The sequence below is a fragment of the Mycobacterium sp. DL99 genome, assembly GCF_004762045.1.
In the GTDB taxonomy this organism is placed as follows: Bacteria; Actinomycetota; Actinomycetes; order Mycobacteriales; family Mycobacteriaceae; genus Mycobacterium.
The window spans coordinates 2024783-2136330 of sequence record NZ_SJOM01000007.1 but is presented as its reverse complement, the minus strand read 5'-3'; the positions used below and the strand labels follow the sequence as shown (position 1 = coordinate 2136330).

At 66.0% G+C, this 111548-nt stretch carries 107 protein-coding genes, 1 tRNA gene, 1 other RNA gene and 1 pseudogene; 60 read left to right on the top strand and 50 right to left on the bottom strand.

Translation table 11 applies throughout. The annotated features are described in order from the left end of the window. Together EYZ64_RS10730 and EYZ64_RS10725 are read right to left on the bottom strand one after the other, a co-directional pair. The coding region (locus EYZ64_RS10730) for an AMP-binding protein (protein WP_286174749.1) at positions 1-2209 on the bottom strand (2209 nt) is incomplete at its 3' end. Between the two features lie 676 nt (positions 2210-2885). Continuing rightward, the gene (locus EYZ64_RS10725) at positions 2886-4136 is read right to left on the bottom strand and encodes a cytochrome P450 (RefSeq protein ID WP_135453422.1); all 1251 of its coding nucleotides are present in this window, start codon (positions 4134-4136) and stop codon (positions 2886-2888) included. A 188-nt stretch (positions 4137-4324) separates the two neighbouring features. Here EYZ64_RS10725 and EYZ64_RS10720 point away from each other — a divergent pair, with 188 nt between their 5' ends. Continuing rightward, a complete protein-coding gene (locus EYZ64_RS10720) occupies positions 4325-5188 on the top strand; it encodes a hypothetical protein (protein WP_135453421.1) in 864 nt (287 codons plus the stop codon). Between the two features lie 95 nt (positions 5189-5283). Here EYZ64_RS10720 and EYZ64_RS10715 read toward each other — a convergent pair. The 3 genes from EYZ64_RS10715 to pgm all read right to left on the bottom strand — a co-directional run bounded on the left by EYZ64_RS10715 (position 5284) and on the right by pgm (position 8299). Beyond that, positions 5284-5356, bottom strand: a tRNA-Ala gene (locus EYZ64_RS10715). 55 nt (positions 5357-5411) lie between these two features. After that, a complete protein-coding gene (locus EYZ64_RS10710; RefSeq protein WP_135453420.1) occupies positions 5412-6668 on the bottom strand; it encodes an MFS transporter in 1257 nt (418 codons plus the stop codon). After that, the gene (gene pgm / locus EYZ64_RS10705; protein ID WP_135453419.1) at positions 6665-8299 is read right to left on the bottom strand and encodes a phosphoglucomutase (alpha-D-glucose-1,6-bisphosphate-dependent); all 1635 of its coding nucleotides are present in this window, start codon (positions 8297-8299) and stop codon (positions 6665-6667) included. The genes EYZ64_RS10710 and pgm overlap by 4 nt, the downstream gene beginning before the upstream one ends. Positions 8300-8370: 71 nt before the next feature. On the opposite strand from pgm, the gene crcB (EYZ64_RS10700) reads away from it, so the two are divergent. Genes crcB (EYZ64_RS10700) through mbtN form a run of 6 tightly spaced genes read left to right on the top strand, consistent with a single transcriptional unit; the run spans position 8371 to position 13262 of the window. Beyond that, positions 8371-8766: a fluoride efflux transporter CrcB gene (gene crcB, locus EYZ64_RS10700; RefSeq protein ID WP_135453418.1), complete on the top strand. Its 396-nt coding sequence runs from the start codon at positions 8371-8373 to the stop codon at positions 8764-8766. Continuing rightward, positions 8763-9128 (top strand): fluoride efflux transporter CrcB, encoded by a 366-nt coding sequence (crcB, locus tag EYZ64_RS10695; RefSeq protein ID WP_135453417.1) that lies wholly within the window; start codon positions 8763-8765, stop codon positions 9126-9128. Before crcB (EYZ64_RS10700) ends, crcB (EYZ64_RS10695) begins: the two co-directional genes overlap by 4 nt. Continuing rightward, positions 9125-10195: a DUF190 domain-containing protein gene (locus EYZ64_RS10690; protein WP_135453416.1), complete on the top strand. Its 1071-nt coding sequence runs from the start codon at positions 9125-9127 to the stop codon at positions 10193-10195. Before crcB (EYZ64_RS10695) ends, EYZ64_RS10690 begins: the two co-directional genes overlap by 4 nt. Before the next feature lie 60 nt (positions 10196-10255). Continuing rightward, complete coding sequence (gene mbtL, locus EYZ64_RS10685) at positions 10256-10525, top strand: mycobactin biosynthesis acyl carrier protein MbtL (protein WP_135453415.1); 270 nt, start codon at positions 10256-10258, stop codon at positions 10523-10525. Positions 10526-10530: 5 nt separating this feature from the next. Continuing rightward, on the top strand, positions 10531-12096 hold the full coding sequence (gene mbtM, locus EYZ64_RS10680) for a long-chain-fatty acid--ACP ligase MbtM (RefSeq protein WP_286175273.1): 1566 nt from the start codon (positions 10531-10533) through the stop codon (positions 12094-12096). Beyond that, positions 12093-13262 (top strand): mycobactin biosynthesis acyl-ACP dehydrogenase MbtN, encoded by a 1170-nt coding sequence (gene mbtN / locus EYZ64_RS10675; protein WP_135453413.1) that lies wholly within the window; start codon positions 12093-12095, stop codon positions 13260-13262. Before mbtM ends, mbtN begins: the two co-directional genes overlap by 4 nt. Positions 13263-13275: 13 nt before the next feature. Here mbtN and EYZ64_RS10670 read toward each other — a convergent pair whose 3' ends face one another. After that, entirely contained in the window at positions 13276-13926 is a 651-nt protein-coding gene (locus EYZ64_RS10670) for a GNAT family N-acetyltransferase (protein ID WP_135453412.1), read from the bottom strand. Between the two features lie 60 nt (positions 13927-13986). Next, entirely contained in the window at positions 13987-14346 is a 360-nt protein-coding gene (locus tag EYZ64_RS10665; RefSeq protein ID WP_135453411.1) for a DUF488 domain-containing protein, read from the bottom strand. A gap of 20 nt (positions 14347-14366) precedes the next feature. On the opposite strand from EYZ64_RS10665, the gene EYZ64_RS10660 reads away from it, so the two are divergent. Beyond that, positions 14367-14576: a hypothetical protein gene (locus EYZ64_RS10660; RefSeq protein ID WP_135453410.1), complete on the top strand. Its 210-nt coding sequence runs from the start codon at positions 14367-14369 to the stop codon at positions 14574-14576. Here the strand turns inward: EYZ64_RS10660 and EYZ64_RS10655 are convergent, their stop codons facing one another. From EYZ64_RS10655 to EYZ64_RS10640, 4 genes are all read right to left on the bottom strand, one after another. Beyond that, positions 14577-17210 (bottom strand): helix-turn-helix transcriptional regulator, encoded by a 2634-nt coding sequence (locus tag EYZ64_RS10655; RefSeq protein WP_135453409.1) that lies wholly within the window; start codon positions 17208-17210, stop codon positions 14577-14579. Positions 17211-17350: 140 nt separating this feature from the next. Further along, complete coding sequence (gene nagA, locus EYZ64_RS10650; RefSeq protein ID WP_135453408.1) at positions 17351-18496, bottom strand: N-acetylglucosamine-6-phosphate deacetylase; 1146 nt, start codon at positions 18494-18496, stop codon at positions 17351-17353. Beyond that, positions 18497-19282 carry a glucosamine-6-phosphate deaminase gene (gene nagB, locus EYZ64_RS10645; RefSeq protein ID WP_135453407.1) on the bottom strand — a complete coding sequence of 262 codons (786 nt, stop codon included), beginning with the start codon at positions 19280-19282 and terminating at the stop codon, positions 18497-18499. Further along, the gene (locus EYZ64_RS10640) at positions 19283-19753 is read right to left on the bottom strand and encodes a PTS sugar transporter subunit IIA (RefSeq protein ID WP_135453406.1); all 471 of its coding nucleotides are present in this window, start codon (positions 19751-19753) and stop codon (positions 19283-19285) included. Positions 19754-19897: 144 nt separating this feature from the next. On the opposite strand from EYZ64_RS10640, the gene EYZ64_RS10635 reads away from it, so the two are divergent. Next, positions 19898-21469, top strand: coding sequence for a PTS transporter subunit EIIC (locus tag EYZ64_RS10635; protein ID WP_135453405.1), 1572 nt, complete (start codon positions 19898-19900; stop codon positions 21467-21469). Between the two features lie 2 nt (positions 21470-21471). Here EYZ64_RS10635 and EYZ64_RS10630 read toward each other — a convergent pair whose 3' ends face one another. The 5 genes from EYZ64_RS10630 to EYZ64_RS10610 form a co-directional block, all read right to left on the bottom strand. Further along, a complete protein-coding gene (locus tag EYZ64_RS10630; protein WP_286174746.1) occupies positions 21472-22095 on the bottom strand; it encodes a hypothetical protein in 624 nt (207 codons plus the stop codon). A gap of 72 nt (positions 22096-22167) precedes the next feature. Next, positions 22168-22725 (bottom strand): chorismate mutase, encoded by a 558-nt coding sequence (locus EYZ64_RS10625; RefSeq protein ID WP_135453404.1) that lies wholly within the window; start codon positions 22723-22725, stop codon positions 22168-22170. Further along, a complete protein-coding gene (locus tag EYZ64_RS10620; protein ID WP_135453403.1) occupies positions 22725-23756 on the bottom strand; it encodes an LmeA family phospholipid-binding protein in 1032 nt (343 codons plus the stop codon). Before EYZ64_RS10620 ends, EYZ64_RS10625 begins: the two co-directional genes overlap by 1 nt. 62 nt (positions 23757-23818) lie before the next feature. Next, positions 23819-24985 (bottom strand): DUF7802 domain-containing protein, encoded by a 1167-nt coding sequence (locus tag EYZ64_RS10615; RefSeq protein ID WP_135453402.1) that lies wholly within the window; start codon positions 24983-24985, stop codon positions 23819-23821. After that, entirely contained in the window at positions 24978-25928 is a 951-nt protein-coding gene (locus EYZ64_RS10610) for a metal-dependent hydrolase (RefSeq protein ID WP_135453401.1), read from the bottom strand. The genes EYZ64_RS10615 and EYZ64_RS10610 overlap by 8 nt, the downstream gene beginning before the upstream one ends. A 165-nt stretch (positions 25929-26093) precedes the next feature. Between EYZ64_RS10610 and EYZ64_RS10605 the strand changes: the two genes are divergently transcribed. Next, entirely contained in the window at positions 26094-26711 is a 618-nt protein-coding gene (locus EYZ64_RS10605; RefSeq protein WP_135453400.1) for a TetR/AcrR family transcriptional regulator, read from the top strand. Here the strand turns inward: EYZ64_RS10605 and EYZ64_RS10600 are convergent. Beyond that, on the bottom strand, positions 26656-27666 hold the full coding sequence (locus EYZ64_RS10600) for an alpha/beta fold hydrolase (protein ID WP_135453399.1): 1011 nt from the start codon (positions 27664-27666) through the stop codon (positions 26656-26658). The two genes, EYZ64_RS10605 and EYZ64_RS10600, sit on opposite strands and share 56 nt — an antisense overlap. Before the next feature lie 3 nt (positions 27667-27669). After that, positions 27670-29430, bottom strand: coding sequence for an N-acyl-D-amino-acid deacylase family protein (locus EYZ64_RS10595; RefSeq protein WP_135453398.1), 1761 nt, complete (start codon positions 29428-29430; stop codon positions 27670-27672). A 100-nt stretch (positions 29431-29530) separates the two neighbouring features. Here EYZ64_RS10595 and EYZ64_RS10590 point away from each other — a divergent pair, with 100 nt between their 5' ends. Both EYZ64_RS10590 and EYZ64_RS10585 read left to right on the top strand, forming a co-directional pair. Continuing rightward, positions 29531-30868, top strand: coding sequence for an aromatic ring-hydroxylating oxygenase subunit alpha (locus tag EYZ64_RS10590; protein ID WP_135453397.1), 1338 nt, complete (start codon positions 29531-29533; stop codon positions 30866-30868). After that, positions 30865-31518: a TetR/AcrR family transcriptional regulator gene (locus tag EYZ64_RS10585; RefSeq protein ID WP_135453396.1), complete on the top strand. Its 654-nt coding sequence runs from the start codon at positions 30865-30867 to the stop codon at positions 31516-31518. The genes EYZ64_RS10590 and EYZ64_RS10585 overlap by 4 nt, the downstream gene beginning before the upstream one ends. Here the strand turns inward: EYZ64_RS10585 and EYZ64_RS10580 are convergent. The 4 genes from EYZ64_RS10580 to EYZ64_RS10565 all read right to left on the bottom strand — a co-directional run bounded on the left by EYZ64_RS10580 (position 31490) and on the right by EYZ64_RS10565 (position 37675). Further along, positions 31490-32899, bottom strand: coding sequence for a glycoside hydrolase family 183 protein (locus EYZ64_RS10580; RefSeq protein ID WP_135453395.1), 1410 nt, complete (start codon positions 32897-32899; stop codon positions 31490-31492). The two genes, EYZ64_RS10585 and EYZ64_RS10580, sit on opposite strands and share 29 nt — an antisense overlap. A 552-nt stretch (positions 32900-33451) precedes the next feature. Next, positions 33452-33724 (bottom strand): hypothetical protein, encoded by a 273-nt coding sequence (locus EYZ64_RS10575; RefSeq protein WP_135453394.1) that lies wholly within the window; start codon positions 33722-33724, stop codon positions 33452-33454. A 114-nt stretch (positions 33725-33838) separates the two neighbouring features. Next, positions 33839-36709 (bottom strand): MMPL/RND family transporter, encoded by a 2871-nt coding sequence (locus EYZ64_RS10570; RefSeq protein ID WP_135453393.1) that lies wholly within the window; start codon positions 36707-36709, stop codon positions 33839-33841. 195 nt (positions 36710-36904) lie between these two features. Further along, the gene (locus tag EYZ64_RS10565; RefSeq protein WP_502702950.1) at positions 36905-37675 is read right to left on the bottom strand and encodes a YwaF family protein; all 771 of its coding nucleotides are present in this window, start codon (positions 37673-37675) and stop codon (positions 36905-36907) included. 97 nt (positions 37676-37772) lie between these two features. Between EYZ64_RS10565 and EYZ64_RS10560 the strand changes: the two genes are divergently transcribed. Then, the gene (locus tag EYZ64_RS10560) at positions 37773-39008 is read left to right on the top strand and encodes a sensor histidine kinase (RefSeq protein ID WP_135453392.1); all 1236 of its coding nucleotides are present in this window, start codon (positions 37773-37775) and stop codon (positions 39006-39008) included. 10 nt (positions 39009-39018) lie between these two features. Here the strand turns inward: EYZ64_RS10560 and EYZ64_RS10555 are convergent, their stop codons facing one another. Then, entirely contained in the window at positions 39019-39969 is a 951-nt protein-coding gene (locus EYZ64_RS10555) for a cutinase family protein (protein ID WP_135453391.1), read from the bottom strand. A 216-nt stretch (positions 39970-40185) separates the two neighbouring features. Between EYZ64_RS10555 and EYZ64_RS10550 the strand changes: the two genes are divergently transcribed. Further along, entirely contained in the window at positions 40186-40533 is a 348-nt protein-coding gene (locus EYZ64_RS10550) for a hypothetical protein (protein ID WP_135453390.1), read from the top strand. A gap of 275 nt (positions 40534-40808) precedes the next feature. Further along, a complete protein-coding gene (locus tag EYZ64_RS10545) occupies positions 40809-41705 on the top strand; it encodes a hypothetical protein (RefSeq protein ID WP_135453389.1) in 897 nt (298 codons plus the stop codon). On the opposite strand, the gene EYZ64_RS10540 is transcribed toward EYZ64_RS10545, so the two are convergent. From EYZ64_RS10540 to EYZ64_RS10530, 3 genes are all read right to left on the bottom strand, one after another. After that, positions 41695-41940: a hypothetical protein gene (locus EYZ64_RS10540; protein WP_135453388.1), complete on the bottom strand. Its 246-nt coding sequence runs from the start codon at positions 41938-41940 to the stop codon at positions 41695-41697. The genes EYZ64_RS10545 and EYZ64_RS10540 overlap by 11 nt on opposite strands. A gap of 828 nt (positions 41941-42768) precedes the next feature. Beyond that, positions 42769-43077, bottom strand: coding sequence for a recombinase family protein (locus tag EYZ64_RS10535; protein ID WP_135453387.1), 309 nt, complete (start codon positions 43075-43077; stop codon positions 42769-42771). Positions 43078-43470: 393 nt separating this feature from the next. Beyond that, the gene (locus tag EYZ64_RS10530; RefSeq protein WP_135453386.1) at positions 43471-44040 is read right to left on the bottom strand and encodes a hypothetical protein; all 570 of its coding nucleotides are present in this window, start codon (positions 44038-44040) and stop codon (positions 43471-43473) included. 143 nt (positions 44041-44183) lie between these two features. Here EYZ64_RS10530 and EYZ64_RS10525 point away from each other — a divergent pair, with 143 nt between their 5' ends. Both EYZ64_RS10525 and EYZ64_RS32380 read left to right on the top strand, forming a co-directional pair. Further along, positions 44184-45074, top strand: coding sequence for a hypothetical protein (locus EYZ64_RS10525; RefSeq protein WP_135453385.1), 891 nt, complete (start codon positions 44184-44186; stop codon positions 45072-45074). Between the two features lie 89 nt (positions 45075-45163). Further along, entirely contained in the window at positions 45164-46030 is an 867-nt protein-coding gene (locus EYZ64_RS32380; protein WP_286174741.1) for a tyrosine-type recombinase/integrase, read from the top strand. 148 nt (positions 46031-46178) lie between these two features. On the opposite strand, the gene ssrA is transcribed toward EYZ64_RS32380, so the two are convergent. Both ssrA and ilvD read right to left on the bottom strand, forming a co-directional pair. Continuing rightward, positions 46179-46547: a transfer-messenger RNA gene (ssrA, locus tag EYZ64_RS10515) on the bottom strand. A gap of 68 nt (positions 46548-46615) precedes the next feature. Continuing rightward, positions 46616-48493, bottom strand: a complete 1878-nt coding sequence (gene ilvD, locus EYZ64_RS10510; RefSeq protein ID WP_135453384.1) for a dihydroxy-acid dehydratase — start codon at positions 48491-48493, stop codon at positions 46616-46618. Positions 48494-48569: 76 nt separating this feature from the next. Between ilvD and EYZ64_RS10505 the strand changes: the two genes are divergently transcribed. Continuing rightward, positions 48570-49391, top strand: coding sequence for a helix-turn-helix transcriptional regulator (locus EYZ64_RS10505; protein ID WP_135453383.1), 822 nt, complete (start codon positions 48570-48572; stop codon positions 49389-49391). Between the two features lie 52 nt (positions 49392-49443). Here EYZ64_RS10505 and smpB read toward each other — a convergent pair whose 3' ends face one another. From smpB to prfB, 6 genes are read right to left on the bottom strand one after another with little or no spacing between them, the layout of a single operon-like run. Next, positions 49444-49935: an SsrA-binding protein SmpB gene (gene smpB, locus EYZ64_RS10500; RefSeq protein ID WP_036439802.1), complete on the bottom strand. Its 492-nt coding sequence runs from the start codon at positions 49933-49935 to the stop codon at positions 49444-49446. A gap of 10 nt (positions 49936-49945) precedes the next feature. After that, positions 49946-50842, bottom strand: coding sequence for a permease-like cell division protein FtsX (gene ftsX, locus EYZ64_RS10495; protein ID WP_135453382.1), 897 nt, complete (start codon positions 50840-50842; stop codon positions 49946-49948). Then, positions 50843-51532: a cell division ATP-binding protein FtsE gene (gene ftsE, locus EYZ64_RS10490; RefSeq protein ID WP_044517000.1), complete on the bottom strand. Its 690-nt coding sequence runs from the start codon at positions 51530-51532 to the stop codon at positions 50843-50845. It abuts the gene before it with no gap. A 45-nt stretch (positions 51533-51577) separates the two neighbouring features. Next, complete coding sequence (locus tag EYZ64_RS10485) at positions 51578-52105, bottom strand: Rv3103c family proline-rich protein (protein ID WP_135453381.1); 528 nt, start codon at positions 52103-52105, stop codon at positions 51578-51580. Further along, on the bottom strand, positions 52102-53082 hold the full coding sequence (locus EYZ64_RS10480) for a mechanosensitive ion channel family protein (protein WP_135453380.1): 981 nt from the start codon (positions 53080-53082) through the stop codon (positions 52102-52104). The genes EYZ64_RS10485 and EYZ64_RS10480 overlap by 4 nt, the downstream gene beginning before the upstream one ends. Beyond that, a complete protein-coding gene (gene prfB / locus EYZ64_RS10475; protein WP_135453379.1) occupies positions 53069-54178 on the bottom strand; it encodes a peptide chain release factor 2 in 1110 nt (369 codons plus the stop codon). Before prfB ends, EYZ64_RS10480 begins: the two co-directional genes overlap by 14 nt. A 150-nt stretch (positions 54179-54328) precedes the next feature. Between prfB and EYZ64_RS10470 the strand changes: the two genes are divergently transcribed. Continuing rightward, the gene (locus EYZ64_RS10470) at positions 54329-55699 is read left to right on the top strand and encodes an FAD-dependent oxidoreductase (RefSeq protein ID WP_135453378.1); all 1371 of its coding nucleotides are present in this window, start codon (positions 54329-54331) and stop codon (positions 55697-55699) included. Here EYZ64_RS10470 and EYZ64_RS10465 read toward each other — a convergent pair whose 3' ends face one another. After that, positions 55700-56050: a hypothetical protein gene (locus tag EYZ64_RS10465; RefSeq protein WP_286174740.1), complete on the bottom strand. Its 351-nt coding sequence runs from the start codon at positions 56048-56050 to the stop codon at positions 55700-55702. Between the two features lie 15 nt (positions 56051-56065). Here EYZ64_RS10465 and hisN point away from each other — a divergent pair, with 15 nt between their 5' ends. The 4 genes and pseudogenes from hisN (at position 56066) to EYZ64_RS10445 (ending at position 60070) form a co-directional block, all read left to right on the top strand. After that, complete coding sequence (hisN, locus tag EYZ64_RS10460; RefSeq protein ID WP_135453377.1) at positions 56066-56848, top strand: histidinol-phosphatase; 783 nt, start codon at positions 56066-56068, stop codon at positions 56846-56848. 91 nt (positions 56849-56939) lie between these two features. Further along, a pseudogene (locus tag EYZ64_RS10455) lies at positions 56940-57319 on the top strand (winged helix-turn-helix transcriptional regulator). Between the two features lie 95 nt (positions 57320-57414). Then, on the top strand, positions 57415-58812 hold the full coding sequence (locus EYZ64_RS10450; protein ID WP_135453376.1) for an acyl-CoA dehydrogenase family protein: 1398 nt from the start codon (positions 57415-57417) through the stop codon (positions 58810-58812). Positions 58813-58849: 37 nt separating this feature from the next. Continuing rightward, positions 58850-60070, top strand: a complete 1221-nt coding sequence (locus EYZ64_RS10445; protein ID WP_135453375.1) for an acyl-CoA dehydrogenase family protein — start codon at positions 58850-58852, stop codon at positions 60068-60070. 269 nt (positions 60071-60339) lie between these two features. Here the strand turns inward: EYZ64_RS10445 and EYZ64_RS10440 are convergent, their stop codons facing one another. Beyond that, on the bottom strand, positions 60340-61317 hold the full coding sequence (locus EYZ64_RS10440) for an esterase family protein (protein ID WP_135453374.1): 978 nt from the start codon (positions 61315-61317) through the stop codon (positions 60340-60342). A 462-nt stretch (positions 61318-61779) separates the two neighbouring features. On the opposite strand from EYZ64_RS10440, the gene EYZ64_RS10435 reads away from it, so the two are divergent. Then, positions 61780-62946 carry an acyl-CoA dehydrogenase family protein gene (locus tag EYZ64_RS10435; RefSeq protein ID WP_135453373.1) on the top strand — a complete coding sequence of 389 codons (1167 nt, stop codon included), beginning with the start codon at positions 61780-61782 and terminating at the stop codon, positions 62944-62946. A 16-nt stretch (positions 62947-62962) separates the two neighbouring features. Here EYZ64_RS10435 and EYZ64_RS10430 read toward each other — a convergent pair whose 3' ends face one another. Then, complete coding sequence (locus EYZ64_RS10430; RefSeq protein WP_135453372.1) at positions 62963-63520, bottom strand: type 1 glutamine amidotransferase domain-containing protein; 558 nt, start codon at positions 63518-63520, stop codon at positions 62963-62965. Positions 63521-63696: 176 nt separating this feature from the next. Between EYZ64_RS10430 and EYZ64_RS10425 the strand changes: the two genes are divergently transcribed. From EYZ64_RS10425 to EYZ64_RS10390, 8 genes are read left to right on the top strand one after another with little or no spacing between them, the layout of a single operon-like run. Then, the gene (locus tag EYZ64_RS10425) at positions 63697-64800 is read left to right on the top strand and encodes a homogentisate 1,2-dioxygenase (RefSeq protein WP_135453371.1); all 1104 of its coding nucleotides are present in this window, start codon (positions 63697-63699) and stop codon (positions 64798-64800) included. Positions 64801-64802: 2 nt separating this feature from the next. Beyond that, positions 64803-66035 carry an alpha/beta hydrolase family protein gene (locus EYZ64_RS10420; protein ID WP_135453370.1) on the top strand — a complete coding sequence of 411 codons (1233 nt, stop codon included), beginning with the start codon at positions 64803-64805 and terminating at the stop codon, positions 66033-66035. Continuing rightward, the gene (locus EYZ64_RS10415) at positions 66032-67234 is read left to right on the top strand and encodes a CaiB/BaiF CoA transferase family protein (protein WP_135453369.1); all 1203 of its coding nucleotides are present in this window, start codon (positions 66032-66034) and stop codon (positions 67232-67234) included. Before EYZ64_RS10420 ends, EYZ64_RS10415 begins: the two co-directional genes overlap by 4 nt. Before the next feature lies 1 nt (position 67235). Further along, on the top strand, positions 67236-68138 hold the full coding sequence (locus EYZ64_RS10410; protein ID WP_135453368.1) for a hydroxymethylglutaryl-CoA lyase: 903 nt from the start codon (positions 67236-67238) through the stop codon (positions 68136-68138). Between the two features lie 7 nt (positions 68139-68145). Beyond that, complete coding sequence (locus EYZ64_RS10405; protein WP_135453367.1) at positions 68146-68757, top strand: TetR/AcrR family transcriptional regulator; 612 nt, start codon at positions 68146-68148, stop codon at positions 68755-68757. Between the two features lie 33 nt (positions 68758-68790). Beyond that, entirely contained in the window at positions 68791-70035 is a 1245-nt protein-coding gene (locus EYZ64_RS10400; protein WP_135453366.1) for an acyl-CoA dehydrogenase family protein, read from the top strand. Further along, a complete protein-coding gene (locus EYZ64_RS10395) occupies positions 70032-71012 on the top strand; it encodes a phosphotransferase family protein (protein WP_135453365.1) in 981 nt (326 codons plus the stop codon). The genes EYZ64_RS10400 and EYZ64_RS10395 overlap by 4 nt, the downstream gene beginning before the upstream one ends. After that, positions 71009-71365: a DUF6285 domain-containing protein gene (locus EYZ64_RS10390; protein ID WP_135453364.1), complete on the top strand. Its 357-nt coding sequence runs from the start codon at positions 71009-71011 to the stop codon at positions 71363-71365. The genes EYZ64_RS10395 and EYZ64_RS10390 overlap by 4 nt, the downstream gene beginning before the upstream one ends. A gap of 5 nt (positions 71366-71370) precedes the next feature. Here EYZ64_RS10390 and EYZ64_RS10385 read toward each other — a convergent pair whose 3' ends face one another. Then, positions 71371-72006, bottom strand: a complete 636-nt coding sequence (locus EYZ64_RS10385) for a class I SAM-dependent methyltransferase (RefSeq protein WP_135453363.1) — start codon at positions 72004-72006, stop codon at positions 71371-71373. Positions 72007-72064: 58 nt separating this feature from the next. Here EYZ64_RS10385 and EYZ64_RS10380 point away from each other — a divergent pair, with 58 nt between their 5' ends. The 18 genes from EYZ64_RS10380 to EYZ64_RS10295 all read left to right on the top strand — a co-directional run bounded on the left by EYZ64_RS10380 (position 72065) and on the right by EYZ64_RS10295 (position 89545). Then, a complete protein-coding gene (locus EYZ64_RS10380; RefSeq protein ID WP_135453362.1) occupies positions 72065-72454 on the top strand; it encodes a nuclear transport factor 2 family protein in 390 nt (129 codons plus the stop codon). Positions 72455-72493: 39 nt separating this feature from the next. Next, on the top strand, positions 72494-73009 hold the full coding sequence (locus tag EYZ64_RS10375; protein ID WP_135453361.1) for a YceI family protein: 516 nt from the start codon (positions 72494-72496) through the stop codon (positions 73007-73009). Between the two features lie 64 nt (positions 73010-73073). Beyond that, positions 73074-73472 carry an Rv3143 family two-component system response regulator gene (locus tag EYZ64_RS10370; RefSeq protein ID WP_135453360.1) on the top strand — a complete coding sequence of 133 codons (399 nt, stop codon included), beginning with the start codon at positions 73074-73076 and terminating at the stop codon, positions 73470-73472. A 173-nt stretch (positions 73473-73645) separates the two neighbouring features. Further along, entirely contained in the window at positions 73646-74014 is a 369-nt protein-coding gene (locus EYZ64_RS10365; RefSeq protein WP_055112226.1) for an NADH-quinone oxidoreductase subunit A, read from the top strand. Beyond that, entirely contained in the window at positions 74005-74559 is a 555-nt protein-coding gene (locus EYZ64_RS10360) for a NuoB/complex I 20 kDa subunit family protein (RefSeq protein ID WP_029106617.1), read from the top strand. The genes EYZ64_RS10365 and EYZ64_RS10360 overlap by 10 nt, the downstream gene beginning before the upstream one ends. Then, a complete protein-coding gene (locus tag EYZ64_RS10355; RefSeq protein ID WP_135453359.1) occupies positions 74556-75251 on the top strand; it encodes an NADH-quinone oxidoreductase subunit C in 696 nt (231 codons plus the stop codon). The genes EYZ64_RS10360 and EYZ64_RS10355 overlap by 4 nt, the downstream gene beginning before the upstream one ends. Further along, entirely contained in the window at positions 75251-76555 is a 1305-nt protein-coding gene (nuoD, locus tag EYZ64_RS10350) for an NADH dehydrogenase (quinone) subunit D (RefSeq protein ID WP_135453358.1), read from the top strand. Before EYZ64_RS10355 ends, nuoD begins: the two co-directional genes overlap by 1 nt. Before the next feature lie 61 nt (positions 76556-76616). Beyond that, complete coding sequence (gene nuoE, locus EYZ64_RS10345; protein ID WP_135453357.1) at positions 76617-77345, top strand: NADH-quinone oxidoreductase subunit NuoE; 729 nt, start codon at positions 76617-76619, stop codon at positions 77343-77345. Beyond that, entirely contained in the window at positions 77342-78658 is a 1317-nt protein-coding gene (gene nuoF / locus EYZ64_RS10340) for an NADH-quinone oxidoreductase subunit NuoF (RefSeq protein WP_135453356.1), read from the top strand. Before nuoE ends, nuoF begins: the two co-directional genes overlap by 4 nt. Positions 78659-78705: 47 nt before the next feature. After that, positions 78706-81093 carry an NADH-quinone oxidoreductase subunit G gene (locus EYZ64_RS10335; protein ID WP_135453355.1) on the top strand — a complete coding sequence of 796 codons (2388 nt, stop codon included), beginning with the start codon at positions 78706-78708 and terminating at the stop codon, positions 81091-81093. After that, complete coding sequence (gene nuoH / locus EYZ64_RS10330; RefSeq protein ID WP_135453354.1) at positions 81090-82313, top strand: NADH-quinone oxidoreductase subunit NuoH; 1224 nt, start codon at positions 81090-81092, stop codon at positions 82311-82313. Before EYZ64_RS10335 ends, nuoH begins: the two co-directional genes overlap by 4 nt. Next, positions 82306-82830, top strand: coding sequence for an NADH-quinone oxidoreductase subunit NuoI (nuoI, locus tag EYZ64_RS10325; protein ID WP_135453353.1), 525 nt, complete (start codon positions 82306-82308; stop codon positions 82828-82830). Before nuoH ends, nuoI begins: the two co-directional genes overlap by 8 nt. 32 nt (positions 82831-82862) lie before the next feature. Continuing rightward, positions 82863-83615, top strand: coding sequence for an NADH-quinone oxidoreductase subunit J (locus EYZ64_RS10320; RefSeq protein ID WP_135459930.1), 753 nt, complete (start codon positions 82863-82865; stop codon positions 83613-83615). Between the two features lie 4 nt (positions 83616-83619). Further along, positions 83620-83919, top strand: a complete 300-nt coding sequence (gene nuoK / locus EYZ64_RS10315; RefSeq protein ID WP_044516943.1) for an NADH-quinone oxidoreductase subunit NuoK — start codon at positions 83620-83622, stop codon at positions 83917-83919. Positions 83920-83926: 7 nt separating this feature from the next. Next, positions 83927-85807, top strand: coding sequence for an NADH-quinone oxidoreductase subunit L (gene nuoL, locus EYZ64_RS10310; protein WP_135453352.1), 1881 nt, complete (start codon positions 83927-83929; stop codon positions 85805-85807). Beyond that, entirely contained in the window at positions 85801-87432 is a 1632-nt protein-coding gene (locus EYZ64_RS10305; RefSeq protein ID WP_135453351.1) for an NADH-quinone oxidoreductase subunit M, read from the top strand. The genes nuoL and EYZ64_RS10305 overlap by 7 nt, the downstream gene beginning before the upstream one ends. 2 nt (positions 87433-87434) lie before the next feature. Then, positions 87435-89000 (top strand): NADH-quinone oxidoreductase subunit NuoN, encoded by a 1566-nt coding sequence (gene nuoN, locus EYZ64_RS10300; protein ID WP_135453350.1) that lies wholly within the window; start codon positions 87435-87437, stop codon positions 88998-89000. 158 nt (positions 89001-89158) lie between these two features. Then, complete coding sequence (locus tag EYZ64_RS10295) at positions 89159-89545, top strand: hypothetical protein (RefSeq protein ID WP_135453349.1); 387 nt, start codon at positions 89159-89161, stop codon at positions 89543-89545. Position 89546: 1 nt separating this feature from the next. On the opposite strand, the gene EYZ64_RS10290 is transcribed toward EYZ64_RS10295, so the two are convergent. After that, complete coding sequence (locus tag EYZ64_RS10290) at positions 89547-91379, bottom strand: phospholipase D-like domain-containing protein (protein ID WP_135453348.1); 1833 nt, start codon at positions 91377-91379, stop codon at positions 89547-89549. A gap of 199 nt (positions 91380-91578) precedes the next feature. On the opposite strand from EYZ64_RS10290, the gene EYZ64_RS10285 reads away from it, so the two are divergent. Next, complete coding sequence (locus EYZ64_RS10285; protein ID WP_135453347.1) at positions 91579-92346, top strand: enoyl-CoA hydratase; 768 nt, start codon at positions 91579-91581, stop codon at positions 92344-92346. Here EYZ64_RS10285 and EYZ64_RS10280 read toward each other — a convergent pair. The 4 genes from EYZ64_RS10280 to EYZ64_RS10265 all read right to left on the bottom strand — a co-directional run bounded on the left by EYZ64_RS10280 (position 92343) and on the right by EYZ64_RS10265 (position 95192). Further along, complete coding sequence (locus tag EYZ64_RS10280) at positions 92343-93389, bottom strand: zinc-dependent alcohol dehydrogenase family protein (protein WP_135453346.1); 1047 nt, start codon at positions 93387-93389, stop codon at positions 92343-92345. The genes EYZ64_RS10285 and EYZ64_RS10280 overlap by 4 nt on opposite strands. 31 nt (positions 93390-93420) lie before the next feature. Then, a complete protein-coding gene (locus EYZ64_RS10275; RefSeq protein WP_135453345.1) occupies positions 93421-94095 on the bottom strand; it encodes a PIG-L deacetylase family protein in 675 nt (224 codons plus the stop codon). A gap of 2 nt (positions 94096-94097) precedes the next feature. Continuing rightward, the gene (locus EYZ64_RS10270) at positions 94098-94496 is read right to left on the bottom strand and encodes an SgcJ/EcaC family oxidoreductase (RefSeq protein WP_135453344.1); all 399 of its coding nucleotides are present in this window, start codon (positions 94494-94496) and stop codon (positions 94098-94100) included. 87 nt (positions 94497-94583) lie between these two features. Next, positions 94584-95192 carry a TetR/AcrR family transcriptional regulator gene (locus EYZ64_RS10265; RefSeq protein ID WP_135453343.1) on the bottom strand — a complete coding sequence of 203 codons (609 nt, stop codon included), beginning with the start codon at positions 95190-95192 and terminating at the stop codon, positions 94584-94586. 45 nt (positions 95193-95237) lie between these two features. Here EYZ64_RS10265 and EYZ64_RS10260 point away from each other — a divergent pair, with 45 nt between their 5' ends. Both EYZ64_RS10260 and EYZ64_RS10255 read left to right on the top strand, forming a co-directional pair. Next, the gene (locus EYZ64_RS10260; RefSeq protein WP_135453342.1) at positions 95238-96383 is read left to right on the top strand and encodes a phosphotransferase family protein; all 1146 of its coding nucleotides are present in this window, start codon (positions 95238-95240) and stop codon (positions 96381-96383) included. Continuing rightward, positions 96384-97499 (top strand): Rv3169 family protein, encoded by a 1116-nt coding sequence (locus EYZ64_RS10255; protein WP_135453341.1) that lies wholly within the window; start codon positions 96384-96386, stop codon positions 97497-97499. Between the two features lie 80 nt (positions 97500-97579). On the opposite strand, the gene EYZ64_RS10250 is transcribed toward EYZ64_RS10255, so the two are convergent. Then, positions 97580-97978, bottom strand: a complete 399-nt coding sequence (locus EYZ64_RS10250; RefSeq protein WP_135453340.1) for a DUF4345 domain-containing protein — start codon at positions 97976-97978, stop codon at positions 97580-97582. On the opposite strand from EYZ64_RS10250, the gene EYZ64_RS10245 reads away from it, so the two are divergent. Continuing rightward, a complete protein-coding gene (locus tag EYZ64_RS10245) occupies positions 97977-98732 on the top strand; it encodes a helix-turn-helix domain-containing protein (protein ID WP_135453339.1) in 756 nt (251 codons plus the stop codon). The two genes, EYZ64_RS10250 and EYZ64_RS10245, sit on opposite strands and share 2 nt — an antisense overlap. Positions 98733-98748: 16 nt before the next feature. Here the strand turns inward: EYZ64_RS10245 and EYZ64_RS10240 are convergent, their stop codons facing one another. After that, positions 98749-100242: a flavin-containing monooxygenase gene (locus tag EYZ64_RS10240; protein ID WP_135453338.1), complete on the bottom strand. Its 1494-nt coding sequence runs from the start codon at positions 100240-100242 to the stop codon at positions 98749-98751. A gap of 44 nt (positions 100243-100286) precedes the next feature. Then, positions 100287-101258, bottom strand: a complete 972-nt coding sequence (locus EYZ64_RS10235) for a TIGR03617 family F420-dependent LLM class oxidoreductase (protein ID WP_167858094.1) — start codon at positions 101256-101258, stop codon at positions 100287-100289. A 27-nt stretch (positions 101259-101285) separates the two neighbouring features. On the opposite strand from EYZ64_RS10235, the gene EYZ64_RS10230 reads away from it, so the two are divergent. Then, positions 101286-102638, top strand: a complete 1353-nt coding sequence (locus EYZ64_RS10230) for a flavin monoamine oxidase family protein (RefSeq protein ID WP_135453336.1) — start codon at positions 101286-101288, stop codon at positions 102636-102638. Here the strand turns inward: EYZ64_RS10230 and EYZ64_RS10225 are convergent. Further along, on the bottom strand, positions 102628-103554 hold the full coding sequence (locus EYZ64_RS10225; protein ID WP_135453335.1) for an alpha/beta fold hydrolase: 927 nt from the start codon (positions 103552-103554) through the stop codon (positions 102628-102630). The genes EYZ64_RS10230 and EYZ64_RS10225 overlap by 11 nt on opposite strands. A gap of 43 nt (positions 103555-103597) precedes the next feature. Beyond that, positions 103598-104695, bottom strand: coding sequence for an NAD(P)-dependent alcohol dehydrogenase (locus tag EYZ64_RS10220; protein WP_135453334.1), 1098 nt, complete (start codon positions 104693-104695; stop codon positions 103598-103600). A 69-nt stretch (positions 104696-104764) separates the two neighbouring features. Here EYZ64_RS10220 and EYZ64_RS10215 point away from each other — a divergent pair, with 69 nt between their 5' ends. Further along, a complete protein-coding gene (locus EYZ64_RS10215; protein ID WP_135453333.1) occupies positions 104765-105742 on the top strand; it encodes an NADPH:quinone oxidoreductase family protein in 978 nt (325 codons plus the stop codon). Positions 105743-105748: 6 nt separating this feature from the next. Here the strand turns inward: EYZ64_RS10215 and EYZ64_RS10210 are convergent, their stop codons facing one another. Beyond that, positions 105749-106336, bottom strand: a complete 588-nt coding sequence (locus tag EYZ64_RS10210; protein ID WP_135453332.1) for a TetR/AcrR family transcriptional regulator — start codon at positions 106334-106336, stop codon at positions 105749-105751. Positions 106337-106413: 77 nt separating this feature from the next. Here EYZ64_RS10210 and EYZ64_RS10205 point away from each other — a divergent pair, with 77 nt between their 5' ends. From EYZ64_RS10205 to EYZ64_RS10195, 3 genes are read left to right on the top strand one after another with little or no spacing between them, the layout of a single operon-like run. Continuing rightward, positions 106414-107166, top strand: coding sequence for an SDR family oxidoreductase (locus EYZ64_RS10205; RefSeq protein WP_135453331.1), 753 nt, complete (start codon positions 106414-106416; stop codon positions 107164-107166). Then, positions 107166-108353 carry a Cmx/CmrA family chloramphenicol efflux MFS transporter gene (locus tag EYZ64_RS10200; RefSeq protein ID WP_135453330.1) on the top strand — a complete coding sequence of 396 codons (1188 nt, stop codon included), beginning with the start codon at positions 107166-107168 and terminating at the stop codon, positions 108351-108353. Before EYZ64_RS10205 ends, EYZ64_RS10200 begins: the two co-directional genes overlap by 1 nt. A 40-nt stretch (positions 108354-108393) precedes the next feature. After that, on the top strand, positions 108394-108816 hold the full coding sequence (locus EYZ64_RS10195) for a nitroreductase family deazaflavin-dependent oxidoreductase (RefSeq protein WP_135453329.1): 423 nt from the start codon (positions 108394-108396) through the stop codon (positions 108814-108816). Positions 108817-108819: 3 nt separating this feature from the next. Here the strand turns inward: EYZ64_RS10195 and EYZ64_RS10190 are convergent, their stop codons facing one another. Beyond that, entirely contained in the window at positions 108820-110886 is a 2067-nt protein-coding gene (locus tag EYZ64_RS10190) for an acyltransferase family protein (protein WP_135453328.1), read from the bottom strand. A 209-nt stretch (positions 110887-111095) separates the two neighbouring features. Here EYZ64_RS10190 and EYZ64_RS10185 point away from each other — a divergent pair. Then, a partial coding sequence (locus tag EYZ64_RS10185) for an acyl-CoA dehydrogenase family protein (RefSeq protein WP_210115494.1) occupies positions 111096-111548 on the top strand: 453 nt, incomplete at its 3' end.

Below are 111548 nucleotides of genomic sequence, written 5' to 3'. Positions count from 1 at the left end.
GCCCCGGAGCCCACCGATCCACCACCTCAGCCGGACACGCCTCACCAGCCACCACCAACGCCACCGACCCCAACCCCACCGGCGAAAGCGCCACCACCGCAGACGGAGTCTGAGTCAAAACACTGACCCCCTCCGCAACCACCACCTCAGCGAAATCCTCCGGGCAACTCACCACCGACTCGGGCACCACCACCAGCCGCCCGCCGCGCAACAACGCACCGAAGATCTCCCACACCGAAACATCGAAGGCATACGAATGGCACTGGCTCCACACTCCCGCCGTCGGCAGCCCCACATCCAGCGACACCAACAACTGGGTCACATTGCGGTGGGTGATCGCCACCCCCTTCGCAACACCGGTAGTCCCCGAGGTGTAAATCAGATACGCCACATCGTCAGGAGCCGGCGCCGGCATCGCCGCACACGAAAAGGTCTGAATGCGTGGATCATCCACATCGATGACCACCACATCAAACCCATCCAACCGCGAACGCAAACCCGTGGCAGTCACCACAGCCAACGGCGCAGCATCACCGAGCATGAACCCAATCCGCTCCCGCGGATGCCCCGGATCAATCGGCAAATACGCCGCTCCCGTCTTGAGCACCGCCAGAATCGCCACGACCGCCTCAACCGACCGCGACAACAACACCCCCACACACCGACCGCAGCCCACACCATGAGAAGCCAACAAGTGCGCCAACCGATTAGCGGCCTCATCCACCTCTCGGTACGTCAAGCCACGGCCCTCAAAACTCACCGCCACCGCCTCCGGTGAGCGACCCACCTGTGCGGCGAACAATTCCGGAACCGACACCGGCACCGGCACAAGCCCCGACCTACTCAACACCCCCCCATGACCCCACCCATCCAACCGAGCACGCTCATCGGCACCAAGCAGATTCACCGACGACAACAACCGAGTCGGATCAGCAGTCAAACCCACCAACACCCGCTCCAACCGCTGCACCAAATCGCGGGCACCACAATCCGAAAGCCATTGCCCAGCACCCGCGGACCCACTCGTCGTCTCGCTCGGCTGCGCGCCGAGAAACAGCCGATCATCGTCAATAAAGAAGTCCAGTCCGAACTGATCGACGAGGTTGGTATGGGTCAGGGTCCCCGTCGCCGTCGCGCCGGCAATATTCGCCAGGTGCGTGGTCGGAATGAAATTGAGAATTACGCGATTTGGCGCCTGCGCGGAGCCGCGGAGATGTGCCTTGTTCTCGATGGCACGCACCGGGAACCGCTGATGCTGCAGTGCTTCCCGCAGTCGCGCATCGACGTGTTCACAAAAGCTGGAAACCTCAGACCCCGGCGAAGCTCTCAACGCCAGTGGGACGAACCCGGTAACCATTCCGGGCACGGTCTGCGCCTCCGGACGCACACGCCTACTTACCGGAAATTCGAACACCACATCTGAACTCTCGACGTCGCACCCAAGCACCAGCAGCGCGCACGCCGCGGTTAGCACCGATGAGCGCCGCACCCCCAACGCCTCAGAGAACTCCTGGATCCCGGCGACGACGACAGGGTCCAATTCAACGGGTACAGACGACTCATACGGATCACGCTCGCCCGCGGCCGCGGCCGCGGGCGCGGGCGCCAACCGATACCGTGTTTCGTTTTCCTGCGGCAGGTTCTCGGTCCAGTAGGCCTGATCATCGAGATAGTCGGCGGACGCTTCGTATTCCGACTCCCAAGCAATCAGATCTCCCAGCGACCCGAAATAAGCCGGGGGAATCGATGCGCCCGAAGCTACCGCACTGTAGACATCGCCGATCCGATGACAAACAAGAGCAAGGCCAATTCCGTCTGCCACTATGTGATGGCAGCACACGAAAAAATAGAATTCATTTACCCGCGTCTGCAACAACGCAAATTTGAACAACGGGCCAGTAAGCGGCATCACCGTGCGCTGAATCGAGGATGCCAGCCGATGGGCTTCCCGGACGGGATCCTGCGCGCCTCTGAGGTCATGGCAGGCAAGCTCAACATCCGGGCAATCGACCGTCTTCTGGAAAACCTGGCCATCCACCTGGAAAAAGACGGCTCTAAGTGGTTCGGCCTCGCGCACCACCTGACGGACCGCCCACTCAAGCGAACCGGGGTCGACAATGCCCTCGAGTCGCACGAGATAGCCCAGCTGCCACCTCGCAGCGAGACGATCCGTTTCCTGGGCAAGCCATATGTCCAGCTGTCCCCGCATCAGCGGAAACACACCCTCAGTTAGCCGCGTTTCCATCGAGTTGTCCCATCAAGCCGACGCCTGACCCCTGTCGGTTGGTCCGCTTCCCCGTGTACGGCCAAGTCGAAAGAGCTGCCTTCGTTGTCGTCAAAAAGGTTGACGCTCATGTGTTCTCCAACCCCCGCGTCGCCGTGACCAGGGCCAAGCCCCACTGGAGGACAGCCGGGTCGGCGGGGTTTTCGGCGTGATTCAGACGGCCATACTTCGGTGCGCCACGCGGGTTGCCGGGAGGTCGCGACCAGCATGGCTCGCCACCTCTCGTCATCGGTTCGCCCGAGTCCGTGCGAGCCGCTGGGCGTCCTCGGTGACGCACCAACAGATCGGGCAGGCGGCACGGGTGGTCCGATTCGACGATGAGTCCATTGATCAGCCGGGGCTGCCAGCGCACTAGCGATGTTCGTCGTAAGCGTCCTCCTAACAGATGTTACGAAGACCCCCGAACCTAAGTTCAAATTCCCGGGCGGGCGTTGGACCAAACATCCGGCGAGACGATGTCCCGCCCTCGGATACCCGCCCAGAGGTGGAAGCGCAGCCCGGATTTGCTTGCTAGTTCACAGATCCCAGCCGTTCCGCCAGCCGTTCGGTTAGGTGACCGTTGTCTATCGAACGCGATCGTCGGTGTTCACCATGGAAATGTTCAGTGAACTGGAGTGAACTCGAGGTGCAATTCCTTGAGGCGCCTGAACAGAACGGTGCGGTCCCATTTGAATCGACGCGCGCCTGCAGGACCGTGCTCGGCCTCTGAAAGCCGAATGTCGGCCATCCGGTCAAGGATACGTTCCAAGCTCACCCGCACTTCGGCGCGTGCAATCGGAGCCCCCGGACAAGTGTGAATACCACGACCGAACGCGATGTGGTGCAATACGTTTGGACGGTCGAGGCGGAACTCTCCGGGCTCGTCGAACCGTCGCGGATCGCGGTTCGCCGCACCGTTCATCACCAGCAAACTGGTACCGGCCGGCACATCGACGTCGCCGATCTTGGTACTGCGCCGCGCCATGCGGAAGTTCGATTTGATCGGGCTTTCGAAGCGCAGCATCTCCTCGATAAAGCCGGGGATCTTTGACGTGTCCTCGCGCAGCTGCTGTTGCAAGTCCGGTCGCTCCGCCAGCATCAGCATCGCGAGACTCAGCAGGTCGATCGTCGTGCCGTGGCCGGCGGCGAACATGAACGTGGCGACACGGGCGACGTCGATGGCCTCGGGTGTCGTGCCGTCTGGAAACTTTGCCAGCGCAAGCTCAGTGAGGACGTCGTCGCGCGGCTCGCGCCGACGTTCCTCGATGTAGTCGACGAACCACTCCTCTTTCACACCAACGAAACCGCTGCGTTCGCCTTCGAGCCTGCTGGCTATCGCCGCGCGGCGGAATCGCTCACGGTCGGCCTGGGGCACGTCAAGCAGGTCGGTAATCGCGTCGAGGGTGAACGGAAAGTTGTAGTCGACGACGATCTCGCACTTGCCATCCGCAACAAAATGGTCGAGTTGCTCATCGGCAAGACGCCACAAGAATTCCTCGTTGTTCTTGAGTTGCCTCGGCGTAAACAGCCGGTTCAACAGCGAGCGGTGTGCGGTGTGTCGCGGAGGATCGAACGTAATGAAGTAGTCGCCGAATGTAACCCTGTCGCGGTACCGCTCGATCAGATCCGAGACGTCATCGCTGTCGGCTGCGATCGGAATCCCCGACCATGGTCCGCTGACGATATTGCATACCGAGAAGATCTCCTCCGTGTCGCGCTGCACGGCGATGGCCTCGTCGTACCCCGACACCATCACTACGCCGTGCGCCGGCTCGCGCCGTAAAGGGCAACGGCGGAGGGCGTCGTAATAGTCGTAGGGGTTATCGACTAGCGACTTGTCGGTAAAGAAGTCGAGGTCCTCGGGTCCGCTCATTTCGCCTCCCTTGGGGCTACACAAATGCTAGGCGCTCAGCAGAGGTACGGAAAACAGCCGACATAGGGGTGGCGCAGGGCGTGCGGCGACGGTCGCGGGTCGAAGCCGCCCGCAAGGTCTTGTCCGACTTGGTGCGGCTCCTGCGGGAACGCCGCCTGCGCCACTGTTCCGAGGCAGAATTTCTCCTGATGAAGAGCGCCGCCGACCGCGCCGCCGACCAGGTGGCAACCGTCCGCGACGACCCGGCCGGACGGGTCGCCCTGATGGCCGCGCTCTACGAGGGCTCTCCGAACCGACGGGGCGACCATCTGCCTTACCGCCGCGCGGCCTTGGCGTTCATGGACTGGCAGTTCCGCCGCGGGCTGCTCAATCCCGCCCGGCCGGCCGGCGAGATTCCACCAGGAAGCCCGTGGTGGCGCGCGGTCAACGAGCGACTACTTCACGACACCGCTGAATCCAGGGCGGTTCTGGAGGGGTACAAGAACGAGGCATCCTCACCCAGCGCACGGCTGTGCATCGAATTCGCCCGGTGCCCAACGGTTCACAATTGGTACCGCGCCCACAACGCCGCCGTGGTCGCGGCCTATCTCGACCATGAACAGCTGGCGGCGAAGGAGAACCCGATCGAGCGGTTCTTCATCAACCTGGTGCTGGTGCGGGTGCTGTTCGCTCACGCACTCGTCGCAGCGCCCCGTCTCGCGCTCGGCTGGTGCGCCCCGCTGGCCCCCTTGCTCGGCGACCCGCGCCTCGGCATGACCGGCATCTTCCTGTCCCTCTCGCGAGTTCTGCCCGACACGTACCCGCTACAGGGGAACCTCTCGGACTACGTGGACGCTGAACACAGCTTCGGCCACGTCCTCGACGTCGGGCTGATCCGCCCACGCATCGACGCACTGTTCACGTGGTCAGCCGACGAGCTCGGCGAGTCACGCGTTCCGGGCCTACTCGTCGACGGCATACCCGCCTATTCAGGGATCGACAACGCTGCCGTCTGGAACCTCTCACCCGCTGTCCCCGCACGCCTCATCAAACGGCTTATCCCCGTTCCGTGAACGCACAGTTCGCTGTGAATATTCACTGAAAAACAGAACCCGGCAGCAAACCAAAAAACCCGCCCTGACCGAAGTCAGAGCGGGTTTTTCAAACGTGGAGCTAAGGGGATTCGAACCCCTGACCCCCACACTGCCAGTGTGGTGCGCTACCAACTGCGCCATAGCCCCGTTTGTCGTGCCCCACGAAGTTACACCACCGCTACCCCAGGTTCAAAATCGCTGGTCAGGGGACCTCGCCACCGGCCTCTGGGCCCAGCGCGCGGGCCGGAGTGTGCTCGGCAGATGGCCGTCCGCGGGTCTCCGGAGCGAAGACCCAGCCCACCGCGGCCACCAGCAGGATCACCCCACTGATCACGAAGGCCCACGAGAACGACAGGTACTGCGCGATCAGCCCGACCAGCAGCGACCCGCCGACCGATCCGACGTCGGCCATCATCTGGAACGTCGCCACCGCGGTGCCGCCACGGGCTTTGTTGCCGATGATGTCGGCCACCGCAGCCTGCTGCGGTGCGGTGAAGATGCCGGTCGAGAAGCCCGCGATGTAGGCACTCACCAGGAACAGCGTCAGCCCGTCGGTGAACCCGACCATCACGGTCGAGATCCCGGCCGCGGTGAGCCCGACGATCAGCAGATGGCGTCGCCCCACCCGGTCGGACAGATACCCGCTGGGGATCACCGCGGACACGTTGCCGACGGCGAAAGTGGCCAGCGCCAGCCCCGCCATCCCGGGACTGCGATGCAACACGTCGACGATGAACAACGGCACCAAGGCAATTCGGAGCCCGAAGGCCGACCACCCGGTGGCGAAGTTCGACAACAACGCCGCCCGGTAGGCGCGGTTGCGCAGCGCCGTGCGGACGGTCACCTTGGCACCCTCATCCGGCGCGGGCGCGGCCAACGACGAGTGCCGCAGGCTGATGAACACCACCGCGGCCGCCACCAACAGGGCGGCGCCGTATATGACGAACGGAGCGCTGAGGCCCAGGCCCGCGGTCATGCTCCCCAGCACCGGCCCGCCGACCGAGCCGACCAGGAACGCCGAGGAGAACATGCCGGCCACGCGGCCGCGGGCGTCCTCGGGGCTGATCCGGATCATCAGCCCCAGCGCCGACACGAAGAACATCGTCGAGCCGATCCCGCCCAGCGACCGGAACAGCAGCAGCTGCCAATACGTCTGCGCGAACGCACAGGCACCGGTGGTGACGGCGACGATCAGCAGTCCCCACACGTAGATCCGACGCTCGCCCAGCCGCTGGATCAGCACACCGGTGGCCGGCGCGAAACACAGCCTCATCAGTGCGAACGCGGTGATGACGAACGTCGCGGCGCTGATGCTGACCCCGAAGTGGCGGGCGTAGGCCGGCAGCACCGGCGCCACCACGCCGTAGCCGAGCGCGATGACGGCGTTGGCGACGATCAGGACCCAGACTTCACCAGGCAGCTTCGCCTTGGTCTGACAGTCATCCTCCGTAAGGCTCACCCAATGACTGTATTAACCACGTCCTTGGCGGCCTCCTGCACCTCCGCAAGATGGTCGGGGCCGAGGAAGGACTCGGCGTAGATCTTGTAGACATCCTCGGTGCCCGACGGTCGGGCCGCGAACCAGGCGTTCTCCGTCGTGACCTTCAGCCCGCCCAGCGGCGCGCCGTTGCCCGGCGCGGAGGTCAGCTTCGCGGTGATGGGTTCACCGGCCAGCTCGGTGGCGCTGACCTGCTCGGGCGACAGTTTCGCCAGCCGCGCCTTCTGCTCGCGGTCGGCCGGCGCGTCGATGCGCGCATACGTGGGCGACCCGTAGCGTTCGGCCAGTTCGGCATACCGCTGCGACGGCGTCGACCCGGTGATCGCCAGGATCTCCGAGGCCAGCAGCGCCAGGATGATGCCGTCCTTGTCGGTGGTCCACGTCGACCCGTCCATTCGCAGGAACGACGCCCCGGCACTCTCCTCGCCGCCGAAACCGATGCCGCCGCCGATCAGCCCGTCCACGAACCACTTGAACCCGACCGGCACCTCGACCAGCTTGCGATCCAGCCCGGCCACCACCCGGTCGATGATCGAACTGCTCACCGCGGTCTTGCCCACCGCGGTGGCCGCCGGCCAGTTCGGCCGGTGGGTGTAGAGGTAGTCGATCGCCACGGCGAGGTAGTGGTTGGGATTCATCAGTCCGCCGTCCGGGGTGACGATGCCGTGCCGATCGGAGTCGGCGTCGTTGCCGGTGGCGATCTGATAGGAATCCCGGTTGGCGATGAGCCCAGCCATGGCATTCGGTGAGCTGCAGTCCATCCGGATCTTGCCGTCGGTGTCCAGGGTCATGAACCGCCACGTCGCATCCACCAGCGGGTTCACCACGGTCAGGTCCAGGTCGTACCGCTCGGCGATCGCGCCCCAGTAGTCCACGCTGGCCCCGCCGAGCGGGTCGGCACCGATGCGGATGCCCGCGGCGCGGATCGCGTGCAGATCCACCACATTGGCCAGGTCCGCGACATAGTCGTCCAGGTAGTCGTGGCGCTGGGCCATCTGCAACGCCCGCGACAGCGGCATGCGTTTGACCGATTTGAAGCCCTCACGCAGGATCTCGTTGGCGCGCTTGGCAATCCACCCGGTGGCATCGGTATCGGCGGGACCGCCGTTGGGTGGGTTGTACTTGAAGCCGCCGTCGCGCGGTGGGTTGTGCGACGGGGTGACGACGATGCCGTCGGCCAGGTCGGCGTCACGGCCGCGGTTGAACGTCAGGATGGCGTGGCTGACCGCGGGGGTCGGGGTATAGCGATCGGCCGAATCGATCATCGCCACAACATCGTTGGCGGCCAGCACCTCGAGTGCCGAGGCCCAGGCCGGTTCCGACAGGGCGTGGGTGTCGCGGCCGAGGAACAACGGGCCCGTGGTGCCCTGTGCAGCCCGGTACTCGACGATGGCCTGGGTGGTGGCCAGGATGTGGCCTTCGTTGAACGCCGTATCCAGACTGGAGCCGCGGTGCCCGGAGGTACCGAACACCACCTGCTGCGCAATGTCATCGGGGTCGGGCCGCCTGGTGTAGTAGGCGGTCGCCACCGCGGCGATGTCGATCAGATCCTCGGGTTGAGCCGGTTGCCCGGCACGGGGATTGGCAGCCATGGTTCCCGATTCTGCTCCCGAACGGATGTCGGTGCCCGCCAGTCGCGCAGTTGCCGCCATACTTTTACTTCATGTTTGGCCATGACCCCCGAGAATTGGCCGCGGTCTTCGTCGGCGGCGCCCTGGGCACGCTGGCGCGCGCCGTCCTGGCGGTGCTCGCGGCACCTCAACCCGGCCATTGGCCGTGGCCGACGTTCATCGTGAACATCATCGGCGCGTTCATGCTGGGGTACTTCACCACGCGACTGCTGGAGCGGCTGCCGGTGTCGAGTTACCGACGGCCACTGCTGGGTACCGGGGTGTGCGGCGGGCTGACCACGTTCTCCACGATGCAGGTCGAGACGATCACGATGCTCGAGCACGGAAACTGGGCGTTGGCCGCGGGCTACACCGCCGCCAGCATCGCCGCCGGTCTACTCGCGGTGGTCCTCGCGACCGCTCTGGTGCGCCGGGCCGCGGTGCGATGACCGCCGCCGTCTGGGCCGGGGTGATGCTGCTCGGCGGCGTCGGGGCGGTCTGCCGGTTCCTGCTCGACCGTGCGGTGTCCGCACGCCACACCCGGGGGTTCCCGTTCGGCACCCTGGCGGTGAACCTGAGCGGCGCCTTCCTGCTCGGCTTCCTCGGCGGCCTGGCCCTGGACCGGCACGCCGCGCTGCTGGCCGGCACCGCATTCGTCGGCTCCTATACGACGTTCTCCACCTGGATGCTGGAAACCCAGCGCCTGGGCGAGGAGCGCCGGATCTGGCCCGCGGTCGGCAACATCGTCGTCAGCGTGGTACTCGGCCTGGCCGCGGCGTGGCTCGGCATGTCACTGGGGAGCCGGCTGTGACCACCACCGACTACCTCAAGCTGACCGCGTACTTCGCCGAGCGGCTGCGCCACGAGCACCGCTTCGTCGCCGATGCGCTCCTGGACCTGTACGGAGCCAGCGACATCGCGATCAGCGTGATGCTGCGCGGGATCTCCAGCTTCGGTCCACACCACCACCTGCGCACCGACGAGACACTGAGTGCCTCAGAGGATCCCCCGATCGCGATCGCCGCTGTCGATGCGGCCGACAAGATCTCCGCGCTGGCCGAGCAGACGGTGGAGCTGCTTCCCCGTGGCCTGATCACCCTGGAGCGGGCCCAGCTGGTCCGCCGCCAGTCGCCGGCCCCAACGGTTACCGACGTCTGCAAGCTGACGGTGTACGTCGGCCGTCATCACCGGGTCGCCGGTATTCCGGCCTACCGCGCGGTGTGCGATCTGTTGCACCGGCGCGGCTTCGCCGCGACCACGGTGTTTCTCGGGGTGGACGGGACCGCCCACGGCCAGCGTCGACGCGCCGCGTTCTTCAGCCGCAATGCCGAGGTGCCGCTCATGATCATCGGGCTGGGAACCGGGGCGCAGGTGAATGCGGTGCTGGGCGAACTCACCGAGCTGCTGGAGAACCCGCTGCTCACCGTCGAACGGGCGCAACTGTGCAAGCAGGGCGGGCAGCTGCTGACCCGGCCGGCCGCGCTGCCCGGCGCCGACGCTCAGGGCCGTCCGCTGTGGCAGAAGCTGATGGTCCACACCGCCGAAACCGCACAACATGACGGGGTGCCGATCCACCGGGCCATCGTCCGCAGGCTGCTGGAGTCCAATGTGGCCGGCGGCGCGACGGTGCTGCGTGGGGTCTGGGGTTACAGCGACGACGGTAAACCCCGCGGGGACAAGCTTTTCCAGTTGGGACGGCACGTCCCGGTGACGACCATCGTGGTGGACACCCCCGACCGGATCGCCGCATCGTTCGAGATCGTCGACGAAATCACCCGCGAGCACGGCGTGGTCAGCGCCGAGATGGTGCCCTCGGCAACGGTTGTCGATGCCGGACACCGGCACGGCGGGACCGATCTGGCGCGCTTCAGTTACTGACCTCACAGGCGACCTGGTAAGGCTAGCCTATCTTTCCTCCGGCGTGTACCGTGCCACCCCATGCAGTCGACAACATCCGAAGCGGTCAGCGCCGCTCTCACCGAGATCCTTCGTGACGACATGAATGTCGATGTCCGCCGGGTGACCAGGGAATCCCGACTCATCGACGACGTCGGCCTGGACTCGGTGGCGTTCGCCGTCGGCATGGTGGCGATCGAGGACAAGCTCGGGGTCGCCCTGTCCGAAGAAGACCTGCTCAGCTGCGACACCGTCGGCGATCTCGAGGCGGCCATCCTGGCGAAAGCGCCTGCCGCGCAGAGCAGCCAGTGAGCGTGCTGGCCACGGCGCTCGCCGCGTCGCTGACCACCACCGACGCCGACCTCGTGGTCTACGACCACGAGACACGCACCTGGGCCCGCCATCCATGGGGCCAGGTGTACACGCGCGCCGAGAACGTCGCCGAACAGATCGGCCAGGACGGTTCGACCGCAGTCGGCGTGGTCGGTGAGCCCACCGTGGAGGGCATCGCAACGGTCCTCGGCGCTCTGCTGGCCGGCGCGGCACTGTCCGTACTGCCCGGCCCGATCCGGGGCGCGGACGCGAATACCTGGGCGCAGTCCACGGTGAACCGGCTCTCCGACATCGGCGCGGGCACGGTGTTCAGCCACGGCGCCCACCTGGAGCTGCTGCGGACGGCCGAGACCTCGCTGAGGATCCACGACGACGGCGTCGTCGCCCACGCTCAACGCTCCACCACGCTGGCGCCGGGAACCGGCCCGGTCGCGGTCCTGCAGGGCACCGCCGGCTCCACCGGCACCCCTCGCACCGCCCAGCTGACGCCATCAGCGGTGCTGGCCAACCTGCGTGGGCTCAGCGATCGGATCAGCTTGTCGCACAGCGACATCGGATGCTCGTGGCTGCCGCTGTACCACGACATGGGACTGACCTTCCTGCTGGCCGGAGCGGTCAACGGCATCGAGGTGTGGCAGGCCCCGACAATGGCCTTCGCAGCCTCACCGTTCAGCTGGGTGCGGTGGCTCACCGAGAGCCGCGCCACCCTGACCGCCGCGCCGAACATGGCCTACGGCCTGATCGGCAAGTACTCCAGACGCCTGACCGATCTGGACCTGTCGGCCCTGCGGTTCGCGCTCAACGGCGGCGAGCCGGTGGATTGCGAGGCGACGCGCCGGTTCGGCACCGAACTGTCCCGCTTCGGCTTCAACCCCGGAGCCCTCTCACCGTCCTATGGGATGGCCGAATCATCCTGCGCGGTCACGGTTCCCGTGCCGGGGCACGGTGTGGTCCTCGACGAGATCACCGTCGCGACGGACGCCGGGTCCAATCGGCAGCAGCTCGCCGTGCTCGGTGACGCCATCGGCGGGATGGAAGTGCGCCTGCGGCCCGGCGAGGACAACGCAGGCATCGTCGACCGCGAGGTGGGCGAGATCGAGATCCGCGGCACCTCGATGATGTCGGGCTACCTCGGTCAGCCACCGCTGAAGCCTGACGACTGGTTCGCCACCGGCGACCTCGGCTACTTCGTCGACGGCGGACTGGTGGTCTGCGGGCGCACCAAGGAACTGATCACGGTGGCCGGGCGCAACATCTTCCCCACCGAGATCGAGCGAGTTGCCGCTCAGGTCAAGGGCGTTCGGGAAGGCGCCGTCGTGGCCGTGGGTGCCGGCGAGAAGTCGGTCCGCTCCGGCCTGGTGATCGCGGCCGAGTTCCGTGGACCCGACGAGGCCGGGGCCCGCAGCCAGGTCATCCAACAGGTGGCATCCGAGTGCGGCATCGTGCCCGCCGACGTGGTGTTCCTGACGCCGGGGTCGCTCCCCCGCACCTCCTCGGGCAAGCTGCGCCGCCTGGAGGTCAAACGACAATTGGAGACAGCGAAGTCATGACCGCGCTCACGCCAACGCCGGCCACCACCACGGTCGAGGAGTACCGAGACCTGCTGGATCGGGTTTTCGACGATCAGGTCAAGGCCTGGACCGCCGAAGCCGAAGAGACCGAGAGCTTTCCGCGCCGGCTCATCGAACACCTCGGCCGCAACGGGGTGTTCAGCGAGAAGTGGGGTGACGGTCAACAACCCGACGTGGCCAAGCTGATCGAACTGGCCTCCGCACTGGGCCGGACCGGTTCCTCTGGCATCGGTGTGGGTGTCAGCCTGCATGATTCGGCCATCGCCCTGCTACGCCGCTTCGGCAAATCCGACCACCTGCGCACCATCTGCGAACAGGCCGTCCACGGCGAAGCCGTGCTGTGCATCGCGGCCTCCGAGGAATCCGGGGGTTCGGACCTGCAGATCGTGGAGACCGAAGTCCGCACGGCCCGAGACGGATTCGAGATCAAGGGCATCAAGAAGTTCGTGTCCCTGTCGACGATCGCCGACCACATCATGGTGGTGGCCCGAAACGTCGACCACGATCCGACCAGCAGACACGGCAACGTCGTCGTCATCGCGGTGCCCACGTCGGCGGTCGAGATCCAGCCGCCCTATCGCAAGGTTGGCAACGGACCGCTGGCCACTGCTGCGGTGCACATCGACACGTGGGTGCCCGCCGATCATCTGGTGGCCAGGGCCGGCACCGGGCTGGCGGCGATCTCCTGGGGGTTGGCCCACGAACGCATGTCGATCGCCGGACAGGTCGCCGCAGGTTCACAACGGATCCTCGGAATCACGTTGGCACGCATGATGAAACGCCGGCAGTTCGGCCACACCCTCTATGAGCACCAGGCGCTGCGGATGCGGATCGCCGATCTGCAGGCTCGCGTCGACCTGCTGCGTTACGCCCTGGCCGGGGCAGCCGCGCAGGGCAAGCTCGATCTCCGAGCCGCCGCCGCCTTCAAGGTGACCGCCGCACGGCTGGGCGAGGAGGTCGCGTCGGAGTGCATGCACATCTTCGGCGGCTCAGGCTATCTCGTCGACGAGACGCCGCTGGGCAAGTGGTGGCGCGACATGAAGCTGGCCCGTGTCGGTGGTGGCACCGATGAGGTGCTGTGGGAGCTGGTGGCCGCGGCCATGAAGCCCGATTACGACGGCTACGCCGAATTCGCCGGCGCCTGAACCGGTTCTCCAGTTACCCGGCGTCGCCGAGGGCGTCGTCGGGTGTGCGCGGCAGCGCATAGAGGGCCATCCGCCGGTTGGACATCTGGTGCTCGCCCAGGAATTCACACCCCGCCCATTCGCACACCCGCCGGGCGCCGGTGTTGCGATGATCCGGATCGAACATGACCCGCCGGCAGTTCGGTTCGAGTTCGAACACGTTGGCCACGATGCGCGGCAACAGGATCGGGCCGATGCCGCGGTTGACGAATCTCAGATCGGCGATCGCGGCATGCATGCCGATGTCGTACGGATCGGCGGCGTAGCGGGGCGCGATGGAATCCTTGGCCGCCCGGTACAACTCGATGTACCCGACGGGCTTCCCGCGGAAGCTCGCGATGAAAGGCCGTGAGTATTCACCGTCGAGCTGAGCCTGCAGGTACCGGCGCCAGCGGTCCGGCGCCCAGTCGTACTCCCAGGCTTCCACCAGGTGCGGGCGGTTCATCCACTCCGACACCAGCTCGGCGTCGGCACCGGCGTCGGCCGGACGGATGTCGTACGGCTCAGCCAGGACCGGGGTGCGAGGGGCCTCGACGGCGCGCACCTCGGCGGTGATGTCGGTCAGCTCGCGCTTCAGTACGGGGGCCCCCGGCACGTCGGTCACGTCGGTATCGATATCGCTCATTTGAGCGCCGAGCCTACCGCAGCGAATGAGGGTAGGTTTACCTTCCTCCGGGCTCGAAGCTCAGGTCAGCAGCTTGGCCAGCACGGTCAGGTGGCTGAGGTCGAGTTCACGGGTGGCGGTCACCAAGGTGACCGGGCCGTCGCTGACCAACGCCCGCAACTCATCGAGAGCCGCGGCCTCCTCGCCGGACTGCAACTCCTGGGTGTAGCGCGCGACGAACTCGTCATACCGCTCCGGCTTATGGTCGTACCAGTGACGCAACTCCGTGGACGGGGCAACCGAGCGCAGCCAACGCCCTACCCGCGGATCGGCCTTCTTCAAGCCCCGGGGCCACAATCGGTCGACCAGGACCCGCTGCCCCTCATCAGGTTCCGGTTCGGTGTACACACGGGCCACCCGCACCCGGTTTTTTGGGGCCATGACATGCCATCGTAGGAGGCATGGGCCCGGACCGGTTGGCCGATCTACAGCGCTGGGAGGATTCCGGCGCACACTGGCACGTCCTCACCCGCACCGCCGACAGCCTCACGATCGCGTTACTGCGATGCGACGGCGGTGAGGAAGTGGACCGGTTCACCTCCACAGATCCGCGTCTCCTCGAATTCGTGGGTGCCCGGAGTTCCAGTGAGGACCCCGAACACCCCACCTGATCAACTGGCCGGGCCGAAGCGCGCCAGCCGGGCCAGGTGGTCGCGGTCCTCCACGCCGAGCTTGGCGAACATGCGGTACAGATGTCCGTCGACGGTGCGCACCGACACGCACAACTTGCCGGCGATCTGGCGGTTGCTCATCCCGATACCGACGAGAGTGGCGATCTCCCACTCACGCTCGGTGAGCGGCAGCGGGTCTCCGGCGCAGCACAGGGCCGGCGTCATCGCACCACTCTGGCCCGACAGCCACAATGCCCTGGCAGCCGATTCCAATTCACCGCCACGGCAGCCGGCCCCGGCATACTCCCTGGCCGCGTGGGCGGCCGCATCGGCGGCCAGCCCCAACGCACCGATCGCCTCGAACCGGTCCGTGGCCGCGACGAGTTGATCAGGATCATGGCGGGCGAGGCCGCGGCTGTGTGCGGCGATGGCCTCGGCCAGCCGGCCACCATGGCGGCGCGCCAGTTGCTGGATCCTGCGGTCACCCGCGGTCTGCCCGAATCGCAACGCCGTGTGCAGGGCCGTGAGCTCGACCGTGTTCATTCCGCCCGCTTTGGCGCACTGCGCCGCCCGGGCAGCGTGGTCCACGGCCGATCCCGTGTCACCGTTCGCTGCCGCCGTCCAGGCTCTGGCCAACTCCAGCTCGGGCCGGAACACCTCAAGCGGCCCGACCGCGGCAGACTCGGCCTGTAGCAACGCGGCGCCCGCGGCGGAGCCGTTACCGCGCATCCCCTCGGCTTGGGCCAGCCACGCGGCGACCACCATCAACCACCCCGGCGGGAGTACCTGCGGGGTGGTCCACACCGCGGCCTGCAGTGCTTCACCCGCCGAAGGCAGACAGCCGCGGGCCAACGCCACCCGCCCATTCAGCGCGGTGACGATGGCCTCGGCCTGCGGAGAACCGGCCGCCAACACCGCGTAGCGGTCACAGACCCGCTGCGCCCGTGCCAGATCCCCTTCGGCCGCGGCCGCCGCGACCTGTGCAAAGGCCAGCCAGTAACGCTGCGGCCCCGACTCGCAATCCTCGGCGGCCAATTCACCCGCCTGCGCCACCATGGCGACCTCACCCGGGCGACCAGACAAGGCCAGCGCACTCGAGGTGGCCAGTGCCGCCCATACGTCGGCCGTCGACCTGTTGGCCATCGACCACGCCTCAGCGCCGAGTGTTTCGATGCCCAGCGTGATCGCACCGGCAAGCTCACCGGCGAAGAACGCGAAAACCGCCTCCATCGCCACGACCAGGCTCAACGTCTGCGGGCAGTGCACCTGCCGCCGAATCATGGCGAGTGCGGAACGCGCGGCGTCAGGTCGGGCACACCCGAAGAACAGGTTGGATGCCCGCAGGCAGCCCCAACGCGCCAGCATCGGTTCGTCGTCGGCCGGTGGCACCGACCGGGCCAGTAACTCCTCGGCCTGCTCGCCGCGGCCCTGCCAGCTCATCGCGTCGGCCAGGACGATCGCCGCGGGCACCCCGGCGCCGTGATCCAGTGCGTATCGCGCCAGTTCTTCTCCCAGCGCCAGATTGGACATCGTGACCGCACTGGCCGCGGCGTCGGCGATGGCGCCCGGATCGGCCGGACCATTGCCTCCCGCCATGAATCGTGCCAGCTGTATGCGTCCCCGGACGTCAGGGAGCCGGCCGTTGTTCGGCGATTCCAGGTGCGCGCCCAGCAGGGCCGCCAACTGCGTATTGATCTGCCGGGAACGGGTTTTCGGGCACCGGCTGCGGGCCACCTCACCGATGATGGGGTGGCCGGGCTGCACGAGGGTGCAGGCCGCGTCGTTGAGCACCTGGATCGCTCCCCTGCGCTCGAGCCTGGCGATCGCGTCGAGGTCGCAGGCTCCCACCAACACGTCCCAGTCGAGCACCTCGGCGGTGGAGACCACCTCCATCACGTCGCGTTCGTCCGGTGTGAGGGTGTCGAACCGCGAATTGATCAGTGCGTGCAGATCGGCACTCGCCCGCAGCTGCCCGCGCAACCGCCAGCGTCCCTGCTCGCAGACGAACACCGCGTCGCCCAGGGCCGCGTTGAGCGAACCCCGGAGGTAGAGCGGACTTCCCGAGGAGAACCGGTGCAGTTCTCCGACCGCACGCTCGTCGACTTCGCCGCCCAACACCGCGGCAGCCAACTCAGCGGTCTGCTCCCGGGTGAAGGGTTCGAGGTCCAACCGCAGCAACAGCTGTTCTTTCCACAAGGCGGTCACCGCATCGGACGGAGCCGCGCCGTTCCCGATGGTGACGATCAGCCTCGGCGCGCCGTGCACGGCCAGTTGCTGGACCAACAGCGCCGACAACGGGTCGAGGTGCTGAGCGTCATCGACCACGATGACGAGGTCGGGATCGGTGGCCAACATCTCATGTGCCACGGCGAGCATCACCGTCGGGTCACGCGCGTCGGTCAGGGTGAGCGCGTGGCGAAATGCCCCGAGCGGCACCGCCTGCCCGGTCTCGGTGCCCAGCACATACCGGACGGCGCAACCGTCTGTCTCAAGGCCCTCAGCCAGTACGCGGGCCAGCGCCGACTTTCCCACTCCGGCCTTACCTGCCAAGACCACCCCGCGGGCGCCGCCCCGCAACGCCTGCGCGGCGTCGCGCAGTTCGGAATCCCGTGCGACAAACGGCCAGTCCGGCAAAAAACGACCCCCAGATGCTCTGCGGCGTTACCCGGGTGACGGTACGCCGGTGCAAGAATTCGTAACGGCTAATCACCGCCGCAGCAACGCGAATCCTTGCCTCAGAAAACACTTCTCGGGCCCACATGCCCATTGGGCGACTACCCCGCCGGTTCCAGCTCCCACACGCCTCGGCGCATCACCGCGGCGACGGTCAGATCAGCATCCAGTGCCACGAGATCGGCTGCGGCCCCGGGGATCAGGCCGCCACCGGGAAGGCCCAGCGCCCGCGCCGGGTTGATCGACGCCTGGCGAACACCGAGCAGCAGAGCCTCGTCACTCGTCAACCCGCAATGGGCCACGGCGAATCGAACCACCCGGTCCATGGTCGCCGTGCTCCCGGCGATGGTGTCGGTGCCGCCGACGAACGCGACCCCGTCCATCACGTCGACCCGCACCGGCCCCAGGTGATAACGCCCGTCGGACATGCCGGTGGCCGCCATCGCGTCGGTGATCAGCGAAACGCGATCCGGACCGACCGAACGCGTGACGTGCCGGTAGATGGCCGGATCGATGTGGACCCCGTCGGTGATGAGTTCGACGGTGACGGCGGGGTCTTCGAGCAGGGCGATCACCGGGCCCGGTTCGCGCCGGTCGATCGGACGCATGGCGTTGAACAGATGCGTGCCCACCGTGGCACCGGCCGCGATCGCTGCGCGGGTCTGCTCGTAGGTCGCCTCGGTATGACCCACGGCCACCACCACACCGGCGCCGACGAACTGCCGGATCGCCTCAAGCGCACCGCTACGTTCGGGCGCGATCGTCACCATCCGGATCGTCCCCGCGGCGGCGCTGAGCACCCGGTCGATCTCCGCCGGATCCGGGTCGCGCATGAGCGCGGGTTGATGGGCCCCGCACCGCACGGTCGACAGCCACGGACCTTCGAGGTGGATTCCGTCGATCCGCCCGGCCCGAACGTCCTCGGCCCGCGCACCGACCTGTTGCAGCAGATCGTCCGGGCTCGCGGTGACCAGGGAGGCGATCATGGTGGTGGTGCCGTGCCGCCGGTGCAGCGCCACAGCGGCCGACGTGTCGGCCTCCGATGGGACCGAGAAACTGCCGCCGCCACCACCGTGCGTATGGGTGTCGACGAAACCCGGCACGACGGTCACCGGGCCGAGATCACGATCGGCGGGCCGGGGTGGCGCACCCGCACCCACCGCCGTCACCCGGTCACCGGACACGTCAATCCATCCCGGCCGCAACAGATCTGCGCCCGTGATCAGCGTGCCGGCGGTCAGCAACATTCAAGTGCCCTGCCAATCCGGTTTCGAGCGGTAGGTCTCACGGTAGTAGCCGATCAGCTGAAGCCGCTGTGCCGCAGCGTCATCGAGCAGCACCGTGACATGCGGGTGATGCTGCAGGATGGTCGCCGGCCACATGGCACTCACGGCACCCTCGACCAGATGGTGCACCGCTTCGGCCTTACTACGGCCGAGCCCCACCAGGATCACGTGCCGGGCCGCCATGATGGTGGCCAGACCCTGGGTCAGGCAGTGCGTCGGCACCGCGTCCAGATCGCCTCCGAAGAACCTGGCGTTGTCGAGGCGGGTCTGCTGCGTCAGCGTCTTGATCCGGGTGCGCGACGCCAGCGAGGACCCGGGCTCGTTGAAGCCGATGTGTCCATCGGTGCCGATGCCGAGGATCTGTAGGTCGACCCCACCCGCGCCGCGGATGGCGTCCTCGTATGCCGCGCATGCCGCCGGAATGTCGCTCGCCAGGCCGTCGGGGCCCAGCACCGCACCCGGGGCGAAGTCGACGCGCGAGACGAACACGGTGTCGATCACGTTGCGGTAGCGCTCAAGATGGTCGGCGGGCAGGCCGACGTACTCGTCGAGGGTGAACCCGCGGGCCTGCCGGAACGAGATCTGCCCCGCGGTACACCGCGCGATGAGCTCGTCGTAGATCGCCAGCGGTGACGAGCCGGTGGCAAGGCCCAGAACCGCGTCCGGTTTGCGGTCCAACAGCGCGCCGACCGCATCCGCGGCCACGCCGCCGATCTTCGCGGCATCGGCGAGGATGATGACTTCCATCTACTTGTTCGCCGTGAAAAGGTCCGCACCCGAGTCGATGTCGGCTCCGGCGGCCACCGGCCCGGCCACGGTCACATTGCCGGGCTCACGCTCGTCCATGACCACAACGGGGACAATCGGATTCAGGCCTTTGGCCTCGACGGCCGGCACGTCGTAGGTGATCACCACCTGGCCGGCGGTGACCTCATCCCCCTGACTCACGTGTGCTGTGAAGCCTTCGCCGTTCAGCGCGACGGTGTCCAACCCGAGGTGGACCAGGACGCCGACATTGTCGGCGGTCATGATCACGTAGGCGTGCGGCATCAGCTTCAACAACTTGCCGCTGACCGGGGCAACCGCGTCGATCACGCCCCGTGGGGGGTCCACGGCGGCGCCGTACCCCACCATGCCCGCCGAGAACACCGGGTCCGGAACATCCTGGAGTGCCACTGCGCGCCCGGCGACCGGGGCGAGTACTCGCGTGCTGCTCACTGTGCGGCTCCTTTGTGGCGGGGGGCTCGTGCCCCAACAATACGAGCGTGACCGAAAGACGGCCGCGAGTTTACGGGTTCTCGTCTAAGCTTCCGCACAGCTTCGCGGCGGGTCGCGCCGGGTGGCCAGGAGGGCGAGAAGGCGATGAGCGGTACGACGAAATCTGAAGGTGCACAGGAGAAATCCGGTCTGCACATACCCGCTTTCGCGCAGCTGCAACGACTCGGCAAGAGCCTCATGTTGCCGATCGCCGTGTTGCCCGCCGCGGGCATCCTGCTGCGGCTGGGCCAACCCGACCTGCTGGGCCGGATCGACTCCCCCGTCATCGGCCCGTTCTTCAAGGCGATGAGCGCCGCCGGCGATGCCCTGTTCACCAATCTGCCCCTGCTCTTCGCGGTCGGTGTCGCGATCGGCTTCGCCCGCAAGGCCGACGGCTCGACGGCGCTGGCCGCGGTGGTCGGTTATCTGGTGATGGCCGCGGTGTTCAAGACCATGTCCCCCATCGTGCTGGCCGGCGAAGTGGACAAGGCCGGCGATCAGGCCCAGATCAACTACAGCGTGTTCGCCGGAATCGTGGTGGGTCTGGTGACGGCATGGCTGTTCGACCGCTACCACACCATCCAATTACCGTCCTATCTCGGCTTTTTCGGCGGGCGACGTTTCGTCCCGATCGTGGTGTCCCTGGCAAGTCTTTTCATCGCCTTCCTGATGAGCTACTTCTATCCGATCTTCGACGCGGGACTGACCGGGCTCGGCCGGTTCATCGGCGGCAGCGGCGCGCTGGGGGCATTCGTCTACGGATTCGCCAACCGCATGCTGATTCCCCTGGGCCTGCACCACATCCCGAACTCTTACGTGTGGTTCATCTACGGCGACTATCAGAACGCGGACGGCACGGTGGTCACCGGTGAGCTCACCCGGTTCGCGGCGGGCGACCCGACCGCGGGCATCCTCACCTCGGGGTTCTACCCGGTGCTGATGTTCGGTCTACCCGCCGCGGCGCTGGCGATGATCCTCGCCGCGAACAAGAAGCAACGCAAGGTTGCGGTCGGCATCCTCTCGGCGGCCGCCCTCACCGCGTTCCTGACCGGCGTGACCGAACCGCTCGAGTTCGCGTTCATGTTCGTGGCGTTCCCGCTCTACGTCATCCATGCGGTCCTGACCGGGCTGTCCCTGGCGATCGCCTATCTGCTCGACATCCACCTGGGCTTCTCGTTCTCGGCCGGACTCCTCGATCTGCTGCTCTACGGCGGTGCGCCCGCGGCGAAGAACATCTGGCTGCTGGTCGTGATGGGAGCGGTGTTCTCGGTCGTCTACTTCGTGATGTTCTACATCGCGATCAAGAGGTGGAACATGCTCACACCCGGCCGCGAACCAGAGACGGAGTTCGAGGCCGAGGAACAGGCCAACCTCGGCGAGGGTGCCGACTCCGCCACCACCGTGCCGACCGGCGGCACCGGCACGCTCACCGCACCTGCGCGAGCAGACACTCAGGCCGAACAGATCATCGCCGCGTTCGGCGGCCGGGAGAACCTCGTCAATGTCGACGCCTGCATCACCCGGCTCCGCATGGAAGTGGCCGACAAGACCAAGGTCGACCAAGACCGGCTGAAGGCCCTCGGCGCGGCAGGCGTCATCGAGGTCGGTAACAGCGTTCAAGCGGTGTTCGGCACAGGTTCCGAGGCGCTGAAGAACGCGATCGTCGACAGCTTGTAGCCCTACGCACCCGCCTCCTTCGGCGAATCCGTGCCGGGCTCCCCCTCGGCGCGTGTCTCGGGCTGACGGGTCTGACGGGTCGCGGGTTCAACTCCGACCAATCGCTCGAAGAGCGCGCGATAGTGGACGATCGCCTCGCGTTGCGCCTCGGTTCCGATGTCGCCCTGCTCTTGCGCCAGGTGAAGGATGTGCGCCGCCCGATAGTGCTCGACCACTTCAGGGTGATCCACGGACACATCTGCGGCACGCTGCTCGAAATCGTCTATCGGATAACCGCGTTCGCGCATCACCTCGGTCACCAGGCGATCGGCGTCACCGACCGATCTCGACGGATTGTCGACGAACCCGGTCTGCGTCACGCCCCACGCCTCGACGTATCGCGCCCGGGACTCCGGCGTCAGCTCTTTGACGTCCAACTTGTCGTGCTTGCGTTCGCGCGCTCGCAGTTCCCGCTCGCCGGCACGCTGACCACCGGCTGTTTCGACGGCGTGCTCATACTCCGGCCCGAACTGATCCTTGAGCCGTTCGCTCCGCTTCTGACGCATCATCGATGCGGCAACGACCACCGCGAGCAGCACGATCACCACGGCGACCACAGCGATGACGATCCAACTCCATGTAGGCATTTCCAGACCTCCTGCGGCAAGGAGTACCCGCGCACCGTCGACAGAAACGTCAATTCCCGATTGGGTCCGACGTCAGCGGCAATAGGACCTGGTGGCGTAGTCCAGCGCCCGCCGATACAGCGGATCCAGATCTCGGGCCGCGGCCACGCCATCGACGGCGCTCGCCAGGTCGCCCGGGCATGACGGTGAGTGCAGGGTCGGCCACTGGTCGGCGATCTCGTTCACCATCGTGTGGTTGAGCGCATCGATGGCGGTTCTCGACGCCGCGAGATCGGGCGCGCTTGTGGGAGCGGTTCCCGGATCCAGCTTCCATTGCGCGAACAGACCGTCCTCCACTGCGACGGTCGCGTCGATCTGATCCCGGAACACCTGGCCCACGTAGGCCGGGTCGATGTGCCGACTGCCGGCCTCGGCCGTGGTGGCATCGATGACCTGCTGTTCACGGCGCGGGTCTTCGATCGGTCCGCCGGTGCGAAACTTGTTGGCGGCCACAGGGTCTGCGGTCTGAAGGCGCTGCGCTGCGGCGTCCACCAACGGCAGCAGCGGGCTCGCGTCCTGCGCGCGGGCGAGTGGAGCGCCGCACAGCGCCGCGAGCGTCAGTACGCCGACCGTCGCGAATCGGGCGAGCATCAGAGCTTGGAGAAGCAGGCGTCGTTGGATTCGTCGTTGGGAATGGACGCATTCTGGCTGGAGAACTTGCCCACCACGCCGGAGTCGGTCACCGAGACGCTGTCCGCATGAATCCCGAGCGGGTAGGCCTCGTTCAGCTTCGTCATGAGGCTGTCGAGCGCCGTCTGCACGGTGTCTTTCTCGAAGGGCCCGCTGACGTCGGTGATCTGCAGATCGAGGTTTCCGTTGTTCACCACCGGTTTTGCAGTCACCTTGGTGTCCCCTACCGCCTCCATGGTGATGGTGCCCGCGGACGGATCGGTGCTGACATCGGTGACCAGGGAGCCGACGCCGGGCAGGTTCTCGGCCACCGTGTTCTTGATCCCGGCAGTCGTCCAGGTCAGTGTCGCGCTCAACGATCCGATGGTGCCCTTGGAATCCTCGGTGCCCTGTAAGCGGATGTCGGACAATGCCACGTCCGCCGTCATGCCCTTGGCGGCCTGCACCTGCTTGCCGCCGGTTTCCACCGAGATGTTGGTGTAGTGGCCGGTGATGTGCTGCCACAGGAAAGGCGGCTTGACCCCGAACGAGACCGAGGCACTGTCCTCAACGACACATTCGGCGACGGCGACGAGAACCGAGCCGGCCTTGTGCCGGGCGTACAGTTCGGCGCCCGTCAGTCCGATCATCGCAAGTGCGACGACCATAACGGCGGCCAGGATGATCGCCTGCGGGCTGCGCCACCGTGACGACGGTTTCGCCGGCTCAGGCGGCGGCCGATTGGGCTCGACCGGGGGCAGCGGCGGCGGAGGTGGTCCCCCGGGCCGGGGCGCGACCGGCGGACGGTTCTGCACGATTTTCTCGGTCGCGGGCTCTGGGGGTCTGAATTTCTCGGTCGCGGCCTCCGGCGGCTGACTGCGGGCCCGGATCTGTTCGGTCGGAGCCTCCGACCGCCCGGGACGGGGCAGCCGCCGGGTGGCCGGATCGGGCGGCGGCACAGGGCCGCGTCGTTGCCAGCCGGGTTCACCGGGGCGTTGCGGCGGTGTCGGCACCTCCGCAATTCTGCCCCATCACCCACGCGGTCAGCCGTGTGGCGCGCCTGTGGGTTCGCTCCTCATTCCCGCTCACCCGCCAGTTCCTGCGCCACCGCATCGGGCAGTTGTTGCAGGCCAGCGGGATTAACGGTGGCCCCTGCAGCGATCGACAATCCAGCGATGAGCACACAGATCACGGTGTAGGCAAGGCTGCCGATGGGGTCGCCGTCGGCGGTGACACCGTCGACCGCGCCGAAGTACGCCGGCAGAGCAGTCAGCCACAGCACCGTCATGACCGCCAGATATACCGCGGCGTAGCGCAGGATGAGCGGGTTCGAATAACGCACTGTTGCCGGGTCGCGGTCCCGGCGCAGGCTCGACCACTGATTGAACAGCACCGGAATCGCCACCACGGTGAGCACGACGAGTTCGGCGGCGTAGACCACCCCGCCGACCGTGGTGCTGCCCGAGATCGACGCGGCGAGCGTGGCGGGCAGAGGCAGCACCGCGGTTCCGATCGACGCCAGGACGCCGACCACGATGGTGCGGCCCACGATCTGCAGGCCGGTGAACGTCTTGCCGTCCTGGACGTGGCGGCCGACGAACAGCTGCACGCAGAAGGCCAACGACATCGGCCACAATGCCGCGAACACGACCACGCTGGGCAGCGGCACCGAGGCGAAGAACGGCTGGTTCATCGGATGGTCCAGCGCCCACTCCCACCACCGCAGCTGCGGACCGATGTGGTCGAAGATCTCGTAGAACGCGTGGTGGACGAACCCGACGCAGATCGCGCCGACCAGCACACCGCGCCGGCGGAAGATCCCGAGAATCCGGACGATCTCGTATGCCACCGTGGCCATCATCGGGTAGATCGCCACGATGTACAGCGGCAGCCGGCCCCACAGGAAGTCGACGGTGAACACGTTGTGCGCGAACATCGTGTCGACGTGGTCGGCGATCCCGAACGCGCCGGGGAAATACAGTGGCGGTTCGATGATCAGCAGATAGGCGATGGCACCGAACCACAGCACCAGGTTGGTCGGATCGTTGTGACGGCGCAGTCGCACGATGGCGTACACCAGGGCCAGCACCGCGCCGACGATCACGGTGATCTCCAGCACCGGCAGCGTCCAGTTCTCCAGCCCGAACGGGTTGCGGAACTCGACCAGACCCCCGGCCGTGTCACACGAAAAGCCCATTCGCTCAGCCAAACCCGAGAAAGTCGGGGTGCACAGATCAGACATCGGCGGTATCCACCTTCTGGCTCGGGGTCTGGTCGGCGGTGTACCACAGCGTGACGTCGTAGCCGTCCTGATAACGCTGGAACCACTCGTCAGCCAAGACCGGCAGCTTCTCGTGGGCCGGGTTGTGGCCCGGAACCTGGCTGCGGACCACCCCTACCAGGGCAGTCAGCATCTCGCGCACCGGCAGGTGGGCGAACGCGTTGTCGAATGGACCGTCGTAGGGCGCCTTGGTGAACGGAAGTTTTTGCAGGATGGCCTTTTTCCGTGCCTGCATGCCGAACATCGACACCGCGTCGATCTGGCGTTCTTCCAGGGGGACGTGCTTGTTGAAGCCCTCACAGGCGATCTTGAGCACGGCCCACACGTGCTTGAAGATCGACGGGGCAACCCGCATGCGGTACCACGGGTCGTCCACCACCGCGTCGTAGATGATCAACGCCGAGCTGCGGTGCTCGACCTCTTCGACGAAGTGCCACAGGAACAGTGACGCCACCCGGTCATCCCCCGGAGCGAACAGCGTGTCGTCATGATCGAGCATCAACTTGAAGACCGGCGTGAACGTCGCCTCCAGATCGGCGGTGTATGCCAACCGGTACTTCAGCGGCGTCTCGGCGGCGAGGTCGTCGAACGCCTTGATCACCTCGTCGAGGGTCTCCTTCAGGGCCGGGTACGTCTTGATCAGTCCCTTGGCGTGCTGACGGTGGGCCATCGAGTGCTGGCCCTCCTGCCGCACGAAGGCCTGTGCCTCCTCGGCCACCGCCGGATCGGTGATGAACGGCATGGCCTCGGTAATCATGTGGCCGATCATCTTCTCGAACGCGATGGCCAGGAACGACACCGCGTTGGCCATCGACGAGAACGCCGGGTTCGTCTCGTTCCACAGGAACGGGACGCGGTGGTCCGCGAACGCGAACCTCATCTTCCGCACGATCAGATCCGTCATCGGTGCCACCTCGCCTTGTCTTGGACTCTCGAACCGCGGCTGCCTGCTGATCGAGACCAATCATACAAACAACGCCAGGTTTGTATGATTACTACACGCGGATGCGGCCCGTCAACGATGGGTGGCGATATCCTGCAGGGGTGTTGCCTGCGAGGAATCCAGACTGTGGCGCGTAGGCGTGGGTGGGACGGGCAACCGCCCGGCAGCGACGAAGAGGCCTCGGAACGGATCGTGGCCGCCGCGGTGCGGTTGATCGCCGAGACCGGCACCAGCATCAGCATCGCCGATGTCGCGGCATCGCTCGGCGTCATCCGCCAGACCGTGTACCGCTACTTCCCCACGGCAGAGGCCCTGATGCACGCGGCGGCCATCGCCACGGTCGACGGATTTCTCGACCGGCTCGCCGAGAGCGTGCGCGGCATCACCGATCCCGCCGAGGCGATGACCGAAGGCGTCATGTTCACCTTGGCGGAGGTCACCCGGATACCGCACCTGCGCATCATGCTGTCGGGGCCCCAGGCCGCAGCCAGTTCGGTCAATGTCGCATCCGACGAAGGCCAGGCGTTCGGTATGCGGATGATCACGCGCTTCGACGTCGACTGGGAGAAATACGGGTACGACGAATCATCGCTGCGCGACCTGGTCGAATTCACCCTGCGCACGATGCTGTCGTTCTTCGTCGCACCGAACGACCCCGCCCGCAGCCCCGAGGAGCTGCGGCGCTTCGTCAGACGCTGGCTGGGCGGGTCGATTCTGGCGCAGCCTGCCGATGGTTCGCGATGACGTCGCCGAACACCGCCGGGATCAACCGGTTGAAGATGTCGGCGCGCTCCCATTGCAGGAAGTGACCGGCACCCGGAACCACCAACGGCCCAATGCGATTGAGAAACGCGCGCTCGGTGCAGGGAACGAAGTCCTCGCCGACCACATGATCGTCGGGACCGTAGAGCACCAACGTGGGCACCTCGACCGCATCCATCAACGGGATCTCGGACATGGCGCGGCCGTAGGCGAGTTGGTAGGACGCCCAGCCGGCCCGTAGCCGTGCCTCGTGGGCGAACGGCTCGGTCATGAAATCCACGTCGGACTGGGTGAACGCGTACGCCGAGCCCCACAACCGATTGGTGTACATCGCCGCCACCCACTGCCTGCGGGCTTCGGGCGTCGTCAGCATCGCAGCGAGCTCGTCGGGGAAAGCACCCTGCATCCACCGGTAGTCGCCGGTCGGGTCGGCCGCGCCGCCGACCGATGCCGGATGCTGGGTGCCGATTCCCGAGTAGTCGACGGCCATGGGCGGCACAGTGTTGAAAACACAGAAACCCGTGACGAATCCGGGAAATCGGTGAATCAGGTCGGTGCCCACGACAGCCCCGACATCACTCGCGGCGATCAGGCAGGAGTCGTGCCCCAGCTCGTCATGCACCAACGCATACAGATCGCGGGAGTACGTGACGATGTCGTGCTGGTCGTCGGGCGGGATCGCGCTGTCCCCCACGCCGCGCAGGTCCGGGACGATGACCTCGAAGCCGGCCGCAGCCAGGGCCGCGATGTTGCGCCACCAGATCCGCTTGGTCTCGGGATACCCGTGCACCAGCAGCAGGGGCACACCGCCGATACCCTCGCGGACGAATGCCAGCGAAACCCCTTCGGCGACAACGGCAGTATGGATGGCGAACGCGTCAGCGGCCGGTGCCGGAGGCTGCGCCGGCCGCTGACGCGGGTCGTAGCGGAAAGACACCTATCAGCGGGTCCCGCGCACCAGACGCCCCGGGCGGGCACCTGTATCGACACCGTGACGGCGGGTCACCGCGCCGCTCACGATTGTCGCGTCGTAACCACTTGCGCCCTGTACCAACCGTTTTCCGCCGGCGGGCAGGTCATACGCCATCCTCGGCGCATGCAAGGTCAGCGCGTCCAGGTCGATGACGTTGATGTCGGCCTTCTTGCCCACGCCGATCACGCCGCGGTCCGACATGCCGTAGAGCTGCGCGGTGTCGTGCGACTGCTTACGGATCACGTACTCCAGTGGCAACTTCTCGCCGCGATGACGGTCGCGGGCCCAGTGCGTCAGCAGGAACGTCGGGTACGAGGCATCGCAGATCATGCTGCAGTGCGCGCCGCCGTCGGACAGGCCCAGCACACCCGCAGGATGGGTGAGCATCTCGCGGATCGCATCGTGGTTACCGTCGGAATAGTTGAACATCGGGTACATCAGCATGGCGCCGGCGTCGGCCTCGAGCATCAGGTCGTACATCGCCGTCAGCGGGTCGACGCCGCGCTGTTTGGCGATGGCCGCGACGGTATGCTCGTCGGTCGGTTCGTAGTCCGGCGGTTCCCCGATGTGGTACAGCCGATTTGCCACATTCTGCGCCAGCATGAACATGCCGTCGAACAGCTTGTTCGGGTCGATCGGCAGGTCTTCCTCAGCCAGGATCGCGGCGCGCACCTTCGGGTCCGCGAGCCGCTCCGCGAGCTCCTCGCGGGTGCATTCGGCCTGCAGGCGCCGGTAGGTCGGGCGATGGGTGAAGGCGTGGTGGCCGGGGAAGCCCAGCAGCATGCCGAACGGTCGCGCCGCCACCTGCGGGAACAACCGGCTGCCGGCCTGGTGCGCCGCCGCCGACAGGTCGAGCTGGTCGCGCCACAGGTTGGGGTCGGCGTCGACCTGGATCAGGGCGAAGCTGAGCGCGCAGTCGATCTCTTCACCGAGACGGCGCATCCATTCGAGTTCCTTCTTGGGTGCGACGATGTCTTCACCGGCAGCCCCCTGCGGAGCCAGCTCGAACACCGCCGCGCCACCGGCCGCCGTGGCCCGGCCCAGGGCGAACAACTCGTCCTCGGCGGCGAAGGTGCCGGGCACCGGCTCGCCGTCCATCGCGGTGTGCGCGATGGTACGCGACGATGAAAAACCAAGTGCCCCAGCTTCGATGGCCTCCTGCACCAGCTTCGCCATGGCCTTGATGTCATCGGGGTTCGCCGGCTCGTTGCGGGCGCCGCGCTCGCCCATCGCGTAGGCCCGGATCGCACCGTGGGCGATCTGGGTGCCCATGTCGACGGCCAGTTCGCGCTGTCCGATCACGTCCAGGTATTCGCCGAAGGTTTCCCAGCCCCAGGTGATGCCCTCGGTCAGGGCCGTACCCGGGATGTCCTCGACGCCCTCCATCAGGGAGATCAGCCACTCCTCCTGGCCGGGACGCACCGGCGCGAAGCCGACGCCGCAGTTGCCCGCCACCACGGTGGTGACGCCGTGATTGCTGGACGGCTCGAGCACGGCGTCCCAGGAGACCTGCCCGTCGTAGTGGGTGTGAATGTCGACGAATCCGGGGGCGACGATCTTGCCTGTGGCGTCGATGGTTTCGGCTGCGTCGCCGCCCAGAGCCGGGTCGCCGGCGCCGCGCCGATGCACCTCGACGATCTTGCCGTCCTTGATCGCGACATCGGCGGTGAACCGGTCCGCACCGGTCCCGTCGACGACAGTGCCGCCGGTAATTTTGAGATCGAACACGTTTCTGCTCCCTTGAGGCGTTCAGGCCGCTACGGTGGCAATGTAACACCGTTACATTGCCACCGTCCCGAGTTTGTCCTTCTCAATGGGAGGCACCTCCATGACCCTGAGTTCCACGCACACCGACGACCCGAGACGCGTGGACGCGATCGGCGACCCGCCGGCACGTCCCACGCTGGTGCCGGCCGATCGCTACATCTCACCGGCGTTCGCTCAACTCGAAGTGGAACGCATGTGGCCGCGGGTGTGGCAGCAGGCATGCACGGTCGACCATGTCGCCGAACCCGGCGACTACTTCGAATACCGTTGCGGCCCCTACTCGGTTCTCATCATCCGGGGAGATGACGGCGAGTTGCGCGCCTTCCAGAATGCCTGTCGTCACCGCGGCAACGCCCTGTGCACCGGTGCCGGTTCCTCGCTGCGGGAATTGAAATGCGGCTATCACGGCTGGACCTGGGATCTGGCCGGCGCGCTGAAACGGATCCCGAACCGCAAAGGGTTCGGGACGGTGCACATGTCCGAGTTCCCACTGGCTCCGGTGCAGGTGGACACCTGGGAACGACTGGTCTTCGTCAACCTCGACCCCGACGCGATGTCCCTCGCCGACTATCTGGAGGCGGTCCCCGGCGATATCGCCTGGTGCGGCCTCGGCGACTTCCGTTGCTACGCAACGATGACCATCGACGTCGATGCCAACTGGAAGACCATCGCCGACGGTTACAGCGAGACTTATCACGTCCAGACCCTGCATCCCGAACTGCACCGGTGCATGGACGATGTGTACGCACCGCAGAAGATCTGGGGTCACACCGGTAAATCCGAATCCCTCTACGGAGTTCCGAGCCCGCGACTCGCGGGATCGCTGAGCGACGAGGAGGTGTGGGACGCCTACGTGTACACCCAGGGAGCCCTGATGGGTCTCGCCGAAGGTACGCCGTTCCCCCGTGACCGGCAGGCCCCTGGCCAGACGGTGGCCGACGTGATCGCCACGCAGATCAAGGAATTCGCGGCCGGACGCGGTGTCGACATCGGCTGGGCCAGCACCGACCAGGTGATGTGCCTGCACCAGTACAACGTCTTCCCCAACCTGACCCTGCTGGCCAGCGCCGACCATCTCACGGTGATGACGTCGTTGCCCGGACCTGACCCCGACCGGGGGCAGCTCGTGATGACGCTGATGGCCCGCATGCCGGCGCAGGCACCCCGGGTCCGGCCGACGGACGTCCGCATGGGCGCCGACGAAGCTCACCCCGGCGTGGTGATGAGCCAGGACATCGCCGTACTGACCGGCCTCCAGCGCGGTCTGCACCAACCGGGGTTCACCCATCTGGTGCTGTCGGCGGAGGAGCGGAGAATCATCAACATGCACCGCAATCTCGAGCGCTACCTGGACCTGCCCGAGCCCGAACGCATCTCCGAGGCGGAAGCCGGCCGATGAGCCCGAAGGCAAAGCCGATCGACGCCGAGGTCATCCTCGACGCGGCCGCAAGTCTCATCGAATCCGATGGGGTGGAGGCGTTCTCGATGCGCGGGCTCGCCGAGCGGATCGGCGTCGCCGTGACCTCGATCTACTGGCATGTCGGGGGCCGTGACGCGCTCTTCGACAGCCTGGTCGACCGCCTGGTCGCTGAGATGGCCGGACTGCCCATGGAGGGCGAGGATCCGGTGAATCGGATCGCCGCGCTTGCCCGCAACCAGCGCAGCCTGCTGATCCGCCGCCAGCATCTGCTGGCGATCGCCCACGAGCGAGACCGGACACCGACGTTGTTCCTGCCGGTCCAGCAGAAACTCGCCGCCGAGCTGGCCGAGGCCGGCGTCACCGGAACCCACGCCGCACTGGTATTACGGGCCGTGCAGGTGCACGTGACCGCCTCTGCGGTGATGCTGTTCTCGGCGGTGCGGGGCCCTGCACACGAGGAGGAGGACCCGTCCCTCTGGACCGCCGACTGGCCCGATCAGGCGCTCGTCGCGGCCCTGCAGTCCCCCACCGACTACGACGCGGTGTTCGAATACGGCCTCGACGCGATGTTGGCTCCGCTGGGGCACATCAATGGTCGGGTCACGGCAGCACGGTCTTCATCAGCATGACGTTGTAGGCCGACCACAACGACAGGTTGTAATACAGTTCCTTGCCCGTCGACCACGGATGCAGGTACGGCGCGTAGATACCGCCCGGGATCTGTGATGAGGGCGCGATCAACTGCTCAGGTCCCCACGGCCCCTGCGGGGCCGGCGCGGTACGCATCACCACATCGTTCATCCCGTTGCCGTACATGACGAGGTACTGCTTGAGATACGTGTTGTACTGCGCGGACATCTCGCTCACCGGACCCGGGATCACCGGTGTTGCCGCCGCCGGATTGCCCGGCACCCAGGCATTGTTGTCGGCGTTGAAGTACTCGTACTTCGTGAGGTCCGGGATGAAGGCCGGCGACACCCGCGCGATATAGGCCGAACCGCCGCGCCCGTTCGGCGTGCCGAACGTGTAGATGTAGGGATCACCAGGGCCAGGCTTGAGGAACGCGCCCATCTGGAAGTTCTCGTTACCTCCGCCGGGCGGACGGATGGTCCCCGGGTAGACACCCCAGTTCTCACCGTTGTCCGGCGACATCGCGATCGCCGAGAAGTTGGTCGACCACGCTCCCGGGCTGTCCCAGTTCCGGATCGACATGAAGTTCAGATACTGGTTGCGCCCGACGGCAATCCCCGCTGTCGGGATGATCCCGGTCTCCTCCGGCGCCCGGCCGATGCTGTTGATGATCTGCTTGGAGATGCCCTGCCGCCACACCGGCGAACCCGAGTATTTGTTGGCGACCACCCCGTCGGGCACAGCGACGGTCTGAGCCAGCGAACCGTCCTGGCTGCGGAACAGCGCGTTGTAGCGCCACTGCTTGCCGGGAATGCCGCAGTATCCGTTGGTATCGCCGAAGGCCATCAGTACCTGGCGGTTCACCGGATCGCCGTTGTCCCACATGATTCCGAGGTCGGTACCCGTGATGGCGAAGCGCTTGATCGTCTGGTTGGGGCTGTCGGGACCCGTCACCCACCCGACGATCGACGTTCCGGGAGGCGCGCCCGGCGCCGGTTGTGCTGCGGGAGCCGGGGCAGGCTGGGCCGCCGCCGGGACCGGAGCCGGCTGAGCCGCATTCGGAACAGGCTGGGCACCGCCGGGATTGGGTGCCGGGACGACCGCCGCCTTCTGCCTGACCTGCCCGGTGTTCGGCATCAGCGCCTTGAGGAGGGCCAACGGCAACTGCCCGAGCTTGGGCAACGGAGCCCGATCGTTGGCCCCGGCCGGCATGTGCCCGATCGGACGGTTGAGCGGGGCGAGCCTGGAGGGCTTGGGGATCTGGAAGGCCTGGTTCGGGAGGGGTTGCGCGGCCGCAGCAGCGCCTTCACAGGGTTCAGCCGATGCCGAGGGCGCTACGCCGACGGCGACGACGAGTCCGATTGCGGCCGCCGCTGCCATCGTCGAAGCACCTCGAGGACGTCGCGACATGTCACACCTTCCCAATGCAGGGACGTCGACATGACGTCACAGTTGGCTGATGTGACGTTAGTGATCAATGTTGCCGATGTGACCGGTGATGCACTGATAGGTACCGTCCCGTGACCGTGTCGCAACAGACCCGGCGTGTCGCCTTGCCACGCGTCGCCACGGTGACCCGGCATGGCCGGCTGCATTCGACTCGTCGTGATTCTCGCCGCCTCGTCGCGCCGATCCGCCGTGAAAGCCGTTGGCACCTGCGTGGTTCACACGGAACTCTCAGCTGTTCATCGCCGTTCGCCACGCCTGGCCTTGCGATCGTGGCTACGGTGGGCATTGGTGGATCTATCGAAACGAGCGAGAGGGATCACCATGGCTGGAACATTCGATCCGAAAAAGGGCGGCAAATTCGAGCCGACGACCAAGGCCAAGCCGCCGCCACCCCCGCGGCCTGGGGGCAACAAGAAGTAACTAAGCGAAACTGCCCATGTGCGAGAGTTTTCGGCTCGCACATGGGCAGTTTCGTTTTGCGGATCAGCTACAGACCTGCACCAGCCGGAACGGCCCCGTGGCGCATACGGACGGCGGGCCATAACCGCCGTAACCCCAACCGGCTCCGTACGCGGGAGGCGGCGGAGGCGGGCCCCACGGGCCGGGGCCGTAACCCCACCCCGGGTGCTCAGCCCAGCCGACTCCCGATCCGGCCACCGGTGCGGGGGCAGCATTGGCGACACCTGAGCCGATACCGAGGACAGCCAGGCCCAGCGCGCCGGCCGCTGCGGCGCTGATGGCGATGGACTTCAACATCTTCCAAACCCCTCTGACTTGCGGAACCCAGACTGTGGATCGCCCCGTCGGTCCAGAGTCAGCGGAAGCGGTCGTTTCCGACTTCCATCAATTACGTTAGGCCCGCTTATTAAGTCAGGGCTGTGCAGACGCTTTGTATGTGTTGTCGTGCCGCAACTCAGCCAGGCGCCGCTTGGACGCCGCCGACTGAATGACCTGCGGCCACCAGAACCACCGGCCCAGCATCGCAGCGATCGCCGGGGTCATGAACGACCGCACGATGAGGGTGTCGAACAGCAGGCCGAGTGCGATGGTGGTGCCGACCTGTGCCATGACCTTGAGATCGCTGAATGCGAACGACGCCATGGTGAAGGCGAATACGAGACCCGCGGAGGTCACCACCGAACCGGTTCCCGCCATCGCCCGGATGATGCCGGTCTTCAGGCCACCGGGGAGTTCCTCCTTGAACCGCGACACCAGCAGCAGGTTGTAGTCGGAACCGACCGCCAGCAACAGGATGACCGACATCGCCAGCACCATCCAGTGCAGTTCCAGCCCGAGCAGGTGCTGCCAGACCAGCACGGACAATCCGAATGAAGCGCCGAGGGACAGCAGCACCGTACCGACGATCACCGCCGCCGCGACCACACTGCGCGTGATGAGCAGCATGATGATGAAAATCAGTGATACCGCGGCGATTCCGGCGATCAGCAGGTCATAGAACGATCCGTCCTTCATGTCCTTGTAGGTGGCCGCGGTGCCGGCCAGGTAGATCTTGGAACCTTCCAGCGGCGTGCCCTTGAGCGCTTCCTTGGCCGCCAGCTTGATCGGGTCCACATGGCTGACGCCCTCCGGCGTCGCAGGATCACCCTCGTGACTGATGATGAACCGCACCGACTTTCCGTCGGGCGAGATGAAGTTCTTCATGCCACGCTTGAAGTCCTTGTTGTCGAAGGCTTCCGGCGGAAGATAGAACGTGTCGTCATTGCGGGCCTCGTCGAAGGCCTTGCCCATCGCGGTCGAGTTCTCCTGCAGGGCGGCCATCTGATCCTGTTGGCCGGCCTGCGTCGACCGCTGTGTCAGCATCATCGTCTTCATGGACTTCATGGTCTCGATCTGCGGGGGCATCAATGCGACCAACTGCGGCATCAACGTGTCCAGCCGCTCCATGTCGGGCAGCAGTTTCTGAATGTCATCGGTCATGGTGTCGACGCCGTCAAGGGTGTCGAACATCGACCGGATCGACCAGCACAGCGGGATGTTGGAGCAGTGCGGCTCCCAGTAGAGGTAGTTGCGCAGGGGACGCAACCAATCGTCGAAATCCGCGATGTTGTCCCGCAATTCGGCGACATCGATGGTCATCGTCTTCATCTTCGTCACCATCGAGTGCGTGGTGTCGGCCATCTGCTGGGTCAGGCGCGACATCTCCTCCATCGTGTCGATGGTCTTCTGCATCTCATCGGCCTGAACCAGCATGTCGTCCATGCGGTCCTGCTGGTACTTCCGGTTCATCGTGTTGGTCGTGCCCTGCCGGCTGAGCAGGAACGGGATGCTCGTGTGCTCGATCGGGCGGCCGTTGGGCCGGGTGATCGCCTGCACCCGGGAGACGCCGGGCACCCGGACGATGCCCTTGGCGATCTTGTCGATGACCAGGAAGTCTGCGGGGTTTCGCAAATCGTGGTCGGTCTCGATCATCAGCAGTTCGGGGTTCATCCGGGCAGCGCTGAAATGCCTTTCGGCGGCGGCGTATCCGACATTGGCCGGCAGATCGGAGGGCAGGTATTTGCGGGCGTCGTAATTGGTCTTGTAGCCCGGCAGCGTGAGCAGACCGATGAGTGCCAGGCCCAGCGTCGCGGCCAGGATCGGGCCGGGCCACCGCACCACGGCGACGCCGACGCGACGCCAGCCCCGCGACCGGATGCTGCGCTTGGGCTCGAATCGCCCGAACCGGCTGCCGATCACAATGATCGCCGGGCCCATCGTCAGTGCGGCGACCACTGCGACGAACGTGCCGACCGCACACGGAACACCCATGGTCTGGAAGTACGGCAGGCGGGTGAAACTCAGACACAACATGGCGCCGGCAATGGTCATGCCGGACCCCAGGACGACGTGAGAGGTACCGCGGAACATCGTGTAGTACGCGGTTTCCCGGTCCTCACCGGCACCGCGCGCCTCTTGGTAGCGGCCGATGGCGAAGATCGCATAGTCGGTTCCCGCCGCGATCACCATCAGAGTCAGGAGGTTCACCGCGAAGGTCGACAGCCCGATCACCCCGGTGTGGGCCAGGAACGCCACGATGCCGCGGGCAGCGCCGAGTTCCATGAACACCATCAGCAGAACCAGGATCATGGTGGCGACAGACCTGAAGACGAGCACAAGCATCACGGCGATCACCACGAGCGTGATGGTGGTGACCTTGGCGATGCTCTTGTCACCGGCATGGTGCTGGTCGTTGATCAGCGGCGCGCCGCCGGTCACGTACACCTTGATGCCCGGCGGAGGCGACGACTGGTTGACGATCTCGCGCACCGCGGCCACCGACTCGTTGGCCAGCGTCTCGCCCTGGTTGCCGCGTAGATAGACCTGGACATAGGCCGACTTGCCGTCGTTGCTCTGCGCACCCGACGCCGTCAGGGGGTCGCCCCAGAAATCTGCCACATGCTGCACACGGGCGGTGTCGGCCTCGAGCTGGTCGACGACGCCGTCGTAGTAACGGTGGGCGTCGTCGCCCAGGGGCTGCTCACCCTCGAGCACCACCATGGCGTTGCTGTCGGAATCGAACTCCTGGAAGTCGCTGCCGATCTTTCGCATGGCGATCATCGCCGGCGCGTCTTTGGCGCTGAGCCCGACGGTGTTCTCCTCGCCGACCTTCTCAAGCGGTGGGATGAGAGTGTTCGTCAGGATGGTCAGCGCGACCCAGCCGAGCACGATGGGCACCGCCAGCACGCGGATGACCCGGGCGATGCCCGAACCGTTCTGCGCGCCGTTGCTGTGGCTGCTCATCGCGTGTGCTCCCGGGTGCGAAATCCCGCGCGTGTACGTGATGCTCTGGTCTGCACAACCCGCCCCTTCGATCAGGCCACTGTCGCCCGGGTGGGACAGGTCGCAAGCGATACACATTCGCAAACGCGCGTAATATACCTAGCCCGTCAAAGTGTTGGTGTCAATAATTACTTTGCGCGTCAACTGACAGCAATTTCACAGCTGGGGCGCGGCCGTCGTCGCGCGTTGCCGCGCCCGCTCCCACGGCCAGGTCATCAGCGCCCACACGACGAGGACTATCGCGACCTCGGCCAGTAGATACACCGGCCACGGGCCCAATACGTCCAGCAGCGACGCGGTGGGAGGCTTCCGGTTGAGATAGCCGTAGTTGGCTCCCGTGACCGCGTTGAACACGAGAGTGAATGCCGCCCACGCCAAGGTCGCGATGACCGCGAATCGGTAGTCCCGCCAGCGCGGACGCGTCCCTCTCCCCCACGTGAGATAGATGGCTGCCAACACGACGAGCACGTGAAGCGTGAAGAACGTGACGAAGAGGTGGTGGGGAAAGTCGGGGGCGCCCTCCTTCGGCGTACCGATATCCGGGGTGATCAACGCCTGCGAGCTCAGGACGAGGCCCCAGTAATAGGTGAGGACGAAGGCCCAATGCCGTTGCGACCACAAGGCATACGCCGCCGCGAGTTCCGCGAGGTCACACAACTGCAGCGGCATCGAGGTGTCGACGGTGGGCTCGACCAGCTTGTAGGCCAGCGCCACGACGAATGCGGCGATGAGAAGGACCGCCAGGAGGCGGCTCAGAATGCGAGCCCGCGATTCGGTCTGCCGACGGCCGATCGCCACCAGAAGCACGGCGCCCGTTGCGAACACCGCCAGCACGACCCAGTGCGACGGGCCGTACGCCGAAAACTCGCGCTGTGCAGACAACACTTCGATCAACTCCCCCGTTTCGTCGCAGGGACCGTTATCCATGATCGCAGGCGAGGTGGGAAAGTTCATTAACCCGCCTCAGGACACGATCGAATCGCCCTATACTCCTGCCGAACCCTGCGGTTGGCGGGAGTAGAGAATGGTCAGGCGCGCGGCGGCAACGACTTTGTGGCAGTACTCCCAGGGCGCAGCTTTTCGCGGGCTGCTGCTGCAATTCGCTCTGCGGGTTCTTTTGGTGGCGTTCATCTTCTTCGCGTTGTTCCTGCAACCGCCCGAAACCTACCGCTGGCCCTACGGACTGCTCTGGATCGGCTACATAGCAACGATCGCCTGTTGGAGTTTCTGGGCGATGCGGCCGTCCAATCATGCCGGGATCGAGGCCCGACGTTCGGTTGCGCTGCTCATGTTGTGCGCGGATGTCGCTGTGGTGTCGGCACTTTCGGTGGAATCAGGCCTCAGCTCGCCGAGTACCTGGACCTCCGATGTGCTCCACTACGGACTGTTTCTGATCCCCCTGATCGCGGCGGCTCAGCTTGATCCCTTCGTGAGTGCGGTGATCGCCGTGCCCACGGTCGCCGCATACGTCGTCGTGCTCTGGGTAAACCAGGCCGCCAACGGAAACGAACCATGGGGTTCGATCCTCACGACAACAGGAGTGTTGTTCGGGTTGGCCGCGGGGTCGGTCGCGCTGTCGTGGATCCAGCAATCGAAAGAGCGAACGATCGCCCGGTTGGCCCAAGAACGTAGCCAACTGCTCGAAGAGATCGTCACCCTCGAAAAGCGCGAAAGACAAACCCTGTCCGAAAGACTGCACGATGGAGCGCTGCAATACGTCCTGGCATCACGCCGGGAGATGGAAGAGGTGCGAGAGGGATCCGCGGAATCGATGGACCGCGTTGATCTGGCGCTCGGCGAGTGCTCCCGGCTGCTTCGCGACGTGGTCCGTGAACTGCACCCCGAGGTACTGGCACGAGCCGGGCTCAGGGCCGCGATCACCTCACTGGCCGACGGCATCGCGGCGCGCACCAACCTTGCCGTCCATATGGACTTCGAGGGCTGGCCCGATGATTTGCGAACCGACGCTGATCACCTGCTCTACAGTGCCGCGCGCGAGTTTTCGACGAATGCGATCAAGCATGCCAAGGCCGACAACCTGTGGTTCACCCTGCAGTGGTCCGCCGGGCGAGCCACCTTGTCCGTCGCCGACGACGGCGTCGGCATTCAATCGGAGCGCCTCGCGCTGAGCGTCGAAACCGGTCACATCGGCTTTGCGTCGATTCGCGCCAAGGTGTTGGCCCTCGGCGGCGTACTGGACGTTCACGACACCCGCGGCACCGAGATCGCGATCTCCCTACCGTCGCAGACTGCGAGCTGAAACAGCCCGCTCAGACCCAACCGATTCCGGTGGACGGGGAGGCGGGCGCTGGTGTCGACGGACCAGACCCCGGCGGTTGCAGGCCGCCGTACCCTGGCGTCTCCGGGCTGTACCCCGGTTGCGGGCCGTGCACGGAGGTATTGGGGTCATATCCCGGCGCCGACCCGTAGCCCGGGTACTGGTTGGAGCCCGGCGTCTCCGGTCCGTACCCGTAATCGGGCAGTGCCGGCCCGTACCCGGGCACCGTCTGGCCCGAGCCGGCCAGCAGCTTGGATGCGGCGAAAGCCGCCGCCTGGGTGGTGTACACGGGGACGTAGCCCTCGGTGTGTCCACTCCATTCGTTGCCCTGGCCCTCGTGACAGATCGGATCCATGGGGTTACACAGGTCGATCGCCTTGGACCCGAACAGTGCGCTCTGGGTTGATATCGATTGCTTGGTGCGGGTGCCCACGTCGCCGAAGGTGGTGATCGCCGCGACGTTGTCCGCGTATTGAGGCGGGAGCGAATCGCCCCAGGTGATGCCACCCAGCGGGTTGCCGGCCACGATGTTGATCACGCTCGCACCCTGCGAATAGCCACCTAGGACGATCTTGGTGTCGGGGCACGAGGACAGCGTGGACTTGATGTGGGAAATCGCGTCCTTGGCGCCGTCACCGCCGTGCAGCTGCAGCTTGCTGGCCTTGTAGTTCACCCCATAGGAGGTGATGTTCATGCCGGCGGCCTGCTTACGCAGCGAATCGACGAAGGCATCGCCGACCCGGCCCATACCGGCCGGCTCATCGGTGCCGCGCGCGAAGACCACCTCGGCGTCAGCACAGTCGGCGGCAGCCGCTATCGGCGGCGCGGAGAGTCCTACGAGTGGGATACCAGAGGTGAGAAGTGCAGCAGCGCCAAGCCCGACCCAGCGACCACCTGACCGCGCACTGCCCGCCTCAGGGCTGTGTATGCGGCGAGAGAACATTCCTCAACCTAACCCGTATCCAGGGATGATCAAGCTCAACGCCTGGAAGGCCTGCCCGGCGACGGCGTTGCGAGACGTTGGCGGCGACGGAAACAGCACTCTGACCTGCATCTTCTCAGTGGCGGTAACCCGTCATGAGTTCACGGCGACTTCCGCCCGAATCTGAGGTGGTCCGCTACTCCATACACAGGTAGCCGCTCGACCGAAGATATGACCATGAACAGCACCGAGATCCTGAAACGAGGAATCGTCGGGTTGACGACGGCTGTGGTGGTGCCCGGTTTGTGCCTGGCAGGTTTAGCGCTCGCGGGTACCGCGCAGGCCCGGCCCACCTGGTGCCCGGGGGATCCCCGCCCGGCCGTGGCGCCGTGGCCCGACTTCGACTGGTCGTCCTGCTACGAGTACAGCGGACAAGGCGGCCAGTACGGTTGGATCGACTTGGGCACCGGCGTCTTTCACCCCATGCCCCTTGACATTCCGCCTACCCCACCGCCTCCGAATCCGACGGAATGTATCGGCTTGTTTCCGCTTCCCGGGGCAGACCCGTCACACTGCGTGATCTAGGGAGCACCGGTAAAGGCCCAGGTCAGATTTACTCTGACCTGGGCCTTCTGTCGTGGAGCTGCCGGGAATTGAACCCGGCGCAGAAATCTCCGTGACCTGCGAAGACACCCTTGAATCAGAACGCGAATGTACGCGGAACGACGCGGCGCAACCTGCGGATATGCCGAAAGGTGTTGATGGCATCAACATTCGCTACGAGTGCACGGTCCGTCGGCTAGTCGCAATTGCGACCACTTGACCCCCCATGTCCAAGGTGCCGTGTCAGAATTTCGGTCATGGCGAACTCAGGCGCGGATGTGATCGACGGCGGTGGTCCTGAGGAGGTGCGACAGCGCACCTGCTTCTTCGTGTCACCTCTGGGCGACGACGGCAGTCCTGAGCGCAAGCGCAGCGACGATGTACGCAAGTACATCCTGATCGAGGCTTTGGAGCCGCTGCAGTACAAGGTGACCCGCGCCGATCTGACCAGCAAGGCCGGAGACATCACCGAGCAGATTGTCTCCGAACTGTTGAATGCTGATCTCGTCGTCGCCGATCTCTCCGATCACAACCCGAACGTCTTCTACGAGATTGCCCTGCGGCACGCCTTCGGGAAGCCTTTCATCCACATGATCGCGCAGGGTCAACGCATTCCCTTTGACATCGCTCAACAACGCACCGTGTTCTACGACATCACCGTTCTTGACAGTGTTTACGCCGCAAGACGATTTGTGCGAGAAGCAGCGCAAGAGATTCTGAATGGCGGCGACGGATACAAGGTCGTGAGCCCAGTTACGCGATCAGTCAACCTCGATCAGCTACGAACCTCAGGCGACCCCGAACAGCTCGCATTAGCTGACCTCAAGACTGACATGGAGGAGCTTCGAGCCGAATTACGGAAGAGCCGTCTGACCGATGGAAGCGTTCCGGGTCTTAATTTCGACCCGAAGTTTCTAGCTATGCGCGAAGTGATCGAGAACGTGACTCACAACGCCGGCCTCACCCCTTACCAGCTTGACACGCTGCGTGAGGTGGCGAATACGGCGGCGTGGCAGAACTGGGTTAAAGAACTAGACGCCATGAGCGATCGGGTGGCCTCCTCGAATCGCTCCAGGGTTCATACTTGGAGCATTGCATCTAATGGCGCTGTAACGGACTCGTCCGAACCGAACGGTCACCCTACTAACCGCTGACTTCGGTCAGCGAATGCCCCGTTAGCGCCCGCAACTCGACGGCATGCGGGTCGGAGAAGCCCTTGCTGTCGACCTCGCAGAACCCGCGCAGCTCATGGTCTCCACCATGCCGATGCGCCACATCAGCCACTTGATGCCGGTAGCCCTCGTCCTGGATCGGCGGAAGCGGTGACCGGATGCCGAGGTCGATGGTCTCGCTCGGGTTGTAACTGTTGGTCTGCGGTGTGCCGATCAACAGGGTGCTGGCCGTCGAAGTCTGCGTCGTAGGCGGTGAAGGTCCAGCCCTGCTTGTAGGTGACCTTGGCCAGGATCGCGTTGATGCCCGGTGTGCTCAGCATCGGGGGCTCACCAGACTGGTGGTCTCGGTCGTAGGCCTTGTGGCATCTGCGGCACCGAAGCGAACAGTGCTGTGGGTCAGTGCTGAACGAGCGTCCGAGGTGGTCGGCATGCTCGTGAAAGTCGGTGTGGTCGTAGGACCAGTCCTGCGCCTGGCCGGCGCAGTCGGCGCACTGGTTGTGCACAGGCCTGCCCACGCTCTCGGATCACCCGGATGTGTGCGCTTGTTATAGGTGATGTCATCGCCCATCCAGCGGTGATGGCGTTCACCGGGTGCAGCTCCCGGAGTGGGAGCGCAATGGTGGGGATAGCCGTGGCCGTCCTGCGTGCGGTACTGCGCCAGCCATGCCCTCTGCTGCGAGGCCTTGAGTGCTCTCTTGCATTCAGACTTGGGGCAGGCCATGGGCATGTCCTTGCGCGTGCGTGCGCAGAAGACCTCTGCGCAGACGGTGTACTCGGGGAAGGACACCATGCTGCGGGCGCGTAGCCCCTGCAGCCGTGGTGGCGGCTCTTTCACTGGTGTGCAGAACTGGGGCTTGCCGCCAGGGCGCACGGTGAACTCAAAGGGACTCCGGCATCCCGCACGGATGAGGGTCATGTGTTCTTCTCCCGGATATGCGAACAGCTCCAAGGCCGGGAGACCTTGAGGCTGTTCTGGACCCCGGTGATCAGGCCAAGGGCGGTCTATCTATCGCAGGCGCCTCTTACCCCGAAGGCCCCGGCGCGATCACAATGACTTGGTGCGACAGCAGGCCGGGCTGAGCAGACTCGGCGTCCCCCGCTGCAGTTGCTTACTATCGGCGAGGTTCCGGTACAGCGTCGCCCTGCTGACCCCGAAGCATTTGGCGATGTCCTTGCTGGTCCGGCCGTCGGCTTTCATGCGCCTAGCGGTGTTGATGTTGTCGGCGTCGGTGACCTTGCGGGGACGGCCGAACTTGGTGCCGTTGCTGCGAGAGGCAGCTCGCTTCAACGCGGTCCGCTCCTTGATCAGCTCCCATTCGTACTCGGCGAGCGGACCCAGGACGCCGATCACCATCCGCCGCTGCAGCTGGTTGTTCTACGACTTTGGCCGTCGGCTGTTGACCTCGGCCCAGAACCGCGCTCAGTCCGTCTGCGCCTGGTTGATAGAAAAAGAAAACAGGTCAGGGATTAGATCCCTGACCTGCATCTTCCGGTGGAGCTGCCGGGAATTGAACCCGTTTCAGCGCCCGTGGACAGGGGCGCAAACCGGCTCTGACGTGTTGGTTTGGGTTCACTGAGATTCACCGGGATTGCGCCGATTTACCTGTAACTGTGCCCAAAATGTGCCCACGGATGGGCCCGACCCCGCGAGCGTCGAACCTAGTAGTTCCAGCTCCCACCGCACCAGATCAATCGCCGCCACCACGGCGGGGGTCGTCGGGGTCGGAGCCTCTCGACCCTAGGAACGTCAGCCCCGCCAGTTCTCTCCGCGTTCCTTCATCTGCTTGAGGATGGTTCCCGGCAGACCCTCTCTGTTACCGGTAGGTACACCATCCCAGTCCGGTTCAGGGCGATGCACTCGGAACGGCGCGCGATAGGCCGCTCGGCGCAGATCGCTCAGCCCGTCGTGAATCAATTTAACCGCGAGATGGTTTTCTTCCTTTCGTTCTTCGCTCCGTTCGCCGTCGGGCCGATGGAACAAAACGATTGGGAAGAAGCTGCGTTTGTCGAGAACGTCTGCGGCTTCACGCACATCGGGGTCGGGATGACCGTTGATCAGGATCGACATGCGAGGATGCACGTAGTTGCGCCAACGTTCCTCGGCCCTGTCCGCCGTCCGCTGATCTTTCGCGCTCAGCTCGAAACCGCCGCCTTTGGTCACCGTGGCGGCAAAGCAACCCGGCAGCTTAGAATCTCCCCCTATCCACCACTGTTCGAAGTCACTAATGATTGAAATGGTTTCCTGGTGGAGCGAACGAACGAGTTCGCGGTATTCCGCGTCGAGTGTCGCTGCAAGTTCTGGATCAACATCAGTCACGCCGCGAAGTGTAAGGGTTGCATCCGACAAAAGGTGATCGAATGCGCCTGCCAGTTGGACCGCAACGCATCGGTTCGGTTCCTATCGTCCAATCCGTCTGGAACCTCCGCGCTTCAACGGCTGCCTCCTGACATACTCAGCCGGTGAATTGGGGAGACCTGTCGCACATGCCGCCAACGGCAGAGGTATGGGGAACTGTTTCGGATTGGGTCAGCGCGATCGTGACAGGCGGCGCGTTCATGATCGCAGCCCTCGTGTACATGCGGGATTCAAATCTGTCGAGACGCGCTCAAGCCAAACTTATCCTTCCGCGATTAGTTGGCAATGCGGTTGGCGACGAAGTGCGAGTCCTGGTCGAAAATTATTCGACCAACAGTGTCTTCCATCTTCAAATCGAGCTACGGCGAATAGACCTCTGGAAAGCCGTGCTGTCCGATTCGTCAGAAACTTTCATGATTTCCCCCGATCCATCAAAGAAAGCGGTACGGGAAATTGTGGACAAGACCGCCAACGAGTACGAGAAGGCTCCGTACCGGAAAGCATTTGAACCCGCCGACGCAGAGAGACTCGTAGCTGGCAGCTCTTTCGATTTTCACATTGACCGCACGACTCCCTATCAGGGAATTTTTCTGACGTTCATTGACTCAAAGGGGCGGTCATGGGAGGTGGGAGATATCGCGACTCATCGGCCGGAACTGCGGAAACGTAAGAATGCTTCCAATAGGAGACACTGGCTGAGCGCTATGTTCTACCGTCTCCGGCATCCATTACGAGCGGTTAAAGAATTCCGCGCCAGGCTCAAAGGAAGCTGGCGATCGCTCGGTATACAAATACGAATCATGCTCACTGAAATGATCATTGACGCAGTCAAGGAAAAGTTCAAGGACGAAGAGTTCAAGAAAAAAATTTCCGATGCTGTAGCTGGAAGCGTGGTGAGGGCAATCGTCGCAAAGCGCCAGAATTCGCAAGATACCAAGCAAGGCGATAGCCCCGACAATTCCACAAAGCGGGGCGAAAACCAGGAATCGGATTGATTCACCGACGTTTTCGAGTCCGTTTCCGTACGGATTTCGCTTGCTTGCGGTAGCCCTTCGTGAGCGTCCGACCCTCGCGGTGTGCTGCTTTGGGGTTGAACCGCTTCGCCGTCAACGTTGCGCCAGCACTCGGCCAGATCACCGTGGGCGAGTTGGGCAAAGCGTGGCTCACCCGCCAGGCGCACCACAAAGCCAGTTGGTCGGCACGGCTGGAATCAGTCTGGCGGGTTCACGTCGAACCGAAATGGGGTACGCGGCGTATCGCTGACATCCGGCCCACCGAGATTCAGAAGTGGATTGCTGAGCTGCCATTGTCCGGGTCGTCGGTGGCGCACGCTCATACCGTTTTGGCGGGCATTCTCGATGATGCGGTGGCCGACAGGCGACTTGCGATCAATCCGGCTCGTGGCGTGAAAATGCCCCGCAAGACGGTGACCAAGCCACGCAACTACCTGACCGCTGCACAAGTGTATTCGTTGGCCGAACAGTCAAAACACCCCGACATTGTGTTACTGCTCGCGACGACCGGCTTGCGGTGGGGCGAAATGGCCGCGCTGCGAGTTCGCGATGTCGACCTCGGTCGCGGACGTATTCGTGTCGAACGGTCGGCGTCCAAAGTGAACGCCACAACGATCATCGGCACCACCAAAACGCACGCGGCGCGCAATGTCGCGGTATCAACGTCGGTGCTCAAGCTGTTGACTCCGGCGATGGTCGGCAAGTTCCCCGATGAATTGCTCTGGTGTCGCGCCGATGGCCAGCCGTTGCGGCCCCCGACGACGACGCATTGGTTCGGCGCGGCCGTGAAGCGCTGCCAGGCAGCCGACGCGCTGTTCCCCCGCGTCACGGTCCACGAGCTGCGCCACACCGCTGACTCGTTGATGGATCGCCAGCGGTGCCAACGTGAAGACGGTCCAGAGCCAACTAGGGCACAAGACGGCCACGATGACGCTTGATCAGTACGGCCATCTGTTCCCCGACGATCTGGACGCGGTAGCCGACAAGATCGACGACCTCGTAGCGGGGTGTGCCCAGAATGTGCCCACAAAGCAAACAGGCCAGAGCGAAAATACACTCTGACCTGCTCGGTTACTGCTTATTCTATTGTGGAGCTGCCGGGAATTGAACCCGGGTCCTACGGCACTTCCTCGAGGCTTCTCCGTGCGCAGTTCGCTTTGCCTCTACTCGGATCTCTCAGTCACGCGAACAAGCCGAGATGACGATCCCAGTCGCTGTTTGATGTCCCCACGGATCCCGCGACCGAACCCGTGGGTGGGTCCCTCTAGCTGATGCCAGGGTCCGGGCCGAGGGCGCTCCCGGTCTGACAGACACGCAGTCGCTTAGGCAGCGAGTGCGTAGTCGCGCTGATTGGAATCGGCGCTTAATTGGTTGCAACGACGCTTACGGTGGTCTCTTGCCTGCACCGGCACGCTTCCCTTGATTCGATGCGCGAAGTCGAAACCGATCAGCCCCTCGCATCCCTGCCGAATCTCGGCAGGACAATCAATGGTACGTCACACCCAACGGCCAACGCCAAGCCATTATTCCGCGGCATTCTCGTGTCGCTCGTGGGCGCCGGCCTCCCCTACATCCCGGACCGCGCCCCGATCCGCGGACGTCGCCAACAGTGCGTAGGCGCGCAGCGCCGCCGAGACGGGGCGATCACGATCGCGCGGCCGGTAACCACCGGACGCCTCCAGCTCGACGCGTCGACGCGCGAGTTCGTCGTCGGGCACATCCAAAGTCAAGGTGCGCGAAGGAATGTCGATCAGGATGCGGTCACCGTCGTGGACCATGGCGATGGGACCGCCCGCTGCGGCTTCCGGCGAAATGTGCCCGATCGACAGTCCCGAGCTACCTCCCGAGAACCGGCCATCGGTGATGAGCGCGCACACCTTGCCCAGCCCCCTTCCCTTCAGAAACGAAGTCGGATAGAGCATTTCCTGCATCCCCGGCCCACCCCGGGGACCTTCGTAGCGGACCACCATCACGTCGCCCGCGGTCACTCTGCCCCCGAGGATGGCGTCGACCGCTTCCTCCTGGGACTCGACGACGACCGCCGGACCGTCGAAGATCAGCACGCCGGCGTCGACACCCGCCGTCTTGACCACTCCCCCGTTGGGGGCGAGGTTGCCGGTCAGGATCGCCAGGCCGCCATCAGGTGAATAGGCATGGGCGACATCACGAATGCACCCGTGCTCGGCATCGGCGTCCAGGCTCTCCCACCGTTCGGATTGTGAGAACGCGGTGGCACTGCGGTGTCCACCTGGTGCGGCGTGAAACAGCTCAAGGGCCTCCGCGGAGGCGTTGAGCCCGCGGATGTCCCATACATCGAGCCAATCATCCAGCGTCTTGGCGTGAATCGACCGCACATCCTTGGCCAGCAGCCCGGCGCGGTGCAACTCACCGAGGATCGCGGGGATGCCGCCGGCCCGGTGCACATCCTCCATCAGGTACGTGCCGTTGGGAGCGACCTTGCACAGGCACGGGACCCGACGGGAGATCTCGTCGATCTCGGTGATCGCGAAATCCAGCTCGGCTTCATACGCCGCGGCCATCAGATGGAGCACGGTGTTGGTGGACCCGCCCATCGCGACATCCATCGCCATGGCGTTCTCGAAAGCCGACCGCGACGCGATGGCACGCGGCAGGACCGAGGCGTCTCCCTCGCCGTAGTAGCGGGTCGTCAGGTCGATGACGGCGGCACCGGCCTTCTCGTACAACGCGCGCCGGGCGGTGTGGGTGGCCAACACCGTGCCGTTGCCCGGCAAGGCCAGGCCGAGCGCCTCAACCAGACAGTTCATCGAGTTGGCGGTGAACATGCCCGAGCACGATCCGCATGTCGGGCAGGCCGCCTCCTCGATCCGGGCCAGGTCCTCGTCCGAGATCGTCGGATCGGCGGCGCCGGCCATGGGATCGATCAGGTGCAGCCCGGTACGGACCCGGCCGTCCACCAGCGTCGCGCGGCCACCCTCCATCGGGCCACCGGAGACGAACACCGTCGGGATGTTCAGCCGCAGTGCGGCCATGAGCATGCCCGGAGTGATCTTGTCGCAGTTCGAGATACACACCAGCGCGTCGGCACGGTGCGCTTCGACCATGTACTCCACCGAGTCGGCGATGAGATCGCGCGACGGCAGCGAATACAGCATCCCGGAGTGCCCCATGGCGATGCCGTCATCGACGGCGATGGTGTTGAACTCGCGCGGGATTCCCCCGGCCTGCTGGATGGCCGCGGAGACGATCCGCCCGACGGGCTGCAGGTGCGTGTGTCCGGGCACGAACTCGGTGAAGCTGTTCGCCACCGCGACGATGGGCTTGCCGAAGTCCTCGCGGGCGACTCCGGCGGCACGCAGGAGGGCGCGGGCGCCGGCCATGTTGCGGCCGTGGGTGACAGTGCGGGAACGCAGCGGGATCATGGTTCCACTGTCGGTTCTGGGCCGCACCCTGGGAAGACGGCTTCAATACTAGTAGTGGCAGTACTAGTCTTGGACGATGCCCACCGACCCCGACCGACGAGCCGAGCTCGGCGCCTTCCTGCGGTCGAGCCGCGAACGCCTGATCCGCGTCGACTTCGGTCTGCCCGCCGGCGGGAGAGGACGAACGGTCGGATTGCGCCGCGAGGAGGTGGCATACCTGTCCGGCGTGAGCGTCACCTGGTACACGTGGCTGGAACAGGGCCGCGATATCAACCCCTCGCGCCAGGTGCTCGACGCAGTCAGTCGCGCACTGCGCCTCACGGTGGCCGAGCACCGTTACGTTCTCGGCCTGGCCGGGTTCGCGCCGCTGCCCGCACCGACCGCCGACGAGGTGACGACGGTGCCGTCCCACGTGCAACGGTTACTCGACGCGATCGGCGAAAACCCCGCCTATGCCCTGACCCCGGAATGGGGTATCGCGGGCTGGAACGCCGCTTACGAGCGGCTCTACCCGAACGTGGCGACAAAGCCGGCCACCGAGCGCAACCTGCTGTGGGTCGTCTTCACCGACCCCTCCGTCCGTGTCCTGCTCGATGACTGGCAGGTCACCAGTCAGCGCTTTCTGGCCGAGTTCCGCGCCGGAATCGGTTCGCGCATGGGCGATCCCGCGCTCGTCGATCTGATCGCCCGGCTGGCGGACGCCAGTTCCGAGTTCCGCGCCGGTTGGGAACGACACGATATCCGTGGCTTCGAATCTCGCGAGCGCATCTTCCACCACCCGGAGTTGGGCACCGTCAGCTACGAACACCACCAACTGCGGCCAGCGGATCAGCCTGAGTTTCAGATCGTCATCTACACGCCACTGGAAGATCCTCAACCATCCTCGCCAGCGGACTGACGAGACCAGCCCGTAGTCGGGCGAGGGCGAGGCAAGCCCGCGGTGCCGCTAACTAGGACATGCCCTTGGCGCGGCGGCCCAACTCGCGGGTGATCTCCCGGTCGGCGTCGCGCTTGGCCAGGTCCTGGCGTTTGTCGTGGGCCTGCTTGCCGCGGGCCAGCGCCAGTTCGACCTTGACCTTGCCGTCGGAGAAGTACATCGACAACGGCACCAGCGTGAGGTTGCCGTCGCGGATCTTGCCGATCAGGTTGTCGATCTCCCTGCGGTGCAACAGCAGCTTGCGGTTGCGCCGCGGCGCGTGATTGGTCCAGGTGCCGTGGTGGTACTCGGCGATGTGCACGTTGCGCAGCCAGATCTCGCCGTCGTCGACGGTCGCGAACGCGTCGGCCAGTGATGCCTGGCCTTCGCGCAGGCTCTTGACCTCGGTGCCCATGAGAGCGATGCCCGCCTCATAGGTATCGAGAATCATGTAGTTGTGCCGCGCCTTGCGATTGCTGGCCACAATCTGCTTATTGCCGGCGGGGCTGGACTTCTTGGTCGCCACTAGTTCACGACTACCTTCGTATGTAGAGCCGCAGCGTCACGTAGGCGGTGATTCCGGACATCGCCAGGCCGAGGAACAGCATCCACGGTGCGCTGAAGTAGAGCACGTCAGCGTAGTCGACCCGGGCGATGAGATTCGACTGATAAAACTGGTCGAGCGCCTTCTCCAGGAACACCGCGCGCACCACGATCAGCCCCACGATCGCGATCACCACACCGATCAGGGCGGCGATCATCGCCTCCACCAGGAACGGCAGCTGGGTGTACCAGCGGGTTGCACCGACCAGACGCATGATGCCGATCTCGGTGCGCCGCGTGTAGGCGGCCACCTGGACCATGTTGGCGATCAGCAGCACCGCACCGACCGCCTGCACCAGCGCCACCGCGAACGCGACGCTACTGAGACCGTCGAGCACCGCGAACAAGCGGTCGATCAGGTCCTTCTGGTTGAGCACGTTGAGCACACCGGGCTGGCCCTGCATCGCCTTGTCGAACGCCTCGTGCTGCTCGGGGTCGTTGAGCTTGACGATGAACGACGCCGGGAACGCGTCCTTGCCCGCGACATCCTTGTACTGCGGGAACTTCTTGATCGCGTCGTCGTAGGCCTGCTCGCGATTGAGGAAACTCAGCGAGCGCACATCGTCGCGGTCGTCGATCATGCGGTACAGCGCCTTGCATGCTTCGGCGTCGCAGTTGGGGTCGTTGGCCGAGATGTCGTCGGTCAGGAACACCTGGCTCTCGACCCGGTCCAGGTAGATGTCACGGGACTGGTCGGCCAGGCGCACCACCAACAGACCGCCACCGAACAGCCCGATCGAGATTGCGGTGGTCAGGATCATCGCCACCGTCATCGTGACGTTGCGACGAAGCCCGGTCAGAACTTCATTGACAAGAAAGCCGAAGCGCACTTAGCGATCCATTCCGTAGACGCCGCGCTGCTCATCACGGATCAGCCGGCCGAGTTCGAGTTCGACGACCCGCTGACGCATGGAGTCGACGATGTGATGGTCATGGGTGGCCATCAGCACCGTGGTGCCGGTGCGATTGATCCGTTCCAGCAGATCCATGATGTCCTTGCTGGTCTCAGGATCCAAGTTTCCGGTGGGCTCGTCGGCGATCAGAACCAGAGGGCGGTTGACGAAGGCCCGCGCGATGGCGACGCGCTGCTGCTCGCCACCGGACAGTTCGCTCGGCAACCGGTTGGCCTTCCCGGACAGGCCGACCATCTCCAGCACGTCCGGGACCACCCGGTTGATCACCTCGCCGCGCTTGCCGATCACCTCAAGCGCGAACGCCACGTTCTCGAACACGGTCTTCTGCTGCAGCAGGCGGAAGTCCTGGAACACACAGCCGATGACCTGACGCAGGCTCGGGACGTGCCGCCCGGGCAGCTTGTTGACGTGGAACTTGGACACTCGGATGTCACCCGAGGTAGGCGTCTCGGCCGCCAGCAGCAGCCGCATGAACGTCGACTTGCCCGAACCCGACGGGCCGATCAGGAAAACGAACTCACCCTTGTCGATTTTCAACGAGACGTCATCGAGCGCTGGGCGCGCCGAAGACTTGTAGTGCTTCGTCACGTGGTCGAGGGTGATCATCACGGCACGCCAGTGTAGCGGGGCGACAGCATCCGGCAGGTCAGGCTATCGCGGCAATGTCGGTGCCACCGGCTCCAGGCCCGGTTGCTGCTGCTCGACCGTAGGGCTCGGGGCGGGCCCTGGGAACACCGGCAACGTGATCGGCGGAATCAGTCCAGGACCGTCCGGATCGATCACCGTCGTCCTCGGAGCCCCCGGCGGCGGCGTCGTGGTGGGACTCGTCGGCGCGCCGGGCGTGGTGGTCTCGGTGGTCTCCGAGGTCTCGGTCGGCGTCGTGGTCGTCGGGACGGTGGTCTCGGTGGTCTCCGGCGTCACCGTCGGCGTCGTCGTGCGGGGAGTCTGCAGCTTGGTGCGCGGCACCCAGGTGTAGTCCGGGTCGGGCACGAACCCGGGCGGCACCACCTGGGTTTCAGGCGACTGCGGCGCGGCCGGCTTGGGCCGGTACTCCTGCTGCACCCACGACAGCGCGATGAACACGACGATCAGCACGACCGTCGAGGTGCGAATCCGACCGACACGGCTGTGCCAGAACCTGGTCACGGCCTCGGCCACCCGCGTGAAGTCCAGTTTCACTTCTTCGGCTCCTGGGCCGATGCCGCTGGTGTGACCGTCTCGGCGACCGCGGCCTGATTCATGAAGTCCCCCGCGGCCGCGACCGACGCTTCTGACGATGTCACCACGCCGGCCCGGCGCAGTGCACGCACCACCCGCACCCGCAGCCGTCTGCCCACGTCGAATTGTTTGCCGGGCAGGGTGCGCGCGACCATCCGCAAGTTGACTGTGTCGACCCCGATGCTCTCGACGCCCATCAGCTGCGGCTTGTCGAGCAGCAGCCTGGACAGCTCACGATCTTCGGTGGCCTTCTCCGCGACGTCGTTGAGCACGTCGTTGACCAGGTTGAGGTCGACGCTCACCGGTACCGGGATGTCGATGACCGCGCGTGCCCAGTCTTTGGACAGGTTCAGCGCCTTGACGATCTGCCCGTTGGGCACGGTGTACATCTCGCCTTCGGATGACCGCAGCTTCGTGACCCGCAGCGTGACGTCCTCGACCGTGCCCTCGGCCTCATTGGCGGCCGCGATCGTCAGCCTGACCAGGTCACCGAAGCCGTATTGCTTCTCGGTGATGATGAAGAAACCGGCGAGCAGGTCCTGCACGATGCGCTGCGCACCGAAACCGAGCGCGGCACCGAGCACCGCCGCCGGGGCGACCAGGGAGGCGATCGGTACCGCGAGGGCATCGGTGACTTCGACGAGCACGATGACGAACACAAACGCCACCGACACCCACGAGATCACCGAGGCGACCGCCTGCCGGTGCTTGGCGCTCTCCGAGCGCACCAGCGCATCGCTTTCCTGATACTCGGCGTCGATCCGGCGCACCACCCGTTGCGCGGCCCAGTTGATGAAGCGCGCAGCGAGCAGGCCACCGATGAGCAGCAGCGCGATCCGCAGCCCGGTGGTCAGAATCCAGACACCGATCTCGCCGTGCCAGAAATCGTGCCAGCGGTCGGCGAGGGACAGGGTCAGCAGCGTGTTAGTCGTCGTCATCTTTCCGGTTGCGCCATCTGATCCCCGCTTCCAGGAATCCGTCGATGTCTCCGTCCAGCACCGTGGCCGGGTTGCCGACCTCGTACTCGGTGCGCAGGTCCTTCACCATCTGATAGGGGTGCAACACGTAGGACCGCATCTGGTTGCCCCACGAACTGCCACCGTCGCCCTTGAGCGCATCCATTTCGGCGCGCTCCTCCAGACGCTTGCGTTCCAGGAGCCGGGCCTGCAGAACCCGCATCGCCGCGACCTTGTTCTGCAGCTGCGACTTCTCGTTCTGGCAGGTCACCACGATCCCGGTGGGGATGTGGGTGAGGCGCACGGCGGAGTCGGTGGTGTTCACCGACTGCCCGCCGGGACCACTGGAGCGGTACACGTCGACGCGCAGGTCCCCTTCGGGGATCTCGATGTGGTCGGTGGTTTCCACCACCGGGAGCACCTCGACATCGGCGAACGACGTCTGCCGGCGGCTCTGGTTGTCGAACGGGCTGATGCGCACCAGCCGGTGGGTGCCCTGCTCGACCGAGAGGGTGCCGTAGGCGAACGGGGCGTGCACGGCGAAGGTCGCGCTCTTGATCCCGGCTTCCTCGGCGTAGGACGTGTCGAACACCTCGACCGGGTAGTCGTGCTTCTCGGCCCACCGGATGTACATCCGCATCAGCATCTCGGCCCAGTCCGCGGCGTCGACGCCACCGGCGCCGGAACGGATCGTGACGACGGCCTCGCGCTCGTCGTACTCACCCGACAGCAGGGTGCGGACCTCGAGGGTCTCGATCTCCTCGCGAAGCTTGGCGAGCTCGGTATCGGCCTCGGCCAGCTCGTCCTCACCGCCCTCTTCGGCCGCGAGTTCGAACAGCACCGGCAGGTCATCGACACGCTGACGCAACTCCTGCACCCGGCGCAGTTCACTCTGCGTATGCGAGAGCTCACTGGTGACTTTCTGCGCCCGGGACTGGTCGTCCCAGAGCTTCGGGTCGGAGGCCTGCTGCTCGAGCATGTCGATCCGCTGGCGCAGGCCATCGATGTCGAGCACCCGCTCCACGGTGGTGAGGGTGGTGTCGAGTGCGGCTACGGCGGCTTGGCGGTCTGGATCCACGAATGTTCAGGGTACCCGGCGGCATTTCGGCGGCAGTTCTCTCCGACTCGCGGCAGCGCAGACGATCTGTGTTTAGCATCGGGTGGTACCCGGTCCAGCACGCCAAGGGCCGGGTAGTAACGGCTTTTCCGGCTCGTAAGAAGGCAGGGTATGCGCCCATATCACGTAGCGATCGTCGGCTCCGGCCCCTCGGGTTTCTTTGCTGCTGCATCGCTGCTGAAGTTCGCCGATTTGCCCGACTCGGATCGCGACGTGCGAGTCGACATGCTCGAGATGCTGCCGACCCCGTGGGGGTTGGTGCGTTCGGGAGTGGCGCCGGACCACCCCAAGATCAAGTCGATCAGCGCGCAGTTCGACAAGACCGCGGCCGATCCCCGGTTCCGATTCTTCGGCAACATCAAGGTCGGCGAGCACATCACCCCGGCCGAGCTGGCGCAGCGCTATGACTCCGTGGTCTATGCCATCGGTGCGCAATCCGACCGGGCGCTGCACATCCCCGGGGAAGAGTTGCCCGGCAGCGTGGCCGCGGTCGATTTCGTCGGCTGGTACAACGCCCATCCCCATTTCGACGGCATGGCACCCAATCTGGCGGGCGGACGTGCGGTCGTCGTCGGCAACGGCAACGTCGCCCTGGACGTGGCCCGCATCCTGGTCAGCGACCCACAGGCCCTGGCCAACACAGACATCGCCGACCACGCGCTGGCCTCACTGGACACCCGCGGGGTGGAAGAGGTGGTCGTGATCGGGCGCCGCGGACCGTTGCAGGCGACGTTCACCACGCTGGAACTCCGTGAACTCGGCGACCTTGAGGGTTTGGGCGACGTCGACGTCATCCTCGATCCGGCGGATTTCGACGGCATCACCGACGAAGATCTCGAGGCGGCCGGCAAGACCGTCAAACAGAACATCAGGGTGCTCCGCAAGTACGTCGATGAGCAACCCCGCGAAGCCAAGCGGCGCATCGTATTCCGCTTCTGCACCTCCCCCATCGAGTTGCGCGGCGAGGATCGTGTCGAGTCGATTGTGCTGGGCCGCAACGAACTTGTCCGCGACGCGGACGGGCGCATGGTAGCCCAGGACACCGGCGAGCGCGAAGAGTTGCCCGTCGAGCTGGTGGTGCGGGCGGTCGGTTACCGGGGCGTGCCGACACCGGGACTGCCATTCGACGAACGCTCCGGCACCATTCCACACACCGGCGGACGCATCGACGGCAGCCGCAACGAATACGTGGTGGGCTGGATCAAGCGGGGACCATCCGGCGTGATCGGCAGCAACAAGAAAGACTCACAGGACACCGTCAACACCCTGCTGGAAGACCTTCGGGCCGGCGGAGTCGACGAGCGTGGGTCCGAGTACGGCCGCGAACTGGCCGAGTGGCTGCTGGAACACCAGCCCGCCCTCGTCACCGGCGAGCACTGGCAGCTGATCGACGCGCATGAGCGCGCCGCCGGGGAACCACTGGGCCGCCCCCGGGTGAAGCTGGCCAGTGTGGCCGAGCTGCTCCGGGTCGCGCACACCTGATCAGGCGGGCGGCGGCTCCGGCGACCCGTTCGCCGCGAACGCCCACTTGTCCGGGTTGCTCGGCGAGTAGACGACCGGGAACAGCGCGCCCATGGTCGGCCAGTTGTCGACGTCGACCGCCATGCGCTGGTACACGACGTGCTCGGTGACGGTCGGCCCGGTGATGACGCCGGTGATCGTGACGTACTGCTCCCCCGTCACGTCCGGACGCGGGCTGACCCCGGTCACCAGCAACGTGCCGTGCGCCAGTTCACCGCGAATTCCCCGGCGCCGCATGATTCGTGGCGCCAGCAGCAACACGAGCGCGCCGACAAGCAAGAGGAGTATGCCGAATTCCCACACGAGGCCCATGGTAGGACTGCAGCCATGAGTTCCGTCGCAGATGACATGGCACTGGCCCTCGAACTGGCCGACCAGGCCGACGCACTGACCATGGATCGCTTCGGCGCCCTGGATTTGCACATCGAGACCAAACCCGATCTCACCCCCGTCACCGATGCGGACCGAGGCGCCGAGGAAGCGCTGCGCGCCTCGCTGGCCGCGGCCCGCCCGGAAGACACGGTGTTCGGCGAAGAGTTCGGGGGCACAACGACATTGACCGGCCGCCAGTGGGTGATCGACCCGATCGACGGAACCAAGAACTTCGTCCGCGGCGTCCCGGTGTGGTGCACGTTGATCGCGTTGCTCGAAGACGGCGTCCCGACCATCGGCGTGGTGAGCGCGCCGGCCCTGGCGCGGCGTTGGTGGGCCGGGCTCGGCCAGGGCGCGTTCGGCTCGTTCGCCGGGGCAACTCGGAAATTGTCGGTGTCGGGGGTCACGGACCTCGCGTCGGCCAGCCTGTCGTACTCGGATCTGACGACCGGGTGGGAGCACCGTCGCGACCGCTTCGTCGAACTGACCGACGCGGTGTGGCGGGTGCGCGCCTACGGCGACTTCTGGTCGTACTGCATGGTCGCCGAGGGCGCGGTAGACATCGCCTGCGAGCCCGAGGTGAAGCTGTGGGACATCGCTCCGCTGGACATTCTCATCCGTGAGGCCGGCGGCACATTCACCAGCATCGACGGCGCCACGGGCCCGCACGGAGGCAGCGCGCTGGCCACCAACGGGCCGCTGCATGCAGCGGTGTTGGACAGGCTCGCCGGCAACTGAGCTCACGGCCGGAGGACAGGCCGGCCACGTACGCAGCCATCGGCGAGCGTCCGGTGGGCATCAGCGAGCAAAGCTCGAATACGACGCCTTCCTGGCGAACCACCCCAGCCGTCAACTACTCCACCGGATCAGCGACGAGTGGGTCGCGCTGATCCTGGCGACGCTCGGTGGCGACGGCCCGCGCCCCGGAGTCGGCGGCGCGGGCGAACCGCGTCCGATGCACCGTCCCGGCGCCACGACGGAGTCAGCCGGAAGATGCTCACCCAGCCGCTGCGATCCCTCGACGGCGACGGGTTGCCCACCCGGACGGTGACCACGACCGTGCCGGTCACGGTCACCTATGAGCTCACTGACCTGGTCCTTTCGCTGCACCATCCGATGGTCGGGATCAAGTCGTGGGCCGAGGCCCACATGGACGTGGTGTGCGCAGACCGCGAGCGGCACGACCGCCTTTCGGCAGCGGAACCCTGATCCCCCGACGGTGTGAAGTTGGTAACAGATGCCATACCTTACTCTGGAGTAAGATACGGTCAGATGCGTCGCCCCGACCAGCAGAGGCAGCTGACATGACCAACACCCTGCCGTCCAAGAACGGCACCCCCTCCCGTCCCTCCAGCTCCGGCCAGCAAAGCGCGGTCGGGCTGCACAAGCACAAACGGACCGCGACCGACATCGGGTTGGCGCTGATCACGCCCATCGTCGGTCAGGAATTCCTGGACCGTTACGGCCTGCGGGATTCGCTCAATCGCGGTATCAAATACGGTGTCAAACACGGCTTTTCGGCTGCAGGTGCGGTCACCCGGCAATTCCAGCGGGTTCAGGGCCTGGGCAAGGCACCGACCCGGCTGAAGTCCAGCGGGGCCGACTACTTCGATCTGACCCCCGACGAAGACCAGCAGATGATCGTCGAGACGGTTTCCGAATTCGCCGCGGAGATCCTGCGCCCCGCCGCGCATGACGCCGACGAAGCCGCCGCCTACCCCGCGGATCTGATCGCCAAGGCCGCTGAACTGGGCATCACCGCCGTCAACGTGCCCGAGGACTTCGACGGCATCGCCGAACACCGCAGCACCGTGACCAATGCACTCGTCGCAGAGGCACTGGCCTACGGCGATATGGGTCTGGCCCTGCCGATCCTGGCTCCCGGTGGCGTCGCCTCGGCACTGACCCACTGGGGCAGCGCCGACCAGCAGGCCACCTATCTCAAGGACTTCGCCGGCGAGAACGTGCCGCAAGCGTGCGTGGCGATCGCCGAGCCGCACGCCCTGTTCGACCCCACCGCGCTCAAGACCACCGCGGTGCGCACCCCCAGCGGCTACCGCCTCTCCGGCGTCAAGTCGCTGGTGCCGGCCGCCGCCGATGCCGAATTGTTCATCGTGGCAGCACAATTGAACGGCAAGCCGGCGTTGTTCATCGTCGAAGCCTCATCGGCCGGGCTTACCGTCAAGGCCGACCCGAGCATGGGCATCCGTGCCGCCGCCCTCGGCCAGATCGAACTCGACAACGTGGCGGTGCCGCTCGGCAACCTCCTCGGCGAGGACGGGGCCACCGATCAGGACTACTCCGAAGCGATCGCGCTGTCCCGGCTGGGCTGGGCCGCGCTGGCCGTCGGCACCTCGCACGCGGTGCTCGACTACGTCATCCCCTACATCAAGGAACGCACCGCGTTCGGCGAGCCGATCGCCCATCGTCAGTCGGTGGCGTTCATGGCCGCCAACATCGCCATCGAGCTCGACGGCCTGCGGCTGATCACCTGGCGCGGCGCCGCTCGCGCCGAGCAGGGTCTGCCGTTCGCCCGCGAGGCCGCCCTCGCGCGCAAGCTCGGCACCGACAAGGGCATGCAGATCGGCCTGGACGGCGTGCAGCTGCTGGGCGGTCACGGTTACACCAAGGAGCACCCGGTCGAGCGCTGGTACCGCGATCTGCGGGCCATCGGCGTCGCCGAGGGTGTCGTCGTTATCTAGCCCGGTGTCATTCCTTTTCTGAGCTGAAAGACTAATCATGGCAATCAATCTGGAAATGCCCCGCAAGCTGCAGGCGGTCATCGAGAAGGGCCACCAGGGCGCCGCCGAGATGCTTCGCCCGATCTCGCGCAAGTACGACCTCGCCGAGCACGCCTACCCGGTCGAGCTGGATACGCTGGCCACGCTGTTCGAAGGCATCTCGGAAGCCAAGACGATCTCGTTCGCCGGCGCCGAGGCGTTCCGCGACGACGCCAACACCAAGGGCGACAAGGTCACGGTCAACGGCGCCAACATGTCCGCACTCGTCAACGCACTCGAGGTCAGCTGGGGCGATGTCGCCCTGCTGCTGTCAGTGCCGCGTCAGGGCCTGGGCAACGCCGCCATCTCCTCGGTGGCCACCCCCGAGCAGCTCGAGCGCCTCGGCAAGGACGTGTGGGCGGCCATGGCCATCACCGAGCCCGGCTTCGGCTCGGACTCGGCGGCGGTGACGACCACCGCGGTGCTCGACGGCGACGACTACGTGATCAACGGCGAGAAGATCTTCGTCACCGCGGGTTCGCGTGCCACCCACATCGTGGTGTGGGCGACGCTCGACAAGTCGCTGGGCCGGGCGGCCATCAAGTCGTTCATCGTGCCGCGCGAACATCCCGGCGTCACCGTCGAACGCCTGGAGCACAAGCTGGGCATCAAGGCGTCCGACACCGCGGTGATCCGCTTCGAGAACGCCCGCATCCCCAAGGACAACCTGCTGGGTGATCCGGAGATCCACGTGGAGAAGGGTTTTGCCGGGGTCATGGAGACCTTCGACAACACCCGGCCGATCGTGGCGGCCATGGCGGTCGGCATCGCCCGGGCCGCGCTGGAGGACCTGCGCGCGATCCTCACCGATGCGGGCATCGAGATCTCCTACGACAAGCCGGCCCATGCGCAGAGCGCCCCCGCGGCGGAGTTCCTGCGGATGGAGGCCGACTGGGAGGCCGGGTACCTGTTGACCGTCCGCTCCGCATGGCAGGCCGACAACAGCATCCCCAACTCCAAAGAAGCCTCGATGGGTAAGGCCAAGGCCGCCCGGGTGGCCAGCGACATCACCCTCAAGGCCGTCGAAATGGCCGGTACCACCGGCTATTCCGAACAGACCCTGCTGGAGAAGTGGGCCCGCGACTCCAAGATCCTCGACATCTTCGAAGGCACGCAGCAGATCCAGCAGCTGGTGGTCGCCCGCCGCCTGCTGGGGCTGTCCTCGGCCGAACTGAAGTAGCCCTTTTTTTCTGCGCGAGCAGACGCGAGAACCCCCCAAAACCATGGTGTTGGGGGGTTTTTGCGTCTGCTCGGCCAACTGGGGTGACGACGCCGACCGATGTGCTGAACACCCCGGAGTACGGCGGCGCGGCCTGGGCCGGCTGGTACTCAGGACGTGCGGTGGCGAAGGTCTCCGGCGGCTTCCAGACCAGGTACGGACCCGCACACAACGAAATCGCCCAGAACACATGGTGTTCTGGGCGATTTCGTTATCGCGTGTTGTTCGGCTTAGCCGAGCACCCGCTGCAGGTCCGGAACCATGGCCTGCAGCTCCCGGGCCCAGTAGGCCCAGTTGTGCGTGCCGTTGTCCGGGAAGTTGAACACACCGTTGGTGCCACCCGCGGCGATGTAGTTGTCCTGGAAGGTGCGGTTGGTCTTGATGGTCAGGCCTTCGAGGAAGGTGGCAGGCAGGTCGCCGCCGCCCAGCTCGTTGGGCTGGCCGTTACCGCAGTAGATCCAGAGGCGGGTGTTGTTGGCGACGAGCGTCGGGATCTGCAACATCGGGTCGTTGCGCTTCCAGGCGCTGTTCGGGTCTTCCGTCGGACCCCACATGTCGTTGGCTTTGAAGCCGCCGGCGTCACCCATGGAGATGTTGATCAGGAACGGCCACCAGCCCTCGGAGGGGTTGAGGAAGCCCGACATCGAACCGGCGTAGATGAATTTGTCCGGGTGGTAGGTCGCGAGGATCAGCGAGGCGGAGCCTGCCATCGACAGACCGATCGCGGCGTTGCCGTTGGCCGCGACGTCGCGATTGGCGGCCAGCCATGCCGGCAGCTCGCTGCTCAGGAAGGTCTCCCACTTGTAGGTGACACAGCCGGCCTTACCGCAGGCCGGCGAGTACCAGTCGGTGTAGAAGCTGGACTGACCACCGACGGGCATGACCACCGACAGACCGCTGTTCAGGAACATCTCGAACGCGTTGGTGTTGATGTCCCAGCCGTTGAAGTCGTCCTGGGCGCGCAGGCCGTCGAGCAGGTACACCGCGTGCGAACCCGGCCCACCGCTCTGGAACTGAATCTTGATGTCACGGCCCATCGACGGCGACGGGACCATCAGGTACTCAACCGGCAGGCCCGGCCGGGAGAATGCCCCCGCGGTCGCCGATCCGCCGGTAACGCCGATCAAGCCAGGCAGCATCAGGGCTGCCACAGCCGCCACCGTCATGCGGCGGGCCCAATGGCCACGAATCTTGTCAATGAAGGTCATACTGCGAATCCATCCGTCTTCCGGTCATTACGCCATTTGCGCGATCAGCGATCAGCATCGCCCAGCGACACCGCAGCGACGGAGTCACTGCACTGTCACGCCCGCTCGCCCGAGCCGGTGCCTCTGAAGAGCGGACCGAAGAATTCAGTTGTTGCGCCATGAGTAAATCACGGGCCCACGACGGTGGAAAACCCGCCGCGCGCCGCCGAACTGCATATCTACGGATTCAAAAAAGTGAATTCGGCTTTATCTATCACGCGCACCCAGTTGATCTACCTGGGAAAACGCCGCCAACCCCCGGTCCGCGCCCACCGCACTCGATGAACGCCGATGCCTTTCTGTTCACAACTGGTGTCCGGAGGGTTATCCGATCGTCGCCAACCGGTTTTCGAAATGCCCGCTCGGAGCCCTCCGACAGGCCCCAAACCTGACCATACTAAAAAGTATGGTAGCTTTCGGACCATGACGTCACCCCCCATCACTGAGCGCTCCATCACCACCGAATTCGTCGCACGACTGGCCGAGCGGGCCGCTGAAGCCGAAGAGCTGCGCCGGCTTCCCGACGCGACGGTGACCGAACTTGTGGAATCCGGTTTCACCGAACTCCTGGTGCCCGCCCGCTACGGCGGTCAGCAGGCAGATTTCCCGGCGGTCCTGGATCCCGTGCGCCGAATGGCCCATGGCTGCACGTCGAGCGCCTGGACCATCGGCTTCCTGGCACTGCACAACTGGATGCTGGCGCTGTTCGGTGAGCAGGCCCAGGAGGAGGCGTTCGCGAGCCGACCGTTCCTGGCCCCGGCCCCACTCGCGCCGACCGGACGCGGGCTGCCGGCCGACGGCGGGATCCGCCTGACCGGCAGGTGGTCCTGGGCCACCGGCGTCATGCACGGCAACTGGATCATCGTCGCCGCGCTGTGCGGCCCCGACGATGCGCTGTATCCGGCGCTGGCGCTGCTGCCGATCAGCGACGTGACCGTGGCCGACGTGTGGCACACCGATGGCATGCGGGCCACCGGCTCCAACGACGTCATCGCCACCGACGTCTTCGTGCCGGAGCACCGACTGGTGAAAGTGCTCGACATCTATTCCGGCACGGCCCCGGGCGCCGGATTACACGACAGCGCCTCCTACCGCTGGCCGATGGTGCCCGCCCTGGCCCTGCTGGCAGCGATGCCCGCGCTGGGCAGCGCCGAGCGGGTCACCGAGATCTACGCGCAGCGCCTCGGCGAACGAGTGCTGCCCTACGAAGGCGTCATACAGAAGGACAAGCCGATCGCTCAGGCCCATCTGGCCGGGGCGCAGGTGCGGGTGCGGGCGTTGCGCGCCCTGCTGGCCGACACCGTCGGCGAGATCGAGGCCATCGTGGCGGCCGGAGACTCGGTGGACAAGCCGGTGCGCGCGCAGGCCCGGCTGTCGGCCGCGCATATCGTCAGCGAGTCCAAGGCGGTGATCGCCGATCTACTGGGCGCAGGCGGCGCGAGCATCCATTTCCTGTCCAGCCCGCTGCAGCGGTTCAAGCGCGACGTCGACGTCCTGTCCGGCCACGTGGTGTTCGACTACGACACCAGCCGCGAGTTGGCCGGTGCATTGGCGCTGGGCATGAAGATCCCCCGAACGTCCATGATCTGACGGGGTCGACCGGCGCTCACGTCTGGGCCGGTGTGCACGCCAACGCCTCGATGATCACCTCACAGAACGCGGGCAGATCGCCGGGGGCGCGGCTGGTGATCAGGTTGCCGTCGATGCAGACCTGCCGGTCCACCACGGTCGCACCGGCGTTCCCGAGATCCGTGCGGATACTCGGATAGCTGGTGAGCGTCCGGCCGCGTACCACGTCCGCCTCGACCAGGGTCCACGGTCCGTGGCAGATCGCCGCGACGGGCTTGCCCGATCGGACGAAATCGCGGACGAACGCCACCGCAGTCTTGTCGAGCCTCAATTTGTCCGGATTCACGGTCCCCCCGGGCAGGATCAGCGCGTCGAACTGATCGACCTTAGCCTCGGCAACCGTGCGGTCCACCGGAAAGGTGCCCGCCGGTTCGAGATCGTGATCACGAGCCTGGATTTCACCGGCCCTCAGTGACAGCAGCTCGACGTGACCGCCCTCGTTCTCGACGGCCGCGCGGGGTTGTTCGAGCTCGATGCGCTCGACACCGTCGGCGGCAAGAATCCCGACCCTGCGGCCTTCCAATTCCTTTCTCATGACAGTCCTTTCGTTCACACCGACGGGCAGGATCCAGCCTGGGCGCCCGCTGGAGGGCTACCCCGGGAAGCCGGGCCCAAAACGCGGAAGTTCAGTCCGCAGAACCCCTTGTCACCGGCTTTAACAAAAAGTAAAGTCACTTTCAGTTTTTGCCCCGCACCTTTCAGGAGTCGAGCATGGAATCCTTCGTCCACCTGCGTAAAGGCAAGACCCCGAAACGGGTGCATGCCGACCTCGACGGCCTCAAGGACGACGAACTCGGTCGCGGCGGTTTCGTCGGCCGGACCGCCAACATGTACCGGCGCAACGACCCCACCGCCTACCGCACCGTCGGCCCGCTGCGCCCCACCGACGTGTTGTCCAGTGAGCTCAAGCCCAGCGACGCCACCGATGCCCAGGGCGGCCCGCTGCTGATGTTCTCCAACGCCGACTGCCAGGTGCTGCTGAGCCGGCGTACCGAGGAGATGCCGTTCTTCGTCCGCTACGTCGACGGCGACCTACTGTTGTTCGTCCACAAGGGATCGGGCCTCCTGGAGACCGAGTTCGGCCCGCTGCGCTACCGCGAGGGCGACTGGGTCTACATCCCGAAGGCCTGCACGTTCCGCCAGGTGCCGGACACCGAGAGCACGTGGCTCATGATCCAGGCCACCGACGATTTCCGGGTCCCGCCGGCCGGCACCCTGGGCCGCCACTTCCCGTTCGACCCGGCGCAGGTCACCATTCCAGAGCCGCAGCCGATCGACGACGGCGTCGGGCCGCAGGACGCCGGAGAATACGAGGTCCGTCTGATTCATGAAGGCGGGCCGACTTCGCTGTTCTACCAACACAATCCCCTTGACGTGGAAGGCTGGCGGGGCGACAACTTCCCGTTCACCTTCAATATCGAGGACTACACCGTCATCACTTCCGAGAGCGTGCACCTGCCACCGACCGTGCACCTCTTCATGCAGGCCACCGGTGTGTACGTGATGAACTTCCTGCCCAAGCCCGCCGAAACCGTGCCGGGCACCGAGCGCACCCCGTGGTATCACCGCAACGTCGACTACGACGAGATCGCGTTCTTCCACGGTGGTTCGCTGTACGGCATCCCGATGCCGCCCGGCCTGGTTTCCCATGCACCACAGGGTGTTCACCACGGAGCCCCGGAGAAGGCGCGGGAACGTGCCCGCCGAAAGTTCGACGACTACGACCGCGTCGACTGGTCGGTGATCGCCATCGACACCCGCCGCCGTCTCATCCCGTCCGCCGAAATCCTCGCCAACGATCTGGGGCAGCACTAGAGATGACAACTGTTGAAGCGCCTGTGAAGCACGAATACGACCGCATCCCGTATCTGGTTGCCTACCAGAACAACTCGTCGGTGCGCGACGTGTACGGCGGCGTCGCAGAACTCGTCGTGCTGGAGAGCTACCTGCTGCGGCCCAAAGCGCCAGAGCCGTCGGCCGTCGGAGCCGCCCCGGCGGCGACATCAGATACAGTGCTGGTGTTCATGCACCCGATCGGCGGCGGCGCGTACCTGCCCATGATCAATGCCCTGGCCCGCGCCGGACACCACGTCATCTACTGCAACAGCCGGTTCCGGGGCACCGACTCGGCACTGCTCATGGAGAAGGTGGTCGAGGATCTCGGCGAGTGCATCAAGGACGCCAAGCGCCGACTGGGCTACGACAAGGTCGTCCTGGCCGGATGGAGTGGCGGCGGGTCGCTGTCGGTGTTCTACCAACAGCAGGCCCAGCATCCGACGGTGACGGCGAGCCCGTCCGGTGACGGGCCAGACCTCACCAAGCTCGGCCTGATCCCCGCCGACGGAATCATGCTGTTGGCCGCGCACATCAGCCGGCACGGCACGATGACCGAATGGATGGACGCGTCCATCCTCGACGAGAACGACCCGACCAAGCGGGACCCGGAACTCGATCTCTACGACCCGGACAACCCCAACCAGCCGCCCTACACGCCGGAGTTCCTGGAGCGTTACCACCAGGCCCAGATCGCCCGGAACCGGCGAATCACCAAGTGGGTCAAAGAAAAGCTGGCGGAACTCAAGGCCGCCGGACGTCCCGATGACGAGTTCGCCTTCGTCGTGCACGGCACCATGGCGGACCCGCGGTGGCTGGACCCCACCGTCGACCCCAACGATCGCCAACCCGGTACGTGTTATCTGGGTGATCCCCAGGTGGTCAACATGAGCCCGGTCGGCCTGGCGAGATTCTGCACGCTGCGCAGCTGGCTATCGCAGTGGAGCTACGACGACGCCAACGGCGACGCCGTCAAGGCCGGGCCTGATATCGCGATCCCCGCCCTGGTGATCGGCAACCTGGCCGACGACGCCTGCACCCCCAGCCACACCCGCCGGCTGTACGAGGCGATCGGCCATTCCGACAAGGAGATGCACGAGATCCCCGGCGCCAACCACTACTACTCGGGCCCGGATCAGCGCGACACTCTCCGCCAGGCCGTCGCGATCTGCACGGATTGGCTGCACCGGCACGGATTTCCGCTGGATCCGGCATGACCACCGGAGCTTTGGACGGCATCAGGGTGATCGAGCTCGGCACCCTGATCTCGGGTCCGTTCGCCGGCCGCCTGCTCGGCGACATGGGTGCCGAGGTCATCAAGATCGAACTGCCGGCCACCCCGGATCCGCTGCGCACCTGGGGGCAGGCCGAGCTCGACGGGCACCACTTCTTCTGGACCGTGCACGCCCGCAACAAGAAGGCCGTCACCTTGGACCTTCGGACCGCCAAGGGCAGGGAGTTGTTCCTCGAGCTGGTCGACCGGTCGGACATCATCGTGGAGAACTTCCGGCCCGGCACCCTGGAGAAGTGGAATCTGGGCTACGACGTTCTGCGCGAACGCAATAAGGGCATCATCCTGGTGCGGGTATCCGGATACGGACAGACCGGGCCGGACGCCGGCAAGGCCGGCTATGCCTCGGTGGCCGAGGCGTCGAGCGGGCTGCGGCACATGAACGGGTTCCCCGGCGGCCCCCCACCGCGGCTGGCCCTGTCCCTGGGCGACAGCCTGGCCGGCATGTTCGCCGCCCAGGGCGCCCTGGCCGCGCTGTACCGGCGGACCGTCACCGGCGAGGGGCAGATCGTCGACACCGCGCTCACCGAAAGTTGTCTGGCGATACAGGAATCCACCATCCCCGACTACGACATCGGCGGGGTGGTACGCGGGCCGTCGGGCACGCGGCTGGAAGGTATCGCGCCGTCGAACATCTACCAGAGCGCCAACGGCAGCTGGGTGGTGATCGCCGCCAACCAGGACACCGTGTTCCGCCGGCTGTGCGCGGCGATGGGGAGCCCCGAGCTGGCAACCGACGATCGATTCGCCAATCACGTTGCCCGCGGCCGCAATCAGGACGAGCTGGACAAGATCATCGGCGATTGGGCCGGCAAGCGGCAGCCGGAGGAGATCATCGAAACCCTGTCGCAGGCCGGTGTGATCAGCGGGCCGATCAACACCGTGGCCGAGGTGGTGGAAGATCCGCAACTGCAGGCCCGCGGGATGATCGCCGACCACTTCGATGAGCGGATCGGACGGACCGTAAAAGGCCCCGGCGTCGTCCCGGTGCTCTCCGCGTCACCCGGCACGATCCGCAACGCCGGCTCAGCCCGACCGGGCCAGCACAACGACGAGGTGTACGGCGACCTGCTCGGGCGCAGTGCACAAGACCTGGAAACCCTGCGCGCAGAGGGGGTGCTGTGAGATGAACCTGCCGACGAAGGTCGATATCCGCGAGGTGTGCCTGCGGGACGGCCTGCAGATCGAGACGCCGATTCCGTTGTCCGCCAAGGTCGCGATCCTCGAAGCCATCGTCGCCACCGGGGTGCGGGAGGTGGAGGCCACCGCCTTCGTCTCACCGTCGAAGGTGCCGGCACTGGCCGACGCGGCCGAACTCGCCGAAGAGCTCTATAGATTTCCCGAGGTGGAGTTCTCCGCGCTGGTCGCGAGCCCCAACGGCGCCAAACGAGCCATCGCCGCCGGCCTGCGTTCCATCGAGTACGTGGTATCCGCATCGGATGCCCACTCCCATTCCAACGTGGGACGCACCTCGGCCGAGGCCACGGCACAGATCGCCGACATCGTGGCCATCGCGGGTGACAGCGACACCTCGGTGGAGGTGATCATCGCCACCGCGTGGGACTGCCCGTTCGACGGCCCGACCGATCCGCAGCGGGTGCTCGACATCGCCTCGGCTGCAGTAGGTTTCGGCGTGAAACGGATAGCCATTGCCGACACCATCGGCACCACCACCCCGCGCCGGGTCAGCTCGTTGATCGAGAAGGTCCGGCCGCTGATCGGTGACCTGCCGCTGGGGGCACACTTCCACAACACCCGCGGAGCAGGCCTGGCCAGTGCCTACGCGGCCGTGCAGTCCGGGGTCACCCGCCTGGACGCGTCGGTCGGCGGTTTGGGCGGCTGCCCGTTCGCGCCGGGCGCCAGCGGCAACATCGCCACCGAGGACCTCGTCTACATGTTGCGCGACAGCGATATCGACGTCGATGTCGAACTGACCGCCGCCATCGACGCGGCCCGTGTCGCCCAGGACGCCGTGGGCCATGAGCTTCCCAGCGCGCTGCTGCGGGCCGGCGACCGGATCTTGGGTTGAGGCGTCGATGACCGCTGCCGAGCTGGGCACCAAGGGTCGCCAGACGCGGTCTGCCATTGAGTTGGCCGCGCGGAAACTGTTCGCCGAGCGGGGCTTTCACGGCACCACCTTGTCCGACATCACCTCGGCCGCGGGCAAGAGCCCGGCGGTGTTCTACCGGTATTTCACCGACAAAGAGGATCTACTGGCAGCGCTGGCCGAATCGTTCCTGCACGACGTCGTGGAACCATCCGGCCTGAACCTGCACCTGCCGGACCCTCCCGACGACACCGAGTTCTTCACCACGGTGGTCACCGGCTACTGGAACATCTTCAAACAGAACATCGGCATCATGATCGCCGTCGCCCAACTGGCGGCCACCCAGCAGCGATTCGCCGACGTGCAGAACAAGTTCCGCCGGTTCGGTATCGACATCGTCATCGCATCGGTGCACCACGCCCAGGGGCAGGGCCACGCTAAAGGACTGCATCCAGAACATGTCGGCGCGGCCATCGCCTTGTTGTTCGAGAACTTCACCACAGTCTTCGTCGGCCAGTCCGGGCTGGGTATCGAGATCAGCGATGCCGACGCCATCGCCACCCTGTCCACCATCTGGAAGAGAACCTTGTACGGCTTCTGACCCGAGCTTCTGACCCGAGAAAGAGAGATCATCGTGGATTTCGCTTTACCCGACCATCTTTCGACTGTGCTCACCGAGATGGACGAGTTCATCGAGGCCGAGATCAAGCCGCTTGAGCGCGAGCATATGCAGTACTTCGACCAGCGCCGCGAATATGCCCGCACCGACTGGGAGAACGGCGGAGTGCCCGCCCGGGCCTGGGAGGATCTGCTCGACGAGATGCGTCGCCGGGCCGATGCGGCCGGATGGCTGCGCTACGGTCTGCCCGCCCGGTTCGGCGGGCGGGACGGTAGCAACCTGGATATGGCCGTCATCCGGGAACACCTGGCGCACAAGGGCCTCGGACTGCACAACGACCTGCAGGACGAGTCCTCGATCGTGGGCAACTTCCCGCAGGTGATCATGATGGACCGGTTCGGCACCGAGGCGCAGAAGGCCGACTGGGTCGAGGCGATGCTCACCGGCAGGCGTTCGATGGCGTTCGGGTTGACCGAGCCCGACCACGGATCGGATGCCACCTGGCTGGAGACCACGGCGATACCTGACGGAGATGGCTGGATCATCAACGGCCGCAAGCGGTGGAACACCGGAGTACACCGCGCCACCCACGATCTGATCTTCGCCCGGACCTCCGGCGAGCCCGGCCAGGCCCGTGGCATCACCGCATTCCTGGTGCCCACCGACTCGCCCGGATTCACCGTCCCGTTCTACTGGTGGACGTTCAACATGCCCACCGATCACGGCGAGGTCGAGTTGAACAACGTGCGGGTGCCTGCCGATGCGGTGCTCGGCGAGATCGACCGCGGACTGGAGGTCGGACAGACGTTCCTGCACGAGAACCGGATTCGTCAGGCCGCCAGCAGCCTGGGCGCGGCCCAGTTCTGTATCGATCGTGCAGTGGACTATGCCAACCGACGCATGGTGTTCGGCAAGCCGCTGGCGGTGAACCAGGCCGTGCAGTGGCCGTTGGTGGAATTGCAGACCGAAGCGCAGATGGTCAGGCTGCTCGTCCGTTACGCCGCGACGCAGTTGGACCAGAACCACCACATGGAAGTGTCCGACAAGGTGTCGATGGCCAACTACCGCGCCAACCGCCTGGTGTGCGAAGCGGCCGATCGGGCCATGCAGGTGCACGGTGGCATCGGCTACAGCCGTCACGAACCGTTCGAGCACATCTACCGCCACCACCGGCGCTACCGCATCACCGAAGGCGCCGAGGAGATCCAGATGCGCCGGGTGGCGCAGCGGCTGTTCGGGTTCGGCAAGGCCAAGCGGTGACCGAGACCGGCCTGCTCACCTCCCGGCTGGTCGATGTTCTCACCCCGGTGCTCGGCGACCGGGTGGCCGTGGAGGACCTGCGTGAGCTGACCGGCGGAGCCAGCCGCACCACGTGGTCCTTCGACGCCATCACGGACTCGGCTCGGCGCCCGTTGATCCTGCGCACCGGGGCACCCGATGAGGTACATGCCGGGATGGAGCTGGAGGCCGGCGCTCAACGGGCGGCGGCTCTGGCCGGGGCGCCGGTCCCCCACGTACTGATCGCCGACAATTCCGTTGCCGCGCTGGGTGATCCCTTCCTGATCTGTGACTTCATCGGTGGCGAGACCATCGTGCGACGCATTCAACGCACGCTCGACGATGCCGGCCGGGCCCGGCTGCTCACTCAGTGCGCACAGGCGCTGGCTGCCATCCATCGGGCCGAGCCGCCCGCGCTACCCGGCCTCGTCGAGCAGGACCAGATATCCCAATGGCGGGAGCAGCTCGACGAGATGGGCGATACCACAGCCACTTTCGAGTGGGTGTTTCGCTGGCTGGCCGCGAACCGGCCGCCCGCGTCGCCGCTGCGGTTGGTGCACGGTGACTTCCGGATGGGCAATGTGATCGTCGACGACTCAGGCCTGGCCGCGGTACTGGACTGGGAGTTGGTGCACCTCGGCGAGGTGTACGAAGACCTGGCCTGGTTCTGCATCCGGGCCTGGCGGTTCGGGGCCCCGCCCGCCCTCGGGGCAGGCGGGCTGGGCAGCATCGAGAGCTTTCTGAACGACTACGAGGAAGCCGGCGGCGTCACCCTCGACAGGTCCGCGATCCGCTGGTGGCTGGTGCTCGCCACGCTGCGCTGGGGTGTCATCTGCCGCTATCAGGCAGAACGACACCTGAGCGGGCAGACCCCGTCGGTAGAGCTGGCGACGATCGGGCGTCGAGTCTGTGAGACCGAGTGGGACCTGTTGTGTCTGCTGGACGGGAGCAGCTGGTGAGCAACCTGTACGGACGGCCGACCGCGGCCGAACTCGTCGCCGCGGTCGCGGAATTTCTCGACACCGAGGTGCGCGACAGTGAGACGGTCGCAGCTCCGGTGAAATTTCAGGCCAGGGTCGCCGCCAACGCGCTACGGATGGTCGAACGCGAACTGATGGCCTCCGACACCCCTGCTGCGGCCACCGCCTCGTCTGAGGCCTTGGCCGGGGTCGGGTTCACCGATGAGGCCGCGCTGGCGGCGGCGATCCGCGCCGGCGAACTCGATGACCGGGCCGACGACGTCACCGCCTGCCTACGCATCCTGGTGCGTCAACGGCTTGCCGCCGCGCATCCGGGTTACGACGAACCGTGAACCCGTCAGAGCCTGCGGACCCGGGCCAGCCACGCCGGCTCGTCCACCCGGGCTCCGACCTGCTCCCCCAGCGCCTCGGCATGGGCCGCGCCCACCACGCCGCGGTATGTCGTGGTGTCCAGCGCCTCCAGCTCCCAGCCATCGGCGAAGGCCTGGCGGACCACCTCGGCGCTGACCTGGGGTCCGAACCCACGACCCGCGTCGGACAGCGCCAGGACGTGCACCGTCGCACCAGGCCGGGCTACCCGGTGCAGGCTGGCCACATAACGCGGCCGGTCGGCATCGTCGAAGACATGAAACAGCGCACTGTCGACGATCGTGTCGTAACGCGGGTCCTGCTCCGCACCGAGGCGGGTCGCGTCGGCGACGGCGAAATGCGCGTCGATACCCCGCTGCGCGGCGTTCTCCCGGGCCTGGGTGACGGCCTGTTCGGAGAAGTCGATACCGAGAACGTCGTACCCGAGCCGGGTCAGCAGCATGGTGTGCTCACCAGCGCCGCAGCCGACATCGAGCACCTTGCCGCCCACACGACCGGTGCGTTCCAGCTCGACGATGGCCGGTTGCGGCTCGCCGATGACCCAGGGCGCGGTCCGGGACTCATAGGCTTCGTCGAACAGCGACTGTGCAGGCGTGGAGTTCATGATTCGAGTCTGAAACCTGAATAGCCATTGAGGTCAAGCCCTACCCGAGGAGCCGATGATGTCCCCTGCCGAAGTCGAAGTCATCGACGACGTCGCGCACCGACTGTTCGACGCGATCGAGCGCGGCGACAAGGCCGGTGTCGCTCAACTGTGGGCCGACGACGTCGCCGTGTGGCACGCCGGCGATGCCAGGGACAACGACCGGCCCCGCGCGTTGAAAGTCATCGACTGGTTCATCAACGCCACCCGGGAGCGCCGCTACGAGGTGTTGGACCGGCAGTTCTTCGACGGCGGATTCGTCCAGCAGCACGTCCTGCACGCCGGTGCACCTGACGGCACATTGATCGCATTGCGGGTGTGCATCGTGATCAAAGTGGGTACCGACGGTCTGATCCACCGCATCGACGAGTACTTCGATCCGAAGGACATCGCGCCGCTGCTCACCTGACCCGAGCCGATCATCCGGCCCGACAAGACTGGAGATGGCATGGCCACGATCAGCGACATCCTCACCGCGAGCGCCGGGAACTGGACACTGGTTCCGGATCGGTCCGCCGTGACGTTTCGGAACAAGACACTGTGGGGCCTGTCGACGGTCACCGGGCGGTTCACCGAGTTCACCGGTGAAGGCTCCGCCGGCGCCGGGGTGAACGGCCGGGTGGTGATCGCCGCGGCATCGGTGCGCACCGGGATCAGCAAGCGGGACAACCATCTGCGATCCGCCGACTTCTTCGATGCCCAGGCCCATCCCGGCATCACGATGGAGGTGACGGGTTTGGGCCCGTCCGACGACAGGGTGCAGTTGACGACGGTCCTGACGGTTCGCGGAGTGTCGAAGCCCATCGATTTACCGGTCGATGTGCAGGTCCTCGACGACGGCGCGCTGCGGCTGTCGGGCCAGTGCCAGGTTCAACGAGACGACTTCGGCGTGTCGGGAGACCTGCTGGGGATGGTCGGTCCGACCACAGTCCTGTCCGGTGAACTTCTGTTCACCCGAGTCTGATGCCCCACAACAGGATTCGCTGAGTTGTCCGGCCCACGGGGCCCCGCGCAGTAGCATCGGTTTCATGGCCGGCCCCGCGCCGCTGCACATCCTGGTGTACAGCGACAACCCGCGCACCCGCGAACAGGTACGTCTCGCACTGGGCAAACGCGTGCATCCGGAACTGCCCGAACTGGAATACGTGGAGATCGCCACCGCACCGATGGTGATCTCGCGGATGGACGCCGGGGGTATCGACCTGGCCATCCTCGATGGTGAGGCCACCCCAGCCGGGGGCATGGGCGTCGCCAAACAACTCAAGGACGAGATCGCGAATTGCCCGCCGATCCTGGTGCTGACCGGGCGTCCTGACGATGCCTGGCTGGCTAGCTGGTCACGGGCCGAGGCGGCCGTGCCGCACCCGATCGATCCGATCCGGTTGGGCGATGCGGTGGTGTCGCTCCTGCGCGCCCCGGTCCAGTAACTCTTTTTCGAATTGCCGTGTTGCCGTTGATTGTTCGCGGCATGGCTCTGGCCGCAGCGACACGCTGCCCCGATATGAAACGATACTAACCAAAATGTGTGGCACAGGCCGCAAACCTCGCTAGGCTGTGGGTTAGCTCACATCGACAGCCCACCGAGGGAGCGATAAGTGGCATGAATCTATACACGCCCATCTTGGTTCTCGGAGCGATCGCGGCGGCGTTCGCCGTGGTTTCCGTGGGGATCGCGCTCGTCATCGGCCCGCGCCGCTACAACCGGTCCAAACTCGAGGCCTACGAATGCGGTATCGAGCCGATGCAGCCCGGCGCCGCCGGCGTGACCGGCCAACGCATGCCCATCCGGTATTACCTGACCGCGATGTTGTTCATCGTGTTCGACATCGAAATCGTCTTCCTCTATCCGTGGGCGGTGGCCTTCGACAACCTCGGGTTGTTCGCGCTGGTGGAGATGTTGCTGTTCATGCTCACGGTGTTCGTGGCGTACGCCTACGTCTGGCGGCGAGGAGGCCTGAATTGGGACTAGAGGAACGTCTGCCCGGTGGAATCCTGCTGTCGACGGTCGAAGCGGTCGCGGGATACGTGCGCAAGGGGTCGTTGTGGCCGGCCACCTTCGGCCTGGCCTGCTGCGCAATCGAGATGATGTCGACGGCCGGACCGCGTTTCGACATCGCCCGGTTCGGGATGGAACGATTCTCGGCGACGCCGCGGCAGGCTGATCTGATGATCGTGGCGGGCCGGGTGAGCCAGAAGATGGCACCGGTGCTGCGGCAGATCTACGACCAGATGGCCGAGCCGAAATGGGTGTTGGCCATGGGGGTTTGCGCCTCCTCCGGCGGCATGTTCAACAACTACGCGGTGGTCCAGGGCGTCGACCATGTGGTGCCCGTCGACATCTACCTGCCCGGCTGCCCACCACGACCGGAGATGCTGCTGCACGCAATCCTGAAGCTGCACGACAAGATTCAGCAGATGCCACTCGGGGTGAACCGCGAGGAGGCGATCCGGGAAGCCGAGAAGGCAGCGCTGGCGGTCACGCCCACCATCGAACTCAAGGGTCTGCTGCGGTGAGCACGGCCAACGGAAGCACCGAGGGTACCGGCCAGGGGCCCGAGGTGATCGCGACGCGCCGCGGCATGTTCGGCGCCTCGGGCACGGGCGACACGTCGGGGTACGGCCGGCTGGTGCGTTCGGTGGCATTACCCGGCAGTTCCCCGCGCCCCTACGGCGGGTATTTCGACGAGGTGGTGGACCTGCTCACCGAGATCCTCGGAGAGGAGCGCTATGCGGTGTCGATCGAGCGCGTGGTGGTTCATCGAGATGAGCTGACCCTGGAGGTCAGCCGGGTCCAACTCCCCGCTGTGGCCAGCATTTTGCGCGATGATCCCCAATTGCGGTTCGAGCTGTGCCTCGGTGTGAGCGGTGTCCACTACCCCGACGACACCGACCGCGAACTCCATGCGGTCTACCCGCTGATGTCGATCACCCACAACCGCCGGATTCGGCTGGAAGTCGCGGCGCCCGATGCGGATCCGCACATTCCGTCGCTGTTCTCGGTCTATCCGACCACCGACTGGCACGAACGCGAGACCTACGACTTCTTCGGCATCGTGTTCGACGGGCATCCGGCGTTGACCCGGATCGAGATGCCCGACGACTGGGTCGGCCATCCCCAGCGCAAGGACTATCCGCTGGGCGGTATTCCGGTCGAATACCACGGCGCGCAGATCCCGCCGCCCGATCAGCGGAGGTCCTACACCTGATGAGTACCGAATCCCCCGTCGTGGTGGTCGGCGGACAGGACTGGGACGACGTGGTGGCTGCGGCCCGCGAGCATGCCGGCGAACGCATCGTGGTCAACATGGGTCCTCAGCATCCGTCGACCCACGGGGTGCTGCGGTTGATCCTGGAGATCGAGGGCGAGATCATCACCGAAGCCCGTTGCGGCATCGGCTATCTGCATACCGGCATCGAGAAGAACCTGGAATACCGCAACTGGACGCAGGGCGTCACGTTCGTCACCCGGATGGACTACCTCTCGCCGTTCTTCAACGAAACGGCGTACTGCCTGGGTGTGGAGAAGCTGCTGGACATCACCGACGATATCCCGCCGCGCGCCAGCGTGATCCGGGTGATGCTCATGGAGCTCAACCGGATCTCCTCGCACTTGGTGGCGCTGGCCACCGGCGGGATGGAGCTCGGCGCGATGAGCGCGATGTTCTACGGATTCCGGGAACGTGAAGAGATCCTGCGGGTCTTCGAGTCGATCACCGGCCTGCGGATGAACCATGCCTACATCCGACCGGGCGGGCTGGCCGCCGACCTACCCGACGATGCGGTGAGCCAGATTCGCGCGCTGCTCGATCTGCTGCCGAAAGGCCTGCAGGACTTGGAGGATCTGCTCAACGAGAACTACATCTGGAAGGCCCGCACGGTCGGTGTCGGATATCTCGACCTGACCGGGTGCATCGCGCTCGGGATCACCGGCCCGGTGTTGCGCTCCACCGGACTCCCCCACGATCTGCGTCGTGCACAACCGTATTGCGGTTACGAGGACTACGAATTCGACGTCATCACCGATGACCGCTGCGACTCGTACGGCCGGTACATCATCCGGGTCAAGGAGATGCGCGAGTCGTTGAAGATCGTCGAGCAGTGCGTGGCCAAACTGGAGAAACTCGGCCCCGGTCCGGTGATGATCACCGACAAGAAGCTGGCCTGGCCGGCCGATCTCAAGCTCGGCCCGGACGGGCTGGGCAACTCCCCCGAGCACATCGCCAAGATCATGGGCCACTCCATGGAGGGGCTGATCCATCACTTCAAGCTCGTCACCGAGGGCATCCGGGTACCGGCCGGGCAGGTGTACGTCGCGGTGGAGTCCCCGCGCGGGGAGCTCGGGGTGCACATCGTGTCCGACGGTGGCACCCGGCCGTACCGCGTGCACTACCGCGACCCCTCGTTCACGAATCTGCAAGCGGTGGCGGCGATGTGCGAGGGCGGCATGGTGGCTGACGCCATTGCCGCGGTGGCGTCGATTGATCCGGTCATGGGTGGAGTTGATCGCTGATGAGCGCTTGCGCGAAGAGGAAACCGGGCAGGAGCGCTTGCGCGAAGAGGAGACAGCACGGATGAGCGACGTATTCATTCAACTGGGGCAGCGCCCCGATGAAGCGGGCCCGCCGATCAACGGGCCCGCGGCGTATCCGGACGAGGTGACGGCCCGGCTCACTGTCGACGCCGAGCAGATCACCGCCCGCTATCCCGACGCCCGTTCCGCCCTGCTGCCGCTGCTTCATCTGGTGCAGGCAGAGGACGCTTGCCTCACCCCTGCCGGAATCGGTTTCTGTGCAGCGCTGTTGGACCTGAGCCATGCCGAGGTCACCGCCGTGGCCACGTTCTACTCGATGTACCGGCGTACCCCTACCGGCGACTACCTCGTCGGCGTCTGCACCAACACGTTGTGCGCGATCATGGGCGGCGACGCGATCCTGGACGCACTACAGGATCATCTCGACATCCACGCCGGGGGGACCACCCCCGACAGTCGGGTCACCCTCGAACACATCGAATGCAACGCGGCGTGCGACTACGCCCCGGTGGTGATGGTCAACTGGGAGTTCTACGACAACCAGACTCCGTCGTCGGCACGGGATCTGGTGGACGGCTTACGTAGCGGGACGCCCCCGGCACCGACGCGCGGGGCACCCCTGTGCACCTTCCGGGAAACGGCGCGCACCCTGGCGGGCCTGACCAATCCGCATACACCGGGCGGCGCCCCCGGCACGGCCACCCTGGCCGGCCTGCGTGAAGCCCACAAACGCGGAATGTCCGCTCCTGAGGCAGGTCCGATCACATGACCGCACTGACCCCGGTACTCAGCCGATTCTGGGACGAACCAGAACCGTGGACGTTGGACACCTACCGCCGCCACGACGGTTACCGCGGGCTGCAGCGGGCCCTGGCGATGGGGCCGGACGACGTGATCGCGCTGGTGAAGGATTCCGGACTGCGCGGACGCGGCGGCGCCGGGTTCCCGACCGGGACCAAGTGGTCGTTCATCCCGCAGGGCGAAGACGGCGCGGGGGCCAAGCCGCACTACCTCGTGGTCAACGCCGACGAGTCGGAACCCGGTACGTGCAAGGACATTCCACTCCTGCTGACCACCCCGCACTTCCTGGTCGAAGGTGTGATCATCGCGGCATACGCGATCCGGGCCCGCCATGCGTTCATCTACGTGCGAGGTGAGGTGGTGCCGGTGCTGCGGCGTCTGCAGGCCGCGGTCGCCGAAGCCTATGCGGCCGGATATCTGGGCACCGACATCCTCGGCTCGGGCTTCGATCTGGAGCTGACCGTGCACGCCGGTGCGGGCGCCTACATCTGCGGCGAGGAGACCGCGCTGCTGGATTCCCTGGAAGGCCGGCGCGGCCAACCGCGGTTGCGGCCACCGTTTCCCGCCGTCGCGGGCCTGTACGCCTGCCCGACCGTCGTCAACAATGTCGAGTCCATCGCCAGTGTCCCGCCCATCCTGGTCAACGGGGTGGACTGGTTCCGGTCGATGGGTTCGGAGAAATCCCCCGGCTTCACGTTGTACTCGCTGTCCGGCCACGTCAACCGGCCCGGCCAGTACGAGGCACCGCTCGGGATCACGCTGCGCGAACTGCTCGATTATGCCGGCGGGCTCCGCGACGGGCACACCTTGAAATTCTGGACCCCGGGCGGTTCGTCGACACCGCTACTCACGGCCGAACACATCGACGTGCCACTGGATTACGAGGGCATGGCCTCCGTCGGGTCCATGCTCGGCACCAAGGCACTGCAGATCTTCGACGAGACCACCTGTGTGGTGCGGGCCGTGCGGCGCTGGACCCAGTTCTACGCCCACGAGTCCTGCGGAAAGTGCACACCGTGCCGCGAAGGCACCTACTGGCTGGCCCAGATCTACGCCCGGCTGGAAACCGGTGCGGGTAGCCAGGCCGATATCGACAAGCTGCTCGACATCGCCGACGGCATCTTCGGAAAGTCGTTCTGCGCATTGGGAGACGGTGCGGCCAGCCCGATCATGTCCTCGATCCAGCATTTCCGCGACGAGTACGTGGCGCACCTGGACGGTGGGTGCCCGTTCGATCCGCACGCCTCGACGCTGATGGCGACCGAAGGGGCGGGTGCGTAGATGTTTCTCACCGCGAGATTTCTCACCGCGAGGAAAGGGGGCCGTACGTGACATTGGCTGAGCCGACCAAGGACGCCCCGCCGGTGGAGATGGTGCCGCTGACCATCGACGGCGAGCAGATCAGTGTCCCCAAGGGCACGTTGGTGATCCGCGCCGCCGAGCTGATGGGTGTCCAGATCCCCCGGTTCTGCGACCATCCGCTGCTCGATCCGGTCGGGGCGTGCCGACAGTGCCTCGTCGAGGTCGAGGGTCAGCGCAAACCGATGGCCTCGTGTACCACCACGGTCAGCCCGGACATGGTCGTACACACCCAGTACAGCTCCGAGGCCGCCGACAAAGCACAACGCGGCGTGATGGAGCTGCTGCTGATCAACCATCCGCTGGACTGCCCCGTCTGCGACAAGGGCGGCGAATGTCCCTTACAGAACCAGGCAATGTCCAACGGGCGCCCGGAAACCCGGTTCGAGGACGTCAAGCGGACCTACCCCAAGCCGATCAACATTTCCGCGCAGGTACTGCTGGACCGCGAACGGTGCGTGTTGTGCGCACGCTGCACCCGGTTCTCCGCGCAGATCGCCGGTGACCCGTTCATCGAGCTGCTGGAACGCGGTGCGCTGCAACAGGTCGGCATCGCCCCGGGGGAACCGCTCCAGTCCTACTTCTCCGGCAACACCGTGCAGATCTGTCCGGTGGGGGCGCTGACCGGGACGGCCTACCGGTTCCGGGCCCGGCCGTTCGACCTCGTCTCCAGCCCCAGCGTCTGTGAGCACTGCGCGTCGGGTTGCGCCCAGCGCACCGATCATCGACGCGGAAAGGTACTGCGCCGCTTGGCCGGGGATGATCCCGAGGTCAACGAGGAGTGGAACTGCGACAAGGGCCGGTGGGCATTCACCTACGCGACGGTCGGTGACCGGATCACCACGCCGCTGATCCGTGAAGACGGTGCGTTACGACCGGCTTCGTGGTCGGAGGCGCTGACGGTGGCCGGAGCGGGCCTGCTGGCCTCCGGTGCCAACACCGGCGTGCTGGTGGGCGGGCGCTGCACTGTGCAGGATGCATACGGGTACTCGAAGTTCGCTCGAATGGTTCTGGGCACCAACGACATCGACTTCCGTGCCCGCCCGCATTCCGGCGAGGAGGCTGATTTCCTCGCGGCACACGTCGCCGGGCATCCCATCACACTGCGCTACGCCGAACTGGAGAAGGCGCCGACCGTGCTGCTCGTCGGGCTGGAGCCCGAAGAGGAATCCCCGATCGTCTTCCTGCGCCTGCGCAAAGCCGCCCGAAAGAACGGCCTGCAGGTACTCGCGGTGGCCCCGTTCGCCAGCCGTGGCCTGACCAAGATGGTGGGCACACTGGTCCCGACGGTCCCTGGGGCCGAAGCTGGCGCGCTGGAGGCGCTGGAAACCGATGAGCGGTTGCGTCGCCCCGGTGCGGTGATCCTGGTGGGTGAACGACTGGCCACCTCGCCCGGTGCGCTGTCGGCCGCGCTGCGGCTTGCCTCGGCCACCGGCGCCCAGCTGGCCTGGATTCCACGCCGGGCCGGTGAGCGCGGCGCTCTGGAGGCCGGTGCCCTGCCCAACTTGCTGCCCGGCGGCCGCCCCGTAGACGACGCCGACGCCCGGGCCCAGACCGCCGCGGTGTGGAACACGTCCGACCTGTCTGACACCGCGGGCCGCGACACCAGCGCCATCCTGGCCGCGGCCGCCGACGGAACGCTCTCGGCGCTCATCGTCGGCGGTGTCGAGGTCGCCGACCTTCCCGACCCTGCCGCCGCATTGGCGGCGCTGCGCGCCACTCCGTTCGTGGTGAGCCTCGAGTTGCGTGAGAGCGAGGTCACCGAACTGGCTGACGTGGTCTTCCCCGTGGCGCCGGTGGTGGAGAAAGGCGGCGCATACCTCAACTGGGAAGGCCGGATTCGCCCGTTCAGACCGGCCTTGCAGACCAACGCCATCCCCGACCTTCGCGTCCTGCACTACCTGGCCGACGAGATCGGCGTCGATCTCGGCCTGACCGGACCCGAGGCCGCCGACGGCGAGCTGGCCGGGCTCGGCACCTGGACCGGACCCCGCGCCGCCGAACCGTCGGCAGTGCCCGCGCCGCCGCCGACCCCGGGCCCCGGGCAGGCCGTGCTGGCCAGCTGGCGCCAGCTGCTCGACGCCGGACGCCTTCAGGACGGCGAACCGTACCTGGCCGGCACCGCGGTCAGTCCCGTGGTGCGCCTGTCCCCGGCCACGGCCGCCGAACTCGGTGTCGCACCGCGAGATCCGGTGACCGTGAGCACTGACCGCGGCGCCGTCACGCTGCCGCTGTCGGTCACCGAGATGCCCGACCGGGTGGTGTGGCTGCCCACCAATTCTCCGGGGTCAGCGATCCATCGCCAACTCGGGGTGACCGCCGGGGGCTTGGTCTCGATCGCGCGGGCCGACTCATGACGTACCCCGACCCCACCCTGTTCGGTCACGACCCATGGTGGCTGATCCTGGCCAAGGCGCTCGGGGTGTTCGTCTTCCTGCTGCTCACCGTGCTCGCAGCGATCCTGATCGAGCGTAAGGTGCTGGGCCGCATGCAGCTGCGACCCGGCCCCAACCGCGTCGGTCCGTGGGGTCTGCTGCAGTCCTTGGCCGACGGCGTGAAACTCGCTCTCAAGGAAGGGCTCGTTCCTGCAGGTGTAGACAGGCCGATCTACCTACTCGCACCGATCATCTCGGTGATCCCCGCCTTCATGGCTTTCGCGGTGATCCCGATGGGCGGCGAGGTGTCAGTGTTCGGTCACCGCACCGCACTTCAATTGACCGATCTCCCAGTGGCGGTGCTCTATATCCTCGCTGTCACCTCCATCGGGGTGTACGGGATCGTTCTGGCGGGTTGGGCATCCGGGTCCACCTACCCGCTGTTGGGTGGCCTGCGATCCAGCGCCCAGGTGATCTCCTACGAGATCGCGATGGCCTTGTCGTTCGCCGCGGTGTTCCTCTACGCGGGCACCATGTCCACCTCCGGCATCGTCGCGGCGCAGGACCGCACCTGGTACGTGTTCCTGCTGCTGCCGTCGTTCGTGGTGTACGTGACCTCGATGGTGGGCGAAACGAACCGGGCGCCTTTCGATCTGCCCGAGGCCGAGGGAGAACTGGTCGGCGGATTCCACACCGAGTACTCGTCGCTCAAGTTCGCCATGTTCATGCTCGCCGAGTACGTGAACATGACGACCGTCTCCGCTCTGGCCACCACGATGTTCCTCGGCGGCTGGCATGCGCCGTTCCCGTTCAACCTGATCGACGGCGCCAACAGCGGCTGGTGGCCGCTGCTGTGGTTCACCGCCAAGGTGTGGACGTTCATGTTCATGTACTTCTGGCTTCGGGCCACCCTGCCCCGGTTGCGCTACGACCAGTTCATGGCGCTGGGCTGGAAGGTGCTCATCCCGGTGTCCCTGGTCTGGATCATGGTCGTCGCTGTCACCCACAGCCTGCGCGAGCACGGTTACCACAACTGGGCCACCGGCCTGGTGACCACCGCGGTAGTGGTCGTCACGGTGCTGGCCGTCGCGCTGTGGAAGGCACTGCGGGCCAGAACCGTTCAGCCGATACCGCAGCAGAGCGCCGGCGCCTATCCGGTACCGCCGCTGCCGAACGCTGGAAAGGAGGCCGTCGATGCCTAAGTTCCTCGACGCCTTGGCCGGATTCGCGGTCACGTTCAGTTCGATGTTCAAAAAGACACTCACCGAACAGTATCCCGAAGAACCGGGTCCGGTCGCGCCGCGCTATCACGGCCGCCATCAACTCAACCGCTACCCCGACGGCCTGGAGAAGTGCATCGGCTGCGAGTTGTGCGCCTGGGCCTGCCCGGCCGACGCCATCTTCGTCGAAGGCGCCGACAACACTGACGCAGAACGGTTCTCGCCGGGTGAGCGCTACGGCCGGGTGTACCAGATCAATTACCTGCGCTGCATCGGGTGCGGATTGTGCATCGAGGCCTGCCCGACCCGTGCCCTGACCATGACCAACCAATACGAGATGGCCGACGACAACCGGGCAGATCTGATCTGGGGTAAGGACAAGCTGCTGGCTCCGCTGCAACCCGGCATGCAGGCGCCCCCGCATGACATGGCGCCGGGCAGCACCGACGACGACTACTACCTCGGCCGGATCAACCCCCTGACCGAGGACGTCCCGTGAGCCCCGACGCCGCACTGCTCGCCGCAGAGCATATTTCGCGGCTCGCCGCGGCGGAAGGCGCGGCGAGGACATCGACGTCGGAAGCAGTTCTGTTCTGGATCCTCGGGACCGTCGCGGTGCTCGGCGCCATCGGAGTGGTGGCGGCACCGAAAGCCGTGTACTCCGCGGTCTTCCTGGCCAGCACCATGATCTCGCTGGCAGCGCTCTACATCGCCCAGGACGCTCTGTTCCTCGGTGTGGTGCAGGTGGTGGTCTACACCGGCGCGGTGATGATGCTGTTCCTGTTCGTGATGATGCTGATCGGAGTCGACCTGTCCGAAACCTTCGCCGAAACGCTACGCGGCCAACGCCTTGCGGCGCTCGCCGCCGGCACCGGATTCGGGATCCTGTTGATCGCGGGGATCGGTAGCGTTTCGGTCGCCGGCTTCACCGGGCTGGCGCAGGCCAACAGCGGCGGCAATGTGGAGGGGCTCGCAGCGCTGATCTTCACCCGGTATCTGTGGGCGTTTGAGTTGACCAGCACATTACTCATCACCGCGGCACTGGGGGCGATGGTGCTGGCCCACCGGGAGCGGTTCGAGCACCGCAAGACTCAACGCGAACTGGCGGTCGAACGCTTCCAGGCCGGCGGGCATCCGACCCCGCTCCCCAATCCCGGTGTCTACGCACGGCACAACGCCGTCGACGTCCCGGCGCGGCTGCCCGATGGCTCCGATGCAGCATCATCGGTCAGCGCCATTCTGCCGCAGCGCACGATGAGTAACTCGCCGAACGGGGAGGGGTGATGCGATGAATCCCGACAACTATCTCTACTTGTCGGCACTGTTGTTCACGATCGGCGCGTCGGGAGTGCTGTTGCGACGCAACGCCATTGTGATGTTCATGTGCGTCGAGCTCATGCTCAACGCCGCCAATCTGGCGTTCGTCGCTTTCTCTCGCATGCACGGCCAGCTCGACGGCCAGGTGGTGGCGTTCTTCACCATGGTGGTCGCCGCCTGCGAGGTGGTGGTGGGCCTGGCGATCATCATGACCATCTTCCGCACCCGCCGTTCGGCCTCGGTCGACGACGCCAGTCTGCTGAGGCACTAAGGGCAACATGACGATTCCGATTTGGCTCGTGATCGCCCTCCCCGCCGCCGGAGCCGCGGTGCTGCTGTTGAGCGGCCGCCGATCCGATCGGTGGGGACATCTGCTGGGTTGTGCGACGGCGCTGGGAGCGTTCGTCCTCGGGGCTGTGCTCTTCACGCAGATGCTGGGCCGCGACGGCGAGCACCGCGTGGTCGCCGAATCCCTGTTCTCGTGGGTCCCGGTGGCCGGCCTGCAGGTGGATTTCGGGCTTCAACTGGACCAGCTGTCGGTGTGCTTCGTGCTGCTGATCACCGGCGTCGGGTCCCTGATCCACATCTACTCGATCGGGTACATGGCCGACGATCCGGATCGGCGACGGTTCTTCGCGTACCTGAATCTGTTCCTGGCAGCCATGCTGTTGCTCGTTCTCGCGGACAACTACCTCGGCCTGTACGCCGGGTGGGAAGGCGTGGGCCTGGCCTCGTATCTGCTGATCGGGTTCTGGTCGTACAAGCCCTCGGCCGCCGCCGCGGCCAAGAAGGCGTTCGTGGTCAATCGGGTCGGCGACATGGGCCTGGCCATCGCCCTGATGATCATGTTCGCCACCATCGGGTCGATCTCATTCGCCGGAGTCTTCAGCGCCGCACCGGCATTGGGCGAGTCCACGCTCACCGCAATGGGTCTGCTGCTGTTGCTGGGCGCATGCGGTAAATCAGCCCAGGTGCCGTTGCAGTCCTGGCTCGGAGACGCGATGGAGGGCCCGACCCCCGTGTCGGCGCTGATCCACGCCGCCACCATGGTCACCGCCGGTGTCTATCTCATCGTGCGGTCGGGGCCGATCTTCGATCTGACCCCGGGCGCCCAGACCGGTGTGGTCATCGTCGGCGCCGTCACGCTGCTGTTCGGTGCGATCGTCGGCTGCGCCAAGGACGACATCAAGAAGGCCCTGGCCGCATCCACGATGAGCCAGATCGGCTACATGGTGCTGGCAGCCGGGCTCGGGCCGGCCGGCTACGCGTTCGCGATCATGCACCTGCTCACTCACGGCTTCTTCAAGGCCGGACTGTTCCTCGGCGCGGGGTCGGTGATGCACGCCATGAACGACGAGGTGAACATGCGCCGATACGGCGGGCTGCGGAAGATCCTGCCGATCACGTTCGCCACCTTCGGGCTCGGCTATCTGGCCATCATCGGGGTGCCGCCGCTGGCCGGCTTCTTCTCGAAAGACAGCATCATCGAGGCGGCGCTCGGTGCCGGAGGGGTACGGGGCGTGGTCCTCGGTGGGGCCGCGATCCTGGGAGCCGGGATCACCGCGTTCTACATGACCCGGGTGATGCTGATGACCTTCTTCGGCGAACCTCGTTGGGAGGAACAGGCGCATCCGCACGAGGCCCCAGCCGTGATGACTTGGCCGATGATCCTGCTCGCGGTCGGCTCGGTGGTCTCCGGTGGTGCGCTGGCGATCGGCGGCACGCTGTCGCACTGGCTCGAGCCGGTGGTCGGCGCCCACGAGGCGCACCACGCGATCCCGGCTTGGGTGGTCACGGTGATGGTGCTCGCGGTCGTCGCGGTCGGCATCGCGGTGGCCTACCGGATGTACGCGCAGCGACCGGTCCCGGCTGAGGTGCCCGACGGGTCGGCGCTGACGGTGGCCGCCCGCCGCGATCTGTACGGCGACGCATTCAACGAGGCGGTGTTCATGCGAGGCGGCCAGACCCTGACCGCGGCGCTGGTCGCCGTCGACGACAAGGTGGTCGACGGCACCGCCGGCGGACTGGCCGCACTGGTGAGCCGAACATCGAATGGATTGCGCCAGTTGCAGACCGGCTTCGCCCGGTCCTACGCGCTGTCCATGCTCGGCGGGGCGGCTCTGGTGGTGGCGACGATCCTGGCGGTGCGACTGTGGTGAGCACATTTCCGTGGCTGACGGCGCTGTGGGCGCTCCCGACGGTGGGCGCCGCCGTGGTGATGCTGCTCCCGGCCGCTCAACGGACACTCGCGAAATGGCTGGCACTGGCGATCTCGCTGGCAGCCCTGGGTCTGGCGGGCGTGATCGCCGTCGGCTTCGATCCGGGCGGCGAGCAGTATCAGTTCGTCGAATCGCACCGCTGGATCCCGTCCTTCGGTACCGGCTACATCCTCGGGGTCGACGGAATCGCCCTGGCCCTGGTCGTTCTCACGGCCGTCCTACTGCCGCTTCTGATCATCGCGGGCTGGAACGATGCTGCCCACCAGACCGGGCTCGGCGGCCGGGGCGTGCAGGCCTACCTGGCGCTGACGCTGGCCGTCGAGGGCATGGTGTTCATGTCCCTGGTGGCTCTGGACATCCTGCTGTTCTACGTGTTCTTCGAAGCCATGCTGATCCCGATGTATTTCCTGATCGGCGGGTTTGGCGGACACCGAGCTCAAGCTTCCAAAGCAGCAGTGAAGTTCCTGCTGTACAACCTGTTCGGCGGTCTGGTCATGCTGGCCGCGGTGATCGGCCTGTACGTGGTCACCGCGGGCAGCCACGCGTTCGCGGCCGTCGGCGGTGCCGACAATCCAGCCTCGGGCACCTTTGATTTCCGGGCGATCGTCGCCGCGGTCTCGTCGGGCGAGTTCGTGATCAACCCCGCGGTGGCGAACTTCTTGTTCCTGGGCTTCATGTTCGCGTTCGCGGTCAAGGCTCCGCTGTGGCCGTTCCACCGCTGGCTGCCCGATGCCGCGGTCCAGGCCACCCCGGCCAGCGCGGTGCTGATGATGGCGATCATGGACAAGGTCGGCACATTCGGCATGCTGCGCTACTGCCTGCCGCTGTTTCCCGATGCCTCAACCTATTTCCGTCCGCTGGTCATCACGCTCGCGGTGATCGGCATCATCTACGGTGCCGTCCTCGCGATCGGTCAGACCGATGTGATGCGCCTGATCGCCTACACCTCGATTTCGCACTTCGGTTTCATCATTCTCGGCATCTTCGTGATGACCAGTCAGGGCCAGGCCGGGTCGACGCTGTACATGATCAATCACGGGATCTCCACGGCCGCACTGTTCCTGATCGCCGGGTTCCTGGTGTCGCGGCGCGGTTCCCGGTTGATCGACGCCTACGGCGGCGTGCAGAAGGTGGCCCCGGTGCTCGCCGGGACGTTCCTGGTGGCCGGCTTGGCGACGTTGTCACTGCCGGGTCTGGCACCCTTCATCAGTGAATTCCTGGTTCTCATCGGCACATTCACGCGCTATCCGGTGGTCGCGGTGTTCGCCGCCACCGCGCTGGTGCTGTCCGCGGTGTACATCCTGTGGATGTACCAACGGATGATGACCGGTCCGGTGCGCGACGGGCTGCTCGACGGCGACGACGGTGTGCGCGGCTTACCTGATCTAGTACCACGCGAACTCGTCGTGGTGGCACCGTTGATCGCGCTGATGCTGGTGTTGGGCATCTATCCCAAACCCGCACTCGACGTGATCAATCCCGCCGTGCAGCACACCCTGACCACCATCGGACAGAGCGATCCGGTGCCGAGCGCACCACCGACCATCGCCGAGGGGGGCCGCTGATCATGGTGACGCCGAGCATCGAATACGGCCTGCTCTCCCCCATGCTGATCGTCTTCGGAGTGGGTGTGGCCGGCGTGCTGGTCGAGGCATTCCTGCCCCGGCCCGCGCGTTACGGGACACAGGTCGCCCTCGCACTGGGTGGGCTGGTGGCCGCCGTGGTGGCGGTGGTTCTGCTCGCCCGCGACCTGCACGGCACTCCCGGCAGGCCCGCGGTGCTGGGCTCGGTCGTGCTCGATGCCCCGGCATTGTTCCTGCAGGGCACCATCGCCCTCGTCGGCATCCTGGGCATCCTGCTCATCGCCGAACGCCAGCCCGCTTCAGAAACTTCCGGCGATCCCCGCGGTCTGGACGGCTTCACACCGCAGGCGTCGGCGGTACCGGGAAGTGTCGCCGAGAAGCTGGCCACGAAGACCGGTGTGATGCAGACCGAGGTCTTTCCGCTGACCATGTTCGCCATCGGCGGCATGCTGCTGTTCCCGGCCGCCGACGATCTGCTGACCTTGTTCATCGCGCTGGAAGTGCTGTCGCTGCCGCTGTATCTGCTGTGCGGGCTGGCTCGCCGCCGGCGGTTGCTGTCGCAGGAAGCATCGCTGAAATACTTTCTGCTGGGTGCATTCTCGTCAGCGTTCTTCCTGTACGGCGCGGCCATGTTATACGGCTACGCCGGCACCCTGGACCTGAGCGGCATCGCCAACGCCGTGGTCACCAAGGCGCCCAACACGCCGCTGGCGCTGACCGGTATCGCCCTGCTGCTCGTCGGGGTGTTGTTCAAAGTCGGTGCTGTTCCGTTCCATTCGTGGATCCCCGACGTGTACCAGGGTGCACCCACCGCGATCACGGCCTTCATGGCCGCGGGCACCAAGATCGCCGCGTTCGGCGCCATGCTGCGGATCTTCTACGTCGCACTACCGCAGTTACGCGATGATTGGCGGCTGGTTCTGTGGGCTATCGCGATCCTGACCATGGTGGTCGGCACCATCACCGCCGTCACACAGACCGACGTCAAACGCATGCTGGCGTACTCCGCCGTGGCACACTCGGGATTCATCCTCACCGGCGTGATCGCCGCCAACCCCGCCGGGGTGTCCTCGACGCTGTTCTATCTGTTCGCGTACGGATTCAGCACGTTGGGCGCGTTCGCGGTCGTCGGCCTGGTTCGCAACGCCACCGGTGAGGAGGCCACCGCCATGTCCCAGTGGGCGGGTCTGGGCCGGCGGTATCCGATTGTGGGCGTGGTGTTCTCGCTGTTTCTGCTGGCGTTTGCCGGGATTCCGCTGACGAGCGGGTTCGTCAGCAAGTTCGCCGTGTTCAAGGCCGCGGGTGAGGGCGGGGCGATCCCGTTGGTCATCGTCGGCGTCATCGCCAGTGCCGTCGCGGCCTACTTCTACGTGCGGGTGATCGTGCTGATGTTCTTCACCGATCCACCCGAGGACGCACCCGAGGTCGTCGTCCCCAGCGGAATCACCACTGCCGTCATCACCGTCACCGCGGCTGTCACGTTCGCGCTCGGTGCACTTCCGCAACCGCTGTTGGATCTGGCCAATAGCGCCGAGACCTTCCTGCGCTAGCTCTTCACAGCCGAATATCGGCTGTCTCACAGCGCTTTTCCTGATTCGATTCGAGTAGCGTCCTACGCATCACCCGGCCCGGTTCGGTAGGCAAGATAAAGGAAGCCCGGCGTGACGCACCGTCCGCCCACCAACTCGAATTCGAAAGGGACACGAAGATGCCGGAAGTCAGCTGGCTGAAGAAGCCCGAGACACACGACTACCCCGCGGCCGCCGATTATCTCGAGCTGATCGCCGACGCCAAAACCGTTTCTCACATCGTCGACGCTCTCCGCGAGGGCACGGTCGTGCACAAGAAGGCGAAAGACATCCTGCGGGCCGCCCGGCTTCCGCTGCTGCCGCAGGACAACCTGCACGTCAAAGCGGACCTGGAGAAAGTGAATCAGAGCAAGCCCCTGTCACCGATCCTGTTGGTGCGCGGCCAGATCTCCACGGCCGTGCCGGCGCAGATCGCCGACGGCTATCACCGCGTATGCGCGAGCTACTATCTCGACGAAAACACAGATATCCCCGTCATTATCGCGGCCGTTCCCAGCTCTGCCTGAGTCAGCTTCCGAAGAACTCGCGATCGGCGCAGTGCAGATCGTCGGGATCGAAGAACTTCTGCGCCCAAGCGTCGGTGGTTCCCAGGAACCAGCCCGCGGCCGCGGCGGCGGAGCGGCGGTCGGCGGTCGCGCCGGCGGCGCTCACAGACGTTGCGGACTTGGTACTCAGCGTGTCCAGGAACTGGTAGTGGTCCACCAGCTCCACGGCCTCGATCACGAAAGCCGTGGCCACGTCGGCATCCCGGATCGCCAGCAAGTTGTCGCCGTTGGCCTGTTCCCCACCGAGCGCCAGATTCGACGACCCGCAGTACACCACTGGATCGGCACCGCGGAACCCGCACACGACGAACTTGTGGTGCACCTCGTGCCCTACGACTTGCGGCACCTGGTCAAACGGCGGAGGAAGCACGACGTGCCCGGGCTTTCCCGAGACCAGCAGACCCGCCTTCTGACCGCGCACGTACAGTGAGATGCCCTTCGGCGAATCAGAGATGCCCATGCTGAATACCGCAGTGTCTGAGTGTATTTCATTCAGTGCTTCATAGACCGGGTTCGCTGAGGTCCCGCCCAGATCCATGACGGCGAAGAACACCGAACCGAACGGAGGTGGCGTCACCGACGACTCGGCCTTTACCCGGTCGACCAGCGCGCCCAGAATCTGACTGGCGATGTCCGCCGTGTGCGGAGAGAACGTGATCGAGGTGGACGGGGTTGCCGACGTACCTCCACCGAACACGTACGGTTGGGTTGCCCACGGCGACGCTGCGAACGGCTTGGCTTTGATTCCGTCCTGCCACGCCTCGTTGAATACAGCGGCGTAGGTGCCGGCAACGTCCCGGTCCTCGAAGACGAGCACATGGTTCGCGTTGACATACAGCCCGTTGATCGAGAAGTTGGTCGATCCGGTCAGCACCGTGCGCGGGCCGTCCTTGTCGGAGAGCACCAAAACCTTGTCGTGGGCATAGCGGTTGAAATGCCCGCGCAGGATTGAGGTGGAGCCGGACTGAGCGGTGAATTGATCATAGAACTGGTCCTCGGGCAGGGTTTTGGTCGTGCTGTGATGTTCGGGACAGTCGTCGAGGATGATCCGGACCTGGTCGCTTGCGGCGAGCTTGAGCAGAAGCGCACACACGTCGGGCTCATTGAGGTCGTATGCGAATACGTCCACCGTCAGCGTCGGATCGGTCTGCACTTCGGTCAGCAGGTCGAAGATCCGTTGCCGCGCGGTGAACCCGAGCCACTCGTATTCTTGTGCGTAACTGTAGGTTTGGCCGTCAGGTCCAGTCGCTGCTGCCGCCGCCGTATCGAACGTCAACGAGTCATCCGCTGGGCGCAGGTGTGTGGTGGGCCCGAAATGGCGGACGAACGCCTGAGATTGCACATAGCCGCGAGTGAAACTGGCCGTCAGGCTGCCTTTGACGAAGGGGCCGACTTCCACATCGATGGTCACACCGAGACTCGGATCCAGCGGCTGCAGAGCACCGGCGGCGCTGAAATAGCGCGGCGTGACGACGTAACTGTACGTGCCGAAAGTGGGGCTACCGCCTTGATGGACCAGGCCCGGCACATGCACCCAGCGGAACTTGTGGATCGGGGCATTCACACTCGAATACGCGGACTGCCCCGCGACCTGAGCATGGTCGGTCGAGGCTGCCAAGCGGAGGTTGTTGTCGACGTAGTACGGCGGGACTCCCGGCGGATGGACCTCGACGGTGAAGCCGGCCAGTCCCGCCCGCGCCGAGTCGGCGGTCAGGTCGAAAGCCAGCAGGGTCTTGGCGTCGCCGCAGAAGACATTCACGGCGAGTACGGCGTTAGAAGCACGGACTGTCGACATGGTGGGCTCCTTCGGCGTCGAGCGCGGTCGATCCGCAGCTCTACCCCTAGACTGCATTCGCTGGCGGTGGCGCGCCTGCGTACTCGACTACTCGAATATCCGCGTTGATCCGAGGACCAATCGACCACGCTCACAGCAAGTTACGAGTAAGTGGACAGCATTCTCTCCGGTACGCGATACGACCGGCTACATTCGATCCATGACGACCGTCCTCACCGCTGACCACGGCGCCGTCCGGGTCCTCACGCTCAATCGCCCGCAGTCGCGGAACGCCCTGGGCCGTGAGTTGATCGAGGCACTGTACACAGCTCTGGGCGACGCCGATACCGACGAGACCGTGCGTGCCATCGTGCTCACCGGGACCGACCCCGCGTTCTGTGCCGGCGTCGACCTCAAAGAGGCGCAGACGCTCGGCATGGAGTATTTCGCGAAGTTCCAGTCCCACAACTGCATCACCAAGACCGGCGAGCTGCACACCCCGATCATCGGGGCGATCAACGGAGCGACATTCACCGGCGGGCTGGAGATGGCGCTGGGCTGCGACTTCCTGATCGCCTCTGAACGCGCGGTGTTCGCCGACACCCACGCCCGGGTCGGGATCCTGCCCGGCGGCGGGATGACGGCACGGCTGCCCCATGTGGTCGGCGCCGCGATGGCGCGCAGGCTGTCGATGACCGGCGAGGTGGTCGACGCCGCCCGCGCCGAACGCCTCGGCCTGGTCACCGAGGTGGTCGCACACGAACGACTGTTGGACCGCGCTCTGGAGGTGGCCGGTCAGATCGCGGAGGTACCGGGCCCGATCATGGCCGGGCTGAAGGAGATCTACACCCGCGGCAGCGATCCCCTCATCGGTCCGGCCCTCGCCGCCGAGCAGGCCATCGCCGGTGCGCAGACGCGCGACCTCGACGGCCTGGGCGACCGTTATCGTGCTGTAGCCCAACGGAACCGGGGCCAGATTGACGGCTAGCCGGCCGGCACGGGCTCGATGATCGTCATTCCCGGACCCGTGGGTGCGTCCATGGCGGCCATCGCCGCGCCCGCGTCGTCCAGGCCCACCCGCCGCGCGACCAACAACTCCGGCTGCAGCGCTCCGGACGCGATGAGGTCGAGCATCGCCGGATAGTCGACAGCGGGCATGCCGTGCGATCCGAGGATCGCCAGTTCCTGGGCGATCACCCGGTCCATCGGGAATGCGGTCTGTGCCGCGTCCCCCAGCAGCAGCCCCACCTGGATATGCCGACCCCGTCGGCGCAGCGAGGACACCGAGGCGGCCGCGAGTGCCGGATGACCAAGGGCGTCAACACCGATGTGCACGCCACCGCCGGTGCGTTCTACCACTTCTGTTGCGATGTCGGCACTTTCGCTGCTGTTGACCAGTTCATCGGCACCGAGGTGACCGGCCGCGGCCAGTGCGTCCTGGTTCAGGTCAACCGCGATGACGTTGGCGCCGAACGCTTTCGCGATCATCACCGCCGAGAGGCCGACCCCGCCGCAGCCGTACACCGCGACCCACTGGCCGCGCCGTACCTCGCCATGAGTGACCACGGCCCGGAACGACGTCGCGAACCGGCACCCGAGCGAGGCGGCCGAGGCGAACGAGACCCCGTCGGGCAGGCGGACGAGATTGGCCTGAGCCCGTGGCACCGCCACCTGCTGCGCGAACGATCCCGGCAAGGTGAAGCCAGGCTGCTCCTGGTCGGGGCACACCTGAGCGTCGCCGGCCGCACAGAACTCGCACCGTCCGCACCCCAGCACGAAGGGGGCCGTCACCCGGTCGCCCACCTGCCAACCCGACACGTTCACACCGACCGCCGCGATGGTTCCGGCGAATTCGTGCCCGGGGATGATCGGCAAGGCAACCGGATCATGCCCCCGCCAGGCGTGCCAGTCAGACCGGCACACGCCGGTGGCCGCCACCTCGACGACTACTCCGTCGTCAGGACACTCGGGATCGGCTACCTCGACCACCGTCGGCAGTACGCCGACCTCGGAATACACCACTGCACGCACAAGTGCGATGGTAGGCCGAGGCCCGGCCGGTTCAGCGATGCCGCTTGAGGATGAAGCCAACGGTTCGCGCACCGAAGCCCGGCCGCGCGGGTGTCGAGTTCTCCACCTGTTGACGGGCCTGGTCGACGACGGGCGTCTCCGGGTCGAGCACCGACAGGTAGACCTTGTGGGCGGCAAGGGAATTCACCGCCACCTCGGTGTAGCCGTCGACCACCTCGCAATGCGTCGGATCCGGCCCGTTCTCGAAGAGCCAAGTGGGCGGATCGGCCAGGGTGTCGTAAGCCGCGGCGACCGCGTGGGCGAACTCGATGTGATCACGTTGGTTGGGTGCGCCAGGGGCCCAGCTCGGCCCGCTGTACAGCGTGATGACCACGTCGGGACGCAGCGCCACGATGGCCTCGGCGATCTTCGCCCGCAGCTCGGGGGTGTCGCGGATGTTGCTGTCCGGAAAGTCCCAGAACGCCACATCGTCAACCCCGACGATGGCGGCCGACCGGCGCTGCTCCCCTTCCCGCAGCGGGCCTGCCTGTTCGGGTGGCATGCCGGCGATACCGACCTCGCCCCGTGAAGCCAGCGCGTAATGCACGGTCTTCCCCGCAGCGGTCCACATCGCGACCGCCGCGCCGACCCCGTACTCGGGGTCATCCGGATGCGGCACCAACACCAGCGCCCTCCGCCAATCTGCGGGAAAAGGTTGCACCGCCATGGCTAGCTCACCCGCGTGTTGTGGGCGGAGCGGATCAACCAGCGCCCGTCGTGTTCGACCAGGACGTAGCTGATGATGCCGCTGCGGTCTTCGGCGCCTGCTCCCGGCTGCACGTGGTCGGGCCAGTCCCAACGGGTGTGTACAAGCGCCACACCCGGCACGATCTCGGCGATGGCCTCGACCCGCTGGGTGTAGTTGCGCTTTTGTCGGACAACGGCTTCCGGCACATCGCGGTGCCCATCGACATTGGCGCCGCGCGAGGTCCACCACAGGCCACTGTGCGCGACGAAGTCGGCATCCTCGGTGAACAACCGACCCCAGCCGTCCATGTCGTGGGCCACCCACAGGTCGGTGGCAGCACTCATGACGGCTCCGATGTCCTGTTGATCCTTCGCGTTCATCACACCAGTGTCGAACCTGAAGAGCGGTTGATGTCAACCAACCGTGGCGATGTTTGCGCCCTCAGCCTGACGCAACAGCGTCAGACGTTACCTGCCGACAGTGGCCCCGTGCACCAGGATCGCCGCCGTCTGCGCCACCCACTCGTCGTCGAGTTCACGGTCGGGCCATAACAGCATCCGCAGCATGGTCGACCCGCCGATGAGCTCCACAAGACGGTCCGGGTCCACATCGGCCTGGACCTCACCGCGCACGATGCCGTCGACGATCCGGGCGCGCACGGTGACGAAGGTCCCGGCGAACCGCTGCATCACCCGGGCGTTCAGGTCTGTGTCGGCTACGACATCGGCGACCAGCCCGGGCAGCGCCGCACGCATCACCGGACTGGTGAACACGTCACGGGCCGCACCGATCATCGCCCGGATATCTGCGGCGATGTCACCCGCCGGCGCCGACAACGCACTCGCGGCAGCAGGGAACACGGCCTCGTGCACCAACTCCGCTTTGCTCGACCACCGGCGGTACAGCGCGGTTTTCGTGGTCTGGGCCCGCTCGGCGACCGCCGCCATGGTCAGGTTCGCGTATCCGATTTCGACAAGCAGGTCCGCGGTCGCCTGCAATATGGCAGCGTCGATGCGCGGGTCGCGAGGACGTCCCGCTCCGGCGCTCTTGCCAACCGGTGATGGCTCTGCTTTCATAACGCTACTAACAGTATCGTAATTGTGGCCGTAAGGAACAGTTGAATGGCAAACGAGGCCGTGGACGCTCCTGTGGAGAACGTCGACCACCTGCAACGCTCCAGCCGTGACGTCACCACCCTGCCATCGGTGCTGTCGAAATGGCTGTCCACCCTGATGCCGGGCGGCATCGCCCCCGAGATCACCGTGGAAAGCGGAGTCGACTCCAACGGCATGTCCTCGGAGACGATCATGCTGACCGGTCGCTGGGAAGAGAATGGCGAGCCGAAGGAGCAGAAGTGGGTGGCCCGAGTCGCCCCCACCGCCGACGATGTCCCGGTGTTCTCGTCCTACCGGCTTGATCACCAGTTCGAGGTGATGCGTCAGGTCGGCGAACTCACCGAGGTACCGGTCCCCAACGTGCGCTGGATAGACACCACCGGCGAGGTCCTGGGCACTCCGTTCTTCCTGATGGACCAGGTCGACGGCCAGGTGCCGCCGGACGTCATGCCCTACACCTTCGGCGGCAACTGGTTCGCCGATGCCCCCCTCGAACGCCAGCGCGAGCTGCAGGACAGCACCGTCGAGGTGCTGGCGAAGCTACACGCGATCCCCGACGCCGCAGAGCGGTTCGGTTTCCTGTCCGAGATCGATCCTCCCGGCGACACCCCGCTGCGCCGGCACTTCGGCTGGCTCAAGGGCTGGTACGAATACGCGGTACCCGATCTTGGCCGTTCACCGCTGGTGGAGCGGGCACTGCAGTGGCTCGAGGACAACTTCCCCGAAGATGTGGCGGCGTCGGACTCCGTCCTGATCTGGGGCGACTCACGCATCGGCAACGTGCTCTACGACAACTTCCGGCCGTCTGCCGTACTCGACTGGGAGATGGCCACTGTCGGCCCGCGCGAGCTCGATGTTTCCTGGATCATCTTTGCGCACATGGTATTTCAGGAGCTGGCCGGGATGGCCGGACTACCTGGCCTGCCCGACGTGATGCGCGAGGAGGATGTGCGGGCCACCTATCGAGACCTCACCGGTGTCGAGGTCGGCGACCTTCGCTGGTTCTACATCTACTCAGGCGTCATCTGGTGCTGCGTGTTCATGCGCACCGGCGCACGGCGCGTGCACTTCGGCGAGATGGAGAAACCCGAAGACATCGAGTCGATGTTCTACCACGCGCCGTTGCTGCGGCGCCTGATCGAGGAGTCTTAAATGCTCGGCCCGATGGACGAATTCCCGGTCCACCAAATCCCCCAGCCGATCGCCTGGCCCGGCTCTTCGGACCGGAACTTCTACGACCGTTCGTATTTCAACGCCCACGACCGCACCGGCGACATCTTCGTCATCACCGGCCTCGGCTACTACCCCAACCTCGGGGTGAAGGACGCGTACTTCCTGGTACGCCGCGGTGACGAGCAGACCGCTGTGCACCTGTCCGACGCGATCGATCAGGACCGGCTCAACCAGCACGTCGGCGCTTACCGGGTCGAGGTCCCCGAACCACTGCACAAGGTGCGCATCGTTCTCGACGAAACCGAGGGCATCGCAGCAGATCTCACGTGGAACGGGCTGTTCGACGTCGTCCAGGAACAGCCCCACCTGATGCGTCAGGGCAACCGGGTCACCCTCGACGCCCAGCGGTTCGCCCAACTGGGTTCCTGGAGTGGCTATCTGGAGATCGACGGCCAGCGCATCGACGTCGACCCGGACACCTGGATCGGCTCGCGCGACCGGTCCTGGGGTATCCGGCCCATCGGTGAGGCCGAGCCCGCCGGACGTCCGGCCGACCCGCCGTTCGAAGGCATGTGGTGGCTGTATGTGCCGATGGCCTTCGACGACTTCGCGATCGTCCTCATCATCCAGGAGGAGCCCAACGGGTTCCGTTCGCTCAACGACTGCACGCGGGTCTGGAAAGACGGCCGCGTCGAGCAGCTCGGCTGGCCGCGCATCAAGATCCACTACCGCTCCGGCACCCGCATCCCGACCGGTGCCACCATCGAGGCCACCGCGCTCGACGGCACCCCCGTCCGGTTCGACGTGGAATCGAAACTGCCCGTGCCGATTCACGTTGGCGGCGGCTACGGCGGCGACACCGACTGGATCCACGGCGTGTGGAAGGGCGAGAAGTTCACCGAACGGCGCACCTACGACATGACCGACCCGGCAGTGGCCGGCCGGACCGCGTTCGGCGTGATCGACCACGTCGGACGGGCCCTGTGCACCGAGGGCAATGGTGAGCCGGTGGAAGGCTGGGGTCTGTTCGAACACGGCGCACTCGGCCGGCACGACCCGTCCGGCTTCGCCGACTGGCTCACCGTCGCTCCCTAGTCCCTTTCTTCGCGCGAGCAGACGCAAAACTGCCCGTTTTCTACTGAAAATGGCAGGTTTGCGTCTGCTCGCCGGAGAAATCAGGCGGCCCAGAACAGCGCGCCCGCGCCGATCGCCTCGACCAGGCAATAGAACCAGTTGGGGTAGAAGGCCGTTCGGTCCCCCAGCACCCCGGACACGATGCGGCCGAACGCCATCCCGGCAAGCGCCGCACCCACCGCGATGAGGATTCCGGTGCGCACCTCCCCCGGTGTCGCGGCCGCATAGCCCAGCACACCCGCGATCGCCAACCCGAATCCGCCGTATACGGCCCGCACTTCGGCACGGGTTGCCGCGGTCTCGATGTGGAACCCGAACGGGCGCAGAATCGCGGTGGGAGCCGCCAGCGCGTACAGACCCATGCCGGCGAAGAACACGCCGACGACGGCGATGACAGCAACAGCCACGGTAGCCTCCTGTTCACGTTGCCCGTTCAGCATGCAGACTGAACCCGTGCCACCGCTTCCACAAACCTGCTACCCGACGGTGTGGCTGTGGCCGGGACAAGCGCTCTACTCCGGGCCCGGCCTGGGGCTGCAACCGCACTCCGGATCGGTGTGGTGCCTGGTCGTCGGCGTCGACGGACCGCTGACTGTCACGGTGTCCGGAAACGCGATCGTCGCAGGCAGTGTGTTGATTCCACCGCGACTGACCCACCACCTGTCGATGCCGGGAGCGATGGTGTCGTGCTATCTCGATCCCAGTTCGCAGCGCAGCGCGGCGTGCCGACAGCAGTTCACCGAATTCCGGGACAACATCGGCATCGGCCACGCCGCCGAGCCCGCGCTGACGATGACGCCGGACGACGATGGGGCCGCCCGCCGCTGGCTGGACCTGGCCGCCCCGGACACACCGCATCGGATCGATCATCGAATCGAACTGGTGGCCAAGCAGATTCGTGAAAACCCGGCGGATGCGGTATCGGCGCGTGAGCTCGCGGCCACCGCAGGGCTCTCCGAATCCCGGTTCCTGCATCTGTTCCGCCGCGAGGCCGGGACCAGCCTGCGTCGCTACCGGATGTGGAGCAGGCTCGTGTCAGCAGGTACCGCCGTGGCGGCCGGGCAGAATCTGACGACAGCGGCGGCCGATTCCGGGTTCGCCAGCCCGTCACACCTGGCGGACTCCTTCAAGAGCACGTTCGGGCTTTCGGCCACACAGCTGCTGACCACAGGATTGCGTATCCGCACACCGTGACGAGCGTGCGGGGTGCTCAAGCGACGGGCTCGGCGGCGACCGGCGCCCTGCCGAAGACCATCGACTCGTCGATGCGGTCGAAGCGGTGGTCGATGGCATCCAACACATAGTTGTGCCGCACGTGCCATGGCCGCCGCGTGCCTGAACGCGGCAGCGCATGCTCGGAGCGCTGGATATAGCTGGCCTCCAGGTCCCACGTCCGCTTCTCCGGCATCGGCGCCGCACCCTTGTGCGGATACGCATGGGTGTAGCCATGAGCACCCATGTAGGACACCAGGTTTGCGAATGCCCGCGCGGTCATGTCGGCCCGCAGCGTCCACGAAGCGTTGGTGTAGCCGATGCACCAGGCCAGGTTCGGGACATCCTCCAGCAGGTACTCCTTGTAGACGAACCGCTCGGTCGGCTTGACCTCCTGGCCGTCGACCGCCAGCCTGATCCCGCCGAGCGCCTGCAGTTGCAGACCGGTCGCGGTGATGATCACGTCGGCATCGACCCGGGCACCGGATTCCAGCACGATGCCCGTGGCATCGATGTGGTTGATGTGATCGGTGACCACATCAACCCGGCCGCTGCTGATCTCGTTGAAGATGTCGCGGTCGAGCACCAGGCACATGCGCTGGTCCCACGGGTTGTACCGGGGTTTGAAATGCACGTCTACGGGATAGCCCTCGGGCAGGGCCGCGACCGCGCGGTTGCGGACCAGCCAGCGGCCCGCCTTGGGCGCCTTCCGGAAGAAGGTGTACGTCAGGAACTGGATCGTCGCATTGCGGGCCCGCACTACCTGGTGAGATACCCTGCGCGGCAAGAACTTCCGGATGGCCTGCACCATCGGATCGATACGCGCCATCGACATCATGTAGGTCGGCGAACGCTGCAGCATCGTGACATGCCCGGCGGTTCGGGCCAGTGCAGGCACCAGGCTGATCGCCGTGGCGCCGCTGCCGATCACCACGACGCGCTTGCCTGTGTAGTCCAGCGACTCGGGCCAGAACTGCGGGTGCACGACGTCGCCGGTGAAGCTCTCGATACCGGGGAATTCCGGGGCATAGGGCTCGTCGTAGTTGTAGTAGCCGGTGCCGCAGAACAGGTAGCGGCACCGGTAGGTCTTCGACCGGCCGTCTTGTTCGGCCTGCACGGTCCAGGTGTCGGTGGCCGAATCCCAATCCGCGGACAGCACACGGGTGTTGAACCGGATATGGCGGTCGATGCCGTGCACCCGAGCGGTCTCGGTGAGATAGTCGCGGATGTCGTCGCCGTCGGCCACGTTCTCCGGCCTGGTCCACGGTTGGTAGGGGAAGCTCAGTGTGAAGATGTCGCTGTCCGAGCGGATTCCCGGGTAGCGGAACAGGTCCCAGGTGCCACCGATCCGCTCCCGACGTTCCAGGACGGTGTAGGTCAGCCCGGGGCTCTTCTCATGCACGCGGTAGGCCGCGCCCAGCCCTGAGATCCCCGCCCCGATGATGAGCACATCCGAGTAGTCCGGATCCGCAGCCCGACGAGCGCCGTCCATGGCGAACCTCCTTTGGTCCCGCTCAGTACCACCACCCTATGTGCTCAGTCGCGCAGTGCGTCAACGATCTGGGCAAGCGCATCCACCGCGATCGGACCCGGTTGGTACAGGCAGATCCGGTCGGACACCCCGTCCACCCGGTCCCGGATATGGGCGGCGATCTCCGCGGGGGTACCGCAGGCCGCGATGGTGTGCAGCACCTCGTCGTCGATCAGCGAACCCATCTCCTGCCAGCGGCCCTGTTTGGACAGCACATTGAGCTCGGGCTGCAAATCACCCCAGCCGTGTACCTCCAGCACCGGCCGGTAGGCCGGGGTGGAGCCGTAGAAGGCGAGCAGTCGTCGTGTCGCGTCGTGATCGTCCCCGGCCGACACGATGATCTCCGGGACGATGGCCAACTCGCCCGCGTCACGGCCGGCGGCGGCCAGCCCGTCACGCACCGCAGGCAGCGTGGCCTCCTGCAGGAACCGCTTCGACCCGAACGGCATGACCAACAGCCCGTCGGCGAACTGCGCGGTGGCCCGGGTCAGCCGCGGGCCCAGCGCGCCGACATAGATCGGCGGCGGACCGTACGGATTGTCCCGGGGCGTGAACGTCGGCGTCATCAGCGTGTGCCGGTAGTACTCGCCCCGAAAATCGAGTCGCTCGCCGGTCTCCCACGCAGCGAAGATTGCCCGCAACGCCGCGACGAACTCCGACATCCGGGCCACCGGGCGGTCGAACTCCGCGCCGAACCGCTTCTCGATCTGGGCGCGGATCTGGGTGCCGAGCCCGAGGGTGAATCGGCCACCGGAGAGGATCTGGTGGTCGATCGCCTGATGTGCCAGGTGAATCGGGTTGCGAGGAAAGGCAATTGCCACATTGGTCATCAGGTCGAGACCCCCGACGGTGGCGGCCAGCGTCAAGGGAGCGAACACATCGTGGGGTCCCTCGAAGGTGAACACCCCACTGGCACCGGCCTCGCGCAGGGCCGCGGCCCGATCGATCGCGTCTTGCGGCCCGAACAACGCTGTCATGACCTTCACGCGTGAGAGCCTAGACAGGTGAGCATCCCAACGAGCACCGACGTCGTCGTGGTTGGCGCCGGATTCGCCGGCCTGTCCGCCGCCCGCGCCCTGGTCCGACTCGGACACCAGGTCGTGGTGTTGGAGGGGCGCGACCGCGTCGGAGGACGCTCGTCGACCGCCACGATCGCCGAGGTGCCGGTCGACCTGGGCGGGACGTTCGTCGGCCCCACCCAGGATGCGGTGCTGGCGCTGGCCGACGAACTCGGGTGCCGCACGGTGCCCACCTATGACCGCGGCAAGAACCTGATCCGGTGGCACGGACGGGTGCGGTCGTACCGGAGCACCATCCCGCGGCTGTCGATGATGGAACTGTTCGATGTCTCGCGGATCCAGTGGCGCTTCGAACGGATCTGCCGGGCGATCCGGATCAACGAGCCGTGGACAAGTCCGAACGCCCAGAAACTCGACGAGCTCACCCTGGAGCAGTGGCTGCGCTCGGCGGGTGCCAACGCCTCGACACTCAACCTCATGGCGATCATGTCCCGGGTCACCTGGGGTGCCGAACCCGACGAGGTGTCGATGCTGCACGCCGCCCGCTACGTCAAGGCCGCCGGCGGGCTGGACCGCATGCTCGACGTCCGCGACGGTGCCCAGCAGGACCGGTTTCCCGGCGGTACCCAGCAGATCGCGTGCAAGATGGCCGACGAACTCGGAGATCGGGTGGTGCTCAACGCTCCCGTCGGCAGCATCGAGCGTCGCCCCGAAGGCACTGTGGCGGTGAGCTGCCCGGCCGGCGAAGTACACGCACGTGCGGTGATCGTGGCGATCCCGCCGCAGCACCGGGCCGGTATCGAGTTCAACCCGCCACTCCCCAAGCCCTATACCGAGCTGGCCGACAACTGGCCGCAGGGCAACCTCAGCAAGGCCTACGCCGCCTATGACCGACCGTTCTGGCGCGCCAACGGCTGTTCGGGCGAGGCACTGTCTGACGAGGGGCCGGTGTTCATCACCTTCGACGTCAGCCCGGGCGATGGTGGTCCCGGCATCCTGCTGGGGTTCACCGATGCTCGCACGTTCGACCGGCTGCCTCCGGATCAACGGCGCGAGCAGGCCCTGTCCGGGTTCGCCACCCTTTTCGGCGAGGCGGCGCTGCAGCCGATCGACTACATCGACCACTGTTGGAGCACAGAACAATTCGCGCCTGGCGGCCCGACAGCGGCGGTGCCGCCGGGCTCGTGGACCCAGTACGGCCGGTGGCTGCGTGAACCGGTGGACTCCATCCACTGGGCCGGCACCGAAACCGCCGACGAGTGGACCGGATTCCTCGACGGGGCGGTCCGGTCCGGGCAGCGCGCGGCCGCCGAAGTCGCGGGCCGGCTTACTGATTGACCGCCCGGGGCGAGGCCACCGATGCGGCCAGGGCGCGCAATTGGGCGTTCACCTGTGACGGGCATTCCAGAATCGCGCAGTGTCCGCCGGGCATCTCGACGAAGGCGCTCAGGTTCGGGGCGTCAGAAGCGATGCGGCGGGCGGCATTGATGGGCAGCAAGCGGTCTTTGACGCTACCGATCACCAGCGTGGGCACCGTCAGGTTCTGCAGCGAGATATGTTGCGGTCCAAGACTGTTGACCAGCGCCCTGGACCAACCGCCGCGCCCGGCGGCCGGGGTATCGGCGAACAGCCGATAGACGAACTCCGCTACCCACGGCTCCGCGTCGTGACCCACCGCGAGGTGAGCGACGAAATGCTTGTTGGGGCGTTCGGTGATCCGGGGCACCCACGCCCCGCCGAACGTCCTGATCGCAGTACTGGCCGCCAGGATGCGGGTCGACGCCAGCGGCGCCGGCACCCGCAGCAGTTTCACGTCGCGCACCAGATCCCCGGTGGTGGTGTTGATCAGCGCGACAGCGTCGGCGCGGGCGGCCACCTGGGCCGGATATCGCTGCGACCACGAGGTGATCGCGATGCCACCCATGGAATGTCCGGCGACGACGGCCCTTTCGCCGGGCTTCAGCGTCGCGGCAAGGATTGCGTCGAGGTCGGCCGCGAGGTGATTGAGGCTGTACCTGCGCCGCCCGTGCGGAGTCTCGCTGCGGCCGTGCCCGCGATGGTCGTAGGCGATGACGCGGTAGTCGGTGGCCAGATCGGCGATCTGGTGGGCCCAGACCCCGATGGCACAGGTGATGCCGTGGGCCAGCACGATCGGGTAGCCGTCCTCGGGGCCGAACACCTCGGCATGCAGCCGCACTCCGTCGATGGCGCGAACCTCGACGTTGCGTCCCGGCGGTAGCTGAGGAAGGGTCATGCTGCTCCGATCATAGGCGCCGTTGCCAGGTGGAACTGGGGATTCATGAGCTTGCCGCGCTGGTGATCAGCACGGGTTTGACCACGTCAGCGGCCTTGGCGGCGGCCCAGGCCCGGTCGAAGTCGTCGAACGGGTACCGGCTCACGAACTTGTCGAGCGGAAGTTCGCCACGGCGGTGCAGATCGACGAGGCGCGGGATGAAGGTCTGAGGTTCGCTGTCCCCCTCCACCACACCGCGCACGGTCAGGCCCTTGCCCATGATGGCCGCGACGGGCAGGTCGGCCGTCATCGCGCCGAGGCCCAGCAGCGCCAGAGTGCCGCGTTCACGCAGCACCCCGACCGCCGCGGCGAGGACATCGGGCCGCGCGGTGGTGTCGACCGCGGCGGTCACTCCCCCGGTCAGCTCGAGGATGACCGCAGCGGCATCGGACGCGATCGGGTCGATCGTCGCGGTGGCACCCAATTCGCCTGCCAGCGTGCGCCGCTGCGCGATCGGGTCGACGGCGATGATGGTCCGGCACCCCGCGATGCGGGCCCCCATGACCGCCGAGAGCCCGACGGCGCCGGCACCGAACACCACGAGTGCATCCGCGGGTTGCGGCGCAAGCACATTGAGCACAGCACCCACACCGGTCTGCACGCTGCAGCCCAGCGGAGCGGCCAGCGCCGGGTCGACCGGCTCGGGAAGCACCACCGCATTGCGGCTGCCGGCGATCGCGTAGGTGCAGAAGCTGGACTGGCCGAAGAATCCGCCCCCGATGGCCGCACCGTCGCAGTGCAGTGCACCGGAGCCGTCGCGACCACCACCGCGCATGTTGAGGTCGGTCGAATGCTCGCAGTACGCCGGAGCGTCGGACTGGCAGTTACGGCACGTGCCACAGCTGGCGAACGTGAGAACAACCTGGTCGCCGACATCGGGAGCGGCAGCCGGCCCGGCCTGGACGACGGTGCCCGCGCCTTCGTGGCCGAACACCATCGGCAACTTACGGAAGCGCGCGGCCACGCTCACATCGGTGTGGCAGATGCCCACCGCCTCGATGCGGACCAGCACTTCGTCGCCGACCGGTTCCCGGATCTGGACGTCGGTGAGCCGTGGATCGGCTCCGGCGTCGAACACCACGGCGGCGCGGGCGTTGAGCATCCGGTGATGCTAGCCACCGACTTGACACCTGTCACAATTGGCTGGCGACCCCACCAGAAGGAGACACCGATGCGTGCAGCACAGATCACCCGGCTCGACGGTCCCGACGCGGTGCAGGTGGCCGAGGTGGAGGAACCGAACGGCGACTCCGGCGACGCCGTGGTGATCGACGTCCACGCGGCCGGGGTCGCATTTCCGGACGCCCTGCTCACCCGCGGGCTCTACCAGTACAAGCCGGATCTGCCGTTCACGCCGGGCGCCGAGGTCGCTGGCGTCGTCCGCAGTGCCCCGGCCGGTGCCCATGTCCGCGCCGGTGACCGCGTGCTGGGGCTGACCATGTTGTCCGGCGGCATGGCCGAAGTCGTGGCACTGCCCGCCGAGCGGGTGTTCGCGCTGCCGGACTCCGTGTCCTTCGAGGCCGGCGCCGGGATCCTGTTCAACGACCTGACGGTGCAGTTCGCGTTGCGCACCCGCGGCCGGCTGGCCAAGGGCGAGAGCGTCCTGGTGCACGGCGCGGCGGGCGGCATCGGCACCTCCGCGCTGCGACTCGCCCCGGCGCTGGGCGCCGCGCGCACCATCGCGGTGGTGTCCACCGAGGAGAAGGCCGGGATCGCCAGGGCCGCGGGCGCATCCGATGTGGTGCTGGCCGAAGGATTCCGCGATGCGGTCAAAGAACTCACCGACGGGCGCGGCGTGGACATCGTCCTCGACCCGGTCGGCGGTGACCGCTTCACCGACTCACTGCGTTCGCTGGCGGTGGGCGGACGGCTGCTGGTGGTCGGGTTCACCGGCGGCGAGATCCCCACGGTCAAGGTCAACCGGTTGCTGCTCAACAATGTCGACGTGATCGGCGCCGGCTGGGGCGCCTGGACGTTCTCCCATCCCGGATACCTGCAGGAGCAGTGGGCCGAGCTGCAGCCGCTGCTGGCCTCGGGCGCGGTGCCCGCACCCCAGCCCGAGGTGTACCCACTGGAGCAGGCCGCGCGAGCCATCGCGTCACTGGAGAACCGCAGCGCCAAGGGCAAAGTGGTGCTGAAACTCAGGTAACCGAACTCACCGCAAAGCCCGGACCGCGATCGCGGCGACCCGGTCGAGGGTCGCCCGCGGAACGCGGTCCCGGGCGGCTTGGGCGATGCCGCTCAGCGTGGACATCACGTACTGGGCGAGCGCCTGCGCATCAGTATCGGCCGGGACGTCCCCGGTTGCGATATCCGCGCCGACCTTGTCGGCGAGCTCACCTGTTTTGTGCCGGCGAATGCGTTGCAGGGCTGCTCGCACCTCCGGGTCGACGGTGCCGTCGTCGCCGCTGACGATGAGACATCCGTGGGGTAGCCCACGCCTGGTATATCGGGCGGGAGCTTCGCGCAGAATCCGGACAAAGGCCTCGCGGGCGGTGGGTTCTTCGCTCAGCGCGGCATTGATGAACCCGCCGTACCGCTCGTCATAGACCTGCACCGCTTCGTTGAACAGGCACTGCTTATCCCCGAAAGCGGCATAGATGCTGGGGATTCCAACACCCAACGCACTGCTGAGATCGCGCGTGGAGGTCGCCTCGTAACCACGCTCCCAGAACAGCAGGATCGCCTTGTCCAGCGCCGCGTCACGGTCGAATGAGCGGGGCCGTCCACGTACCGAGGTCACCCAGCCATTCTATAGCGACCGCTAGTTAATGTGCTAGCGTCCATTTTTGTATCGCCCGCTATAGAAAGGTTGGCAACGTGCCATCACTGATCGGCAAGACCGCCCTGGTGACCGGCGCCAGCCGGGGAATCGGCCGGGCCATCGCCCTTCGCCTGGCTTCCGACGGCGCCCGTGTCGGCGTGCACTACGGCAACCGAGCGGACGCCGCCCACCAGACCGTGCGGCAGATCGCCGAGGCCGGCGGCGAGGCCTTCGCGATACCGGCGACACTCGGCGGCACCGGCGACGCATCACAACTCTGGGAGGCGTTCGACGGCCACGCCGACGGCCTCGACATCCTGGTCAACAACGCCGGGATACTCGGCGGCAGAATCGCTTTCGACGACCTCGATGAATCGACCTATGACGAGATCTTCGCAGTGAACACCCGCGCGCCGGTCTTCATCACCCAACAGGGGTTGTCACGGATTCGCGACAACGGCCGGATCGTCAACATCTCGACGCGGTTCACCCACGGCTCTCGGATACCAGAGCTGCTCGCCTATGCGATGTCGAAGGCCGCCCTCGATTCGTTCACCGCGACCCTGGCCAAACACGTTGCTGCGCGGGGCATCACAGTGAACGCGGTCGGACCGGGAAGCACCGACACCGACATGAACGCGGCCCGGCTGGCCTCCGAGGAAGGCCGCGCGTCCGTGGCCGCACAGTCGCCGCTCAACCGCGTCGCCCAACCGGCCGATGTGGCCGACATCGTCGCGTTCCTGGCTTCCGAGGACGCCCGGTGGGTGACCGGCCAGTGGATCGACGCCAGCGGAGGGTCGATGCTCTGATGCCGGTTGCGATCTGGATCATCGGCGTTGCAATATTCGCCCAGGGCACAAGCGAACTCATGTTGGCCGGCCTACTCCCCGAATTGTCGGCCGATCTCGATGTGACGGTTCCCCAAGCCGGCCTGCTGGTGTCGGTGTTCGCGCTCGGCATGCTGGTCGGCGCCCCCATCCTCGCGATTACGACATTGCGATGGCCGCGCCGGCGGGCGATGTTGATATTTCTGGCGATCTTCGTCCTGGCGCACGTTGCCGGTGCCCTCACCGATTCCTACCCGGTGCTGGTGGCGGTGAGATTCATCGCGGCATTCGTCTACGCCGGCTTCTGGGCCGTCGGCGCGGGCACCGCGATGTCACTGGTCACCCCCGACCGGCGCGGCCGCGCGATGAGTGTCGTTGCCGGCGGACTGACCGTGGCCACGGTCATCGGGCTGCCCGCAGGCACCTGGATCGGCCAGAGTCTGGGCTGGCGCGGCGCGTTCTGGGCCGTCGCAGCCCTGTCCACCCTGGCTGCGGGCGCAGTCCTCGCGGCAGTCCCGACGGCACGCCCTGACGCCGCACCGCGGATAGCCGACGAGTTGCGTGGACTCGCCGTGCCCCGGCTGTGGTTGTCCTACGCCATGACCGCGGTCGGTACCGCGGCATTGCTCGGTACCTTCACCTATCTCGGCGCCATGCTGATCACAACCAGCGGCCTGAGGTCCGAATGGGTGCCGCTGGTCCTGTTCGGCTACGGAGTCGGGGCGTTGGCGGGGATGGCTGTGGGCGGCTACGCGGCCGATCGCTGGCCGCGCGGGGTGCTACTCGTCGGATTCAGCGCATTGTGCGTCGTTCTGGTCGCGATCGCGATCGTCAGCCACCATGCATTGCTGGTCAGCGCGCTGAGCGTGCTGCTCGGACTGACCGGATTCGGCACCAACCCAGCGCTCAATTCGCGGGTCTTCGCCCTGGGCGCGTCCGCGCCGACGCTGACTGCGGCCGGAACCACCTCCGCGTTCAACGTCGGGATCGCCTTCGGCCCGTGGCTGGCCGGGATGGCCTTGACGGCCGGGATCGGTTACCCGGTAGTGCCGTGGATCGGCGCCGGACTGGCCGTCGGTGCTCTGGCGCTGTTCGCCACGGATGCCGCGCTGGTTCGGGGTCAACATGCTGGACCAAGCCCCCAGCCCGTCGCGCCATGCCTGACCTGACCCGCGGAATAGCGGCGCGGCGCCCGGTGTTCCCGCTTGCGTGACTGAACATGCCGAACTGAGCCCGACCGACTGGGTACGCGACCAGACCCAACGCATCCTGGAACAAGGCACCACCGACGGCGTCGAGGTGCTGGACCGCCCCATCGTGTTGTTCACGACAACGGGCGCCAAATCAGGGAAGAAGCGATACGTACCGCTGATGCGCGTGGAGGAGAACGGCCGCTACGCGATGGTGGCGTCCAAGGGCGGCGATCCAGCACACCCGTCCTGGTACTTCAACGTCAAGACCAACCCGGCCGTGACGGTGCAGGACGGCGACAAGACCGCGTCGCTGACCGCCCGTGAACTTTCCGGTGACGAGCGCGAGCACTGGTGGAAGCTGGCCGTGGAGGCCTATCCGCCGTATGCCGAATACCAGACCAAGACCACCCGACAGATTCCGGTCTTCATCGTCGAATGACGGCTACCACCATCCGAGGGCGCCGGACATCTGCCGCGCCAACTCGGTGGTGAGAGTGCGTACGTAGGTCCCCGACAGATGGTGGGCATCGTGGTACACAAGCACGTTGCCCTCGACGGCACGGCAGATCGTCGGCCGGCACACCGCATCACTGAGGTCGAGGATCTTCATCAGCGGATAGTCCGCCAGGTAGTCGAGGGTGGGGTTGCGCTCGGCCAGGGCTTCGGCCCGCGGCAGCCCGCAGGAGTCGGCGTCACCACCTTTCGACAGGCAGTCGACCGGCGAGAAGAACCATCCGTCCCGGATCATCCACGGCGTATCACGCATGCCGAGCATCGGAATCCCATTGGCGGACAACTCATCCCAGATCCCCAGGTAGTAGTCGGGCACGTAGTCGCCCGGGCTGTTGAGGATCGGGCGCGTTGCGGTGAAGAACACGTAGTCGGGCCGGTCGGCGATGATCTGCGCCAATGCGTTGTCCGACCACGTCCGGCAGGACGGGTACGGCTCGAAGGATCCCGCGATGATCGGCAGACGTTTGGTGGTCAGCGGACAGCCGAACTTCAGGTAGGTGGTCACCTTGAAGCCGTGTTGACGCCCGATCTGGTGCAGCGCGGTCAGCCAGTGCTCCGAATGCGACCCGCCGGCCAGCGCAATCGTGTGGGAACCCTTGGGGTCTCCGTACACGCAGGTGACGACCTCGGCACCGGTGAATCCCGTGACGCAATGATCCTGCGATGAGGGCGGGATGTCGTCATCGGCCTCCAGCACGCTCGGGCGCATCGGCAGCTTCGCGACCCGTTGATGCTCGATGAGCGCCTGCGCGCCCGGATAGTCGCGAATCGAGAGCATGCCGAGTTCCGCGCCGCTGGCCCGGGCCAGGGCGGCATGTCCCTGCCACATCAGCGACGCCGCCACGAGCGCCACCGCGACCAACACGACGACCGCACCCGAGACCACCCGCAGGCCGGGCCCCCGACGCCACGGCAGCTGGGCCCACCGCGCGGTCAACAACGCCAGCAGCACTGCGACCAACATGATCGCGGTGCCATCGGCCGGGCCGACGGCATCGTCGTTGACGGCGGCCAGCCAGAAGATCAGCAATGGCCAGTGCCACAGGTACAGCGGGTAGGCCACCGCCCCAATGGTCACCAGCGGGGTGCTGCGCAGGAACTCGTTCGTCCTCGGGGACAGCCCCTGGGCTGCACTCACGATCACCAGTACCGTCGCCGCCACCGGAATCAATGTCCAGATTCCCGGGGACTGCACGGCGCGGTCAGTGAGCACACCGCACACCAGGATCGCCGCCAGGCCGACCGCGGCCGCACCGGCCCGCAACCAGCCGGGCCATCGGATTCGCCGCCCCACCGGGCCGGCCACGAAGGCCGCTGCCAGCACTCCGACCAACAGCTCCCAGGCCCGGGCAGCGGTGCTGTAATACGCGAGCATCGGGTTGTCCGGCTGCGTCGTGAGCGCGTAATACAGCGATGCCGCCGCCGCGATACCGGAAGCGGCAACCAGGGTCGTGCGGCGCGCGCCGCGACCCCGACGTACCGTCACCGCGATGATGACCCCGGCGAGCAGGAAGAACGCGAGCGCGAACTGGCCCAGCACCGAGATGGCCCACAGATGGTGCAACGGCGTCACCGCTTCACCGGCCTGCACATAGTCGTCCGCCGACTGGAGCAACTGCCAATTCTGGTAAAAGCCCAGCCCGGCCAGCGTCTGATCGGCGAATGCCTCCCACCGGGTCTGCGGCTGAACGAACGTTGTGAGCACCGAACACACGACCACCACGAGAACCAACGGCGGCACCAGCCAGCGCGCCGCCCGCCCCAACTCGGCGGCCAGATCCGTCACGCTCGCCGTACCGATGCCGCGGAGCACGCGACCGCCGATGAAGAATCCGGACAAGACCAGCAGGACATCCAGCCCGCCGGGCGCCCGACCGAACCAGAAATGGCAGACCACCACCATCACGACGGCCACGCCGCTCAACCCGATCAGGTCATCACGAACCCGACGCTCTACGCCGGGAACGCGGACCGGATCGCCAACAATCGCCTGCACAGTCAAACTTTCCCTGGGCTGTCCTCGCCGGTCACTGACGACGAGAACACCTGGGGCCACGCCGTTTGCCGCACCGAGCATAGGCCACCGCAACGAGTGGTCCATTCCGGCATCCAAGCGCTGATAACCACCCATTTGGACAACATCTCCCACATCAGTTGTACAAATCGGCCATAGGCGGATTTGCCCGGCAAATCTAGCCTTGACTCATGACCGCCACCACCGCTTCGGCTGCCAAGAAGTCCACCTACCGGCCGCTGGAGCTGTTCGACACCGACCGGCTGCTCGATGACGACGAACGCGAAATCGCCGCGACGGTACGCAAGTTTGTCGATACCCGCCTGCGGCCCAACGTCGGCGAATGGTTCGAATCGGCCACGCTGCCCCGGGAGCTGGCCAAGGAGTTCGGCAAGCTCGGGGTGCTCGGCATGCACCTTCAGGGTTACGGCTGCGCCGGCACCAACGCGGTCAGCTACGGCCTGGCGTGTATGGAGCTGGAAGCCGGCGACAGCGGGTTCCGCAGTTTCGTCTCCGTGCAGGGCTCGCTGTCGATGTTCTCGATCTACCGCTATGGATCTGAGGAACAGAAGGACGAATGGCTGCCCCGGCTGGCGGCCGGGGAGGCGATCGGCTGCTTCGGCCTCACCGAGCCCGACTTCGGC

Bases quoted from the DNA above. Each gene is read 5' to 3' on its own strand.
- EYZ64_RS10615 (WP_135453402.1), bottom strand. From the start codon at position 24,985: ATGTCTGATCTGTGCACCCCGACTTTCTCGGGTTTGGCTGAGCGAATG.
- EYZ64_RS10505 (WP_135453383.1), top strand. From the start codon at position 48,570: ATGCCCACCGACCCCGACCGACGAGCCGAGCTCGGCGCCTTCCTGCGG.
- EYZ64_RS10290 (WP_135453348.1), bottom strand. From the start codon at position 91,379: ATGTCGACAGTCCGTGCTTCTAACGCCGTACTCGCCGTGAATGTCTTC.
- EYZ64_RS10610 (WP_135453401.1), bottom strand. From the start codon at position 25,928: ATGACGGATCTGATCGTGCGGAAGATGAGGTTCGCGTTCGCGGACCAC.
- EYZ64_RS10295 (WP_135453349.1), top strand. From the start codon at position 89,159: ATGCCGGAAGTCAGCTGGCTGAAGAAGCCCGAGACACACGACTACCCC.
- EYZ64_RS10465 (WP_286174740.1), bottom strand. From the start codon at position 56,050: ATGGGCCTCGTGTGGGAATTCGGCATACTCCTCTTGCTTGTCGGCGCG.
- mbtL (WP_135453415.1), top strand. From the start codon at position 10,256: ATGCAGTCGACAACATCCGAAGCGGTCAGCGCCGCTCTCACCGAGATC.
- EYZ64_RS10255 (WP_135453341.1), top strand. From the start codon at position 96,384: ATGCTCGGCCCGATGGACGAATTCCCGGTCCACCAAATCCCCCAGCCG.
- nuoF (WP_135453356.1), top strand. From the start codon at position 77,342: ATGACCGCACTGACCCCGGTACTCAGCCGATTCTGGGACGAACCAGAA.
- nagA (WP_135453408.1), bottom strand. From the start codon at position 18,496: ATGTTGCTGACCGCCGGCACGCTGATCACGGGCGCAGATCTGTTGCGG.
- EYZ64_RS10590 (WP_135453397.1), top strand. From the start codon at position 29,531: ATGACCCTGAGTTCCACGCACACCGACGACCCGAGACGCGTGGACGCG.
- EYZ64_RS10660 (WP_135453410.1), top strand. From the start codon at position 14,367: ATGGGCCCGGACCGGTTGGCCGATCTACAGCGCTGGGAGGATTCCGGC.
- EYZ64_RS10585 (WP_135453396.1), top strand. From the start codon at position 30,865: ATGAGCCCGAAGGCAAAGCCGATCGACGCCGAGGTCATCCTCGACGCG.
- EYZ64_RS10570 (WP_135453393.1), bottom strand. From the start codon at position 36,709: ATGAGCAGCCACAGCAACGGCGCGCAGAACGGTTCGGGCATCGCCCGG.
- EYZ64_RS10285 (WP_135453347.1), top strand. From the start codon at position 91,579: ATGACGACCGTCCTCACCGCTGACCACGGCGCCGTCCGGGTCCTCACG.
- hisN (WP_135453377.1), top strand. From the start codon at position 56,066: ATGAGTTCCGTCGCAGATGACATGGCACTGGCCCTCGAACTGGCCGAC.
- nuoI (WP_135453353.1), top strand. From the start codon at position 82,306: ATGCCTAAGTTCCTCGACGCCTTGGCCGGATTCGCGGTCACGTTCAGT.
- ftsE (WP_044517000.1), bottom strand. From the start codon at position 51,532: ATGATCACCCTCGACCACGTGACGAAGCACTACAAGTCTTCGGCGCGC.
- EYZ64_RS10425 (WP_135453371.1), top strand. From the start codon at position 63,697: ATGGAATCCTTCGTCCACCTGCGTAAAGGCAAGACCCCGAAACGGGTG.
- EYZ64_RS10725 (WP_135453422.1), bottom strand. From the start codon at position 4,136: ATGAGCGGACCCGAGGACCTCGACTTCTTTACCGACAAGTCGCTAGTC.
- nuoN (WP_135453350.1), top strand. From the start codon at position 87,435: ATGGTGACGCCGAGCATCGAATACGGCCTGCTCTCCCCCATGCTGATC.
- EYZ64_RS10245 (WP_135453339.1), top strand. From the start codon at position 97,977: ATGCAGACTGAACCCGTGCCACCGCTTCCACAAACCTGCTACCCGACG.
- EYZ64_RS10220 (WP_135453334.1), bottom strand. From the start codon at position 104,695: ATGCTCAACGCCCGCGCCGCCGTGGTGTTCGACGCCGGAGCCGATCCA.
- EYZ64_RS10535 (WP_135453387.1), bottom strand. From the start codon at position 43,077: ATGGTGATCGGCGTCCTGGGTCCGCTCGCCGAGTACGAATGGGAGCTG.
- pgm (WP_135453419.1), bottom strand. From the start codon at position 8,299: ATGGCTGCCAATCCCCGTGCCGGGCAACCGGCTCAACCCGAGGATCTG.
- EYZ64_RS10275 (WP_135453345.1), bottom strand. From the start codon at position 94,095: ATGGCGGTGCAACCTTTTCCCGCAGATTGGCGGAGGGCGCTGGTGTTG.
- EYZ64_RS10435 (WP_135453373.1), top strand. From the start codon at position 61,780: ATGACGTCACCCCCCATCACTGAGCGCTCCATCACCACCGAATTCGTC.
- EYZ64_RS10405 (WP_135453367.1), top strand. From the start codon at position 68,146: ATGACCGCTGCCGAGCTGGGCACCAAGGGTCGCCAGACGCGGTCTGCC.
- EYZ64_RS10250 (WP_135453340.1), bottom strand. From the start codon at position 97,978: ATGCTGAACGGGCAACGTGAACAGGAGGCTACCGTGGCTGTTGCTGTC.
- EYZ64_RS10450 (WP_135453376.1), top strand. From the start codon at position 57,415: ATGACCAACACCCTGCCGTCCAAGAACGGCACCCCCTCCCGTCCCTCC.
- EYZ64_RS10380 (WP_135453362.1), top strand. From the start codon at position 72,065: ATGTCCCCTGCCGAAGTCGAAGTCATCGACGACGTCGCGCACCGACTG.
- EYZ64_RS10480 (WP_135453380.1), bottom strand. From the start codon at position 53,082: ATGACGACGACTAACACGCTGCTGACCCTGTCCCTCGCCGACCGCTGG.
- nagB (WP_135453407.1), bottom strand. From the start codon at position 19,282: ATGGAAGTCATCATCCTCGCCGATGCCGCGAAGATCGGCGGCGTGGCC.
- EYZ64_RS10625 (WP_135453404.1), bottom strand. From the start codon at position 22,725: ATGCTCGCCCGATTCGCGACGGTCGGCGTACTGACGCTCGCGGCGCTG.
- nuoE (WP_135453357.1), top strand. From the start codon at position 76,617: ATGAGCGACGTATTCATTCAACTGGGGCAGCGCCCCGATGAAGCGGGC.
- crcB (WP_135453417.1), top strand. From the start codon at position 8,763: ATGACCGCCGCCGTCTGGGCCGGGGTGATGCTGCTCGGCGGCGTCGGG.
- nuoL (WP_135453352.1), top strand. From the start codon at position 83,927: ATGACGATTCCGATTTGGCTCGTGATCGCCCTCCCCGCCGCCGGAGCC.
- EYZ64_RS10440 (WP_135453374.1), bottom strand. From the start codon at position 61,317: ATGACCTTCATTGACAAGATTCGTGGCCATTGGGCCCGCCGCATGACG.
- mbtN (WP_135453413.1), top strand. From the start codon at position 12,093: ATGACCGCGCTCACGCCAACGCCGGCCACCACCACGGTCGAGGAGTAC.
- nuoK (WP_044516943.1), top strand. From the start codon at position 83,620: ATGAATCCCGACAACTATCTCTACTTGTCGGCACTGTTGTTCACGATC.
- EYZ64_RS10670 (WP_135453412.1), bottom strand. From the start codon at position 13,926: ATGAGCGATATCGATACCGACGTGACCGACGTGCCGGGGGCCCCCGTA.
- EYZ64_RS10225 (WP_135453335.1), bottom strand. From the start codon at position 103,554: ATGACCCTTCCTCAGCTACCGCCGGGACGCAACGTCGAGGTTCGCGCC.
- EYZ64_RS10430 (WP_135453372.1), bottom strand. From the start codon at position 63,520: ATGAGAAAGGAATTGGAAGGCCGCAGGGTCGGGATTCTTGCCGCCGAC.
- EYZ64_RS10270 (WP_135453344.1), bottom strand. From the start codon at position 94,496: ATGAACGCGAAGGATCAACAGGACATCGGAGCCGTCATGAGTGCTGCC.
- EYZ64_RS10555 (WP_135453391.1), bottom strand. From the start codon at position 39,969: ATGTTCTCTCGCCGCATACACAGCCCTGAGGCGGGCAGTGCGCGGTCA.
- nuoH (WP_135453354.1), top strand. From the start codon at position 81,090: ATGACGTACCCCGACCCCACCCTGTTCGGTCACGACCCATGGTGGCTG.
- EYZ64_RS10385 (WP_135453363.1), bottom strand. From the start codon at position 72,006: ATGAACTCCACGCCTGCACAGTCGCTGTTCGACGAAGCCTATGAGTCC.
- EYZ64_RS10575 (WP_135453394.1), bottom strand. From the start codon at position 33,724: ATGTTGAAGTCCATCGCCATCAGCGCCGCAGCGGCCGGCGCGCTGGGC.
- EYZ64_RS10550 (WP_135453390.1), top strand. From the start codon at position 40,186: ATGAACAGCACCGAGATCCTGAAACGAGGAATCGTCGGGTTGACGACG.
- EYZ64_RS10720 (WP_135453421.1), top strand. From the start codon at position 4,325: ATGAAGAGCGCCGCCGACCGCGCCGCCGACCAGGTGGCAACCGTCCGC.
- EYZ64_RS10375 (WP_135453361.1), top strand. From the start codon at position 72,494: ATGGCCACGATCAGCGACATCCTCACCGCGAGCGCCGGGAACTGGACA.
- crcB (WP_135453418.1), top strand. From the start codon at position 8,371: ATGTTTGGCCATGACCCCCGAGAATTGGCCGCGGTCTTCGTCGGCGGC.
- EYZ64_RS10365 (WP_055112226.1), top strand. From the start codon at position 73,646: ATGAATCTATACACGCCCATCTTGGTTCTCGGAGCGATCGCGGCGGCG.
- EYZ64_RS10215 (WP_135453333.1), top strand. From the start codon at position 104,765: ATGCGTGCAGCACAGATCACCCGGCTCGACGGTCCCGACGCGGTGCAG.
- EYZ64_RS10410 (WP_135453368.1), top strand. From the start codon at position 67,236: ATGAACCTGCCGACGAAGGTCGATATCCGCGAGGTGTGCCTGCGGGAC.
- EYZ64_RS10580 (WP_135453395.1), bottom strand. From the start codon at position 32,899: ATGGCAGCGGCGGCCGCAATCGGACTCGTCGTCGCCGTCGGCGTAGCG.
- EYZ64_RS10265 (WP_135453343.1), bottom strand. From the start codon at position 95,192: ATGAAAGCAGAGCCATCACCGGTTGGCAAGAGCGCCGGAGCGGGACGT.
- EYZ64_RS10470 (WP_135453378.1), top strand. From the start codon at position 54,329: ATGCGCCCATATCACGTAGCGATCGTCGGCTCCGGCCCCTCGGGTTTC.
- EYZ64_RS10260 (WP_135453342.1), top strand. From the start codon at position 95,238: ATGGCAAACGAGGCCGTGGACGCTCCTGTGGAGAACGTCGACCACCTG.
- EYZ64_RS10235 (WP_167858094.1), bottom strand. From the start codon at position 101,258: ATGACAGCGTTGTTCGGGCCGCAAGACGCGATCGATCGGGCCGCGGCC.
- EYZ64_RS10565 (WP_502702950.1), bottom strand. From the start codon at position 37,675: ATGGATAACGGTCCCTGCGACGAAACGGGGGAGTTGATCGAAGTGTTG.
- ilvD (WP_135453384.1), bottom strand. From the start codon at position 48,493: ATGATCCCGCTGCGTTCCCGCACTGTCACCCACGGCCGCAACATGGCC.
- EYZ64_RS10200 (WP_135453330.1), top strand. From the start codon at position 107,166: ATGCCGGTTGCGATCTGGATCATCGGCGTTGCAATATTCGCCCAGGGC.
- EYZ64_RS10415 (WP_135453369.1), top strand. From the start codon at position 66,032: ATGACCACCGGAGCTTTGGACGGCATCAGGGTGATCGAGCTCGGCACC.
- EYZ64_RS10545 (WP_135453389.1), top strand. From the start codon at position 40,809: ATGGCGAACTCAGGCGCGGATGTGATCGACGGCGGTGGTCCTGAGGAG.
- EYZ64_RS10370 (WP_135453360.1), top strand. From the start codon at position 73,074: ATGGCCGGCCCCGCGCCGCTGCACATCCTGGTGTACAGCGACAACCCG.
- EYZ64_RS10635 (WP_135453405.1), top strand. From the start codon at position 19,898: ATGAGCGGTACGACGAAATCTGAAGGTGCACAGGAGAAATCCGGTCTG.
- EYZ64_RS10665 (WP_135453411.1), bottom strand. From the start codon at position 14,346: ATGGCCCCAAAAAACCGGGTGCGGGTGGCCCGTGTGTACACCGAACCG.
- EYZ64_RS10240 (WP_135453338.1), bottom strand. From the start codon at position 100,242: ATGGACGGCGCTCGTCGGGCTGCGGATCCGGACTACTCGGATGTGCTC.
- EYZ64_RS10630 (WP_286174746.1), bottom strand. From the start codon at position 22,095: ATGCCTACATGGAGTTGGATCGTCATCGCTGTGGTCGCCGTGGTGATC.
- EYZ64_RS10445 (WP_135453375.1), top strand. From the start codon at position 58,850: ATGGCAATCAATCTGGAAATGCCCCGCAAGCTGCAGGCGGTCATCGAG.
- EYZ64_RS10560 (WP_135453392.1), top strand. From the start codon at position 37,773: ATGGTCAGGCGCGCGGCGGCAACGACTTTGTGGCAGTACTCCCAGGGC.
- EYZ64_RS10420 (WP_135453370.1), top strand. From the start codon at position 64,803: ATGACAACTGTTGAAGCGCCTGTGAAGCACGAATACGACCGCATCCCG.
- nuoD (WP_135453358.1), top strand. From the start codon at position 75,251: ATGAGTACCGAATCCCCCGTCGTGGTGGTCGGCGGACAGGACTGGGAC.